At 41.6% G+C, this 115,343-nt stretch carries 93 protein-coding genes, 5 tRNA genes and 3 pseudogenes (1 of these 101 running past the window's edge); 48 read left to right on the top strand and 53 right to left on the bottom strand.

Annotated features, from left to right (window positions below; genetic code table 11):
- On the bottom strand, positions 1–1,144 hold the 5' portion of the coding sequence (leuC, locus tag RMX98_RS15960) for a 3-isopropylmalate dehydratase large subunit (RefSeq protein ID WP_409881518.1). It extends 260 nt beyond the left edge of the window; 1,144 of the gene's 1,404 nt are visible here — the first part of the coding sequence; the start codon lies at positions 1,142–1,144; its stop codon lies off the left edge, out of view.
- Positions 1,145–1,429: 285 nt separating this feature from the next.
- On the opposite strand from leuC, the gene RMX98_RS15955 reads away from it, so the two are divergent.
- The 6 genes from RMX98_RS15955 to RMX98_RS15930 all read left to right on the top strand — a co-directional run bounded on the left by RMX98_RS15955 (position 1,430) and on the right by RMX98_RS15930 (position 11,008).
- Entirely contained in the window at positions 1,430–2,779 is a 1,350-nt protein-coding gene (locus RMX98_RS15955; RefSeq protein ID WP_409881517.1) for a P-loop NTPase fold protein, read from the top strand.
- 204 nt (positions 2,780–2,983) lie between these two features.
- On the top strand, positions 2,984–8,197 hold the full coding sequence (locus RMX98_RS15950; protein ID WP_409881516.1) for a ribosome assembly protein 4: 5,214 nt from the start codon (positions 2,984–2,986) through the stop codon (positions 8,195–8,197).
- A 397-nt stretch (positions 8,198–8,594) separates the two neighbouring features.
- Complete coding sequence (locus RMX98_RS15945) at positions 8,595–9,209, top strand: hypothetical protein (protein ID WP_322677489.1); 615 nt, start codon at positions 8,595–8,597, stop codon at positions 9,207–9,209.
- A gap of 280 nt (positions 9,210–9,489) precedes the next feature.
- The gene (locus RMX98_RS15940) at positions 9,490–10,233 is read left to right on the top strand and encodes an alpha/beta hydrolase (RefSeq protein WP_322677488.1); all 744 of its coding nucleotides are present in this window, start codon (positions 9,490–9,492) and stop codon (positions 10,231–10,233) included.
- Positions 10,234–10,352: 119 nt separating this feature from the next.
- Complete coding sequence (locus RMX98_RS15935; protein WP_322677487.1) at positions 10,353–10,568, top strand: hypothetical protein; 216 nt, start codon at positions 10,353–10,355, stop codon at positions 10,566–10,568.
- Positions 10,568–11,008 carry a PIN domain-containing protein gene (locus tag RMX98_RS15930; protein ID WP_322677486.1) on the top strand — a complete coding sequence of 147 codons (441 nt, stop codon included), beginning with the start codon at positions 10,568–10,570 and terminating at the stop codon, positions 11,006–11,008. Before RMX98_RS15935 ends, RMX98_RS15930 begins: the two co-directional genes overlap by 1 nt.
- Positions 11,009–11,047: 39 nt before the next feature.
- Here the strand turns inward: RMX98_RS15930 and RMX98_RS15925 are convergent.
- Positions 11,048–11,120 (bottom strand) — tRNA-Val (locus RMX98_RS15925).
- A gap of 113 nt (positions 11,121–11,233) precedes the next feature.
- Between RMX98_RS15925 and RMX98_RS15920 the strand changes: the two genes are divergently transcribed.
- A complete protein-coding gene (locus RMX98_RS15920) occupies positions 11,234–11,821 on the top strand; it encodes a metal-binding protein (RefSeq protein WP_322677485.1) in 588 nt (195 codons plus the stop codon).
- A gap of 51 nt (positions 11,822–11,872) precedes the next feature.
- Positions 11,873–12,697 (top strand): nucleoside triphosphate pyrophosphohydrolase, encoded by an 825-nt coding sequence (gene mazG, locus RMX98_RS15915; protein ID WP_322677484.1) that lies wholly within the window; start codon positions 11,873–11,875, stop codon positions 12,695–12,697.
- A 99-nt stretch (positions 12,698–12,796) separates the two neighbouring features.
- Here mazG and RMX98_RS15910 read toward each other — a convergent pair whose 3' ends face one another.
- Positions 12,797–13,987: a transporter substrate-binding domain-containing protein gene (locus tag RMX98_RS15910; protein WP_322677501.1), complete on the bottom strand. Its 1,191-nt coding sequence runs from the start codon at positions 13,985–13,987 to the stop codon at positions 12,797–12,799.
- A 476-nt stretch (positions 13,988–14,463) separates the two neighbouring features.
- On the opposite strand from RMX98_RS15910, the gene RMX98_RS15905 reads away from it, so the two are divergent.
- Positions 14,464–16,758 (top strand): ATP-binding protein, encoded by a 2,295-nt coding sequence (locus RMX98_RS15905; protein WP_322677483.1) that lies wholly within the window; start codon positions 14,464–14,466, stop codon positions 16,756–16,758.
- Between the two features lie 246 nt (positions 16,759–17,004).
- Here the strand turns inward: RMX98_RS15905 and RMX98_RS15900 are convergent, their stop codons facing one another.
- Positions 17,005–18,993 (bottom strand): zinc metalloprotease HtpX, encoded by a 1,989-nt coding sequence (locus RMX98_RS15900; RefSeq protein WP_322677482.1) that lies wholly within the window; start codon positions 18,991–18,993, stop codon positions 17,005–17,007.
- 407 nt (positions 18,994–19,400) lie between these two features.
- Here RMX98_RS15900 and RMX98_RS15895 point away from each other — a divergent pair, with 407 nt between their 5' ends.
- Positions 19,401–20,708, top strand: a complete 1,308-nt coding sequence (locus RMX98_RS15895) for a glutamate-5-semialdehyde dehydrogenase (protein WP_322677481.1) — start codon at positions 19,401–19,403, stop codon at positions 20,706–20,708.
- Positions 20,709–20,771: 63 nt separating this feature from the next.
- On the opposite strand, the gene RMX98_RS15890 is transcribed toward RMX98_RS15895, so the two are convergent.
- Positions 20,772–21,281 (bottom strand): GNAT family N-acetyltransferase, encoded by a 510-nt coding sequence (locus tag RMX98_RS15890; protein ID WP_322677480.1) that lies wholly within the window; start codon positions 21,279–21,281, stop codon positions 20,772–20,774.
- Between the two features lie 383 nt (positions 21,282–21,664).
- Here RMX98_RS15890 and RMX98_RS15885 point away from each other — a divergent pair, with 383 nt between their 5' ends.
- Positions 21,665–22,615, top strand: a complete 951-nt coding sequence (locus tag RMX98_RS15885; protein WP_322677479.1) for an L-lactate dehydrogenase — start codon at positions 21,665–21,667, stop codon at positions 22,613–22,615.
- A gap of 43 nt (positions 22,616–22,658) precedes the next feature.
- Here RMX98_RS15885 and RMX98_RS15880 read toward each other — a convergent pair.
- The 4 genes and pseudogenes from RMX98_RS15880 to RMX98_RS15865 all read right to left on the bottom strand — a co-directional run.
- Positions 22,659–22,772, bottom strand: a pseudogene (locus RMX98_RS15880) (chorismate-binding protein); the annotation flags it as partial.
- A gap of 11 nt (positions 22,773–22,783) precedes the next feature.
- On the bottom strand, positions 22,784–23,119 hold the full coding sequence (locus RMX98_RS15875; RefSeq protein WP_322677478.1) for a XisI protein: 336 nt from the start codon (positions 23,117–23,119) through the stop codon (positions 22,784–22,786).
- Positions 23,120–23,210: 91 nt separating this feature from the next.
- Positions 23,211–23,441 (bottom strand): annotated as a pseudogene (locus RMX98_RS15870) (element excision factor XisH family protein).
- 99 nt (positions 23,442–23,540) lie between these two features.
- Complete coding sequence (locus RMX98_RS15865) at positions 23,541–24,956, bottom strand: isochorismate synthase (RefSeq protein ID WP_322677477.1); 1,416 nt, start codon at positions 24,954–24,956, stop codon at positions 23,541–23,543.
- Positions 24,957–25,266: 310 nt separating this feature from the next.
- Between RMX98_RS15865 and menA the strand changes: the two genes are divergently transcribed.
- From menA to RMX98_RS15850, 3 genes are all read left to right on the top strand, one after another.
- Complete coding sequence (gene menA / locus RMX98_RS15860) at positions 25,267–26,163, top strand: 2-carboxy-1,4-naphthoquinone phytyltransferase (RefSeq protein ID WP_322677476.1); 897 nt, start codon at positions 25,267–25,269, stop codon at positions 26,161–26,163.
- Positions 26,164–26,225: 62 nt separating this feature from the next.
- Positions 26,226–27,272 (top strand): o-succinylbenzoate synthase, encoded by a 1,047-nt coding sequence (locus tag RMX98_RS15855; protein ID WP_322677475.1) that lies wholly within the window; start codon positions 26,226–26,228, stop codon positions 27,270–27,272.
- The gene (locus tag RMX98_RS15850) at positions 27,257–28,675 is read left to right on the top strand and encodes a 2-succinylbenzoate--CoA ligase (protein ID WP_322677474.1); all 1,419 of its coding nucleotides are present in this window, start codon (positions 27,257–27,259) and stop codon (positions 28,673–28,675) included. Before RMX98_RS15855 ends, RMX98_RS15850 begins: the two co-directional genes overlap by 16 nt.
- Here the strand turns inward: RMX98_RS15850 and RMX98_RS15845 are convergent.
- Genes RMX98_RS15845 through RMX98_RS15835 form a run of 3 tightly spaced genes read right to left on the bottom strand, consistent with a single transcriptional unit; the run spans position 28,668 to position 29,868 of the window.
- Positions 28,668–29,114 carry a thioesterase family protein gene (locus tag RMX98_RS15845; protein ID WP_322677473.1) on the bottom strand — a complete coding sequence of 149 codons (447 nt, stop codon included), beginning with the start codon at positions 29,112–29,114 and terminating at the stop codon, positions 28,668–28,670. The genes RMX98_RS15850 and RMX98_RS15845 overlap by 8 nt on opposite strands.
- A gap of 35 nt (positions 29,115–29,149) precedes the next feature.
- Positions 29,150–29,605 carry a type II toxin-antitoxin system VapC family toxin gene (locus tag RMX98_RS15840; RefSeq protein ID WP_322677472.1) on the bottom strand — a complete coding sequence of 152 codons (456 nt, stop codon included), beginning with the start codon at positions 29,603–29,605 and terminating at the stop codon, positions 29,150–29,152.
- On the bottom strand, positions 29,602–29,868 hold the full coding sequence (locus tag RMX98_RS15835) for a FitA-like ribbon-helix-helix domain-containing protein (RefSeq protein WP_322677471.1): 267 nt from the start codon (positions 29,866–29,868) through the stop codon (positions 29,602–29,604). Before RMX98_RS15835 ends, RMX98_RS15840 begins: the two co-directional genes overlap by 4 nt.
- A gap of 180 nt (positions 29,869–30,048) precedes the next feature.
- Between RMX98_RS15835 and RMX98_RS15830 the strand changes: the two genes are divergently transcribed.
- Genes RMX98_RS15830 through RMX98_RS15820 form a run of 3 tightly spaced genes read left to right on the top strand, consistent with a single transcriptional unit; the run spans position 30,049 to position 32,321 of the window.
- Positions 30,049–31,185, top strand: a complete 1,137-nt coding sequence (locus RMX98_RS15830) for a hypothetical protein (RefSeq protein ID WP_322677470.1) — start codon at positions 30,049–30,051, stop codon at positions 31,183–31,185.
- A 4-nt stretch (positions 31,186–31,189) separates the two neighbouring features.
- On the top strand, positions 31,190–31,555 hold the full coding sequence (locus RMX98_RS15825; protein ID WP_322677469.1) for a hypothetical protein: 366 nt from the start codon (positions 31,190–31,192) through the stop codon (positions 31,553–31,555).
- Between the two features lie 7 nt (positions 31,556–31,562).
- Entirely contained in the window at positions 31,563–32,321 is a 759-nt protein-coding gene (locus tag RMX98_RS15820; protein ID WP_322677468.1) for a hypothetical protein, read from the top strand.
- Between the two features lie 78 nt (positions 32,322–32,399).
- Here the strand turns inward: RMX98_RS15820 and RMX98_RS15815 are convergent.
- Together RMX98_RS15815 and RMX98_RS15810 are read right to left on the bottom strand one after the other, a co-directional pair.
- A tRNA-Ser gene (locus RMX98_RS15815) sits at positions 32,400–32,484 on the bottom strand.
- Between the two features lie 131 nt (positions 32,485–32,615).
- On the bottom strand, positions 32,616–33,536 hold the full coding sequence (locus tag RMX98_RS15810) for a TIGR04168 family protein (protein ID WP_322677467.1): 921 nt from the start codon (positions 33,534–33,536) through the stop codon (positions 32,616–32,618).
- Positions 33,537–33,685: 149 nt separating this feature from the next.
- Between RMX98_RS15810 and nadA the strand changes: the two genes are divergently transcribed.
- The 3 genes from nadA (at position 33,686) to RMX98_RS15795 (ending at position 35,029) form a co-directional block, all read left to right on the top strand.
- Positions 33,686–34,660, top strand: coding sequence for a quinolinate synthase NadA (gene nadA, locus RMX98_RS15805; RefSeq protein ID WP_322677466.1), 975 nt, complete (start codon positions 33,686–33,688; stop codon positions 34,658–34,660).
- Positions 34,661–34,784: 124 nt separating this feature from the next.
- Positions 34,785–34,870, top strand: a tRNA-Tyr gene (locus RMX98_RS15800).
- Positions 34,871–34,957: 87 nt separating this feature from the next.
- Positions 34,958–35,029, top strand: a tRNA-Thr gene (locus RMX98_RS15795).
- 171 nt (positions 35,030–35,200) lie between these two features.
- Here RMX98_RS15795 and RMX98_RS15790 read toward each other — a convergent pair.
- Both RMX98_RS15790 and RMX98_RS15785 read right to left on the bottom strand, forming a co-directional pair.
- Positions 35,201–35,887 (bottom strand): group I intron-associated PD-(D/E)XK endonuclease, encoded by a 687-nt coding sequence (locus RMX98_RS15790; protein WP_322677465.1) that lies wholly within the window; start codon positions 35,885–35,887, stop codon positions 35,201–35,203.
- Positions 35,888–35,959: 72 nt separating this feature from the next.
- Positions 35,960–36,032 (bottom strand) — tRNA-Arg (locus tag RMX98_RS15785).
- Positions 36,033–36,390: 358 nt separating this feature from the next.
- Here RMX98_RS15785 and RMX98_RS15780 point away from each other — a divergent pair.
- The 4 genes from RMX98_RS15780 (at position 36,391) to cutA (ending at position 39,412) form a co-directional block, all read left to right on the top strand.
- Positions 36,391–37,050 (top strand): Npun_F0813 family protein, encoded by a 660-nt coding sequence (locus RMX98_RS15780; RefSeq protein ID WP_322677464.1) that lies wholly within the window; start codon positions 36,391–36,393, stop codon positions 37,048–37,050.
- A 140-nt stretch (positions 37,051–37,190) separates the two neighbouring features.
- Positions 37,191–38,042, top strand: a complete 852-nt coding sequence (locus tag RMX98_RS15775; RefSeq protein ID WP_322677463.1) for a hypothetical protein — start codon at positions 37,191–37,193, stop codon at positions 38,040–38,042.
- Positions 38,043–38,063: 21 nt separating this feature from the next.
- Positions 38,064–39,074: a transposase gene (locus RMX98_RS15770; RefSeq protein WP_322677462.1), complete on the top strand. Its 1,011-nt coding sequence runs from the start codon at positions 38,064–38,066 to the stop codon at positions 39,072–39,074.
- Positions 39,075–39,079: 5 nt separating this feature from the next.
- On the top strand, positions 39,080–39,412 hold the full coding sequence (gene cutA, locus RMX98_RS15765; protein WP_322677461.1) for a divalent-cation tolerance protein CutA: 333 nt from the start codon (positions 39,080–39,082) through the stop codon (positions 39,410–39,412).
- Positions 39,413–39,461: 49 nt separating this feature from the next.
- On the opposite strand, the pseudogene RMX98_RS15760 reads toward cutA, so the two are convergent.
- Together RMX98_RS15760 and RMX98_RS15755 are read right to left on the bottom strand one after the other, a co-directional pair.
- Positions 39,462–40,407: pseudogene (locus tag RMX98_RS15760) on the bottom strand (ADP-ribosylglycohydrolase family protein).
- 87 nt (positions 40,408–40,494) lie between these two features.
- Entirely contained in the window at positions 40,495–41,436 is a 942-nt protein-coding gene (locus tag RMX98_RS15755; protein ID WP_322677460.1) for an ADP-ribosylglycohydrolase family protein, read from the bottom strand.
- Positions 41,437–41,830: 394 nt separating this feature from the next.
- Between RMX98_RS15755 and RMX98_RS15750 the strand changes: the two genes are divergently transcribed.
- The 5 genes from RMX98_RS15750 to RMX98_RS15730 all read left to right on the top strand — a co-directional run bounded on the left by RMX98_RS15750 (position 41,831) and on the right by RMX98_RS15730 (position 48,296).
- Positions 41,831–42,370, top strand: coding sequence for a hypothetical protein (locus tag RMX98_RS15750; protein ID WP_322677459.1), 540 nt, complete (start codon positions 41,831–41,833; stop codon positions 42,368–42,370).
- A 239-nt stretch (positions 42,371–42,609) separates the two neighbouring features.
- The gene (gene sir, locus RMX98_RS15745; RefSeq protein ID WP_322677458.1) at positions 42,610–44,526 is read left to right on the top strand and encodes a sulfite reductase, ferredoxin dependent; all 1,917 of its coding nucleotides are present in this window, start codon (positions 42,610–42,612) and stop codon (positions 44,524–44,526) included.
- 403 nt (positions 44,527–44,929) lie between these two features.
- Positions 44,930–45,805, top strand: coding sequence for an SDR family oxidoreductase (locus tag RMX98_RS15740; protein ID WP_322677457.1), 876 nt, complete (start codon positions 44,930–44,932; stop codon positions 45,803–45,805).
- A gap of 218 nt (positions 45,806–46,023) precedes the next feature.
- Complete coding sequence (locus tag RMX98_RS15735) at positions 46,024–47,520, top strand: HlyD family efflux transporter periplasmic adaptor subunit (protein WP_322677456.1); 1,497 nt, start codon at positions 46,024–46,026, stop codon at positions 47,518–47,520.
- A 575-nt stretch (positions 47,521–48,095) separates the two neighbouring features.
- Positions 48,096–48,296 carry a hypothetical protein gene (locus tag RMX98_RS15730; RefSeq protein WP_409881511.1) on the top strand — a complete coding sequence of 67 codons (201 nt, stop codon included), beginning with the start codon at positions 48,096–48,098 and terminating at the stop codon, positions 48,294–48,296.
- A 38-nt stretch (positions 48,297–48,334) separates the two neighbouring features.
- Here the strand turns inward: RMX98_RS15730 and RMX98_RS15725 are convergent, their stop codons facing one another.
- The 5 genes from RMX98_RS15725 to RMX98_RS15705 all read right to left on the bottom strand — a co-directional run bounded on the left by RMX98_RS15725 (position 48,335) and on the right by RMX98_RS15705 (position 59,560).
- A complete protein-coding gene (locus tag RMX98_RS15725; protein ID WP_322677454.1) occupies positions 48,335–50,110 on the bottom strand; it encodes a S8 family peptidase in 1,776 nt (591 codons plus the stop codon).
- A gap of 475 nt (positions 50,111–50,585) precedes the next feature.
- Entirely contained in the window at positions 50,586–54,332 is a 3,747-nt protein-coding gene (locus tag RMX98_RS15720) for a CARDB domain-containing protein (RefSeq protein ID WP_322677453.1), read from the bottom strand.
- Between the two features lie 647 nt (positions 54,333–54,979).
- Positions 54,980–57,682, bottom strand: a complete 2,703-nt coding sequence (locus tag RMX98_RS15715) for a type I secretion system permease/ATPase (RefSeq protein ID WP_322677452.1) — start codon at positions 57,680–57,682, stop codon at positions 54,980–54,982.
- Positions 57,631–58,413, bottom strand: coding sequence for a peptidylprolyl isomerase (locus RMX98_RS15710; protein WP_322677451.1), 783 nt, complete (start codon positions 58,411–58,413; stop codon positions 57,631–57,633). The genes RMX98_RS15715 and RMX98_RS15710 overlap by 52 nt, the downstream gene beginning before the upstream one ends.
- 325 nt (positions 58,414–58,738) lie before the next feature.
- Positions 58,739–59,560 carry a TIGR00297 family protein gene (locus RMX98_RS15705; RefSeq protein ID WP_322677450.1) on the bottom strand — a complete coding sequence of 274 codons (822 nt, stop codon included), beginning with the start codon at positions 59,558–59,560 and terminating at the stop codon, positions 58,739–58,741.
- 543 nt (positions 59,561–60,103) lie between these two features.
- Here RMX98_RS15705 and RMX98_RS15700 point away from each other — a divergent pair.
- Positions 60,104–60,535 (top strand): VOC family protein, encoded by a 432-nt coding sequence (locus tag RMX98_RS15700; RefSeq protein ID WP_322677499.1) that lies wholly within the window; start codon positions 60,104–60,106, stop codon positions 60,533–60,535.
- Between the two features lie 161 nt (positions 60,536–60,696).
- Here the strand turns inward: RMX98_RS15700 and RMX98_RS15695 are convergent, their stop codons facing one another.
- Positions 60,697–61,332 (bottom strand): triacylglycerol lipase, encoded by a 636-nt coding sequence (locus tag RMX98_RS15695; protein ID WP_322677449.1) that lies wholly within the window; start codon positions 61,330–61,332, stop codon positions 60,697–60,699.
- Positions 61,333–61,980: 648 nt separating this feature from the next.
- On the opposite strand from RMX98_RS15695, the gene RMX98_RS15690 reads away from it, so the two are divergent.
- Positions 61,981–62,529, top strand: coding sequence for a hypothetical protein (locus tag RMX98_RS15690; protein ID WP_322677448.1), 549 nt, complete (start codon positions 61,981–61,983; stop codon positions 62,527–62,529).
- A 34-nt stretch (positions 62,530–62,563) separates the two neighbouring features.
- On the opposite strand, the gene RMX98_RS15685 is transcribed toward RMX98_RS15690, so the two are convergent.
- The 5 genes from RMX98_RS15685 to RMX98_RS15665 form a co-directional block, all read right to left on the bottom strand.
- Entirely contained in the window at positions 62,564–64,867 is a 2,304-nt protein-coding gene (locus tag RMX98_RS15685) for an after-VIT domain-containing protein (protein WP_322677447.1), read from the bottom strand.
- A gap of 64 nt (positions 64,868–64,931) precedes the next feature.
- On the bottom strand, positions 64,932–65,996 hold the full coding sequence (locus RMX98_RS15680) for a tetratricopeptide repeat protein (protein ID WP_322677446.1): 1,065 nt from the start codon (positions 65,994–65,996) through the stop codon (positions 64,932–64,934).
- A 68-nt stretch (positions 65,997–66,064) separates the two neighbouring features.
- Positions 66,065–66,811 carry a 16S rRNA (uracil(1498)-N(3))-methyltransferase gene (locus RMX98_RS15675; protein WP_322677445.1) on the bottom strand — a complete coding sequence of 249 codons (747 nt, stop codon included), beginning with the start codon at positions 66,809–66,811 and terminating at the stop codon, positions 66,065–66,067.
- 233 nt (positions 66,812–67,044) lie between these two features.
- On the bottom strand, positions 67,045–68,145 hold the full coding sequence (locus tag RMX98_RS15670; RefSeq protein WP_322677444.1) for a fatty acid desaturase family protein: 1,101 nt from the start codon (positions 68,143–68,145) through the stop codon (positions 67,045–67,047).
- Positions 68,146–68,471: 326 nt separating this feature from the next.
- A complete protein-coding gene (locus RMX98_RS15665; protein WP_322677443.1) occupies positions 68,472–68,849 on the bottom strand; it encodes a hypothetical protein in 378 nt (125 codons plus the stop codon).
- Positions 68,850–68,978: 129 nt separating this feature from the next.
- Here RMX98_RS15665 and RMX98_RS15660 point away from each other — a divergent pair, with 129 nt between their 5' ends.
- The gene (locus RMX98_RS15660; protein WP_322677442.1) at positions 68,979–69,167 is read left to right on the top strand and encodes a hypothetical protein; all 189 of its coding nucleotides are present in this window, start codon (positions 68,979–68,981) and stop codon (positions 69,165–69,167) included.
- 671 nt (positions 69,168–69,838) lie between these two features.
- Positions 69,839–70,753, top strand: a complete 915-nt coding sequence (locus RMX98_RS15655) for a GUN4 domain-containing protein (RefSeq protein WP_322677441.1) — start codon at positions 69,839–69,841, stop codon at positions 70,751–70,753.
- Between the two features lie 686 nt (positions 70,754–71,439).
- Here RMX98_RS15655 and RMX98_RS15650 read toward each other — a convergent pair.
- Together RMX98_RS15650 and RMX98_RS15645 are read right to left on the bottom strand one after the other, a co-directional pair.
- On the bottom strand, positions 71,440–72,342 hold the full coding sequence (locus RMX98_RS15650; RefSeq protein ID WP_322677440.1) for a S1 RNA-binding domain-containing protein: 903 nt from the start codon (positions 72,340–72,342) through the stop codon (positions 71,440–71,442).
- A 127-nt stretch (positions 72,343–72,469) separates the two neighbouring features.
- Positions 72,470–73,210, bottom strand: coding sequence for a dienelactone hydrolase family protein (locus RMX98_RS15645; RefSeq protein WP_322677439.1), 741 nt, complete (start codon positions 73,208–73,210; stop codon positions 72,470–72,472).
- Between the two features lie 276 nt (positions 73,211–73,486).
- On the opposite strand from RMX98_RS15645, the gene RMX98_RS15640 reads away from it, so the two are divergent.
- Together RMX98_RS15640 and RMX98_RS15635 are read left to right on the top strand one after the other, a co-directional pair.
- Entirely contained in the window at positions 73,487–74,470 is a 984-nt protein-coding gene (locus tag RMX98_RS15640; protein WP_322677438.1) for a GntR family transcriptional regulator, read from the top strand.
- A gap of 451 nt (positions 74,471–74,921) precedes the next feature.
- Positions 74,922–76,121 (top strand): FAD-dependent monooxygenase, encoded by a 1,200-nt coding sequence (locus tag RMX98_RS15635; protein WP_322677498.1) that lies wholly within the window; start codon positions 74,922–74,924, stop codon positions 76,119–76,121.
- A 14-nt stretch (positions 76,122–76,135) separates the two neighbouring features.
- Here RMX98_RS15635 and RMX98_RS15630 read toward each other — a convergent pair whose 3' ends face one another.
- The 4 genes from RMX98_RS15630 to tig form a co-directional block, all read right to left on the bottom strand.
- A complete protein-coding gene (locus RMX98_RS15630) occupies positions 76,136–77,056 on the bottom strand; it encodes an alpha/beta hydrolase (protein ID WP_322677437.1) in 921 nt (306 codons plus the stop codon).
- Positions 77,057–77,177: 121 nt separating this feature from the next.
- Positions 77,178–78,518 (bottom strand): ATP-dependent protease ATP-binding subunit ClpX, encoded by a 1,341-nt coding sequence (clpX, locus tag RMX98_RS15625; RefSeq protein ID WP_292775233.1) that lies wholly within the window; start codon positions 78,516–78,518, stop codon positions 77,178–77,180.
- A 9-nt stretch (positions 78,519–78,527) separates the two neighbouring features.
- Positions 78,528–79,226, bottom strand: a complete 699-nt coding sequence (gene clpP, locus RMX98_RS15620) for an ATP-dependent Clp endopeptidase proteolytic subunit ClpP (RefSeq protein WP_322677436.1) — start codon at positions 79,224–79,226, stop codon at positions 78,528–78,530.
- A 324-nt stretch (positions 79,227–79,550) separates the two neighbouring features.
- Complete coding sequence (tig, locus tag RMX98_RS15615) at positions 79,551–80,990, bottom strand: trigger factor (protein WP_322677435.1); 1,440 nt, start codon at positions 80,988–80,990, stop codon at positions 79,551–79,553.
- A gap of 878 nt (positions 80,991–81,868) precedes the next feature.
- Between tig and RMX98_RS15610 the strand changes: the two genes are divergently transcribed.
- The 5 genes from RMX98_RS15610 (at position 81,869) to RMX98_RS15590 (ending at position 87,808) form a co-directional block, all read left to right on the top strand.
- Complete coding sequence (locus tag RMX98_RS15610) at positions 81,869–82,906, top strand: aspartate-semialdehyde dehydrogenase (RefSeq protein ID WP_322677434.1); 1,038 nt, start codon at positions 81,869–81,871, stop codon at positions 82,904–82,906.
- A 134-nt stretch (positions 82,907–83,040) separates the two neighbouring features.
- Positions 83,041–83,925, top strand: a complete 885-nt coding sequence (gene dapA / locus RMX98_RS15605; RefSeq protein ID WP_322677433.1) for a 4-hydroxy-tetrahydrodipicolinate synthase — start codon at positions 83,041–83,043, stop codon at positions 83,923–83,925.
- A 281-nt stretch (positions 83,926–84,206) separates the two neighbouring features.
- Complete coding sequence (locus tag RMX98_RS15600; protein ID WP_322677432.1) at positions 84,207–85,979, top strand: ribonuclease J; 1,773 nt, start codon at positions 84,207–84,209, stop codon at positions 85,977–85,979.
- Between the two features lie 154 nt (positions 85,980–86,133).
- A complete protein-coding gene (locus RMX98_RS15595) occupies positions 86,134–86,694 on the top strand; it encodes a Uma2 family endonuclease (protein ID WP_322677431.1) in 561 nt (186 codons plus the stop codon).
- A 736-nt stretch (positions 86,695–87,430) separates the two neighbouring features.
- On the top strand, positions 87,431–87,808 hold the full coding sequence (locus RMX98_RS15590; RefSeq protein WP_322677430.1) for a Mo-dependent nitrogenase C-terminal domain-containing protein: 378 nt from the start codon (positions 87,431–87,433) through the stop codon (positions 87,806–87,808).
- Positions 87,809–87,898: 90 nt separating this feature from the next.
- On the opposite strand, the gene RMX98_RS15585 is transcribed toward RMX98_RS15590, so the two are convergent.
- Positions 87,899–89,725, bottom strand: a complete 1,827-nt coding sequence (locus RMX98_RS15585) for a caspase domain-containing protein (protein ID WP_322677429.1) — start codon at positions 89,723–89,725, stop codon at positions 87,899–87,901.
- A gap of 203 nt (positions 89,726–89,928) precedes the next feature.
- Between RMX98_RS15585 and RMX98_RS15580 the strand changes: the two genes are divergently transcribed.
- The 3 genes from RMX98_RS15580 to RMX98_RS15570 all read left to right on the top strand — a co-directional run bounded on the left by RMX98_RS15580 (position 89,929) and on the right by RMX98_RS15570 (position 91,632).
- On the top strand, positions 89,929–90,420 hold the full coding sequence (locus tag RMX98_RS15580; RefSeq protein WP_322677428.1) for a hypothetical protein: 492 nt from the start codon (positions 89,929–89,931) through the stop codon (positions 90,418–90,420).
- Between the two features lie 196 nt (positions 90,421–90,616).
- Entirely contained in the window at positions 90,617–90,790 is a 174-nt protein-coding gene (gene rpmF, locus RMX98_RS15575; protein WP_094328804.1) for a 50S ribosomal protein L32, read from the top strand.
- A gap of 236 nt (positions 90,791–91,026) precedes the next feature.
- Complete coding sequence (locus RMX98_RS15570; protein WP_322677427.1) at positions 91,027–91,632, top strand: sulfite oxidase-like oxidoreductase; 606 nt, start codon at positions 91,027–91,029, stop codon at positions 91,630–91,632.
- A 129-nt stretch (positions 91,633–91,761) separates the two neighbouring features.
- On the opposite strand, the gene RMX98_RS15565 is transcribed toward RMX98_RS15570, so the two are convergent.
- Complete coding sequence (locus RMX98_RS15565) at positions 91,762–93,144, bottom strand: aldehyde dehydrogenase (RefSeq protein ID WP_322677426.1); 1,383 nt, start codon at positions 93,142–93,144, stop codon at positions 91,762–91,764.
- A gap of 180 nt (positions 93,145–93,324) precedes the next feature.
- Positions 93,325–94,470 carry a hybrid sensor histidine kinase/response regulator gene (locus tag RMX98_RS15560; protein ID WP_322677425.1) on the bottom strand — a complete coding sequence of 382 codons (1,146 nt, stop codon included), beginning with the start codon at positions 94,468–94,470 and terminating at the stop codon, positions 93,325–93,327.
- A 184-nt stretch (positions 94,471–94,654) separates the two neighbouring features.
- Here RMX98_RS15560 and RMX98_RS15555 point away from each other — a divergent pair, with 184 nt between their 5' ends.
- Positions 94,655–94,990, top strand: a complete 336-nt coding sequence (locus RMX98_RS15555) for a hypothetical protein (RefSeq protein WP_409881507.1) — start codon at positions 94,655–94,657, stop codon at positions 94,988–94,990.
- A gap of 172 nt (positions 94,991–95,162) precedes the next feature.
- Here RMX98_RS15555 and RMX98_RS15550 read toward each other — a convergent pair whose 3' ends face one another.
- Positions 95,163–96,116, bottom strand: coding sequence for a transposase (locus tag RMX98_RS15550; protein ID WP_322677423.1), 954 nt, complete (start codon positions 96,114–96,116; stop codon positions 95,163–95,165).
- Between the two features lie 3 nt (positions 96,117–96,119).
- Positions 96,120–97,835: an urease subunit alpha gene (ureC, locus tag RMX98_RS15545; protein ID WP_322677422.1), complete on the bottom strand. Its 1,716-nt coding sequence runs from the start codon at positions 97,833–97,835 to the stop codon at positions 96,120–96,122.
- A gap of 107 nt (positions 97,836–97,942) precedes the next feature.
- On the opposite strand from ureC, the gene RMX98_RS15540 reads away from it, so the two are divergent.
- Positions 97,943–98,155 (top strand): hypothetical protein, encoded by a 213-nt coding sequence (locus RMX98_RS15540; protein WP_322677421.1) that lies wholly within the window; start codon positions 97,943–97,945, stop codon positions 98,153–98,155.
- Positions 98,156–98,189: 34 nt separating this feature from the next.
- On the opposite strand, the gene RMX98_RS15535 is transcribed toward RMX98_RS15540, so the two are convergent.
- From RMX98_RS15535 to RMX98_RS15515, 5 genes are all read right to left on the bottom strand, one after another.
- Positions 98,190–99,212: an endonuclease NucS domain-containing protein gene (locus RMX98_RS15535; protein WP_322677420.1), complete on the bottom strand. Its 1,023-nt coding sequence runs from the start codon at positions 99,210–99,212 to the stop codon at positions 98,190–98,192.
- A 30-nt stretch (positions 99,213–99,242) separates the two neighbouring features.
- Entirely contained in the window at positions 99,243–99,551 is a 309-nt protein-coding gene (locus tag RMX98_RS15530) for an urease subunit beta (protein ID WP_322677419.1), read from the bottom strand.
- A gap of 21 nt (positions 99,552–99,572) precedes the next feature.
- Positions 99,573–99,875 (bottom strand): urease subunit gamma, encoded by a 303-nt coding sequence (gene ureA / locus RMX98_RS15525; protein WP_322677418.1) that lies wholly within the window; start codon positions 99,873–99,875, stop codon positions 99,573–99,575.
- A 39-nt stretch (positions 99,876–99,914) separates the two neighbouring features.
- On the bottom strand, positions 99,915–100,751 hold the full coding sequence (locus RMX98_RS15520) for an urease accessory protein UreD (RefSeq protein ID WP_322677417.1): 837 nt from the start codon (positions 100,749–100,751) through the stop codon (positions 99,915–99,917).
- 74 nt (positions 100,752–100,825) lie between these two features.
- Entirely contained in the window at positions 100,826–101,605 is a 780-nt protein-coding gene (locus RMX98_RS15515; protein ID WP_322677416.1) for a class I SAM-dependent methyltransferase, read from the bottom strand.
- Between the two features lie 118 nt (positions 101,606–101,723).
- Here RMX98_RS15515 and RMX98_RS15510 point away from each other — a divergent pair, with 118 nt between their 5' ends.
- Positions 101,724–101,906, top strand: coding sequence for a DUF1902 domain-containing protein (locus tag RMX98_RS15510; RefSeq protein WP_322677415.1), 183 nt, complete (start codon positions 101,724–101,726; stop codon positions 101,904–101,906).
- Positions 101,907–101,981: 75 nt separating this feature from the next.
- Here the strand turns inward: RMX98_RS15510 and RMX98_RS15505 are convergent, their stop codons facing one another.
- The 4 genes from RMX98_RS15505 to groES form a co-directional block, all read right to left on the bottom strand.
- Positions 101,982–103,958, bottom strand: coding sequence for a 3'-5' exonuclease (locus RMX98_RS15505; RefSeq protein ID WP_322677414.1), 1,977 nt, complete (start codon positions 103,956–103,958; stop codon positions 101,982–101,984).
- Positions 103,959–103,973: 15 nt separating this feature from the next.
- The gene (locus RMX98_RS15500; protein WP_322677413.1) at positions 103,974–104,789 is read right to left on the bottom strand and encodes a DUF4351 domain-containing protein; all 816 of its coding nucleotides are present in this window, start codon (positions 104,787–104,789) and stop codon (positions 103,974–103,976) included.
- Between the two features lie 76 nt (positions 104,790–104,865).
- Positions 104,866–106,500, bottom strand: a complete 1,635-nt coding sequence (gene groL, locus RMX98_RS15495; RefSeq protein ID WP_322677412.1) for a chaperonin GroEL — start codon at positions 106,498–106,500, stop codon at positions 104,866–104,868.
- A 94-nt stretch (positions 106,501–106,594) separates the two neighbouring features.
- A complete protein-coding gene (gene groES / locus RMX98_RS15490; RefSeq protein WP_100898362.1) occupies positions 106,595–106,906 on the bottom strand; it encodes a co-chaperone GroES in 312 nt (103 codons plus the stop codon).
- Between the two features lie 1,117 nt (positions 106,907–108,023).
- Here groES and RMX98_RS15485 point away from each other — a divergent pair.
- A complete protein-coding gene (locus RMX98_RS15485; RefSeq protein ID WP_012407592.1) occupies positions 108,024–108,701 on the top strand; it encodes a response regulator transcription factor in 678 nt (225 codons plus the stop codon).
- Between the two features lie 77 nt (positions 108,702–108,778).
- On the opposite strand, the gene RMX98_RS15480 is transcribed toward RMX98_RS15485, so the two are convergent.
- The 3 genes from RMX98_RS15480 to RMX98_RS15470 all read right to left on the bottom strand — a co-directional run bounded on the left by RMX98_RS15480 (position 108,779) and on the right by RMX98_RS15470 (position 111,910).
- The gene (locus tag RMX98_RS15480) at positions 108,779–109,087 is read right to left on the bottom strand and encodes an NIL domain-containing protein (protein WP_322669699.1); all 309 of its coding nucleotides are present in this window, start codon (positions 109,085–109,087) and stop codon (positions 108,779–108,781) included.
- Positions 109,088–109,345: 258 nt separating this feature from the next.
- Positions 109,346–110,740, bottom strand: coding sequence for an ATP-binding protein (locus RMX98_RS15475; RefSeq protein WP_322677411.1), 1,395 nt, complete (start codon positions 110,738–110,740; stop codon positions 109,346–109,348).
- Positions 110,741–110,932: 192 nt separating this feature from the next.
- On the bottom strand, positions 110,933–111,910 hold the full coding sequence (locus RMX98_RS15470) for a chemotaxis response regulator protein-glutamate methylesterase (RefSeq protein ID WP_322677410.1): 978 nt from the start codon (positions 111,908–111,910) through the stop codon (positions 110,933–110,935).
- Between the two features lie 271 nt (positions 111,911–112,181).
- Between RMX98_RS15470 and RMX98_RS15465 the strand changes: the two genes are divergently transcribed.
- Positions 112,182–112,583 carry a hypothetical protein gene (locus tag RMX98_RS15465; RefSeq protein ID WP_322677409.1) on the top strand — a complete coding sequence of 134 codons (402 nt, stop codon included), beginning with the start codon at positions 112,182–112,184 and terminating at the stop codon, positions 112,581–112,583.
- Positions 112,584–112,822: 239 nt separating this feature from the next.
- On the opposite strand, the gene RMX98_RS15460 is transcribed toward RMX98_RS15465, so the two are convergent.
- Positions 112,823–115,081, bottom strand: coding sequence for a hybrid sensor histidine kinase/response regulator (locus RMX98_RS15460; RefSeq protein ID WP_322677408.1), 2,259 nt, complete (start codon positions 115,079–115,081; stop codon positions 112,823–112,825).
- Between the last annotated feature and the right edge of the window lie 262 nt (positions 115,082–115,343).

Raw genomic sequence — 115,343 nt, 5'->3', positions numbered from 1 at the left:
CCCGTTCAGAACCGGGGACAACGAAGGCTTTGATTCCTTCTGCAACATGGCGACCTTTGGCGATTTTCGCTGCTTCTCGCAAATCACTAATTCTGCCGTTGGTGCAACTACCAATAAAGCAGACATCTATTTTAGTGCCCTTGATCGGTTGACCGGGATATAAGTCCATGTAGCGGTAAGCTTCTTCGGCAATGAATCGGTCTTCTTCTAGCAGTTCTTCTGGTTGAGGTACTGACTGGTGGACACCGATACCTTGACCGGGAGTAATCCCCCAGGTAACGGTAGGAGGAATTTCCGCAGCGTCAAATACTACTACATCATCATATTGGGCATCTGCATCACTCTTGATGGAATCCCACCAAGCTACTGCTTTATCCCAATCTGCATCAATGGGTGCAAAATCTCTGCCTTTGAGGTAATCGTAGGTGACACGATCAGGATTGACATAGCCGCATCTAGCACCGCCTTCGATCGCCATATTGCAGACAGTCATCCTCTCTTCCATATTCATTTGCTCGAATGTCGTACCTGCAAATTCGTAAGCATAGCCCACGCCACCTTTCACACCAAGGGTGCGGATGATATGCAAAATGACATCTTTGGCGTAAACACCAGGGTTGAGAGTGCCGTTAACTTCGATTCTGCGGACTTTCAGTTTCGAGAGGGCGAGGGTTTGGGAAGCGAGAACATCCCGGACTTGGCTAGTACCGATACCAAATGCGATCGCACCAAATGCCCCATGACTGGATGTGTGGCTATCTCCACAAGCGATCGTCATTCCTGGTTGAGTCAGCCCAAGTTCGGGAGCAATCACATGAACTATACCTTGACTACCAGAACCAATATTGTAAAAAGTTATGTTATTTTCTTGACAGTTCTTTTCCAGCGCCTGAATCATTTCCTCTGCCAAGCTATCTACAAAGGGACGCGCCTGGTTTTCTGTCGGCACAATATGATCGACTGTGGCGACAGTACGCTCTGGAAACAGTACTTTTAGACTTCTCTCGCGTAACATAGCAAAGGCTTGGGGACTGGTGACTTCATGAATTAGGTGAAGCCCGATAAATAGTTGCGTCAGCCCTGAGGGAAGTGTACCGACGGTGTGTAAGTCCCAAACTTTATCAAACAGGGTACCTTTGCTCATACGTCAATCAATATTTAAGGAGTCCGGTCTTAAATAGTATCAAAAAAAAGTCCAGGTTTTTCTATACCCTTCATATTAGTTACATCTTTGCACTCTTATTTTTCTGTGCCTCTGTGGTTTTATTTTTTTTAACGAACCGCAGAGGCGCAGAGAACGCAGAGGAAGGGAGAAAATATCGCTTTTGAGGCAGCAAATCCGAAATATCGAGATGCAAAGATGTAAATAACTTTATCCTTTTGAACAAGGATATGTTAAGACAATACCAGATTATTGCACTACCAGATTATGCCCATAGATTTACGGGAATTTTATCAGGCTAGCGATCCCAGCAGAACTCTGTTTGTGAACAATAGCTCTGATGGCAAGTATTATATAGATTTTTCCTCGGTACGAGGTGGTGATATTCTTGGCAAGCTGAAGCAAAAGATTACTTTTTTTAAGCCGAATGAACCCACTTGCACTTTATTTACTGGGCATATTGGTTGTGGAAAATCGACAGAACTATTACGGTTACAGGCAGAACTGGAAAAGTTAGGTTTCCATGTGGTTTATTTTGAGTCCAGTGACGACTTGGAAATGACCGATGTCGATATTGCTGATGTGCTGCTAGCGATCGCTCGGCGGGTGAGTCAAAGTCTGGATAAAATTACTCTGGAGTCACCCAACAAGTTTAATGAATTGTTGCAAGGTGCTTGGAAGGTCTTAAACTCCGAGGTGACGGCGGGAAAAGTTAAGCTTCCGGTGGTGGGGGATGTCGGTTTATCGGCAGATAAAGATAAGTTTTCTCTGTCTATGGGCATTGGTGAAATCACCGCGAAGATGAAAAATGACCCAACGCTGCGAGAAAAACTCAATCAGTATTTAGCACCGCAAAAAACTAAGTTGCTGGAGGCGATTAATCAAGAATTATTGGAACCTGCGATCGCTAAACTCAAACAGCAAGGTAAAAATGGTCTGGTGGTAATTGTCGATAATCTTGACCGCATAGATAATCGTGCCAAACCTTGGGGTCGTCCGCAGCAAGAATATTTATTTGTCGATCAAGGTGAGTTTTTGACGAAGCTGAATTGTCATCTCATCTACACCATGCCTTTGTCTTTGAAGTTTTCCAACGATTACGGAATGCTGACTCAGCGTTTCCCAGAAGACCCCAAGGTGTTACCAATGGTTCCTATCCAATGGTCTGATGGCAGCGTTCATCCGCAGGGAATGTCACTCATGCAGCAAATGGTACTAGCTAGAGCTTTTCCTGACATGAAACCAGAGGATCGTTTAAGTAAAGTTACTGAGATTTTTGATAGTGCTGCTAGCCTAGAGCGTTTATGTAAAATAAGCGGTGGTCATGTGCGGGACGTGCTGAGGCTGCTGAATACCTGGATTATGGAAGAAATGAGTCTTCCCCTAACAGCTGAAACCTTAGAGCAAGTTATTCGTTCTCGCCGGAATGAAATCATGTTACCGATTTCTGAGGACGAGTGGCAATTGTTACGTCATGTCAAGGAAAGGAAAAAGGTAAGCGATGACAACGGATATCAAAAACTGATCCGCAGTCGCTTTGTCTTTGAATATCGCGATGGTGGCCAGTCTTGGTTTGATGTTAATCCGGTTTTGGCTGAGGCGAGAGAACTACAGTGAAGTCTCTTTCCCTTACCCACTCACCCGCCAGGGATTAAAATCCCAGGCTAATAGCTAAAGTCCTCTTAAGAGGACTAATAATTACTTCCAGTCCACTTCAGTGGACTTCAGCTATTAGCCTTGCACTTAAGTGCAAGGCGGGATATGTTAACCCAACGTCAAAATAGATGGTAAAAATCCGCACCTGAAAAGCATATTAGCTCTATGAGTCCACAGCAACCACCAAAAGATGACCATGTAAACAACGATCGCTCTATAGCACAATTAGCTTGGGCAATCGAGTCCTCTGTGGGACAGTTTAAGCTGATTTTGGCACGATGTAATTATGTCAGCCTGCGCGATCGCTTAATCTCCAGATTGCAGGAAATTTGTCAAGTTGAAATTTGTGTCTTGGCGGTGCAGCAATCAAACAGGACTCTTTATACTGCGATTCAGGAAGAATTCGGCGAAAAGATCCCAGCCTGTGTAATGGTTGTGGGTTTGGAATCAGTGCAGAATTTATCTGTGATGTTAACTTCTGCAAATCAGGTGCGGGAAGAGTTTCGCAAGAATTTTGCTTTTCCCTTAGTGTTGTGGATTGACGATGAAATCTATAAGCAACTAATACAGCTTGCGCCAGATTTGGAAAGTTGGGCAACTACAAGAAATTTTGATATATCAACACAAGAATTAGTATATTTTGTCACCGAAACGGCTAATTATTGGTTTGGTAATAACTCAAAATTTAGCGTAGATATATATAACAAGCTGGAAAAGGAGTTAGAAGCGGCGCAAAGATATTTACTCAATCAGCCAGATATTTATAATTTAGAAATTCAAGCTAATTTAGAATCTTTATTAGGTTTTATCAAACAGATAAATAATCAAAAAGATTTGGCGCTACAGTATTATCACAAAGCTTTTGAGCTATGGCAGCAAAGTAATAATTTAGAACGTCAGATAAAAATCCTCGGTGAAATAAGTTTTTGTTATTATCTCAAAGCTTTTAAACATCAAGATATCAATCACCCCGATTGGCAAGCAGCTTGGCATTATCTTCAAGAGTATATAAATTTTATTAACCAGTTACGAACTCCAGATTTAACTGACTTTTCACCTAATCTGGAAAACTTAACGCGAAACCTAACTCCCCAACCCCCTTTTCTACTAGGGAATGGCGAGAATTCAAAGCCTCTCTCCTGCAAGGAGAGAGGTTTGGAGAGAGGTTTTCCATATTATCAGGGAGATTTAATTGCTAATGCAGTAGTTAAGTTCGGTGATATCTTGCGAGACTTGCAAAAGTGGGAAACTTTGCAGAGTCTTGCAGAAAAAGCTTTAGTAGTACATCAAACTAACAACCAGCTAAGGGAATTAGCCAAAGATTACGGTTTTTTAGCTGAGGTGGCTTTGGCTAAAAAAAATTGGGTTGAAGCAAATCAGCTTGTTCAGCAAGCTTTGAAAGTTTTTGCTGCAATTCCCAATGTGGAATCAGCGAGTATATCAGGGGTTGTATCTGAGATTTCCAAAAGAGATTTCAAATCAAAAGATTTGAGTTTATATCAGTTGGTTTTAGGTCGTTCTCAATACCATTTAGGTCAAATTCAACAGGCAACTCTCAGCTTAGAAACTGCGAGAGATGTAGGTAATCCCCTAGAAGATGTCAGGCTTTACTTGGATATTCTCAGGTTTTTGCAGCTGCTTTATTTTGAGCGGAAAGAATATCTCAAAGCATACAACATCAAACAGCAACAGCGTTCTATTGAACAACAATTTGGCTTGCGGGCTTTTATTGGTGCGGGTAGGTTAGAAGCTACAAAGCAGGCATTTGTCGAGACATTGCGCTCAAACTCTCCTCAAGGAAATATTGCCCCAGAAATTGCTGCATCTGGTCGCCTGTTGGATGTAGAACGTTTAATCGAACGCATGGGTCGCCCTGATTATAAGTTGATAGTAATTCATGGGCAATCGGGCGTAGGCAAAAGTTCTCTGGTGAATGCGGGACTAGTGCCAGCTTTAAAGAATAAAGCGATCGGTGTTCAAGATTATATGCCGGTGGTAATGCGGGTTTATACTAACTGGGCGGAAGAATTGGGGAGGCTTTTGGGAAATGAGGGGGATGAGGGCAGCACTTCGGCTACGCTCAGTGACCGGGGGCAGGGGGCAGGGGGCAGCACTTCGGCTCCTTTCGACTTCGCTCAAGGCAAGTCGCTCAGTGACCAACGCGGAAATCGAGCGACTTGCACTGAGCGGCGTCGAAGTGAGTCGAGATTCAATGACCAACGCTCAGTGACCGGGGGCAGGGGAGAAGGGTATGAGGGGGAGTTAGAACTTCAAGTTTCGACCTTTGAACTTGGAAGTTCACCCTCAGAAGGTCAACTTCCACCTTCAGAAGGTCAACTTCCACCTTCAGAAGGTCAACTTCCACCTTCAGAAGGTCAACTTTCACCCTCAGAAGGTCAACTTTCACCCTCAGAAGGTCAATGTCGAGCCTCAGAAGGTCAACTTTCACCCTCAGAAGGTCAACGTCGAGCCTCAGAAGGTCAACTTCCACCTTCAGAAGGTCAACTTTCACCCTCAGAAGGTCAACGTCGAGCCTCAGAACTCGGAACTACGCAATATTTGATATGCAGACTCAAAGAAAACGAACAGCGCAATCTTCGCACAGTCCTAATTTTCGATCAATTTGAGGAATTTTTCTTTGTTTACACCGAACCTGCACAAAGAAAGCAATTCTTTGAGTTTCTGGGAGAGTGTCTAAATGTTCTATCAGTGAAAGTTATCTTATCGCTGCGGGTAGATTACATCTATTACTTGCTGGAGTGCAATGATTTGCCCAGTCTCAAGATTATTGGCAATGACATACTCAGTAATAATGTGCTTTACAAGTTGGGGAACTTCTCACCTGCTGATACCAAGTCAATTATTCAGCGTTTAACTGAAAATACTAGTTTTCGCTTAGAACTGGCTTTAGTTGATCAACTGGTGCAGGATTTAGCCGGGGAATTGGGTGAAGTTCGTCCCATTGAGTTACAGGTTGTGGGGGCGCAACTGCAAACGGAGAACATTACAACTCTGGTAGAATATCAGCAACGCGGCACTAAGGACGAATTGGTTAAGCGTTATTTAAATGAAGTTGTTAATGATTGCGGTGAAGAAAATCAAGAAGCCGCAGAAGTATTACTGTATTTACTCACCGATGAAAAAGGAACTCGCCCGTTAAAAACTCGTGCTGAGTTGGAACGCGATTTGATGCCGTATTTCTCGGAGATCCCCCCAACCCCCCTTAAGAAGGGGGGCTTAATTTCTTTAACCCCCTTTTTAAGGGGGTCGCCGCAGGCGGGGGGATCGGAAGCTAGGGCGGAACAAGCTTCTGAAATCAGTAAATTAGATTTAGTGTTAGAAATTTTTGTTCAATCCGGCTTAGTGGTTTTGCTACCAGAAAACCCCGGCGATCGTTATCAACTGGTACATGACTACATCGCTGCTTTTATCCGCCAGCAACAGGAACCGAAGTTAAAGCAGGTAATGGCTCAACTGGAAAAAGAACGAGAACAAAGAAAACAAAGTGAAGCGAAACTTAATCGTGTTCTCAAACGCGCCCTTTTTGGTTCCATAAGCGCAGGTTTAGGATTTGCTGTTTTAGCAGCAGCAACATTCCAGTGGGCAGTAGAGGCAAATGTTAGTCAAATTAACGCCATCAATAATTCTTCTGAAGCCTTTGCTGTCTCTGAACAATACCCAGATGCTTTAATAACAGCTTTAAGGGCAAGTAGCAAACTCAAGCATACACTTTGGGCACAGCACGAAAGCAATACTCTAATGCACGCTGTGTTAACTTTACAGCAAGCGGTTTACTTAAAGCCAAATGAAAAGAAAGAAAACCGTGCGATCGAGGTAAATACCTTAGAAGGGCATAGCAGTACAGTCATTAGCGTCGGATTCAGCCCCGATGGCAAGACACTGGCTTCTGGCAGTAATGACAAGACGATCAAACTCTGGGATGTCAGCACAGGCAAAGCGATCAAAACCCTGACTGGGCATAGCGGTTCGGTCATTAGCGTCGGCTTCAGCCCCGATGGCAAGACACTGGCTTCTGGTAGTTTTGACAACACAATCAAACTCTGGGATGTCAGCACAGGCAAAGCGATCAAAACCCTGACTGGGCATAGCAGTACGGTCTGGGGTGTCGGATTCAGCCCCGATGGCAAGACACTGGCTTCTGGCAGTGGTGACATCACCATCAAACTCTGGGATGTCAGCACAGGCAAAGCGATCAAAACCCTGACTGGGCATAGCAGTACAGTCATTAGCGTCGGATTCAGCCCCGATGGCAAGACACTGGCTTCTGGTAGTTTTGACAACACCATCAAACTCTGGGATGTCAGCACAGGCAAAGCGCTCAAAACCCTGACTGGACATAGCGGTTCGGTCATTAGCGTCGGCTTCAGCCCCGATGGCAAGACACTGGCTTCTGGTAGTTTTGACAACACAATCAAACTCTGGGATGTCAGCACAGGCAAAGCGATCAAAACCCTGACTGGGCATAGCAGTACGGTCTTTAGCGTTCGTTTCAGCCCCGATGGCAAGACACTGGCTTCTGGCAGTAATGACAACACCATCAAACTCTGGGATGTCAGCACAGGCAAAGCGATCAAAACCCTGACTGGGCATAGCAGTCCGGTCTTTAGCGTCGGCTTCAGCCCCGATGGCAAGACACTGGCTTCTGGCAGTGATGACAAGACCGTAATTTTATGGGATTTGGATTTTGATAATTTATTACACAGTGGTTGCAACTTGTTGAATAATTACCTGATTGCCCATCCAGAAGCGTTAGAAGAGTTGCAATCATGCCAAACTCCATCTCGCTTGATGTTGGGGGCGACAACGTTAGTCATCCAAGGTGAGAAGTTAGCGCGAAATGATGATATTAATGGCGCTGTTGCAAAGTTCAACAAAGCACAGCAGTGGGATAATAAATTAAAGTTTGATTCGCAGGCGAGAGCGAAAGAGTTGGCGAATCAAGGTAAGGTTGAACACTTAGTTGATGAAGGGAACAGCCGCTTACAAGAGAAAAAGTTTAAGGAAGCGCTAGCGGCTTATACCGAAGCCCTCAAGCTCGATCCAAAAGCCGAAGTTCCTGCTGATTCTTGGAATACACTATGCTGGGACGGTAGTCTGCAAAAACAAGCTGCTGATGTATTACCAGCCTGTGAAAAAGCCATTGCACTTGCACCTGAAGATGGCGACATTCGTGATAGTCGTGGCTTGGCTAGGGCGCTAACAGGCAACTATCAAGGAGCAATTGAGGACTTTGAAGCATACATCGCCCAGCCTGGAGATAAAGATAGTAAAGCACAACGGCAGCGCTGGGTGAAAGATTTACGAGCGGGGAAGAATCCGTTTACAGATGCAGAGCTTGAAAAGCTACGCAATCAGTGATACGCATTTGTCATTGCGAACGTAATGACATAAACAATAGGGTTCGGTTAAAGGGGAAAGGGAAAAGGGGAAAGGTTTTGAATACATCCTTTACCCTTTACCCTTTCCCCAGACCACAAGGAAAATGAAAAATGTTTATCCGAACCGTATTGATGACATAAATATTTTTGCATAAGTACTCAAAAGGGCGATTATAAACTGCGTCTATACAAATAAAACCGACCTCCCTGGGTTTCAAACCCTCAGTTTTTTCTCAGTCCGTTTTTGCGGACTTTGCCCGTATAGCCATAAATTCCATTCGCTCTGGATTTGTAAGTGCGATCGCTCCCATTCAATAGGGCTAAGATTGAGTTGCATCAATATATATAGATAAAATAGATAATCACAAGGTAAAAGGATGGCATACAGCGATTTTAGTCTCGCTAAGGTGAAAAAGAGTTTTGGCTTAACACTCGATGAAACTCGGAATTTATTTGCTGATACCAAACCTGTTACACCATCAGAAACGCTGAGAACGATTTTAATCGATTACATTCCTTTAGCAACTGCAATTTCAACCGAAAAAGCCAGATCAGAGTTTTTAATTGCCCCAATCCTCGCAGAAGTCAGACGATTATTAAATAATAAAATCTCACTGTTCTCTGGAAATGAATTTAATATTGATGCAACTCTAGGCTTACAAGGCTTTTGCGATTATATAATCAGCAATTCACAGGAACAATTATTTATTTCTGCTCCAGTAATGTTTATTTTTGAAGCGAAAAAAGAAGATATTATCGGCGGTTTGGGTCAATGTGTAGCGGCAATGATTGCAGCCCAACTATTCAATCAAAATCAAGGCAATGAAGTTAGGCGAATTTACGGCTCGGTTACTAGTGGAACTAACTGGAAGTTCTTATTTTTAGAAGGGACAACTGTTTATATAGATTTGACTGAGTACTATATTAAAGAAGTTGATAAAATTTTGGGTATTTTGTTGCAACCTTTTCAACCTGTTTTAACTGTTGTTTAAATACACAGCAGAATTCAGAATTCAGAATTCAGGAGTCAGAATTCAGAAGTAAAACAGGCTTTATATCTGTCTTTGGAACTTAGCTTGTGTACTTCACTAACTTGAAATTTGCTGTATATAAGAATTCTATAGCAGTCCTATTTGATTCATGAAAAATATAGAAAAGAAAACGTAGACGCAAAGCGGCTTGCCGCAGGCTACCGCAAAGTACTGGCTTTGGCGCAAAGGGAAAAAAGAAGAAAGAGATATACAATTTTCACAAATGATTTAGGATTGCTTTATGAGTCTATATTGTCTAGTTCACGGTGCTTTCCAAGCCACTTGGTGTTGGGATTTGCTCATTCCTTATTTAGAAGCACAGGGTCACAAAACTGTAGCAATGGATTTGCCAATTGAAAATGCATCTGCTACTTTGTCCCAATTTGCAGATGTAGTAATTCAAGCACTGCCAAAAACTGATGATGATATTGTCCTAGTCGGTCACTCAATGGCTGGTACTATAATTCCTCTGGTTGCTGAAGCAGTAAAAGTGCGTCAACTAGTGTTTGTGGCTGCGCTGATACCTTATCCCGGAATCAGTACACTCGATCAATTTTCTCATCGTCTTGATTCTGATACGCTCAAATCATTTAATTACCAGCCAAAAGAGTCAAGTAAACTCGAACAGTTCCACGATGAACCTGATATGTATGAACCCGCTTCCGTAGGCAAAGATTATTCAGACGAAGCAGTATTAAGGGAGTTTTTCTTTCATGATTGTCAACCAGATGTAACACAGTGGGCAATTTCGAAAAGTCGTTCGCAACAATCTATGGCATATATTTTTGAAACGAATCCTCTAAAAGCTTTGCCAAATGTTCAACGTAAATATATTGTTTGTAGCAATGACCGAATATTGTCTCCTACATGGTCACGCTACGCTGCACAAAAGCGCTTAGGAGTCGATGCTATCGAGCTACCTGCTGGACATTGCCCACACCTGTCTCGTCCTGAACTTCTCGCCTCAATATTAACTAGTGATTAATTGTTTGAGCAATTTAAAATCTTTTGCCCAAGTGGCATATCTGAATGGTGCGTTAGCGCAGCCCACCGTAGGCATCGCTCATAATAGATGAAACCCCATAGATATAAGAGAGGTTAAAGATGTTAAATGCAGTTGAGTTTCAAGCAAAGATTCAAAATGGTTTAATTCAGATTCCTGATGAGTATAAACAAGAACTTGGTGAAGGAGATGATATTAAAGTAATCGTTTTGGTGACTAAAAAATCATCTAAAAAAAGAGACATAATTGATGAATTAACAGAAAATCCTGTTCAAGTGGATGGTGTATTCAGCCGTGAGGAAATTTATAACCGATAATGATGAGTTCTGGTACATCTTTTATTGATACAAATGTTTGGCTTTATCGTTTATTTGACGATAACAAGATGGAAGTTACAGAAAGAACAAGAAAGCGTAATATTGCTATTGCAATTACAGAAGCTGAAGGAATCATCATTAGTACACAGGTTGTGAATGAGGTTGCTGCCAATTTGCTCAAAAAAGCAGCCTTTAACGAAGGACAAATTAAAGCTGTGATTCAGTCGCTTTATAGTCGTTGCCCTGTAGTAGAGTTCAATCTGACTATTTTTGAATCTGCATCGGATATCCGCAGTCAATATAATTTTTCTTTTTGGGATAGTCTGATTATTTGTTGTGCGCTATCGGCAAGAGCAAATATTCTCTATTCTGAAGATATGCAAGATGGGTTAGTAGTCGCTGGTCAGTTAGAGATTGTGAATCCATTTAAAAAAGGCTAGAAACCGCATCTAAGCTGCCTCTAGCCTTAATTTAATTAATGGGCAGTACCAGACTCGAACTGATGACATCCTGCTTGTAAGGCAGGCGCTCTACCAACTGAGCTAACCGCCCGTTTGACTAATTCTTAACTAATATAGCAAAAGATTTCGCGTTGCGCTAGTAGTTTTAAGAAAATCTTTTTTTCTCTTATACTGACTCAGTATTGAGTTAACTCAGGATTTAGGATGCCCTCTGGTCGGACGCACGATCGCATTACTATGTATGCTCTGCCGTTCGTGGCGGGCGTTACTTTCTGGCAGACTCGCAGTAGCAATGCGACTTTGTTGGTTGCAGGCGGGTTTCTCTTTGGTGGGCTGATGTTTGGCCCCGATTTGGATATTTACTCTGTGCAATTCCAACGCTGGGGTTTCTTGCGCTGGATTTGGCTACCTTATCAAAAAAGTCTCCGGCATCGTTCTTTTTTATCCCACGGGCCGATTATTGGTACGATTTTGCGGATACTTTATCTGGGGTGTTTGCTGGCTATTGTGGCTATTTTTCTTTTGGCGATCGCTGAAAGGTTGTGGAATCTAAGTTTTAGTTGGCAGGATTTGGGACAAACTGTGGGGCGATCGCTCGTGCAATACGATACTGAATATATCGCCCTGTTTTTGGGCTTGGAACTCGGTGCGATGAGTCATTCTCTCAGCGATTGGGGCGGATCGGCTTATAAACGGTTTAGAAAGCAGGGGGTTCGGGGGTTGTTTCCTAGTGGCAAAATTAAGAAGCGGAAAGTGAGGGGTGGTAGTCGTCGGGCGAGAGTGAAGAAATAATTTTTTTAAACGCAAAGTAACGCTAAGGGAAGCGCAGAGGTACGCAGAGGTATGGAAAAGCAAGATGAGACTTTGGCGGCGTTGCAAGAGTTGATTGAGGTGGTGGCGAAGTTGCGTGAGCCTGATGGTGGTTGTCCTTGGGATTTGGCTCAAACTCCTGAAACGCTCACACCTTATGTGATTGAGGAAGCTTATGAGGTGGTGGATGCGATTAAGAGTGGGGATAAGAGTGCGATCGCAGAGGAGTTAGGCGATTTATTATTACAGGTGGTATTGCAAGCCCAAATCGCTAGTGAATCTGGGCAATTTTCTCTCAAGGAAATCGCTCAAGGGATTTCCCAAAAGTTGATTCGCCGTCATCCCCATGTGTTTGGGGATGTGTCGGTGGTAAGTGTGGATGAGGTGCGGCAAAATTGGGAACAAATCAAAGCTGCGGAAAAGGGTGAAGCATCTCCAGATGCCCAAAAATTTAGTGCTAAACTCGCTCGTTATGGGCGTACTCTTCCCCCACTGACGGCGGCGATGAAGATTTCTCAAAAGGCTGCGGCGATCGGGTTTGAATGGGAAAATATTCAGGGTGTCTGGGATAAGTTTCATGAGGAGTTACGAGAGTTTGAGCAAGCTTTAGCTGAGGAAACACCCGAACGGCAAGAAGCAGAATTAGGCGATTTACTATTTGCAGTTATTCAGCTAGCGCGTTGGCATAATCTTGACCCCAGCACCGCTTTGCAAGGCACAAATCAGCGCTTTGTCCAGCGATTAGAAAAAATGGAGGCGGTTGTTGACCGTCCCCTTTCTGATTACAGTTTGAATGAATTAGAAAACTTGTGGCAACAGGCAAAAGCTCAACTGGCGAAAGAAGGGAGTGGGGAGTAGGGAGTGGGGCATTGGGTATTGGGCAAAAGAGGCAGAGGGGCAGAGGGGAAAGACTTACTGCAACTTCTCCCCTGCTCCCCTGCTCCCCTGCTCCCCACTTCAAGATTTTTCAGCATCGAACCACTTATCATATAACGATTGATAAGTGCCATTTTCTTTGAGACTTAGCAAAGCCTGATTAATTGGTTTGCGGTAGGGACTGTTATTGGGCAGAATGATACCGTAGCTTTCTTCACGCAAGATACTGCCAACAATCTGTACTTTCCCTTTGCCTTCATTAGCAGCATAGAAGAGGAGTACAGGTGCATCAAATACTACGGCATCAGCTTTTTTTGTTTGCAAAGCATTGTAAGCTTGCTCAATCTTAGTAACTTCTAATACTGAAATCTTATGTTCTCGCAGGTATGCGGCGGCTGTACTACCCGCAGTTGTAGCCACTACTTTGCCAGGTAAATCGTCTATACCCCTGATATCGCCCTGAAGCTGTTGTACTGTCAACGAGGTAGTCGCGCTGGCTGTAAAGTAGGCGACAAAAAGTACTCCGATAAACATCCAGATAATACCTACTAAACGTCCCAGTACTCCTTTGGGCATTTCATCAGCTTGGGTTGCTAAGGTGGCAGCTGCCCACCAACAGGCTTTGAAAATGCCAGGAAAGTATGATTTAGGAATCATCCCATCTTTGTGATGACGCTCAGATAACCAAATAATATGGGCTGCTAGGACAATTAGCACTAGGGCAACGCCTATTACTTGCAAAAGGCTAGCAGAGAAAAACAATTGCAAAATATTTGGGAAGGCACTGCTGTTGCTTTCTGCGTTTCTTACCATAATTTGCAGCCCTCCAGCAAAAATAGGTAATGAAAAATCAAAATTCTGCTCGCGTTCGGCTGTAATCGAGATGGCTGAAATCCCCAAGTTGGCTTTACTTTCCTTAATAGCCGAAAGCACTTGCGGCACTGTAGAATACTCTATGAATTTAGACTTTACACCTATTTGGTTAGCGATTTTGCGCCAGAGATCGATACTGAATCCTGATAACTCGCCTTTGTTTGATAGCACAAAAGGTGGTATAACTCGTGTAGCTACTAATAAAGGTTGTTGAGGTTCCGGTTTTTGGGTCACTCCTGGAGACGCTATTAACAACAATGCCAGAATTCCAGTTACTAATCCTATGCAGGTATATAGTGCTAAAGAACGCTTGTTTTTGTTTTTTTGGTCATATCTGCCAATTGGGCTTTTTTTCCGAGCCATAAGTTGACGAAATCTACTAGCGATCGCATTTATCATCAGAATTTTCTTCGGGTGTGTGCATAATCTATTTATCATGCCCACCCTATATCAAATATCACGTTCATCACCCTCCTAAAACCGATTTTTTTCAACTTTAGGAGAGATGGAGATACTTAGGGGTTAGGGAGACTTACAGCAGAATTCAGAATTCAAGAGTAAAACACGCTTTATATTTGGTAACAAATGCAAGTTTGTTTACCTCGCTTTCCTTGAAATTTGCTTAAATCTACCTATCATATTTGTTGCTCTACAAGACCTGAGATGGATTTCTTGATAAATTTTTTGTTTTACGATCTGAGTCAGAGGTTAGGACAACTATAATTGCGTCTAATTCACTTGTAGAACTTGCGTTGAAAAAGCAAACTTCTATTTTGTGAGCAGTAGTTCTGAAATTAGCTTTTAATGTATACTTTTTCGTATTTACTTGATGCTTTCTCTAAAGTGTGATTTTTAGTTTTTGCAAAGTGAGCAATATGAATCTAGACGATTTTAGTCAAAAAGTAGACAAATTGCGCTCACGGGTGACAAGATTATTGCAAAATACTCCAACTCATCCGTATTTAGCACAAGAGCTAACATCAGAAGCTTTTGAAGAACTTCAAATTACTTTGGAAGAGCTAAAAATTGCCTCCGAGGAACTACAAGCAACACGAATCATAGTAGAGAAGGAACGTCAGCGCTACCAAGAATTATTTGATTTTGCGCCTGATGGTTACTTGGTAACTGATACATTCGGCATTATCCTAGAAGTTAATCGTGCTGCTAGCATACAAATCAATGTTCCACAACGATTTCTGATTGGCAAACCGCTCCTGACTTTCATTGCCAAGCCAGATCATCAAACTTTTTTTAATTACCTGATTCAGTTGCAGCAGCTCGATCAGGGTGGAGAATGGGAAGTGTGTTTACAACCACGAAAAAAAATCTGTTTTGATGTAGCTTTGACAGTAGTTACCGTTCGTAACGAAAAAGGTCAGCCAGTTGCTCTACGATGGCTCATGCGTGACATTAGCCACCGTAGGCATTTAGAGTTGCAGCGCCAGGAGTTATTTGTTAATGAGCAAGCTGCCCGAATTGCAGCCGAAGCGGCAGAGAAACGCTCTCATTTTTTGGCTGAAGCAAGTCGTGTATTGGTATCTTCTTTGGATTACCGTACTACCCTAAAAAGCGTCGCACAATTAGCAGTGCCTACCCTGGCTGATTGGTGTATTGTGGATGTCGTTGAAAATAATTTGCCTCTCTTCAGTAACCCAGTCATCGCTGCATCTGAACCAACGAAGGAAGCACTGATACGAAAACTCCAACAACGCTATCCAATTCCTGTTGATGCTGATTATGGCCCACCAAAAGTTTTACGGACTGGTAAGCCGGAATTATTAATTAACATTCTTGAGTCTTCTTTACAGAGAAAGTCATCGAACGAAGAACATCTGAATCTGCTGCGCCAACTCCAAATTAAGTCTCAGATAGTAGTGCCACTGTTAGTACGTGAACGCAAGCTGGGGACAATTCTATTTGCGTCTGCACAACCTGGACGCTATTACACTACTGTAGACCTAAAAATGGCTGAAGAACTTGCTCAACGGGCAGCGTTTGCTATTGATAATGCCCATCTTTATCGCCAAGCCCAAGAAGCTAACCGCATGAAAGAAGAGTTTTTAGCGATCGTTTCTCACGAACTTCGTACACCTCTCAATTCTATGCTGGGTTGGGTTCAATTAATACGTAATCGAAAATTGAACGAAGTCACTACTTCTAATGCATTGGAGATAATCGAGCGGAATGCCAAACTTCAAAGGAAACTGATTGAAGATATCTTAGATATCTCACGGATTGTACAAGGTAAAATCCGTCTAAATATCGCTAAAGTTGAGCTTGTGCCTGTAATTCAGGCGGCTATTGAAGCTATATATCCCACCTCTGAAATTAAAAATATTCAAGTTGAGTCTAATATTGACTCCTCTGTAAGTCAGGTTATGGGTGATGCAGAACGCCTCCAACAGGTAGTTTGGAATTTGCTCTCTAATGCAGTCAAATTCACACCTAGCGGAGGGCGAGTTGAAGTACATCTAGAACAGGTAAACTCAAATGCTAAGATAACTGTCTCTGACACAGGTAAGGGAATTAGTCCTGACTTTCTACCTTATATCTTTGAGCGCTTCCGTCAAGCTGATAGTACAACTACTAGAACAGATAGTGGTTTGGGGTTGGGGCTAGCAATTGTATACCACTTAGTAGAAATGCACTCAGGTACAGTCTATGCAGTTAGCGAAGGGGAAGGAAAAGGAGCAACATTTACAGTGCTGTTACCTCTAGTAGAACCGCAACCTGAGCAGTTAATTAAAGAGAGTGGATTAAAAGTCGATAGGCTCTCGGTACTCGACAGCTTGCAAATACTTGTTGTAGATGACAATGCCGATACGCGTGAGTTAGTTACTTTTATTCTTAAACAGTCGGGAGCGCAGGTGACAGCCGTTAGCTCAGTAAGTGAAGCCTTGGAAACGCTAGTACGATTAAAACCAGATGTTATAGTCAGTGATATCGGAATGCCAGATGAGGATGGTTATTCTCTGATTCGCCAAGTGCGGATGCAGGAAACAGAGCAAAAGGAGAAAATTCCAGCTGTAGCACTAACGGCTTTTGCTAGAGATGAAGAGCGAAGCCTCGCTCTGCAAGCTGGATTCCAAGTTCATGTATCCAAGCCAATTGAGCCAGAAGAGTTGGTGAGAGTGGTAGCGAACCTTACCAAAAGCAGTAAACAAGTTTAATGCATAAGTAAGCTCCTAGTAATAAATGCGTAGGCGTAGCCAGCCGTAGGCATCGCCGTATTGTCCTGCCCCCTGCCTCCTGCCCCTGGTCACTGAGCGTAGCCGTTGGCGAAGCCTCTCGTAGAGAAGTGCTGCCCCCTGCCCCCTGCCCCCTTCAATAAAAAAAGAGGCAGCTACTAACTACCTCCTGACAAATTAAAGCTTGGATGGACTGAGAAATGCTTTCACAGCAGCCTAGAAACTTTGCTAGCTGCGGCTCAAAAACATAATCAAGACCACTCCCAGGATAATCGATCCACCGCCCAGGATGAATGACCAAAAGCGATGGTAACTGTTGACAATAGTGCCATTTTCGCTCTGGAGTTGAATTAAATCCATCCAAGGCGCAACACCTCGACGGAACCAACCCACAGCCCCAACTTGTTCACCTATCAAGCTTTGGACTCGCTTCATCCCAAACAGGAAATTGCCGATGGGGCCAAAGCGTGAGGCATAATGCAGATAAAGCATTCCGCTACGATCTTGAATTTTTAAATCGGAACCAAATTTATAACCAGCGTCGCCACGACCAATAAGTTGACCTTCAAGTTTTGCGGGTTGTCCACGCAACGGACTGGCATAAGGGTCTGACATCAGAGTGAGAATATCGGTTTCCGGTGCTTGCTTGTAGTCGGGAAACATCACCAAAGCTTTGACGAAAATTCCGATTCCTAAGCCAATTAGTGGCGCACCCAATACTAAACCTGTGTTTTGCGAACTTGACAACAAAATCACACCCATTACTAAGCCAGCGAAGAAACCAATTGTTTCAGCACCGTACAATACAACATCTAAAAAGAAGTTGCCGTAAAGTCTACTTTTATTAAGAGTTTTTCCTTCTCCAATAACTCGCCCCATATCAAACTCAGTCGGTAAACCCAATTGTTCGGCATAGTTACTCAATGCACGAACTCGCTTACCTGTCAAGGGGTGAGTGGAATTTAACTCCATCCACCAGCCCCAAGGGTTAAACATATCCCACAGAAAGACGCGACCAATTTTTTGGGTATCTGATGCAATGCGGTAGGCGGTTCCTGTGGAAGCGGCGGCTTTATGGTCATAGATACCCAAGGCGCGAGTTCCTTCAATTAAACGGCTGGGTTCTTGTGTGCGCGAACCTTCTTCTAAAATTCCGTAGGCAATCTTCACTAAAGCACGAGACAATCCATTGGGATTACCCGTACTTTCGGCTGCAAAGTGGTCAGCAAAATATTCTCGTGTGCGGGAGAGGTACAGCACTAGATAAGTACCGATGACATAAAACACGTAAGCAACTAAGGCAGCAGTTTGCATCGCATCTTTAATTTTGCTATCACCACCACCGCGCCCAAATCTTCTGGCTGTGCTGTAAATCAAGTAACAAATTTGCACTAAGGTAGAAGCTACTGTCATCACTGCAAAGTCCCAGTGGACGATGTGCCCCAATTCGTGGGCATAAACAGTAGCAATTTCGTCGTCATCAAGGTATGTGAAAAGTCCTTGACTGACGACTAGACGGGCGCTGTTCGGCAATGAACCATAAGTAAAAGCTGTGGGGTTTTGGTCGTTAATAATTCCCAAACGCGGCGTTTTTAGATTTTTTTGCTGACAAACTTGGCGAATAACTTTAGCTGTCTCTGGACTGAGGGTTTCAACTTCTGCCAACTCTACCCAGCGAGTTTGGTAAAGCCAGCCTTGGGTTAAGTCCATGATGAATGGAGATATGAAAAAGGCGGCAATATTAAAAACTAGAGTAATACCAATAGCGATCGCTAATCCTTGGAGTGGATTGTCGCTACCCAAAATAAAAACTAAGCTCAAACCTAAAGCCAACACCATGCCAAACAGCAAGGTCATGGTGACACCAGAAGCTAACGCCAAACTACCACCCACTCCCCCCATTGCTAATTTCATCCCAGTGGTAACGGCGCGACCAGCTTTTTGGCTAGCTTTAGGTGACGTTTGGCGGAAGGATTGACTGGCTTGTTCTGCCCAACTGCGAACCTGGGGATTTTCACTCATCATTAGCTTTTGACACAAGACCTTGGCTTTTTCGGTTTCGCCTGTGGCTTGATAAGCTTTCATCAGCCACATCTGTGCTGAAAGATAATCTGAGGAATTGTGTTCAGCGCAATCGCGGCAGAATTGTTCGAGTAATTCAACCGCTTCTTGATAACGTTTTTGGTTTAAAGCATCTAATGCAGATTGCAATGACATAGGATCTCCCTACTAAAGGAGTGGTATTTGATCTATCAATACTCAATAGATCCAGCGATCGTCACTGCAATTTCGTAAAAATTTAATTAATTACAGTATAAAATATCTACTTAAGTAAAAGACTAGAGAAACATACATTACGATGTCTCTCTAGCCTGGGGAACGCATAAATCATATTTAAGACTTTCAAATAAAAACTGTAATAATACTTAGAATATTTTTGCTGCGGTAAACTTAGTACCTCTTTGTATGTGTTGATATATAGAGAATAAATGTTTTCAACCCAGTCTTGCTTCACCCAGTCAGAGTAATTATTGATTACCCAAATGGTTCACCCGATTGGAGGAAGACGAATGATGAACATAACCTGAGATTGATAAGATGAGGAAAAAGTAAAGATTTGTACTATGACTATTTTTGATATTGCTTCTCCCCTAATTGCGATCGCCGGACAAACTCGCCAAGCTGCAAGTAAGCTAGCGATTCTCTCCACTGAGGCAAAAAATCAAGCGATTGTGGCGATCGCCCAAGCTTTAGAATCAGCCAGAGATGAAATTTTACAAGCAAATGTTGCTGATTGTAAAGCTGCTACTGCCGAAGGAATTCCCCAACCACTTTATAAGCGCTTGCAGTTGGATGAACATAAATTAAGAGATGCGATCGCTGGGGTACGAGATGTTGGTAAGCTAGCCGATCCAATTGGTAAAGTGCAGATTCACCGCGAACTTGACACTGGTTTAATTCTCAAACGGATTACTTGTCCTTTAGGTGTTTTGGGGATTATTTTTGAAGCACGTCCAGAAGCAGCGATTCAAATTGTTTCTTTAGCAATCAAATCGGGAAATGGTGTAATCCTTAAATGCGGAAAGGAAGCGGTGCGTTCTTGTGAAACGATAGTTAAAGCTATTAAGCAAGGATTATCGCAAACTGCTGTTAATCCAGATGCGGTACAGTTGCTTACAACTAGAGAAGAAACTCTAGAACTTTTGAAATTAGATAAATATGTAGATTTAATTATTCCTAGAGGTTCTAATTCCTTTGTCAGATTTGTGCAGGAAAATACTCGTATTCCGGTACTAGGTCACGCCGACGGAATTTGTCATCTTTATATAGATAAAGCTGCCGATATTTCTAAAGCAGTTCCGATTACCGTCGATGCTAAAGCACAATATCCTGCTGTTTGTAATGCAATTGAAACTTTGCTGGTTCACCAATCAATTGCTAGAGAATTTTTACCGAAAGTTGCTGAGGCTTTGGAAGAACGCCATGTAGAATTAAGAGGCGATCAACGCACCTTGCAAATTTTACCTAACATCGTACCTGCAACAGAGATAGATTGGGAAACAGAATACAGCGATTTTATTTTATCGATCAAGATTGTAGACTCTATAGAAGATGCGATCGCTCATATTAACGAATATGGTTCTCGCCATACTGACGCGATTATCTCTGAAGATTCAGCATCTGTGGAAACTTTCTTTGGACTAGTAAATTCAGCGAATATATTCCACAATTGTTCTACCCGATTTGCTGATGGCTTCCGCTATGGTTTTGGCGCAGAAGTAGGGATTAGTACGCAACAAATGCCTCCCCGCGGCCCCGTTGGTTTAGAAGGATTGGTGACATACAAATATCAAATGACTGGCGATGGTCATATTGTAGCTACTTACACCGGAGCGAATGCTAAAGCTTTTACTCATCATGATTTGGGGTAAACTATACTCAAAAGTATGGGTTTGAATAACGCTAGAAATACACTGATTTATCCGGTGTATTTTTTAGGTTAATAGTTTCTCTGAGTTGTTAAAAGTTTTAATTGGGCCATGCCATCGGTCATCATTTAAGAAAACCTCGTCAAAGGCTCCATTAGTATATTGACTAATTACCTTAGTCCAAAAGGTTTGTGCGCTTAAGTTCAAAGCAGTCTGCCGTACTTCCCAACTACCAGGAAACTGGTTGAAAATTTGAGTAGCTACCTGTTCACCAATACCTTGATTTCGATACCTTTTAAGGATAAAGAACTCAGCAATAGACATAGCATTGTTTTCTTGATGAACATAAGTGTGCTGATTAACAAGTACAAACCCTGCCAGTTTATCATCAACTTTGACTAAAAAAGGATGTCGCTCAGGTTGTGTCCAATAGTAATCAAGATATCCATAGCCAAATAAGCCGCAGTCATCTACATCTTTAACTTCTATCTCACTCAAATCATACTGGTATAGTTCCATTAAATTACACAGTACTGACTTCTGTTGTTGAGTAGCTTTTACCACTTCAATTTTCATAAAGCATTTACGATACTGAAACTAAAATATAATGAGCGCCAACGATTTAAACAATATCTCATATCCTAATTGGGAAGCATTGAAATCGATGTCAGATGACGACGTTGATTATTCTGAATATTCCATTATTAAACGATGAGTTTTTTGAGAAGGCAATGTTGATATTGCCAGGAACTCAAGCACAGAAATTCATTCAGATTGCTCCAAAATCATAGCTTGGTTTCAATTCCAGGGTGTCGAAGACAAAACACTCATTAATTCTGTCTTGCATCAACATATTAAATCTTTGAGATGAAGCGATCGCTTCAATAATCTTGACTCGAAAGGGTTAGTTCGGAGTTAACATTAAGCTATCGGGTCAGTTACAAAAAAATAGATTTGGCATGAGTAGCAAAATATCTAAGGTCGGTATTATTGGTGCGGGTAATGTGGGTGCAAATATAGCAAATGATTTAGTGCTACTTGGTAAATGTGTAACAGTTGTTCTTTTTGACCGAACTTTATCAAAAGCTGAGGGGCAAGCATGGGATATTGAAGACACCATTCCTTTACTTAAAGACATGGAAATTATAGCGTCAAATCAGTATGAAGATTTAGCTGATTCTGATATCATTGTCGTGACTGTTGGGGTGCGGCAAAAAGAAGGACAAAGCCGATTAGATATATTGAACGATAATGCAGAGATCGTGCGTTCGACGATGAAAGAATTGGATCGAGTTGCACCGAATTCAATCGTACTTATCGTTAGCAATCCAGTGGATGTACTAACACGGATTGCGATCGCCAGTTCCACTAGAGCAGAAAACCTAATTTTCGGTTCAGGAACTGTTCTTGATACTGCTAGACTGAGATATCAACTTGGTAAGCGACTGAACGTTAGTAAACAAGATGTTCGTGTTTATGTGATTGGAGAGCATGGAGACAGTGAGTTTGTCGTTTGGTCTAGTGCATTTATTGGGGGAATTCCGTTAGCTGAATTTCCCATACCACAAGGAGCAACGCTGGAAGAAATTCAGCAAGAGTACGCAGAGTTAACTCGTAAGCGAGGTTATAACATTTCTGAACGTAAAGGAAATACTAGCTATGGCATATCAATAGTAGTTTGTCAGTTAGTTGAGACCATCCTGCGAGATGAAAAGCAGATATTTCCAGTATCGGCCAGAGCAGATTCTAACTATAGAGTTGGTAGTGAAGTTGTTCTTGGACTTCCATGTATCATTAGTTCCCAAGGTATTGAGCGCCAACTGGTGTTACCAAGAAATGCTCATGAACAACGCTTATTAGAAGAGTCAGCCACCAAACTGAATGAAGCCTACAATTCTTTGGATAATTAAAATCAACTCAAATAGTCTGTTTAAAAACGTCCTTTTTTGAATGTCAAACTAACGCTTTCAGTAAAGCTTGAAGTTTAAGTTGCACCTCTGCAAACTCTTTATCAGGATCGGAGCCAGCCACGATCCCAGCACCAGCATACAATCTGGTGCGATCGCCAGATTTAAAATTTATATAACAGCGAAATCAGTATACTTTCTTACTTCGGTAGGCTGAAAGGCTAGAACGATACGATCTTTAGGAATGCCGACACTGACAAATTCGTTAGCAATACCATCTTCAGTACCATCTCTTTGAATCCAAATTTTATCATTGATAATATCAATGTGGACAAGGCACCCATGTACTCGTTGTTTGTTTTCCCAGCCAAGTGTGATTAGTAGGTAATGGGTTGCATTTTTATCAATAATTAACTGTCTTTCTAGTTCTCCATGAGCGTAAGGAAGTTGGGCATATTCGGTTAATATTTTTTCAATTATTTGGCGATAATTATCTAAGGTATCCATTCTAGAATCACCTCTAGTTCTGAATCGAAGACGAGTAAACAAAGACGCTGATTTTCTATCAATATCTTACCAATTGGTTCTTGAAATAATTCTAAGTATGTTGTTGACGAATAGCAAGATACAAGCGGCGGTCTGGTTCTAAGCGACTGAGAATATCGTAATATAAAATATATTGTCCTAGAGCCTTTTATAAATCGGCTACTGGAGAAGCACCGATAAAGCTTTTAACTTCTACTGCTATTTTCTGTCCGCTTTTTTCTGCTGCTATTAGCTTTTGGGCACCTAAATTAATATATAAATCTCTTGCACCCCATCTTAAGATAAATGGATCGTTGGTAATATGCCAACTCTCTTTTTCAAGAGGTTTTTAACAGAATTGTGGTAAATATCTTTAGCTGGCATACAAGATTAGTAATTAACTTTAAACTAACGCTTTCAGTAACGCCTGAAGCTTAAGTTGCACCTCTGCAAACTCTTTGTCAGGATCGGAACCAGCAACAATACCAGCACCAGCATACAATCTCGCGCGATCGCCATCAATCAATGCTGAACGAATTCCCACAATAAACTCGCAGTTACCCTGAGAATCTATCCAACCCAGAGGTGCAGCATACAAACCTCTCTCGAAGCTTTCATAACAACGAATTTCCGCACAAGCAACATCTCGCGCTGCACCTGCAACGGCTGGTGTAGGATGCAATTGTCCGACAATCTTTAATGGGTGTATATTAATCGGAACTGTAGCGCTGATTGGTGTCCATAAATGCTGGATATTCGATAATTGTCGTAGGCGGGGTGCTAATATTTGAGGTGATAAACCTAACTGAAATAGACGTTGAGTTATAAAATCAAGCACTAGTGAATGTTCGTGCTTTTCTTTTTCACTATTTAGTAAGCTATTGGCATTAGCTGCATCTTCAGCAGGGGTTTTACCTCGTGGTGCAGAACCAGCTAAAGCATCAGTAATTAACTGTTGATTATTAATACTAATTAATCTTTCTGGACTTGCACCAATAAAATTTTGTCCTTTGCCATTACTTGTAGAAAAAATATAACAATTAGGATGATTTTGTCTAAGATTAGTTAATGATTTAACTAAGCTAAAGTGATTGCTTGATTTTACATCTAATATATCTGCTAGGACAATCTTACTTAAATGGGTAGACCGAATTTTTTCCAAAACAGATACTACTGAACGTTTAAATTGAGCAGAGTTGGTGACAGATTTTTTATATAAGTTTTTCGGAAAATAATCAATATTAGCAGAGTAATTTTCTAAAGATTGGATAAATTGAATTTTATTTTGAATCTTCTCCAATAATCTTTCAATATTTACATTTTGATTGATAATTATATTTGTTACTAATATGCAACGCTGATTTTTTACGGCTACTTGCCAGCGCGGAAGAAAAATGGTAGCCGATGGAAATGGATAATCTACTTGAGCGTTGTTATCAAAAAAGCTGAAATAGCAAAAAAAGTGAGGCCCAGAAAAAGGTTGGTTTGCGTTACCAAAATTAATTATATTTTTTAGACAAGATTTGATAAAATATTCTGCCTGACTAAAACGGTCTGAGCCATCGATCTGTAATTTTGCTACAGCATCAATTGCCGCGATCGCTTCTCCTTTACCTCTGTCCTCAAAGTAAAAATTTATTTCATTTGCTTGTGTAAGTTTATCTAATACAAGTAAAGGATCAACTAAATCAATTTCTTGGGAGACACTAACAATTTGTCTGCAATTATTTTTGACGCACTTTTCTTGCACTGTTACCAGAAATTGATATAAATCTTTGTGCTTTACAAAGAAGTTGCTACGACATGGTAAAACTGTCATGGATTTAACGATAGTAAATTTTTTTTAAGTTCACTTCCTAAAGTGTAATTAATCGTGGTCGTATTTTTACAGGTAACATATTAAGTTACTATTTCACCAGCGTAGAGTTTGCCTTATTTGTGGTGTTCTCAGACTATGATAAGACAGTTTCAGCCTGAGACTGCAACGTGAAGGTGAGTGTTAACAACACAAAGTTAACAAGCCATAGTAAAAGTGACAGTTGTTTGTATATGACCCATATCTAGCGTCTCTTGAAATTATAAAATCTCAAGTGTAAGTAATATTCCAGTAATTTAATTAATCACAACTGATGACTACCAAGCAAATTTTATATCCCAACACTAAGTTATGGATGGCAGCGATTAAACCACCAATGTATAGCGTTGCCATTATGCCCATTTGGGTGGGAACAGCAGTAGCATTTGCCGAAACGAAAATTTTCAATGGTGTAGTATTTTCTACTTTTGTAGCTGCGGCAATCTTAATTCTTGCCTGGGAAAATATCAGTAATGATGTGTTTGATTCTGAAACAGGTATCGATCAAAATAAGCACCATTCTCTGGTGAACTTAACAGGCAATAAGCCATTGATATTTTGGATAGGAAATTTGTGTTTAGGTTTGGGGTTGCTGGGCATACTAGCGATCGCCTTTTGGCAACATGACCTAACTGTTATCGGTATAATACTGCTGTGCTGCGGTTTAGGCTACACGTACCAAGGGCCTCCCTTTCGCTTAGGATATCAGGGTTTAGGCGAGATTATTTGCTTTTTTGCCTTTGGCCCCTTAGCAGTGGAGGCAGCATATTATAGCCAAACCCAAACTTGGTCTATGACAGGTTTAGCAGCTTCAGTAATTGTTGGGATTGCCACAACCTTAATTTTATTCTGCTCACACTTTCACCAAGTTAAGGATGACATAGCCGCAGGCAAGCGATCGCCTATCGTCCGTCTCGGAACAGCAAAAGGGGCCAAACTCCTAGTTTGGTTTACTGGTAGCATTTATCCCCTCACTTTACTATTTGTGCTATTGGGGATTTTTCCAGTTTGGACGTTACTAAGTTGGGTAAGTTTACCCTTTGCTGTCAAATTATGCCGCCACGTCCAAGAAAATCACAACCAACCAGACAAAGTTAGTAACTGTAAATTTATCGCCGTAGCCGTGCATTTCTGGGCTTGCTTGCTGTTGGGACTGGGATTTGTGATTTAGGGCATGGGGCATTGGGCATGGGGAATGGGGCATTGAAACAGAGAGAAAATGACCAATGACAAATGACAAATGACTACAGATTTGAATTTCGTCCCTATCGGCGAAGGTTTTTGCGATCGCTGACTACTAATCATGGTAAGTGGGATATTCGTGAAGGTATTATCCTCCGTCTCACCAATGAATCAGGTAAAGTTAGCTGGGGAGAAATTGCCCCCATTAGCAGGTTTGGTTCCGAAACCCTAGAACAAGCCTTAGATTTTTGTCGCCAACTCCCAGAAGAAATCACAGACGAGATAATTTTCTCCATCCCAGATGAGTTACCTGCTTGTCAATTTGGCTTTGAGTCAGCGTGGGAGCAGGGGAGTAGCACTTCGGCTACGCTCAGTGACCAAGGAGCAGGGGAGCAGGGGAGCAAGGGAGCAGAGGAGAAGAATTTAAATTTATCCTCTATGCTTCACTCCTTGCGCTATAGCGGCTTATTACCATCTGGGGAAGCGGCTTTAAATCAATGGGAGACTTTGTGGCAGCAGGGATATCGTACCTTTAAGTGGAAAATTGGTGTGGATGCGATCGCTGATGAACTCAAAATTTTTGAATCGCTGATACACACCTTACCAGCCTTTACCAAACTGCGATTAGATGCCAACGGTGGACTCAGTTATGAAGAAGCTAACTTATGGCTGCGGACTTGCGATAATCTCAAGGCAAATTCAGAACTACCCCTAGAAATTGAATTTATCGAACAACCGTTACCCGTCGATCGATTTCAGCAGATGTTGGAATTGAGTACGAGTTATGAAACTGCGATCGCTTTAGATGAATCTGTCGCCACACTTGGACAACTCGCCGCCTGTTATCAACAAGGTTGGCGAGGAATTTTTGTCATCAAACCTGGGATAGTTGGATCGCCATCTCGTCTGAGAAAATTTTGCCACCAATATCAAATTGATACTGTATTTTCATCAGTATTTGAAACTGCGATCGCTAGACTTGCAGCACTGCAACTAGCGGCGGAATTATCCCAAAACAACAGAGCGATTGGTTTTGGCATCGACCATTTTTTTGAACAAGAAGATATGTGCTTTCAAAGTTTATGGAACGACCTTTAGACTATCTTAATAACCTAGCTCAAAATGATTGGCTAATCGGTTACGATCGCCATCAATTTAATCAAATAGCTCAAGAATTACATTTAGAACTAACACAACTATCAGAATGTGGAACACCACCACAAATTATCTTAGCTGAACGGGAACCAGTGCAGTTTTTAGCAAGCTTTATTGCCGCTTGTGCAGCTAATTGTCCAGTTTTTCTTTGTAACCCCGACTGGGGAACACAAGAATGGCAACAAGTCTTTGATTTAGTACAGCCAGATATTATTTTGGGAATGGGGAATAGGGAATGGGGAATAGGGAATGGGAATAATTACCAATGTCCAATTCCCAATACTTCGACTACGCTCAGTACAAGTGCCCCATGCCCAACGATCATGATTCCTACGGGTGGTTCATCGGGGCAGATTAAATTTGCCATTCACACTTGGGAAACTCTCATTTCATCAGTACAAGGATTTACAGAATACTTTCAACTAAAGCAAGTCAATTCTTTTTGCATATTACCCCTGTATCACGTGAGCGGTTTAATGCAATTTATGCGCTCCTTAACTACTGGAGGTAAACTAGCTATTCTACCCTTCAAAGCAGTAGAAACAGGTCAGATATTCAATATTAAACAATCAGAATTTTTCATATCTTTAGTACCAACACAGTTACAACGCCTCCTGCAAAATCCAGAATTAACTGAATGGTTATCCCAATTTAATACTGTACTTTTAGGAGGTGCGCCAGCATGGAAAGAACTACTAGAAAAAGCCAGATTTCACCGTATCCGGTTAGCACCTACTTATGGTATGACAGAAACCGCCTCTCAAATTGCTACCCTCAAACCAGATGATTTTCTCGACGGTAAAATTAGCAGTGGTCAAATTCTTCCCCATGCAAAAGTAACTATTCGCAATCACCAAGGTGAGATTTTAAATTCCAATCAAATAGGAAATATCACCATTCATGCTCAATCTTTAGCTCTTGGTTACTATCCGATAATCAGACAAAATCAAAATGATTTTCAAGTAGATGATTTAGGTTTTTTAGACGAACAAGGACATTTAAATATAGTCGGACGTAACAGCGACAAAATTATTACAGGTGGCGAAAATATTTACCCAGCAGAGATTGAATCAGCTATACAATCAACTCAAATGGTTGCCGATATTTGTGTCATCGGTATCCCAGATAAACACTGGGGACAAGCGTTAACAGCGATTTACATTCCCAAACAATCAGATACCTCTGCCTTAAAAATCCAAACTCTACTCAAAGACAAACTCAGCAAATTTAAAATCCCAAAATATTGGATTCCCCAGCAAAACTTACCCCGTAACTCCCAAGGTAAAATTAACCGCCAACAGCTACAGCAAATAGCCACGGAATTCCTTCAAAATTCCATCACATAATCTCTCTCGACCTTCTTCTCTCTGCGTCCTCTGCGTCTCTGCGGTTCGTCTCCAACCACTGAACTATCTCATCAGGTAATTCCTGTTTACTTCTACTACTTGCATCAATACAAACATGGCGAGTAATAACCTTAGCAACTACCACCTCAGCCACTGTTACTTCATAAGTAATTTCAAACTTATCAACACCTATTTTTTGGGGAATTAAACTAATCAGTAACTTGTCCCCGACAAACATAGGGCGCAAAAAATCAATATTAGCATGAACAATGGGGAAAGCTACAGAAGGATTAGTAAAAAAATCTTTGAGATTAATACTTGATGCTTCTAAAGATTCTTCATAAGCCTCATGGCAAATACCCAAAACGTTAGCAAAATAAACTACCCCAGCAGCATCAGTATCTTGAAAGCGAACCGTGCGGTTATAAGTAAAAGGCATTTTTGACAATTGAATTACGAATTACGAATTAGTAATTATGTTGGCTCCAACGGTGGAACCTCAAAGTCATTAAACGAGGAAACATTGTAAGACGAAGCGGCTATTGCCTTTACCAGCTTACCGTCGAGAGTTAGCATTGCACATACCTGCTGTGAAAGTGCGACATAAGAGCCATCATAGGCGGAGATTCTATAATTTAATGCGATCGCAACAGCATCCGCCATCAAATCAGCCGTAGAGACAACACGCAAGGGAAAAGCTTTGAGAGTAGCTAAATCTGCCTGAACCTCAGCACCAGTGTACATCCTTGCACGGACATACTTCCATAAGGCGTTAGCACACTCAATGTAAAAAAGGTCTGGAACAAACATTTCTGTCTGTGGATTGGCAAGGTGATCAAAAAGTTGGTTAACTTTGGGGGTTAGTGGATCAGAGATAAAATATTTGATGCACACACTGGTATCCACCACGCATCTAAGAGGATTGCTCATCTATCGCGGTCTTCTCGAATTAGTTCAGTACTATCAGGTAATCCAAAGTCTGCTGGATTCACACGGCGACGCTGGCGGCTTTCTTCTAGGACTTTAAGTACATTTTGTCGTTTCTGGTCTTCTATTTGCTGTCCTTCAGTTTTTAAAGCTTGTTCTAACAGAGTTATAACTTGGGCGTTAATTGAACGGTGCTGAGATGCCGCTAACTCTTGCAGTTTTGTATACAAATCATCGGGTAAATTTCTTACATAAAGGGTAGCCATCCTTTTACCTCAAAGTAGAATTTATCATTATGCTAGCACAATGCAAGCATAAGGAGAGAGGAGCGATCGCTTTTGAAACAAATATCAAAACTAAATACTTAAAGTAGACGCTATCTTAGTATGCTCTGAGTGCTAATATCACTTCCACTTAGTAAAATTGACCTCCTCACAAAAAATTCTATGAGCATTAAAGCTTTTGTGGATTATGGCTTCCCTTCTGGCAAAGATTTTTGCGTACAATTTTTGTCTAGTTGGGAGTTTAAGGCTGCAACCCTCAGAGAAATTGCTCCGTCAGTTGCGAGTAAGGAAAACAAAGAAAAAATAGCTTTACACATAGCTAATTCCCTTGAAAAAGGTGAACTTACTACAGATGAAGTTTTACTAGCGTATGTCAAGCAGCCAAGGATGTGGTTGAGCATCAAGCAAGGACAGAGTGCCTGTACACCTAGTTTAAAGTCGCCTGCTTTGCTATTAACAGAATTTGGTGAAGAGGGCTGGTATGGCCCACTTCAAGAGACTACGGGACTACAGAAATGGTATATTCGCACCTATAAGATTCCTGATTATGTCCGCAGGAAGACTGGTGAAACTAGCCAGTTTGAGGAATGTAATATTCGGTGGTCTGTTATTGCTGAGGTTGGGCATAATTATGTTGCTTTATCATGGGAAGGCTTTTCATTTACTCCACGCAGTAATGAACACACAGATAAATCAACACAGTTTCCTTTCTGGTTGTATATTCCAGCATTCTTCGATCAACTAGCTGATTATCTGCAAGGTCAATGGGTTTACCCCAATCTTCCTCGTTTAGTTCTGCATGAAATGTGGAATAAATATCTCAATAAATCTATCAATGATTTTCACTATAAATGGCAGCACTTGCGGATAAGAGCAGAATCTGCTGGGGTTGCTCTGAATGCTCATAGTTCTGGAGTGCAAGAAATTGATGCGAGTGGGTTACAGGCACTATCTCGACAATTAGCTGAATCTGCACTAGAGACACTTGGCTTTACAGATGATATGGAGAAAATCAGTAATGTTGAAAATGCCCTTTTACGTACTCTGCTAAAAGAATGGGGCACTAAATCTTATGAATTCAGTCTAGACAGAGAAGTCAATTTGAGGGAAGCTGACACTGAAGGTTCAAAAACCAAAGCTCAATTAGAAAAGCTTTTCAAAGCACATTGTTACTTTGGACTCAAACCCGGTTCTAAAACCCAAGATTCTCTTCAGCATCTAAAGTGCCATTCAGGATACTATGGAGGGAGTACGGGTGTACTAAAGTTTCTTCTAAGGGAACTTGGACTTCGAGGCTAAGGCAATGGTCAGCTTGATTTGTAAAGGACGTTTAGATTTCCTATCTGGTGAGCAAAGGGCTGAACTGAGTAGGCACTTTCAGAAACCATCAAAAACGGCTATGCCACACCAGCTTGCCGTCAGATTGGGATTGGAATACTTTGAAGCGCTTGCAGTCATAGCTGTTCTCGAAGCTGAGGGACTCTGTGAAAATCAGCTTCTCATTTATCATAATTGTGAGCCTGATGTGCCAGCAGGGGCAATTCCCTATGGTCAAGGCTTTCCTAATTTGCCTTGGGCTTGTCCATTTTGTGAAAAGAGTGTTGAAGACTACAATGAATTGTCCTTTGATATTATGGCAAAGTCTATGGATTCAATCGAATTTCTCTAATTAAAGTATGCCCAGTCAAGAAGAGTTAGTTCAATCAGCTCTCGATACTCTGGCACTTCTTAACAGAGACGACCCAGCATCAGATAAGTTAGCACCTTTTTTGTACACTGTAAAAGACCTAAGACTTTCAAAATATCTAGAAAAACTCAAAGACTTTACACAACTGAAAAATCCTACACTTCCACAAAGTAAACAAGCAGGTGAGTTGCTTGAGCAAATTGTCTGTCTTGTCTTTCGTGGACTTCAAGGAGCTACAAGCTTCAAGAGCTTTCAGTCAGCAGGGCCTCAATACGACTTTCTAGTTAGTGGAGATCAACCAGCCTGGTTATATGTTTGTAATCAGCTCTATCTTAAAGAGAATCAAAGAGGCATAGTTGTTGAAGCAAAAGCAACCAAAGATCGCTTGCCTGACAAACAGTTTGCGCGACTATGCAGCATCTTAGACTTAAATCTCTCAAGCACAGTTGGACTGGGAATATTTTTTACACTGAACGGAGCAGCAGGCTTTCCTCAACCAGGTGATGCTAGACAGAGAGCAATCAGTGACTGTAGATTACGTCAAGTAATTTTTCATGCTAAGACCCAAAAAAGAATAGTTGTCTTAGACAAAAATGATATTTTTGAGTTAGGTAAAAACGGTTCTCTAATTCAGATACTTGTTAAAAAAATCCGAGATTTAGACGAACTGAGCGGTCTTGCAACTCCATCAGTTGAGCAAACAGAGGAAATAGATTTGCCTGATCATTTAAACCAACTATGGGTGTAATACAAAATTTTGTATCAGCTTCTTGCTGAACTACTAAGCAATAGCTATTAACCAATATCTAATCCCCAAACTATTCAACGGAGAGGGGGAGATTCGAACTCCCGGAGGTTTTAGCCTCATCCGATTTCAAGTCGGACGCAATCGACCACTCTGCCACCTCTCCAGTAAATCTGTCAAACTTGTGCTGCTCCTAGTTTTAGACGCTATTCAGGCGCTTTTGTTGGTTAGCACTAAACTTGACAGATCATACTATACCCTATTATCTACGCAGATTGCACTACTGGATGCGAATGTCTACGACACAATACGCGATCGCTCGTACAAAATTTCCCCCTTAGCCACCTGAAAGTCATTCCCCACCCAAACTAGGGAAACTTGCGAAACCACACCCGCCTCTAGGGTGACAATGGAAAAGTTACGCAACTTCTCGCCATCATTTTCCACAATCCTGGGGACACTAGCCGCATTTAAGTAAATTGTTCCCTCTGGACTTCTAAAGATGGGTTTTCGCTGCACCTTCTTGGTATGGCGTAAATCTCGGTGCATGTGACCAAATGTCACCAGAGGAATGGTTTTACCAGCAGTCAAGGCTTGAGAAATCGCCTCGCCCAGATCTGGATCGCCAAAATCGCCGCCAATTGGATGCCAGTCTTTGCCACACGGGTCTTCGGGGCGATCGCCTAACCCACTAGGCCCGTTGTGACCCAAAAATATAATTGTCTCGTAAGCGGCGCTTTTAACTGCTTTCACGATGCGATCGGCGGATTCTTCTAAACTCGTCACACCGTAACGTTCTTTACAGATTTCCGCGAATTTCCACTCCGGGCCACCCCAAGTAAAGGGACGACCCCCCACTACAGTTAAATTCCAAGCGGGAAAATCCAACTTACCGTAACCGACATGGGACGAGCCTAATAAATCGAGTTGTTCCTGTACCCAGTCTTCCTTAGAGCGGTCATAAGGAGCTTTTTTGCGTCCCCATTCGGTGGCGGTGTACCAGGCATCGTGGTTGCCCATTACGGCTGCTTTGGGAATATCGAGAGAAGCGATCGCTCTGACCACTTCCACCGATTCGTTGCCAAAATCCCCAACAAACAACACTAAGTCAACACCCAAATGCTTGAGTGCAACGCCATCTTCCACTTCCCATTGGTCGTGAATATCTCCAACTACAGCAATTTTGAGGGTTATCGATTGAGTTTTTTGACTGGTCATGCCACTTTCCTTGCCGTCTATCTCCAGGATATGAAACTCAGCCCGATTTTGACACAACCCCAAAATATCAACCGTCCACTATTTTTGGTAAAAACTACTATAATTGAATCCACAGGACATACATTTGCAACATAAAGCACCCCTAAACTGTGTTTACCACTGCACTAGCTCAACGAGAAAACACCCAACTGGGTGAATTACCACTAGATTTGTTTGCCGCGATTCAGAGTCTCAAAAAAGAACTCAACGCCGTTATCTTGGCGCATTATTATCAAGAGCCAGATATTCAGGATATTGCCGACTTTATTGGGGATTCATTACAACTGGCCAGAGCCGCCGAAAAAACCAATGCAGATGCGATCGTCTTTGCTGGCGTTCACTTCATGGCAGAAACAGCAAAGATACTTAATCCCGATAAATTAGTACTTTTACCAGATTTGAATGCTGGTTGTTCTTTAGCAGACAGTTGTCCAGCAGACGAGTTTGCAGCTTTTAAAGCAGCGCATCCGAATCATTTGGTGGTGTCTTACATCAACTGTTCTGCTGATATCAAGGCGATGAGCGATATTATTTGTACTAGCTCCAACGCTGTGAAAATTGTCCAGCAGATACCGAAAGAACAGCCGATTATTTTTGCCCCCGATCGCAATTTGGGGCGCTATGTTATGGAACAGACCGGACGAGATTTGGTGCTATGGCAAGGTAGCTGTGTTGTCCATGAAACCTTCTCGGAAAAGAAAATTGTTCAGTTAAAAATTGCCCACCCAGAAGCAGAGGCGATCGCACATCCAGAATGTGAAAGTAGTGTATTGCGCCACGCCAGCTTTATTGGCTCCACAGCCGCCTTACTCAAGTATTGTCAAAGTAGCCCCACGAAAGAATTTATCGTGGCGACAGAGCCGGGAATCATTCACCAAATGCAAAAATTAGCTCCTGACAAGCATTTTATTCCTGCACCGCCGATGAATAACTGTGCTTGTAACGAATGTCCGTTTATGCGGTTAAACACCCTAGAAAAGCTCTACTGGGCAATGAAAAATCGCACTCCCGAAATTACCATGTCAGAGGATATTCGCCTTGCTGCACTGCGACCAATGCAACGAATGCTGGAGATGAGCGTGTAACCAGTATTTTTTATCTAGATGGTAGAGACGCAGTTTTGTTGCGATCTCTACCCACAAGTTGTTTTTTCTAATCACTTGCAATTTATAAAAGGTGGTGCTAAGATTTTAAATCGTGAGACAAATCGGGTCGGTGTCCGAGTGGTTAATGGAGACGGACTGTAAATCCGTTGGCTAGCGCCTACGCTGGTTCAAATCCAGCCCGGCCCACCACTTACGAAGTTATAAGTTATAATGACTGGGTTAAGAGCAAAGCTCCCAGCATTGTAACTTAAAACTGAAAAATCAAAGTTATATTTTGCCCGTGTGGCTCAGTGGTAGAGCACACCCTTGGTAAGGGTGAGGTCACGAGTTCAATCCTCGTCACGGGCTTTTTAAATAGATAGAATAATCAACGTGAAAGCAAGAGCTTCAAGCTTTTGAAGGAATTAAAATGTTAAAAAGCTAATTATCTTATTTGTATTTGTGACTATTTTGACTATTTAGATGGAATATCTTCTGTGTATAAAAAAGTTTTCATTTATTTAATTTTTTTGAGTAGACTCAATAAGTTTCAATCTTCGTCATGATTGTTAAGTGTCTTTCTACTGTTCCATAAGCTTTCTTCACCCAATACCCTCTAGGTGGCTTTTCTATCCCATAAGCCTTACACCACTTTTCTACAACTTTATCAGACACGCCAAAATCTCTGCCAATTTGTGCGGTTGGCTTTTCCCAAACTAGTTTTTCTAGTTCTTCTTTTGATGGCCTTTCAACTTTTCTAGTGTGAATTCTAGAGTCTGGGTTAGCCTTTCTAGTTGTTAAGTCAACGCCAAACTCCTTGTAGGTTCGCTTAAGTGCTACTTCAGTTAAATCTGTAAAATCTTCCCACCAATAAAAAGGATTGGGTGATTTAGGTGGCGTTGTCCTGATACCGCAACCGCCAAACGTGATTGATGGATATACTACTTTGTTTATATCTGGCAAATAAAGACCATAGAAATCAAAGTCATCAGATTTATATTTTTTCTCATGACAACCATTCTTGTCTGCCCAATTGCTTTTATTTTTCAATGTGCCATCACAACTGTACTTAGCTTGAATTCTGTAACATTTGCCATCTTTGTAGGCAATCAAATCAAAGGGTGCATGTTCAGTTACTACTGGTACAAAAACCGAATATTCTTTCTCGACTAAATCTGCTATCACTTTAGCAGCTGCTAGATCGCCTTTATCTTTTGTGTGGTGCATTTATATGAACTCTCAAACCTATTTGGTAAATTACCATGAAAAGGCTTTTTTAGGGTTCATATTGAGTTAAAACGAGCGCGGCAGGGTTCGAACCTGCGACCAACGGATTAGAAATCCGTGGCTCTATCCACTGAGCTACGCGCCCAAAACAAAATAATGGCTCCCAAAAGAGTCATCTTAACTATTATATCGTTTCGACGTAACAAGAAGCAATCGAAAATTGCAGATTTACCACTAGCAAGGCTAAGATGCTAGTCGCTAGTTAGTGCAATCTACACCGAAAACGAAACAGATGGGGTATTGGTTTAGATATATTGTGTTGTCAAGGGGTTATTTGCCCGTTAGCGCTAACGTCCTCTGGGCGGCTACCTTCGGGAAGGATCGGGCGATCGCTAGGCTCATTCCTACAGTATGCTAGGTAATTTCAGCCTTGGCGATGCTGCCAAATGCCATTATATATTCCATATTAAGAGTGCCCCTGTGAGGAGTTATTTGCTAGTGCCATGTTTATTCTCAAACGGCAGGATGTTGAAATATCAAGCATTCAGCACCCAAAAAAGGATCAGCAGGTGCCGATCCTCAGTTATCAAGGGCAGACTTTCCGCTTGATTAGTGTTTTCAAAGCTAGTCAAGAGGAAGAAGCTAGAGCCTTATGGAGAGAATTAACGGATAACCGAGGTAAAGCCTGTGTTTTGCTGGAGGAACCGGAACGCTTTAGTGTTTGGGGTAAAATCCGTTTAGAGCAACTAGATAGTGACACAGGTGGTCATGGCAAAACGGCGATTTTAATCCAAGCCGGTATTTTGCTGTTACAGGGTGTTTCTATCGACATTGAAGAGTTTTTAGGTGCTAGACAAGCTGCATTATTTGAAAAAGATATTGCGGAGGTGTTCAAGCAGAAACAATTTCCCCAAGCATCATCCCTAGAAGCAGTGAAATATCTGGTATCTACTAATCCTTTGCCAACAGCCAAAATACCTGATTGGCAAGAAAATCATGTAGTTATCCTGTTACAAGAACTGCATCGATTAGGAAAGGCCTATTTTGGCAATGCTAATTTTACCAAACAAGTAATTTATAAGCTAGAAGATATGCCAGAAGCCGAGCGATCACTGTTTATCACTTGGCTAAATCAATCGCCACTGGGTAAACTATGGCAGTAACATGGAAATTTTTTCACAAAAATCCTGCCACTGGCACTTGCTTTTGGTGTTCGATTGTGTATTACCCGATAGATACACTGCTAGATATACAGTCCTTTAATTCAAAATACTGCCAGAGTGCATCTACATAGTCAAGTCCTATGAGTAACTCTTACGAGAATTCGTTCCTTTCTAAATCAATTTTCACTACTCAGAACATTGTCTTAGCTAATATTGGCTGGGCCGTACTGGCACTGCTATACTTTTTGTTGTTTAGTGCCAAAGTTCCCGGAGCAGATGGCATAGAAAGCCGAGCCGAGTGGTATGTGATTGGCACAAATATTTTTGAAGCTTTAGCTTATTTGGGTGCCGGTATCTTATGCTTGAGGAACTGGCTGAGTCCGCAAATCGTCAGTGGCCGGAATGTTTGGCTCTTAATTGGGCTAGGTATGCTTTCTTATTTCGTTGGAGGGATAATTTTCGGCTATACCGAAATAGTTTTAAAAGATGAACCAGATGTGTCTGTAGGCGATATATTTTTTGTACTTACTTATCTATTACTTGGCGCAGGCATGATTTTAGCTGTGGCTTCCAGGCGAATTAATCTGGAAAAATGGCAGTGGCTGATTGTGTTAGCAATTGCAGTGTTCGGTAGTTTGTTAGCATGGTGGATTTCTATGCAGCAGGGAACACCCTCAGAACTGCTAGTCGCTATTTTGAATTGGTTTTACGTAGTTAGCGATGTAGTTTTGCTAATTATTGCTACCACCCTGCTACTAGCCTTTTGGGGGGGAAGAGTTTCCCAGTCTTGGCGAATGATTGCAGCCGCGGCCTTTTCGCTCTACATTGCAGATATGTGGTTTAAATACGCCCAAGGCCCCAATTATCAAAGTGGAGAGATATTAGAAGTGTTTTGGGTGTTTAGCGGAGTGTTATTTGGCATGGGCGCTGTCTTAGAATATGACGCATCACTAAGACGAACGCGGCGTACCAGTGGACGAAAACGAGCTTAGTAAGGATTTTTGGTATCTACCGTGAGAAAATTAACAGACTCTGACAAGCAAGAAATTCTGAAGTTATATCGAGAGACTGCTGAAACAACCTCAACTTTGGCAGACCGCTATGGTGTGAGTAACTCGACAATTAGTCGCCTGCTCAAAAGCACTTTGCCAGAAGATGAGTATGAATACTTAGTCTCCTTAAAACGGGCTGCGAGAACTCCTGAAGGAAGGGCGCAGGTAAGCTACGAGCAGTTACCTCTGTTGACTCAACCAGAACCAGAGCCGGAGATAGAAGTTCCACCCAGCGAAAGCCAACCCTTGGAAGTGCCAAAGGTTGAGCCACAGCCACGTAAGATAATTCGTGTTGAGCAGGAACTTAACTCAGAGGAAACGGCGGAGTCAATTGCTGCTAGTAGACGGGTGCGGCGACGCCCCTCGGCTGCGGAAAAACCGAAACTCCGAGTCACAGCAGATAAATTAGAAACTCCAGAGCCAAAGCCGCCGGAAATAGTCAGCATCCCCATCCCACCGCTAAAGAATGAACATCCAGGAGCGGCTGTTATCGCGCAGATGCTGGGCGAAGATTTGCTCGATGAATCCGAAGATTTGGATGATTTAGATGATGATGATTTAGAAGATGACGACTTTGAGGAAGAAGACTTTGATGATGATGACCTGGATGAGCAAAGACCTTTAGTTACAAGAAGAAGACCAGGTGAAGCATCAGTTGAAGTTTTACCACTGTCGATAGCCAATTTGCCGAAAACTTGCTATTTGGTAATTGACCGTTCCTCAGAATTAATTACGCGACCTCTGAAAGACTTTGGTGATTTAGGACAAATTCCTAGCCTGGAAACCCAGCAAAGGACTCTGCCGGTATTTGATAACCATCGCGTCGCCAAGCGCTTTTCGACGAAGCGCGATCGCGTGATTAAAGTTCCTGATAGTAAAATGCTCCATAAGGCTCGGACTCATCTGCAAGCTAAGGGCATTACACGGCTGCTGATTGATGGTCAGGTCTATTCCTTATCTATGACGGTTTAGAGGTCATGGAGACAGCTGCTGGCTATGGTGTGGTATTGGTGACAGCTGGCAATATACAGGAGGCAGAAGCAATTGCAAATGCCCTTGTGGAAGCTAAACTCGCGGCTTGTGTGAGTCTGTTACCAATCCACTCAATTTACACCTGGCAAGGGGAACTGCATAAAGAGCAAGAATGGCAATTAGTGATTAAAACTGATTTGGCGCAATTTCCGGCAATGGAGGCCAAAATTAAGGAATTGCACTCCTATGAAGTGCCAGAAATTATTGCTTTACCAATTGTTGCTGGTTCTCAAGCCTACTTACAGTGGATTTCTCAGCAAGTTAAAAGTAAAGAGTGAGGAGTTAGAATTTTCATAACTCCTCACTTTTTACTCTCAACTACTAACTCTAAGCGTAAACAGCTGCTTCAAAACGAGTTGCCAAGTTAATAATGTCCTGCTTACGAGCAATCTGGTTCATCCATTGTTTGGGAATATTTTCTACGCCGTAGTAAATTCCCGCTAACCCACCAGTGACGGCGGCAGTAGTATCCGTATCTCCGCCTAAGTTGACAGCTTTCAACACCGCTTCAGAATAAGACAAGCTATTTAACAAGCACCACACGGATGATTCTAAGGTATCAATCACATAGCCACCAGAATTAATCTCTTCTACTGGTAATTTGGCAATCTCACCACTGAAAACTCTGCTAAAATGCGGCTTCTCTAACAAAAATTCTTGAACAGAATAAATTGGTTGGATATCTTGCAATGCTTGTAAATAAGCTGTTTGGGGGTCAGCCCCTTCCAAGAGCGCCACTGCAATACTAATATAAATGCCACAGGCCATTTGAGAACGGAGATGAGCGTGGGTAATGGAAGAGACTTGATGTACCCGTGCAATCAATTCATCAAGAGATAAACTTTTGTGACAATAAGCCATCGGCAAAATTCTCATCAACGAACCATTGCCATTACTATTTTCACTAGTACCACCTGCTTTCAGGGGTGGAGTTCCTTGTTTCCAGTTGACAATTGCTAAAAATGTGGTGTTACCGATATCAAATACTTCGCCTTGAGCAGTCCAGTAACTTTCGTGATACCAGCGCCAGAAGGAATTAGCAATCGCATCCAGTGAAAATCCCTCACAAAGACATTCTGCCAAGCAAAAGGTCAGCGAACTGTCATCTGAGCGAGCACGTACCAGCAGGAACATCCCAAGTTCCATAACCCTGCATCAATGTGACTGGAGATTTTACTCGTTCAGCGCGGCTGGTGAACTCCACTGGCACACCCAATGCATCACCAACACATAAACCCATCAAACCAGACAACGTTTTTGCAGAGGTTAGCATTGTTCAACCAGCATGAAACTTTTCTACCACTGATTTTACTTGCGAAAAGTCTCTTATCAAATGCTTGGTATAATTTTTAATTTCAAACTAACTGTAGACAGCCCTTGCAAAACGCTCTGCCAAGTAAATAATGTCTTGTCTACGAGCAATTTGATTTATCCATTGTTTGGGAATATTTTCTATTCCGTAGTAAATTCCTGCTAACCCACCGGTGACAGCAGCAGTAGTATCGGTATCTCCGCCTAAGTTGACAGCTTTCAGTACTGCTTCAGAATAAGACGAGCTATTTAACAAACACCACAGGGATGATTCTAAGGTATCAATCACATAGCCACCAGAATTAATCTCTTCTACTGGTATCTTGGCAATCTCACCACTGAAAATTCTGCCAAAATGCGGCTTCTCTAATAAAAATTCTCGGACAGAATAAATTGGTTGGATATCTTGTAATCCTTGTAAATAAGCTGTTTGCGGGTCAGCCCCTTCTAAGAGGGCCACTGCAATACTAATATAAATGCCGCAGGCCATTTGCGATCGCGCATGAGCATGGGTAATCGCTGAAACATCATGCACCCGCGCTAGCAATTCGCCTAAAGTTAAACTTCTGTGACAATAAGCTATCGGCAAGATTCTCATCAACGAACCATTGCCATTACTATTTTCAACCTTCCCACCCGCCTGATGAGGAACAACTCCCTGCTTCAGGCGCATAATAGCTGTGTGGGTAGTTTGACCAATATCAAAGACATCGCCACGGGGAGTCCAGTAAGCCTCCTTGTACCAGCGCCAGAAGGAATTGGCTATCGCATCCAACGAATACCCTCTACAAAGGCATTCTGCCAAGCAAAAGCTTAATGAACTATCATCTGACCAAGTTCCTGGTGGCTGATTCCATGTGCCATAACCCTGCATCGTTGTCACTGGAGATTTTACTCTTTCAGCGCGGCTAGTAAACTCCACCGGCACACCCAACGCATCACCGACACATAAACCCATCAAACCAGATAACGTTTTTGTAGCGGTTAGCATTATTCAATCTCCACAAGAATTGCTCAAAATTAACTTTATAGATTTCCTCTATAGCTTGTTGCAACAGATGCTACAGCCTACTTTTTTATCATCTGTGAAAAGTTTGGGAAAATTTTTTAAATCAGGTATTTTATTTCCCATATCCAGGCTTAGTTTTAGTTCCAAATATTGTGCCAGTTTTCAAAGCGTCTATTTTTGGAACAAAGAACCCAGATGAAAAGACATTGAATGTGATTATAACAGCTTGTTTCTGATTTTCAGGGATAGTTATTCCTTAAGTATTATGCCTCAATACCAAGATTCATTTAATAAAACCTGGGAAACATTTGGAACATTCTCATACAATTTCCGACTTGGAATATACAAGTAAAAAATACAAAATTTGGTAAAAACTATGAAGCGCTTACTCAAGTCTTTCATGACAATTTCTGCATTGTCTTCCTTAATAATTGCTCCTCTTGTTCTATCAGCTGGTCAAGCTTCTGCTGAAACCAAAAAGGGTACTGATGCTAGCTATATTGGCGCTGGTGTTGCAGCTGGTGTTACTAGTGGCGGACAAGGTATCAACGATGCTGCTACATTTGGTGGTAATGTTACAGGTCGCGCAAAATTAGGAACTACCCCATTTTCTGCACGCGGTAATGTTCTCTGGAGTGATAAGACAAGTGCTATCATTCCAGAACTTTCTGTGGATGTGCCTATTGCTAATAAAACTAACGCCTATTTAACTGGTGGTTATTCTTTTGTAGAAAAAGATGGCTCACCAACTCCTATAGGTAACAGAGATTCAGTAGTAGTAGGTGCTGGTGTTGAATCGGAAGTTGCTAACAATTTCCTCGTCTACACTAACGCTAAAGTCGGACTTGGTGCTTACCAAAATAGCGATGCTTCTGCTGTCACCATAAATGGTGGTCTTGGCTATCGCTTCAAATAAAAGATTATTGAGTCCTCAGTCATTCTATACTTTACTTAAGTACTCAGGACTCAGCACACAAAACTCACTACTCCCAAAAGCTGGTTTTGTTAAGTGTTACATCACTGATAAAGCCGGCTTTTGCCGTGGTAAAATTAGAATATTCCTCATTATTCCGGCCGGATTACCGGGGATGAAGTAGCCGAAGGGTGCTGATTCGGCGTCTACTAATGCTTTATTGAGAATACTATACAAGTCTAATGGTTAAATCTGCTCCTTCCCCCATCGCAACCCGTAAGCCTTCCAAAGTAGAAGGAATCAAGGAAAATAGTAATTTTTTGCGTGAACCTGTAGCAACTGAGATTCTTCAAGACACTACCCATTTTACTGAAAATGCGGTACAGCTTTTGAAGTATCACGGTTCTTATCAGCAGGATAACCGTGACAACCGCACCAAGGGACAGGAAAAAGATTACCAGTTTATGCTGCGGACAAAAAATCCGGGTGGTTTAGTACCGCCGCAGCTGTATCTGGCTTTAGATAAAATCGCTGATGAGTATGGCAACCACACCTTACGAGCAACTACCCGTCAAGGTTTCCAACTGCACGGAATTTTAAAGAAGAATCTTAAATCAGCGATCGCTACAATTGTTAATAATCTGGGTTCAACTTTGGGAGCTTGCGGCGACATCAACCGCAACGTGATGGCACCACCAGCCCCCTTTAAGAATCGCCCAGAGTACCAGTATGCTTGGGAGTATGCCCAGAATATTGCTGACTTGCTGACAGCACAGACAGGTGCTTATTACGAAATTTGGTTAGATGGGGAAAAGGCAATTAGTGCTGAAGAAGCCCCAGAGGTGAAGGCAGCCCGACAACGTAATGGAAATGGCACAATTATCCATGACAACGAAGAACCGATTTATGGCACTTACTATATGCCCCGCAAGTTTAAAATTTGCGTGACAGTGCCAGGGGATAATTCGATTGATTTATATTCTCAAGACCTGACGTTGGTAGTAATTACCAATAAAAAGAAGCAATTAGAAGGATTTAATATTTTTGCTGGTGGTGGTTTAGGTAGAACACACGGTAAAGAAGAAACTTTCGCTAGGTTAGCAGACCCCATTGGTTATGTGGCGAAAGATGACGTTTACGACATAGTGAAAGCGATTGTTGCTACCCAGAGAGATTATGGCGATCGCACCGACCGTCGTCATGCCAGATTAAAATATCTAATCAACGACTGGGGCGTAGATAAATTCCGCACCCAAGTTGAAGAATATTTCGGTAAACCAGTTGAAGCCTTCAAACCACTGCCAGAGTTTAAATTTCACGACTTCCTCGGCTGGAATGAACAAGGTGATGGTAAACTATTCTTAGGAATTTCCATTGACAATGGTCGAGTCAAGGATGAAGGTTCGTTTCAACTGAAAACCGCCTTGCGGGAAATTGTCGAACAGTTCAACTTACCCATCCGCCTGACACCCAACCATAACCTGATTTTTTACGATATCGAACCAGATAGCAAAGAAGCAATTCAAGACATTCTTAGCCGTCACGGTGTCGGAGACGACCCCAGTAAAATCGAACCTTTAGTGCGGTATGCAATGGCTTGTCCGGCTTTACCCACTTGTGGCTTGGCAATCACAGAATCGGAACGAGCAATACCAAGCATTTTGGAACGGATTCGCGCTCTGTTGGATAAATTAGGTTTACAAAAAGAACATTTTGTGGTAAGGATGACAGGATGCCCCAATGGCTGCGCTCGTCCTTACTTGGCAGAATTGGCCTTTGTCGGTAGCGCTCCAGAATCTTACCAACTATGGTTAGGGGGTTCGCCAAATCAGACTCGACTGGCGCAACCTTATATAGATAAGCTGCACCATAATGACTTAGAAACCTTTTTAGAACCGATTTTTGTTTACTTTAAGAAATCTCGGAAATCAAAGGAAAGCTTCGGTGATTTTTGCGATCGCGTTGGTTTTGATGCCATCCGCGAATTTGCTGCTACCTACGAACCCCAAACAGCCAATGGTGCAAACAAATCGCGCCATCGGGTGAATTTGAAAGAAGAGGTTTATAGTAAATTGAAGGAAGTAGCAGAAAGTCAAGGTAAGCCAATGACTCAGTTGGTGAGTGAGGCGCTAGATGCTTACTTCCAGAATCTTTCCTAAGTAAAATCCTCATCGCTAACTTGTTTAGTTATTACCATGAATTATGGGGAGGCAATATTTTTTAGCCTCTCCATTGCTCAAAGCTATCTCGATCTATAGGATTAGGAGAGCCTATTGATCTTGCACAAGACTATAAATATCGCTTCAAAACTTGTTGAGCCAGTAAACCTAATTCCATTACCCTATCCCCTCCATCTACAAAAATATGGGGGATAATTTTTAGAGTATTAAGATAAATAAGGTGTGACCTATTGGCTTAGTTGGCGTGAGGATATCTTGAGCATGGGAACAAAGTATAAAAATATGCTCATTTTTCTGTTTAAGTATTGCTCAATGGATTTTGAGCAGATATCGAGCATTTCGAGAACTATAAACGCTGTAACTATTCAATTTAGGTATTTATATGTTTCTGGTAACTGGAGCAACGGGAGGAATTGGTCGCAGAGTTGTGCGACTCCTACGGCAACGAGAACAGTCTGTGCGGGCATTTGTCCGTCTTACCTCGCGCTACAGCGAGTTAGAACACCGGGGTGCAGAAATTTTCATTGGTGACTTGCTACAAGAAAAAGATATCCAGAAAGCTAGTCAGGGTGTCAAGTATGCGATCAGCGCCCACGGTTCTGATAGCGATGCCCTATCTTTAGATTACCGCGCCAATATTCAACTCATCGACCAGGCAAAAGCCAATGGTGTAGAACATTTTGTCTTTATTTCCGTATTGGGAGCCGATCGCGGATATGAAGACGCTCCCGTTTTTAAAGCCAAACGAGCAGTAGAGCGATATTTAGCCGCTAGTGGCTTAAATTACACTATTTTACGCCCATCTGGATTAGCATCTAACTTGCTGCCATTAGTAGAACGGTTTCGGGAAACGGGATTGTATCTGCTGATTGGCGATCGCAAAAACCGTACCTCAATTGTCAGTACCGATGATTTGGCGAGAATAATAGTAGATTCTGTTACCGTTGAAGGCGCTCGCAACAAAATTTTACCCGTCGGAGGGCCAGAAATTTTATTACGAGAAGATATTCCCCGGATTTTTGGTCGGATCTTCACCAAAGAGCCAGTAATAATTAACTCCCCACTATTTGTCATTGATGGGTTACAGAGTGCATTGGGTTTATTTAATCCCCAAATTCAAAAATCTTTGGGAACTTATCGCACATTGCTAGCAAATGAATTTTTCTGTACCAAAGACGAAATTGCCAATTTAGAGGCGATTTTTAACTTCCAATTAGAGACATTAGAAAGCTTTTTGCGGCGCTATTTAGCGGTTTAAATTGGGCATGGGGCATGGAAAGTAGAAAATAAGCAGCAAGGAAGAAGAGTTTTCCTTTCTGCTAAAAGTATTCCGCCCATAGAGCCTCTTTCCAATGCCCAATCGCCAATACTTCTCTACGAGAGGCTGCGCCAACGACTACGCGGTAGTTGAGCGTAGTCGAAACTCAGTACAAGTGCCCAATCCCCAATACCAAATTACAGATAATCTAAAATTCTATGAAATCTTCCCTAGCTGCAAATGCTGCTCAAGCACGTCAGACAAAAGAGCGATTCGCCCAACCAGAAGAACAACTCACTTATGAATTGGGTAAAGCAGTACAGGAATTGCCACCCCTGTACACTAGATTATTAGCGGGAACGATGAGCGTCATCGTATTTGGAGCGATCGCTTGGGCGTACTTCTCACAAATAGATGAAGTAGCAACTGCACAAGGGGAATTGATTGCTTCCACACAGGTAAGACCGGTGACATCCTTGGGTGGAGGATCAATTGTCGCTGTTAAAGTACGAGAAGGCGATCGCGTTACTAAAGGTCAAATTCTGATTCAAAAAGATCCAGACTTGAAAATAACCGATGTTTCCCGCCTAGCTAAATCTAGCAGATTAATTCAAGACGATTTGCAACGTTTAGATGCAGAACGCACCGGCAGTAAAACTGCTGGAACTAAACTTCAAGATGAACTTTTAAACTCCCGCTTGCAAGACTTCCAAGCCCGTGAAGCGGCGGCGGAAGCAGAAGCAAATCGCCAAACAGCACTGATCAATCAAGCCAAAGTCCGCTTGACTCGTTTGCAAGATAACTTAATTAATGCCAAAAGTAGCGTTGTGAATGCTCAAACCAACCTTGCTAACGCAGATAGCATCCGAATTAAAATTGAAAGCAATTTGGCACTTGCACAAGAAAGAGAAAAAAGCCTACGCACTCTAATTACTCCTGGCGCAGTCCCTCGTGTTGATTACCTAGATGCCCAAGAAAAACTAACTCGTGCAAAGACAGAAATCACTAGATCGCAAGATGAAGTTACCAATAGTCAGAATAAAATAACAGAGGCTCAAGATAAAGTCACATCATTAGAAAAAGATATTGCGGCTCAAGTCCAAGAAATTCGCCAAGCAGAACAAGCTTACAAAGCTGCACGCAATCAGGTTCAGCGTGTAGCATCAGAACGCCAAAGTGAGATTTTAACGCAGTTTAACAAGCGTAAAGAAGAACTGACTACTGTTCAAGGTGAATTAGAGCAGGCGAGAAAGCAGCAAGCTTTGGAAACTATTGAGGCTCCCGTTGCTGGTACGATTTACAGAGTCAAAGCCACCAAGGGGCCAGTGCAATCTGGTGAAGAATTGGTGTCAATTTTGCCGGAAGGGGAAGAAATGCTCCTAGAGGTGAAAGTTCTCAACCGTGATATTGGGTTTATTCATCAAGGAATGAAGGCAAAAGTTAAAATGGCGACTTTCCCCTTCCAGGAATTTGGCATTGTGGATGGCGAAGTCGTACAAGTCAGTCCGAATGCAATTATTGATAAAGAACTAGGCTTAGTTTTTCCTACAAGAATTAAGCTAAATAAACACGCAGTAAATGTTCGGGGTCAAGAAGTAGAATTTACACCAGGGATGGCTGCTACTGGTGAAATTGTCACTCGTAAAAAGTCAATTTTGACCTTCATCACTGAGCCTGTGACACGGCGCTTCAACGAGGCATTTTCAGTTAGATAGGTTTGTAGCCTCTGTTATTTTCACAACCATTTCCACAGCGATCGGTTAGGGGTTTAGCAATGCTAAACTCCAATACAGTTCAAATAAGACCAAAACACTTGTAGAGATGGCGATTCATCGCGTCTCAAAAATCGGCGATTCATCGCGTCTCAAAATTGTAGAGACAGCGATTTATCGTTTCTCAAAAACCCACGATGTTGTACAAGTAGCGCTTTGAACCGTATTGCACTATAACTTTACGTGAGTTCAACAAGTCTTATTTGACCTCCCCCACCCCCTCTCCGACACGGCTACAGTGTACACACAAGTGGAATTACCCCTTTTAAAGGATGTTTGAAAAGTCCTCTTCTTGGTAGCAAAACGTTCTAGATCCCCCTAAATCCCCCTTAAAAACGGGGACTTTGAAAGGTTTTGCCCCTCTTTTTAAGGGGGGTTGGGGGGATCAATAAGTGCCTAAAATCACAACCAACCACTTTTCAAACAACCTCTTATAAAGGCTACGGTGTACACACAAGTTTTGTAGAATTACTGCGTAACGCAGAGTAGGTTAATTTTTACAAGTCGATGCATCAAAGATGCAAGTGGATGCATCAAAGATGCAAGTGGATGCATCAAAAATGCAAGTTGATGCATCAAAGATGCAAGTCGATGCATCAAAGGTACAAGTCGATGCATCAAAGGTACAAGTGGATGCATCAAAGGTACAAGTCGATGCAACAAATGTACAAGTCGATGCATCAAACGTGCAGGTTAAGAGACTTGTGTGTACACCGTAGCTCCGACACGCAAGAGGTCATCGAACTCACGTTAACTTTCAACCTATACCAAAGAACTTTCTATACTGATTTATTTGTTTTTCCATTCCCTGTAGTACTTTGCCAAAATCAATATTATTCTCATCTTCATTGCTATCTACATTGATGTTGCCCAGAATATTCTCATAGTTTTGGAATTGTGACCATAATTCTGGATTGGCTAATTCATTATTAGCATCGGCTGAGGCCAGATATTTTATTGTTTCTGTAATCGCCTGAGCGATCGCAGGACTATAATCAGAATTATTCAAACTAGCAATAGTTTGTGGCGTTAGATAATTTCCCATTTCTGTAATTGACTGATCGATCACAGAAGTAATATCGGAATTATTGAAACTAGCGAGGGTTTCTGGGGTGGAATATTTTACTGTTTCTATAATTGCCTGACCCATCAGAGAACCAAAATAGGAACTGTTAAAACTAGAAGTTGTCTGTGATGTGAGATAATTCGCGGTTTGTCCATAGATGCGTAGCAGGTTATCATTAGACATTGCCTGCTTTGCCAGAGAACTGACAGGGGAAACATTTAAACTAGGGTTTGTAGCTTGTGTTTTATTTCCTACTGTGTCTGCAATCACCTGCTTTGCTAGAGAATTGACATTAGAAATATTTAAACTATTTGTAGTTTGTGTACTATTTCCTGCGGTTTCTGTGACAATTTGACGTACTTGGGCATCAGTCAGGTTGGGGTTAGCACTAAGCATCAAAGCAACTACACCAGCAACGTGGGGAGTAGCCATAGAAGTGCCGCTATAAGTTGCATATTGATTATTCGGAACTGATGAATAAATCTTGACTCCTGGAGCTGTGACATAAGAGATTTCATTCGTTCCAGAGCGATTAGAGAAGTCGGGCATATTATTATTCTTATCCACTGCTCCAACGGCAATTCCCGACTTGTATGCATAGCGAGCGGGATAGCCTGGTAAATCATCACCATCATTACCTGCTGCCATGACGACAATCACTCCTTTGCTGCTGGCATAGTCAATGGCCGACTCTAGAGTACGATTGGAAGATCCGCCTCCTAAACTGAGGTTAATCACATTAGCGCCATTATCCACAGCGTAGTGAATGCCTTTAGCTATGGAATTATAAGAACCAGAGCCAGAGTCATTCAAAACTTTGACGGGCATAATCTTGGCATCGTAGGCAATACCAGTGACACCGTAGTTATTATTTTCTCCTGCGATCGTGCCGGAAACATGAGTACCATGACCATTTTGATCTAAGGTGTTGTTGTTATTATCAGCGAAATTCCAGCCATAATTATCATCAACATAACCATTGCCATCGTCATCTATCCCGTTACCTGGAATTTCCTTGCTATTCGTCCAGATATTATTACTTAAATCCTCGTGATTATGGTCAACCCCAGTATCTAAAACAGCGACAACAACGCCCTTACCTGTGTATCCCTGTGCCCAGACTTCCGGTGCTTTTACAAGGTCTGCTCCCCAATTATTCCCACCAAGATCGGGAACATCAGCAAAGGTATTTTGACCAGTCGCTTTAGCTACTGCTGCTGCTCCATTAATCAAGCCATAACCATTAGTGGAGTTATAATTCTCAGCGCTAAAAGTAGCATTACTGCTATTTTCGGAGTCAGCGTTATTTAGTAACTGCACATCAGCATCGGCTGAGTTATAGCTACTACGTCCACTAAAGTTGAGGCTGTAGTCATTCTTCGTGTTAAAGCTATCTAATGAAGAGATTGAAGTGACCTTTAGCTGTTTATTTGACAATACATTGTTATTAGCATCATCATTGAGCATAAGTTTTTTTCAAAGATAACAATCGTGTTTTGACAGCTTGAAGCTTTAAAATCTTTACAGGAAAAAGATTTTAATGTGTGAATAAGCTTCATTGTCAATAATTACTATGTAATCTCAGAACAAAATGCTAACTCTACTACTAAAAAGCATAATCAATAGTAGAGGTTTTGTTAATATCTTAATTGATACAATCAATCCTAAATTTATAACAGTGTAAGTATAAATTGGTAGAATAAAAAATTAATTTCGTTATGTATAGCAATTCTAAATGAGTTACGAACAAAAAGATCAGCAACTTCTTCAAGAAGTCACCGATCTAAACCTCTCGGTGGAGAGCAAATCAAATAGGATTTTTGGTGTTGCTGAATCGAGGTATGAATTTTGATGTAGAGACGTTGCAATGCAACGTCTCTACAAGGATTTTGAAATAACGCAAAATTATTTTTCATACCGCAATCAGCAACGCCGGATTTTTCTATGCCAAACTATTTCCTGCTGTCGTTGTCACAATCTGACGTACTTGGGCATCAGTTAGACCTTTCTTAGCACTGAGCATCAAAGCTATTACCCCAGCAACGTGAGGAGTCGCCATAGAAGTGCCATCTTTGACACCATAATTATTACCTGGAAGTGTCGAGTAGATACCGAGCCCTAAATCCCCATCACCTTCAAAGTATGCTCCAGGAGCTGTAACATAAGCGAGTGGAGTTGTTCCACTACGGTGAGAGAAGTCGGTAAGTGTCCGATTGTAGAACACTGCTCCAACCGCAAGTCCCCACTGGGTAGCATAGCGAGCAGGATAGTCTGGTTCTGATTTACCATCATTACCTGCTGCCATGACGGTAATTGCTCCTTTGCTGGCAGCATATTGAATAGCTGACTGTATCTCACTACTTGGAGAACCACCTAAGCTGAGGTTAATAACATTAGCTCCGTTATTGACTGCATAACGAATACCATTTGCGATCGCACTATTACTACCTTGACCATCGCTATTCAAAACTTTCACCGGCATAATCTTGGCATTATAAGCAATCCCAGTGACACCGAAGTTATTTTTCACCCCAGCAATAGTGCCAGCAACATGAGTACCATGACCGTTATCGTCTAATGGATTATTGTTGTTGCTGACGAAGTTCCAGCCTTTGACATCATCAATGTAACCATTGCCATCATCATCTTTGCCGTTGCCAGCGATTTCCTTGGTATTCTTCCAGATATTAGCGCTCAAATCTGAGTGGTTGTAATCTACTCCACTATCTATCACAGCGACGATCACACCTTGACCTGTATATCCCTTTGCCCAGACTTCCGGTGCTTTAATTGCATCGGCTCCCCAATTATCACCACCCAAATCAGTCACATCAGCAAAGGTACTCTGACCTAAAGCTTTCGCTACGGCGGCGGCGGCATTAATTAAGCCATAACCTGTAGTTGAGTTAAACCCGCCACCATTGATAGGAGTCAGATTGATTGGTGTTGTTAGATAAACAACGTTGTTACTTTCATTACTTTCGGCAACATTTCCCGCACCATCAGCTTCAAAAAACAAATAGTATTTACCAGCAGCAATTGTGGTATCAATAGTCCAAGATACAGACCTTGAAACCACGGCAGAAACGGCAAGACTAGTGATAGGAACAGAGTCATAACCTATGGAGATGTCATCATCATCACCAAAGCTTGTATTCCTGGAAAGATAAAAAGCTCCTTTGCTACTACCAGCATTGCCATTACCTTGGTTTTTCACCTTGTAAGTAAATTCAATTTTGCTACCAATGGCTGCGTTGGTGGGAGCTGAAGCATCTGCTATTACTAAGTCTGGTGCAGTAATTGTAATTGCTTTGGCAACGACGTTGTTATTTTCATTGCTTTCTCTCAATGACCCAAAACCATCAGCTTGGTATAGAAGATAGTAACTACCGCGAGTAATAGTGCTGGAAAGGTATAGGGATGAAGACTCGGAAATTACAGCAGAGGGAGCAATGTCAGAGATACCGATAATATCCGAACCGACCGAAATATCCTCACTACTGAGGCTAGTATCTTTAGAAAGATAAAAGCGTGTGGTGTTAACACCAGCCGTACCATTACCTTGATTTTTCACCTGATAGCTTAGTTGGATTGTTGTACCAATGTTGGCGCTAGCAGGAGCCGAAGGATTTTGTATTAATAAGTCTGGTGCCGCAATCGTAATTGCTTTGGCCGTGACGTTGTTGTTTTCATTACTTTCAAAAATCTCGCCATTGCTATCGGCTTGTAATAGCAGGTAGTAATTTCCAAAAGTAATATTACTGCTGAGTATTAAAGAGTAAGACTCTGAACTATATTTCCCAGCACCCAATCCAGAGAAGAAATAGCTTCGGGAATAGCTTAAGTATGTGTCATCGCTGCTCAAGGTCGTATCTTTAGAAAGATAAAACTTCGTTGTACTAGAATCGGCACTGGCAGTACCTTGATTGGCTAGTTGATAATTGACTGTGATTAAGCTACCGGGGTCAACAAGACTAGGAGTCGAAATATTTTGGATAATTAGGTCTGGTTTAGGGCCATTAATAGCGATCGCTTTGCTGACAATGTTATTAGTTTCGTTGCTTTCGCCAATATTGCCATTAGCATCGGCTTTATACAACAGATAATAGTTACCTGCGGCGATCGCATTGTTGATGATCAGCGATGCTGTCTCTGAACTAGTAGCGCCTGCGGCGATGGCGTTAACGCCATCGGAGCCAAGCAACACATCATCAGTGCTAAAAGCATTATCTTTGGATATATAAAACTTGGTAGTAGTTGCAACAGCACCACCAACACCTTGGTTTTTCACCTGATAGCTCAGTTGAATGGTGCTACCAACGGCTGTTGTACTCGGAGATACAGCATTTTGTATTATTAAGTCTGCTTGGGTAATGGCGATCGCTTTACTAGCAAAGTTATTGGTTTCATTGCTCTCAACTGCATTTCCTGCGCCGTCAGCTTGATAGAGCAAGTAATAATTACCTGTAGCGATCGCATTGTTAACGATCAGCGATGCTGTCTCTGAACTAGTAGCACCTGCGGCAATAGCGTTAACGCCATCGGAGCCTAACAATACATCGTCATTACTAAAGGCATTATCCTTGGATAGATAAAACTTGGTGGTAGTTGCAACAGCACCACCAACACCTTGATTCTTGATTTGATAGCTTAGTTGAATAGTGCTACCAACTGATGCTGTACTAGGGGCTGAAGTATTTTGAACTATCAGGTCTGATTTTTGAGTTGGAGTAATGGTGATTACTCCGGCAATACCGTTGTTAGTTTCATTGCTTTCAGCAACATTTCCATCACCATCGGCGATGTATGCTAAGTAATAATTCCCGGCAGTGATGTTACTGCCAATATTGACTGTGGTTGACTCGGAACTATAACTACCCGCAGCAATGCCGCTAACGTAGTCATAGCCTAAGTACACATCTTCGTTTCCAATATTTAAATCTTGGGAGAGATAAAACTTGGTGTTACTGGCGACAGCACTAGCATTGCCTTGGTTTTTGATTTGATAGTTTAGTTGAATGCTACTTCCAGCCGCCGCCGAACTGGGATTTGAGGTATTTTGTACTATCAGGTCTGGTTTAGTAATATTAATTACGTCAGCAACAGCATTATTGTTTTCGTTGCTTTCGGCAACATAGTTATAGCCATCGGCTTGATACACCAAATAATAGCTACCTGCGGCAACGCTATTGCCGATGGTGAGTGTGGTTGACTCTGACCGATAGTAACCAGATAGGATGTTATCAACATAGTCATCGCCTAAAAATATATCTTCACTCCCTAAAGAGAGATCCTGAGACAGATAAAACTTGGTATAGCTATAACCAGCACTGGCATTGCCTTGGTTTTCAATTTCATAGCTCAGTTGAATGGTACTGCCGGCTGCGGCAGAACTGGGAGTTGAAACGGTACGCGCTATCAGGTCTGGCTGAATTGCAGCAGCGATCGCTTGAGTAGCATTTCCGTCGTGACTGCTCTTCTTGGCATAATTGTTTTTACCTCCGAAAGCGTCGATTTCCGTAGAAGTATAACTACTGCGATCGCTGGATCTAAAACTATTTACACCACTTAGACTGAAGCTAGAGTCAGTATTCTGATTATCAAAAATATTAGATTTTTCTGATGATAGAAGGCTGGCTTTTATACCAGAATTTTCATTAATAGAGTTATGGTCTTTGGTAAAAAACATTAGTAGTTTCACCTCGCATCTTCAAGGAAATTCGCACCACAATAAGTACTCAAATCCATGATATATAAGGGATTGAGCCGGGAAATCTTTATTTGTAAGACAGGTGCTACAAATACACTTAACTATAAAATCACCTAATTAGCAAGTAAAATTACAGTTTTCTGCATACTTAATAAATTCAAAAGGCGAATGGAGTTATACTCCATTCGCCAAAGACTATATTTAAGCTACTTTTTAGGGATCAATTGAAGAAGAATTCAGAAGTCAGAATCAATCGGTGGGGTATTAAACAATACAGTTCAGTTAAGCTTTTTTCTCTCCCCCTGCTCCCTCTGCCTGCCTTAACAGATAAATTTGCTTAACCCAAGCGTATTGGGGTATTAAACCCTTTGATTCAGACGCTCGCGGACTCGCTAGGGACTTCCAAGTAAAAAAATATTCCATAGCAGAGGGACAAGGAAGACAAGGGGGACAAGGGGGACAAGGAAGAAAGAAGTTTAGTTGAGTAGACAAATTGGATAATTTATTTTTTGGAGTTCCCCTAACGCTTCGCTATCCGCCAGTCACACAGAATTCAATTCTGAATTCTGGCTCCTGACTCCTGAATTCTGTTTTGATCAGCACAAATTAAAAGCTTGTTAAAGCTACTAAATGTTTGCTTGCTGGCGTTGATATAGTGACCAATACAAACCCTTTTGTTGCAATAATTCTGAGTGAGTCCCACGTTCGGCAATCACGCCTTGCTCTAATACCAAAATCAAATCGGCGCGTTTGAGAGGGGCAAAACGGTGAGCAATCAGAAACACAGTCCGGTTAGCGGAAACTTTTTGCAGATTTTGTAGTACTTGTTGTTCAGTTTCACTATCCAAAGCGCTGGTAGCTTCATCCAAAACTAAAATCGGCGCTTGGGAAAGAAATAACCTTGCCAGGGCAATACGTTGTCTTTGTCCGCCAGATAAAGCTGTACCGCGTTCACCCACATTGGTTTCGTAACCGTAGGGTAATTGACTGATGAAGTCGTGTGCTACTGCTAATCTTGCCGCCTCTACTACTTGCTCTGCCGTAATGTCGGGACTACCGAGAGTGATATTTTCTAAAATGGAACCGTTGAATAAAAAGTCTTCTTGAAGAACTACACTAACTTGTTGCCGCAGTGAGGCTAAATCGGCGCTTTTTATATCAAAACCATCAATGAGGATTCGTCCTGATTCAATTTGATAGAGGCGTTGCAATAGTTTAGACAAGGTACTTTTACCAGAACCACTGCGTCCGACAATACCGACAAATTGCCCTGGTTCGGCATTGAAAGATATTCCCCGCAGAATTGCTTCAAAGTTTGGCCGGTAGCGGAAAAATACTTGCTCGAAGGTGACTTGTCCTTTCAAGGGTGGTAAAACTAGACCCGTTCCCAGTTCAGCTTCTGGGGAGACGTTGAGAATATCACCAATGCGATCTACAGACAGTAGCACTTGTTGAAGGTTTTGCCACAACTGTACTAAACGCAAAAGCGGGCCTGTGACTCTGCCAGACAGCATTTGAAATGCAACAAGCTGTCCGATTGTCAGCTTTTGTTCGATGACTAATTTGGCTCCATACCAGAGAATCAGCATGGTAGAAAAATTGGTAAGAAAGTCACCAATGTTGCTGCTGATATTGGACGTGGTGGAGGCTTTAAAACCTGTGCGTATGAAGCGAGCAAATAAGCCTTCCCAGCGATCGCGGGCTACTGGTTCGGCTGTATGGGCTTTAACGGAGTGAATTCCGGTAATTGTCTCTACTAGAAACGATTGACTATCGGCACTGCGGTTAAAGGTTTCATTAAGCCAGTTACGCAAAATTGGTGTTGCAACTATTGTTAATGTGGCAAATAGTGGCAGTACTGCCAAGGCGACAAAGGTGAGTGGAACGTTATAGTAAAACATCAATGCCAGGTACACCACAGTAAAGATGCTATCTAGAACTACTGTTAATGCTGTACCTGTAAGAAACTGACGAATTTGTTCGAGTTCCTGGACTCGTGCTACTGTGTCTCCGACACGCCGCGACTCAAAATAAGCTAGTGGCAAACGCATCAAATGGCGAAATAGCTGTGCTGATAAACTCAAATCCAGACGACGAGCTGTATGGGTAAAGATAAATAGGCGCAGAATACCCAGTACGGACTCAAATATGGCTACGCACAAAAGTGCGATCGCCATGACATCGAGAGTTGGCAAACTCCCCTGCACCATCACTTTATCAATGACGACTTGCGTAATTAGCGGTGTTGTTAACCCCAAAAGCTGCAAGGTAAAAGATGCTAACAATACCTCTACTAGTAATCCCCTATACTTCCAAACTGCTGGAGTAAACCAATTGAGGTTAAATTTTTCTTGCTGAGATACGAGTTCTACTTGCCACAATTGTCCATCCCAAGAGGCATCAACTATGGACTGCGGCAAGCTTTCACAAGTTCGTTCGGGATTTAGAGGGTTAGCGATAATTAAGCGATCGCCTTTAACTCCATAAGCCACCACCCAGGATGGACTCTGGGGTGAGTCAGAATTCCACAGCAGTAAAGCTGGAAATGACAACTGTCGCAACTCACTCCAACTCACTTGTAACCGCCGCAACACTAACCCTAACTTTTCTGCTGCTTCCACAACCTGTTTTGGGCGTTGTCCTCTGAGTTGGCGTTGCACCCATTCCAGTTGCACAGAATTTTCTAACTGTTGCGCCACCATTGTTAAACAAGCAGCAGCAGTGTTCCAGCTAGCAACAAAGGGATAATTTGAAATTATGAGATTGGCGGCTGGCAGTCCTTTTTGGGGTTGGAGGCTGTGGGGGCTGGAAGTCCCGCTTGAGGCTGATGTTACTGAAGGAGTAGAAGAGAAGGAAAATGTCTCCCTTTCTCCCTCCATATTCACTGGTAACACTTGCCAAAACTCCTGAATTTGTGGGTTAGAAAATCCTGCCCACAATGCTGTATCCCAATAAACTACTACAACTTCTTTACTAGCAGCTACAGCCTTAAAGTCCGCAGACAGCTTTTGTAAGTCGCCAAACCAATCTCCCGCATCTAGGGCGGCTATTGGTTTGCCAATCCCTTCTTCTCGCAAGCGGACTTTCCCAGCCACAATTAAAAATTGATAACCGCCAACATCGTTTGACCAGATTTTTTCTCCAAGACGATACTGGCGGGTTTGGGATTCATTTTCTAATTGAGATTGTTGTTCGGGAGTCAGCCAGCATAACGGTGGCTGATGCCAAGGCAAAGAAGCTAGCACTTTTAATCGTAAAGATTCATTATCCAGAATTTTTAACTCACTTGTAACTTGACTGTCAGTTTTTGAATTTTCTCTGCTAGCCATTTCTCAAACAACTCATTTTGTAGTGCTTGCTGTAGTTGAGTATCTTCTAAAGACGCTGGCAGAAATTGTTCTACTCGAAACAAACCATAAGGTCCTTCTCCTTGGGGAGAGTCTTTGCCAACGATTTCTATTGGGCCTACCAATTGTCCTGGACTGGCCACATCAATAGCTGCCCGTAATATATCCGGCATACTGCCTCGGCTGACAATTCCCATCATGCCGTTCACAATTCGGTCATCTGAAAGTGAATACTCTTTAGCTAGTTGCTCAAAACTACCTCCTTCTTCAATTTGGGTATGGAGTTCGTCTGCCAATTCTCGATTATCAACAACAATCCGCGAAAGTACTACCCGATCCAAAAAAAGTTTGCGTTCAATAAAATATTCTGGGAGTTTTGTCTTCGTCACCACAGCTTTCAGCTTTTCTAACTTGTAGCCAAAAGTAACTGATGTGTGAAAGGTTGTGTAATCTGTGTTGTTAGTCCTTAACCATTCTTGAAAACTTTCGGGGTCAGTTAGTTGATTTTTTAGCCTAAAGTCAATAATTGCCTGTTCAGTTATTCCTGTGCCAATTTCAATATCGTCTCTGGTTCGGATTTCTTCCTCAATTACGTACTGACGGAGAATATCTCCAATGAACTGTCCTAATTTTCCAGAGGCTTGCAGATACTTTACAGCTTCCTCAATAGAAATTATTTGGTCATTAATTGTCAAAAATGATAAAGATTCCATGAACTAATTATGTGAAAATGGTTAAACACTTATAGGACTTTTAAATTAAATCATATAGAAATCATCTGGTTGTTGATGAATAAATATGATAAAGATTTCATGAACTAATTACATCTAAATGGTCAAAAAATTATATAGCTGCTAAATAATATAATTTTCACTAATCACTTTTACAGTCTGGCAAAAACAAAATCAGGATTGAAAATATTAGTGGTAGCGCAGTAGTAAAGCAGATTACTTATTTTCTACCACTGCCGTGCTACCGCTAACAGAACTGTTTTGTCCAATGCCCCACCTAAATCAGTAATTGTTTATTCTTAGTGAGCTACTTAATGAAACTTATCCATGTCCAAGCAAGTAGCACAGATGCGATCGCACCGATTAATGTATTAAAAATATTTACCACTTCATTGGTCAACCAAGCATACTTAGATTGTAATGTTGCACCAATCACACTTTCTAAGTTGGTAGCAATAAATGCTGCCAGCACGCACCAAGCGACTCCTAATAGATTAATTAAACCAACTCCCCAACCAACAAATGCGATCGCAACAGAAGCCACAATACCGGCTAAAGTTCCTTCCAAGCTTACCGCTCCTTCTGTACCGCGAGGCACTGGCTGGAGTGTGGTAATTAGAAAGGTGCTTTTACCATAAGCTTTACCAACTTCACTAGCAGTAGTGTCAGCCAGCTTAGTACTGAAACTAGCTACATAGGCTAACAATAATAAAGACTGGGGACTTGTACTGAGCATTGTCGAAGTATTGGGAATCAGGGACTGGGGATTAGGTACGAGGAATCCCGCATTTATTACTCCTACTCCCAATGCACACAGCGCTCCAGTCAAAGCCGAACCCCAAACATTTTCTGGGCCTCTTGCTCCAGAACGCTTTTCGGCAATTCCTTCTGCCTCTTTCTGCGCCATCCCGATACGGGTAACGCCAGAACCAACCAGAAAATAGAACATTACTACTACATATCCTTGCCAGCCAAGAGTTACCCAAATTAAGATGGCCAGAAACCAGGCGTGGAATAATCCAGCAGGGGTAAGTAGCTTTTTCGGAGCAATCCAAGCTAAACCCAATAAAATTGTGTTTAATACTACTGCTACTAACCAGGGATTTACAGTATCAAGTAAGGATGACATCAGCAATTAATCATGAGTAATTTTGTCTGAATATCAACAGAATAACGAATTTGTCATGCTTAGTGCTTTATTTCTGAAACCTCGCCAGCTAAAGTAATATGTTTGTATTATTGACTGAATAGCCTAAGTATACTCCTGAAAAAGTGAGTGTAAAACTACAAACAATGTTTTAGATATACACTGCAATATTGACTAAAGAATGTGGATTAAACAAAATGCAAAACTTTTGTTTAGTTAACTGGACTCTTTAAGTGCGTAATGCATTCAAAGCACCTGATTATCGCTAGCGGCTGAATTTTGACTCAATTCCAAATCTTATTCATCAGGATAAAGGATATAAGTTAATGTCAATTAAAACTGTGTTCAAGTTGACCACAATTAAGACTTAACAGCATAAATTTTAGATAGCATCAACTACTATAGCAATCCGATTTTATTTTTTAACTTATTTGCGTAGGAGGCAATAGGCAAGAAGCCTTTTTGAGTTGTACTGAATTTTTTCAAAAATCAAATATGAGTCCTATAGTTATTTCCCCACAAGCTATGAGTCAAACTTTATTCCATCTAGCTTTCCCTGTGACTGACATTGCCCAAACAAAAGCATATTATGTGGATGGCTTGGGCTGCATTCCTGGGCGCGAAAACCATCATGCCCTGATTCTCAATCTCTACGGCCATCAACTAGTAGCTCACATCACCAAAGAACCCCTGATACGGCAACACACTATCTATCCCAGACACTTTGGACTAATTTTTACCCAAGAACGTGACTGGCAAGACTTATTAGAAAGGGCACAACAACAACAGCTACTTTTTCGCGAAGAAACCAAAAATCGCTTTGTTGGTTCTCCTCTTGAGCATCGCACTTTCTTTTTAGAAGATCCTTTTTATAATCTTATGGAGTTCAAGTATTATCGTCACTCAGAGGCGATTTTTGGGAGTTACGAACATACACAAATTGGAGATAGAACTTAAGAAATTCGTAATTCGTAATACTTCGGCTACGCGGTAGTTGAATCTCGACTCACAACGACTGCGCTCAGTGCAAGTCGCTCGATTACCGCGTAGTCGAAACTCAGTACAAGTTCGTAATTCGTAATTAATGGTGAATAAATCCAGCATGGCAAGCGTTCTAGTTACTGACTGGATTTTTTATTGAGCAAGGGTAGCTTGATAGGCTCTGTTAAAGCTGCTTTGACTACTGCTAAACTTCTGGAGTCTGTCAGCATCCAAGGATGTAGGGCAACTGGTACTATAACTTCGCGTCCTACGGGCATTTGTGAACTATTCGCTGGGACAATCATTAAATCATAAGGTGTCCAGATAGATGTAAAATCTAGCTGCCCCAAGATTACAGCATCAGAATTTAAATCCTTGAGAAAAATGCTGTCGGGACGCATTTGTATGCAACCAGGACGCCGGGAACCATAAGCAACTACAGTTCCATGATGGGGTGAAGAAATGGTGATAAACCTCTGCACGCGGTTAATTCCTCCCAGTCGCTGGACATAGTAACGACTGACAATTCCTCCCATGCTGAAGCCTACTAAATCTAGGCGTTGTTCTGGCGCAAAGGTAGCCGTAACATAATCTGCTACCTGTTTTGCTAATTCATCAAGACCTACATCACCATTATTCGGTACAAGATTCAGGGAATGTACAGACCAACCCTGTAATACTAAGTCAACCGCCATTTTATGGAAAACTGCCCTCGTATCGTCAATCCCGTGTATTAACAAAACAGGATTGCGCTGTTGATTTTCAATATTCATTTACAAAATCTAGCTAAATTCAGAGGTGTATTTGACTTTTGTAGGTATATAAGTAAGCTGACGGAAATAAATATAACTATATTAAGAAGGGTAAAGGGTAAGGGGAAAAGGGAAAAACCTTTCCCCTTTAACATGAGTCCCTTTACCCATACAAAACTTTACATAGTTCGATTTAATTGCGTCTACTTACTTACTGCTCTACAAACTGAAGCTATTGCTTTTCGGATTCTTTAAAAGATATTTTTGCAAAACTGAAATGCTTTTGAATGTAGATTGTATAAAATTTAACTTAACTCCATCTCTGTCTGCCAATAGACTATGACACTCCTCCCACTGGTTGAGAGTAAGCTGCTTGTTTCAATTCAATAAGTATTTATAAAAAAAAGAAATGTTAAATTTTGTAAAGCTTGCTTTCAGAATCTTGCTCTTAGTTACAGTAAAATTTAATAATTAGTTCTTGATATATATAGGTTGCAAATGCCTGCAAGAAAACATTTGCCCTGTAGTTTTACTACAATGTTGATTAAGCACAAGGCTATAAGGGTTGTCACCAAAACGGAGTGACGCAAAGCAGAAAATGTAACATTTTGTCGTAATTATTAAAAATTACGGTCGAGTTTCAACTATAACAGGCAGGAGTAATTTGTAATGGATTTTATCAAAAAGTTAATTTCAGGTATTGTGGGTTTCATTACCGGGCTGTTACCAAAAAAGAAGAAAGGTAGCGGCTACTTCTTAGAATTGGACGAAGCCAAAGATGCTGCCAAAGATGCTGCTCAAGAGGTAGCATCGAACGTGAAGAAAGTAGCAGAGACCGTTGCATCAAGTGCTAAGAAAGTAGCAGAGACAGTTGCATCAGAAGCACCAAAAGCACCAGAAGCACCAGAAGCATCCAAGCCAGCTTCATTAAACGGAACAAAAACCGCCGCAGCTAAAAAAACTAAGGAAAAATCAGCTAACAATCCTAAACCACCTGATGTTACGCTTGTTCAGACTGCTGAAGGTCTTAAAGTTGAACCAGGCAAAAAGGCAAAAGCCGCAGCAGCCAAAGTCCTCAAAGAGGAGCCAAAAGAAACAACCTTTGCACCAAAATATCTTGCTCCTTCGGCTACTAGCTCTAATGGTCGTCGCCGTCCAGGGGCGAATATGAGTGCTTATCTAGAACTAGCACGTCAGGTTAAAACCCCTAATAAGTAGTTTGTAGAGACCGTAAATTTACGGTCTCTAGAAGTTAAACGTGAAGATGCAAGGTTAAGATGACTTTGCCAGTTGTAGATCGAGGAACTCTCCAAAGTAGGAGCGATCGCTTAATTTTCTCCACTACAACTGCATCTTTTAAAGTTGAGGCTTTTTCATCCAACACTATCCCTCCTACCCGACTATTGTTGACGGTGAACTCAAAGACGATTTCACCACTGAAGCCGGAAGGAAAGTTTAATTGTTGAAGGTGTTGGGTTAGGTCAGCAATTTCTGCTTCATCTAAGCCAGTTGCGCTGATAACTTCTAACTGGTAAGAAATGGGCGCTGCTAATTTTGGCGATCGCGGTGCTGATTTTTTTTGCTTTGATGGTCGCCTTTGCCGGAGAAAATCTGGAGCTTCTGCTGAGGCTGGCGCTGATAAGGTTAAGAATTCCATTGGAGGCGCAAAACCACCAGCCGGAGCATTGCCAAACACTCCTTCGTAACTAACTGCTTCCGGCATTTCTACTGGCATCTGCATAGATACATATTCGCTTCCTGGTTCAACTCGCACGTCATCACTGACAGCAACAAAAGCAGTGTATTGAGAGAGCAGTTGATAAGTTAAGGCTGTTTCTGTAACTGCTTCTACACCAGCTTTAGTTTCAAAGCTCACCATTTGATTCATCAAATCTTTGATGCAAGCACGTCCCCATAGCTGTGCTACAGCAAGATTTCCTGTTTCATCAAATTTGAGGTGAAACGTTTTTTCATACTGTTTACTGCCCGCAGCAATGCCGGAGATTTGCAGATTTCCATCTGCTCTATCTTGTTTACGACCATACAAAACTAATGGTTGTTCGCTGAATAAATCAGGCGCTACCTTTGGGTAAATCACAGGCGATTCTGTGTCACCTTGCCAAGAAATTTGAATATTCGTGAGTACAGGATTGTTTATTTGCCTGTAAAACTTTTCGGCAACTTCTTCCGTGGGTTCATCATGACGAATAACTTTAGATATTCCTCGGCCAATTTCGGCGATGCGATTTAGTAAAAAACGGTTGACTGAACTACCAGCACCGAAACTGTAAAGGCGATTTCCTGGTTGGAGGTGCTGTTGTACTTCTGCTAAAATCTCATTTTCGTTGCCGATGTAGCCATCGGTTAAGAGTACAACGCTGCGTAATCTTCCGGTTGGTGTGGGGAAATTTATAGCTGTACGAATGCCATTGAGCATTTCTGTACTGCCAGCAGCTCGTAATTTGTTAATGTAAGCGATCGCTTGGGCACGATTTTCTGGTGTATTCGGCAGAGGTGTTGGTGATAGCTGTCTGACTCTATCGGAAAAATCGATAATTGTGAAAGTATCGTTGGGATTCAACCCATTGATAAATCGCCGCATCAATTCTTGACACTTTTGCAACGGATCGCCAGATTGGGAACCGGAAGTATCCACCAAAAATACAACATCTTTGGCGACAATCTCATCCGTGGAATATTCCAAAGCTGGAATCAGATATATTGCAAAATGTCCGCCGCAATCGTCGGCTTGGGTTAATACTGTGGATTGAGTTTCTTGACCAGAAACTTGATAGCGGAGAATTAAATCTTTGTTGGGAATTGTATCTTCTCCAGCTAATTGAATCCGCACAATTTCACCGGAGTGTTCAATATTTAATTGATGGGAAGGAGAACGCACTTGAGAAATTGGCAAACCTGCGTCAATTTCTACTGTGACATTGATATTATGACGTGAACGCATTCCTTCTAAAACCACAGGCGGTGTAATGCGGGAAGCATCAGGAACTTGGTCTGTATCACCACTACCATCTATCGGTATTCCCGGAATATATCTTGGCCCCACCACCATCGGGAAAACAAATTCATAGCTTCCCGCCTGAAATTTTAAACTTTCAGTGTAACGAATTGTGACATCAATTTGTTCACCAGGTTTGATGTTAGCCAGAGATTGCGTGAAAATGTTGTCTCGTTCCTGTTCAAGAAGTCCGGCTGTGCGTCCTTCTTGTTTTGCCTTTTCGTAGATGGCTACAGCTTCTTCACGTTTTTTAATATTACCTTTGATGATGCGTACACCGGAGGGGTTGCCGAAGGCATCGCCTATTTTGATTTCCATATCATCCACCGCCGCCTCATCAGGTAACGGAAAGATATACACAGCTTCTAAAGGCTGCGTGAAGGGATTTTCAAAGCTTTGAATAACTTCAACTCGTGATAAGTTACCTGCAATTTTTGCTATAACTTCTGTGTGTTTGAGCGGAAAAACTAGCTGCTCTCCTTGAGGGGATTGAACGTATAAACCCCCCACCTGTTGGTTTTTAGCACTTACTGTATTCATAGATTTGATATAACACTCCTATTTGATTTGTGAATTTATACTATTTTGGATTTTGGATGGTGAATTATTTAACAAACACTAACCCACTATATAAATGAAAAGCTGAGTCCCAATTAGTCTGTTCCCTACGAAACAGATCAATGTGAGACTTGATATGACTCAGCATTTCTGTTTGATCTAATGTTGTATCTGCAAAGGGCGTGAAATCTGACCAGATTTTAACTTGAGGTAGTTGCTGGTCAATCCAACTTGATAAGCTATTCCAATTAATTCTGATTGTATTTTGGCTAGGTTGGGGAATGATTTCTAAACCTTGCTGAAATTCATAACCGTTATCATAAAGTCGCAGAATACAACGTCTACCAGGTAGGTGTAAATCACAAAACTGAGCATAGTCTTGTGTTTGAGTTTTCCATTCCAGTTTATGGCGGGCATCAACATCTATAACTTGTTCAAAAATGGGCAACAGTCCCACTACTCTTGCTGTGACTTCTGACCAGTCAAAGGTGAGAGAACCAAGTTGATTTACCTCATTGCGGCAAACAACAGTAGCTTGTGGAGTAGATGCTTGGAAATATTTGACTTGATAAACTTGAATTTGCTGAATTTGAGCTATTCTGGCCCAAAAGCAAGGAATACCAGCTTGCTGTAACTGTTTGCCATAAAATTTTAGTTCTCCGACTTGACCAGTACGGTACAACCTCCACCCACGACTTGGCAGTATCAGTCGTGCAGTGTAGGGGTCTAGCTGCATAATCTGGGCGAATTTTCGAGACGCTTCTGTTTTAAGTTCGTTACTGAGTGGCTCTAATACTAGTACGCCAAGTTCAGTGCTATTGGCTTCGGCTGTTGCTTGAGAAATAGCTCTTTGTCTTTCTTCTAGCTGCATTTCTTGTAGCCGTCGCAAACCTTCACGTGCAAGCGTCAGTATTTTGGTACTTCTTGTATCTCGCAGCAGTTGCCGATAAATTTTTTCTGCATCTTGGCGCTTTTTAGATACTTCATGTAGCCGACCGAGATAATATTGTACCCAAGGATTTTCGGGTGATTCTTTTTGCAGCTGTTTGAGTAATTTAGCAGCTGTTTGATAGTCTTTTTGCTCAAAAGCGATCGCAACTTGCTCAATCATCACTTACTTTTAATGCAGGCTGGAGTGATGTCTCACGCAAAATAACTTTTGCGTGAGCTATAAATCATTTATACTTCACAGCTTGCGGTAATCAGTGATAATGCTACTACTGGGGCTGTAACTGCTCTCAGGATGCGGCGACCAAGGGAAACAGGTTGAAATCCAGCTAACTTCGCATTTTCAATTTCTTGTGGTGTCCATCCGCCTTCTGGCCCAGTAGCAATGACTATTGCTTCTTGTCCTATGTCACTTGTCATTTGTCTTTTCTGCTGTAAGCAATCTTTTAAATGAGGAAACTCACCACGCGCTACACAGATATATTGCTGGTTGTTTGCAGACAAATCACCAATAACTAATGACAAACCCGTATTAAAAGCAACAGGTTCTAAAATTGTAGGCACAAAAGAGCGCTCTGATTGCTCGGCGGCTTCTGTAGCGATGCGCCGCCAGCGTTCGAGCTTTTGAGGACTAGGATGAAGCAAAGTGCGATCGCTCAATACTGGTGCAATACAAGCTACTCCCAACTCTGTGCAACATCGCACTACTTCATCAAATCCATTACCTTTGGGCAACGCCACCATTAACGTAATTGCTACAGGTAATTCAGTTTCTACTAAAAGCGGTTCTAAAACCTGTGCTTGTTCTCCTGTAAGCTGTGCTAACCACCATTCTCCTCTACCATCCATTGCAATAAAGCGATCGCCTTCACGTAAGCGCAGCACACGCCCCAAATAATGCTGTTGTTCTTTGGTGAGTAAAATTTGCCCTTGCTGGAGTTGGGAAGGTGCGATCGCAATTCTTTGCAGTTGAGACATGAGATTGGAGATTTTACTTAGTAGTAGACACTAGTTTTTGCTAACTTTTTGAGCTTTGGTCAATTTATTCCTCAAAGGCAAACAAAGTCAATAAAATTGTTGGGAAAAACATATTTTTATGTTTTAGTTTTTAATAATTACTTTGCTTTGTGCCTCTAGCGCATATAGCCTGATTTTGCTAGTTAATATCTTAACAATGAGCAAACGAATCTTCGCTTTTGCTGCTCGTGTGTTCATTCCTCCTGTTTAATGTCGCTTGTCGGACAATCAACAGACTTTTTCCCTGACCAGTCTGTAAGAGTATTTTCATCTTTGTAATGTCGGGGAGTTTTTAACAGTAAATACCAAGCTTCTCCAACATCCAATAAATTAAATGTTTCAGAATAGTTAGTTTCTAACAAATCTCTAACTATAACATAGTAATCAGAGTTCATCCCTGGAAAAATGTGATGTTCAGTGTGATGAGAAAAATTTAAATGCAACAAGTCAAATATTTTATAAACCCGGAGAGACATACTATTAATCAGTGGATCGTTAACGCTAGTCATCCGACAAAGTAAATGATTTGTATAAATATAAAAAATTACTCCACCATAACCAATTGCAATCGGTAAAAAGTAACCAAGTATGATCTTTATGGGTTCAAATTGGAGATAGATGAGGATACTCAGATGAATCATTATCATCATTAATAATTCCCCTGCGATCGCTCGCCGATCTTTAGTACCGACTGTAAATGCAGCCGGAACATAATCGACAGATTTCTGATTGAAAAATAGTACAGATGTTAAATTGCGAAAAGTATGTACTCCCCAAGCAGAAGTCATTCCCACTATGAACCATATAGGATTGACTTCAGTCGAAGGCACAAATAAATCCTGAATCCATTTTCCCCAAGTTGAAGATTGTTCATATAAGTAGTTACGATCTGGGTCGCTCAAATCATTAGTATGATTATGATGTACTCGGTTATGAACTGCTTTCCATAAAGTTGGTGGCATCCACAACATTGTTAGCCCTAAAAAGCTAATTATATAGGTTAACCGGGGATTTTTAATTACACTACCATGCATCAAATCGTGGGTGCTAAATAGTAAGACAACCACGCTATTGCCCATAATTACACTTAAAGGTAGATAAAGCCATAAAAGGTATGGCGACCAACAATCTAACCGAGCCGCTATCATCCAGCCTAGAATCAAAATTGCCAGATTAATAAACAAGATAATTAACTTACTTGGATCGGGGATAAATGCTTCCAGTGGCATCACGGAACGTAATTCTTTCGCATATATTTTCTGATGAATCAGTTTTGGCTCGGTACTAACATTCATAAATAATCGTCGTGTAGATAATTTAGCTGAGTGAAGTTTTGCGGTAAATTGTAGCGTTTTTAAAATTGAACGATTAAATTTACAATAGATAAAAGTCTAAATATACCACACAATATTTTTACAATAGACCTATTGGAGAATTTTGGCATCGCCCACAAGTATGCCTCAGAATTTATTCTGAGGCTCATAATCCGAGGCTGGCTAAAATTATTGTTTTAACCGCATTTCCAGCCAGAGCCAAAAGGTCATAATCTATGAAAAGCTTTCTTAATTTGCAATCCCCCCACATCTTTGTAGATGCAGGGGATAGTTTCATGAGATTAGTTTTACTGGCTCAACAAGTTGATAACTTGTTCAAGCGACATCTTAGCCTTGTGCAAATTGAGCAGGTTCTCCTGGTCGTATCGGTCAGGATAGCTCATTTTCCTGCCCTCCAGCGTTATCCTAATTAGTGCTGCTTGCTCATCTGTGGGTGAATTCATCTCATCTATAGCAGAACTAATTACCTGGATAGCGTTAAAGTTAGGGAATTTTAACCCTCTACCTTGCTTCATTTGTTGCAGCGCTAAAAATGGAAATGCCATCAGAGTTACGATGTACGAGGTTTTGTATCCTGCATTCCCAGTTGGTTTGATGCCATATCTACGACACAAATCGCGTAATTCTTTAATAGTCTTGATTTCAAGTTCGGAACGCGTGAACATAAAATAGTAGTGTCCATTTTTGAAATTGGATATTGGTGGTTGTACTTCCGGCAAGTTGTAGCAACCATCAAAAAACAATTTAATCTGCTGCCTACCAGTGATTCAACTTATATTTATATTTCTACATAAATGCCTAACCCTAAAGGTCATTCAGAAAATTTAAAACCATTTAAATCAGAGAGGGAAGAATCTTTAAGTGAGCGTCTTAATTTACGTGTCACAAAAACTATGAAGGAAGAACTATCTACCAAAGATGATCCTCCAGAATTTTGCCGTCGTGCGATTCAGGAAGCATTAGATAAAGATAAAGAGAAGTAATGTTAAAGAGATAGTTTGTAACGAGTGTGTGAATTACTGAGATGAATCAGCAATCAAGCATATTGAGAAAGTAACATGCTTAGTTATTTGCGGAAAACACCAAAATGAGAAAGTAAACACAGCTTTTGCTTGCGGAAAACACCAAAATGAGAAAGCAAAAGCAGCTTTTGAGTAAGTAAAAGCTCATTTTGCTTGCAGAAAACACCAAAATGAGAAAGTAAAAGCAGCTTTTGAATAAGTAAAAGCTCATTTTGCTTGCGGAAAACACCAAAATGAGAAAGTAAAAGCAGCTTTTGAGAAAGTAAAAGCTTCTTTTGAGTAAGTCAAATGTCATTTTGCTGATTAAATTCGACTTGATCAATTTTTTCGGTGCATTAACTAGTAATAAGTTCAATACAGACCTAACCCCCAGCCCCTTCCCTACAAGGGAAGGGGAGTAAAACTCAAAGCCTCTCTCCTCTTAGGAGAGAGGAATGGAAGTGAGGTCAGAGTATATTGCATATAAACTTAGAAGCAATATATTTTTCATTAGTCCGAAGATTGTATAGCCGCGAATGACCTTCGTTAGGGGTTAAATTAGTACTAATATCTCAGGTTTAGTTGCTTTTTACTGTAAGTATATGCGTTGGCAATTATTGCTGGTGTGAAGGGATAACAAAAGGGACTTGTAAATGAGCAGCCAAGCGCAATTTGATGTTTTCCTGGCTCACAATAGTCAGGATAAAGCACAAGTAAGAGCGATCGCCAATGAACTGAAGCGATGTGGTTTAAAACCGTGGTTAGATGAAGAGCAAATTCCACCGGGACGACCGTTTCAAGATTATATCCAAAGGGCAATTCAAAGTGTTAAATCCGCCGCTATCTTCATTGGGCCTACAGGATTAGGAAAATGGCAAATGATGGAATTGCGATCGCTTATCGGCAAACTTGTGGAAGCAGATATCCCTGTAATTCCCGTCTTGCTACCAGGAGTGGCAGGAATTCCCGACGATTTGGACTTTCTTAAGCAACTGCATTGGGTAAACTTTACCAATGGAATCAACGATACTCAGGCTTTAGACAATTTAAAGTGGGGTATTACCCAAGAAAAACCCATAACAGAAGTTCAAGCTGATAACCTCAGTTCTGAAAAGGGAGTAGACTACACGCAATTACGAGATTTGCTAGCAGCAGGCAAGTGGAAAGAAGCGGATGAGGAAACTTTAGCTGTTATGCTCAAAGCATCTAGCAGGGAAAAGGAAGGCTGGTTTGATACCGAATCTATCAATAATTTTCCCTGTACTGACTTACGCACCATTGACCAACTGTGGGTAATATATAGCAATGGGCGCTTTGGCTTTAGCGTTCAGCAGAAAATTTATCTGAGCGTTGGTGGGAAGGCTGACGGTAAATATTATGGAGAAGCTTGGGATAAATTTGGTGATCGCGTAGGATGGAGAGTGAAACAAAACTTGTTTGATGACTCTGATGTAAATTTAGCACCTGAGGGACACCTCCCCTTGTGTTGGAGAGTTCATTGGATATTTGAGGGTTTTGAGGTTTTGGGGTTGGGATTCTTTTGTCGCGTCGAGACTTGTGAAATATAACATTTAAAAACTTCAGACTTTTATAAATATTTGTAGCAGGTTAGTTTTCTACGAGTTAATCAACATTTCACAGATCCGATACCTGGCACTGTGGGTTGATAGTAATTGAGTGATGATGTAATGACAAAATCCAGGTTGAAAATTTCGGGGTGAGCAAGTCATAAAGTAAGATAAATTATTGTTTAGTCCTCTTGAGAGGACTTTCACTATTAGCCGTAGGTTTCTAACCTATGGCGGGTGATGAATTCAAATGTGAGATTGTGGATTAAGGTATTTGATCATTGCAAAATGTTGGCATTGCCCACACGTCCGCCTCAGAATAAATTCTGTGGCTCATAGCCAAGTCATCTAAAGCTGACTGAAATTCTTGTTTTACCCACATTTCCAGCCAAAAGCTATCCCTCTTCTGTCACTCTCCGGGAAGGCGATCGCTATAAACCTTATGAGGCAATCAATACAAGCTATACTGTTAGAAAAAAATCGGTCTTGTATTTGTTATTAGAAAATAATCGCGCGATCGCAGGCTATACAAAAGCTCTAGAATTCAGAAATGGCAAAAGTTTTCGGAGAGTGACAGAAGAGGGATAGAAAGAAATTTGGATAAAGTTTTATCAATTTAAAATCCCCCCACATCTTTATAAATGCAGGGGGATTTAAACGCTTTGTGCAAACAGCCCACTTCAAAACTATTCAGCAGCTTTGTTATTAGCTCTATTAGCACGCGCCTCAGCTGAAGCCATCACCTCATCGAAATTTTCTAGCACTTCGCCAGGGAAGTTTTCCAAAACTCTGGTAGAAAGAGCAACCCGTCCTTTACCTTCATCCAAGTCAATAATTACAGCTTTAATTGGCTGACCAACTTGAAATACTTTTTCTAAAGAATCAATAAATTTCTGGCTTACTTGCTTGATATGAAGTAAGGCGCTCATCCCACTTAAATCGACAAACACACCAAAAGGTTTGATGCCAGTAACTTTACCTTCCACCAGTTGACCTAGTTCTAATAAGCTGAAGTTGCTAGAACGAGTTGCTAAACGCTGAGAAAGAATGAGTTTGTTGGTGTTTTTATTAATTTCCAAAAAGCCCACGGTCAGATTTTGACCTTTGAGTGCATCTAAATTATCACGCTCTGCCAGGTGCGATCGCGGGATAAATCCCCGCAAAGAAAGAATATCGACAGTGACACCACCTTTATTCACACCTATAACCCGTACTTGCACAGTCTGAGCATTTTCCTGCATTTCGGTCAGTCGTTCCCAGATATGCTGAATTTCCAACTGCTTTCGAGAAAGGGTGACTTGCCCTTCTGCATCCTGATCTCGGATAATCAAAAATTGCATTTCCTCTTGCAATGGCAGCACTTCCGATAAATCGGTAACTGCTCTCAAAGAAGCCTCATCGCGCGGCAGAAAAGCTGACGACTTGCCACCAATATCAACATAAGCTCCATCATGGTCAAGTTGGAACACTTTGCCATTTACAAGCTGTCCCTTTTGAAATTGGTAGTCGTGTTTTTCTAGTGCTTTGGCAAAATCGTCCATTGTAAAGGGCGAATTGGCTGTTTGAGAAAGTTTCGATTCGGAATTCATGACTTTTGAAGATTAGTTGTTATTTGATATGGTGCAACTGAAGTTTAAATTGTCATTTGTCATTTGTCATTTGTCTTTTGTATTCACCAATGACCAATGACCAATGACGAACTTGGGTGCGTATGCTTCAGTTTAGTTGACCAAAGAGTTGTTTTACTTGCTCCCAAGCATCGGTCGCAGCTTTAGGATTATAACTGGCACGGTGGTCGCAGAAAAATCCGTGATCAGCTCCATCGTAGCGAAACACACGATGAGGAATTTTATATTTTTCTAACTCTGTTGCAATCTCATCTACTTGTTCGGTTGGGATGCTAGCATCTTCTGCACCAAAAAAGGCATAGAGAGTACCTGGAATTTCTCTAGTGCGAGTGACAGTAGGAGCGCCGCCTCCCGGCGTGCGGGTGGTAATTCCAGCACCGTAGAAGGAAGCCGTAGCTTTAATATCTGGCAAGGTGGCTGCAAGATATGCGACATGACCGCCAAAGCAGAAGCCAATACAGCCAAAACCATCTTTTTTCACTTGAGGCAGATTTTTGAGGTAGTCAATTGCTAGTTGAATATCGCTCAATAACTCTGAGGCTTGAGTTTGCATGGCGTAACTTCTGCCCGTTTCAATATCTTCGGGTGTGTATCCAGTTTCAAAGCCAGGAGCAATCCGTTGAAAAAGTGCAGGTGCGATCGCTACATACCCAAGTTTGGCAATTCGTTCTGTAACTTCCCGAATGTGAGCGTTGATACCAAAAATTTCCTGTAATACTACAACTCCTGGGTAAGAGCCAGGTTCTTTTGGCTCTGCAAGATAAGCAGATACTTGAATATTATCTTGCAAAAGATTAACCGTTGTGGTACTTGTTGCTTGCTCTGTCATAATAATTTTTACCAGTGCTATGTGATTAGCCGTGTGTTTATTTGATATAACTATGCCAGTATGCCTAGCTTTTTTCTAATTAAATTATCAATAACCAATAGTGAGCGCATTAGAAATTTCTATCAGAAAAACTTTATATGTAAATAAACATATTTGAGATGTAGCAAATGTAGCTGGTCACAAAAGGAGGCTAAGTTAAAAGTGTTGAGTATAAAAGCAACACTTAATACTCAAAACTCAGTACTCATTAGCACTTAGTATTCAGGAGGTTTGCTGATGATTCAATTCCGTATTCAGCCAGACAGCGAAATTCCCGCATCAACCCAGCTGTTTAATCAAATCCGATTTGCGATCGCTTCTCGGCAATATCCCCCTGCTTACAAATTACCAAGCACACGGGCGTTGGCAATGCAAACAGGGTTGCACCGTAATACCATAAGTAAGGTTTACCGTCAACTAGAGGAAGACGGATTTGTTGAAAGTATGGCTGGTTCGGGTATTTATGTTCGTGCCCAAGGTCATGAGGGCGGTAGTAGGCTGCAATCACCAATTCTCAAACAAAATCCTGATGCATATCAAGTTGTCCAGCAAGCACTTGATGAGTTGCTTTCTCAAGGATGTACGCTGAATCAAGCTAGAGAGCTATTTTTAGCGGAAATCGACTGGCGCTTGCGTTGTAGTGCGCGGGTATTGGTTGCAGTTCCATCTTATGATATGGGTGCTGGGGAGTTGATGGTGTATGAATTAGAGCGATCGCTAAAAATTCCAGTGCAGTTGGTAGCAATGGAAGAGTTAACTGCTGTGTTAGATAAAACTACCTCTGCGACAGTCGTCACCAGTCGATATTTTATCAGTAATGTGGAAGCGATCGCAGCTCCAAAAGCTGCACGGGTGATTCCTCTCGATATCTACGACTACAGCAAAGAACTCAGCCTCTTAAAAACTCTACCAAAAGAAAACTGTGTTGGGATAGTTAGCCTCAGTTCCGGGATTGCACGAGCCGCAGAAGTCATCCTCCACGGTTTGCGGGGCGATGAACTACTGGTAATGACTTCGCAACCAAAAGATGCTTACAAACTTCAGGCAATGGTTAAACGGGCTGAGGTAATTATAAGTGACCAAGCGAGTTTTGCAGCAGTGCAAGCAGCCGTGCAAGCATCTGATGAAGATATTATTCGTCCACCAAAGCTGATTAAGGTGGAAAATTATATCGGCGCTAACTCGATTAACTTGCTAAAACGAGAACTGGGTTTAAGTTAATCTCAAGTTGAAGAAGAATTCAGAAGTCACGTCGATTTTGGATTTTGGATTTACGATTTTGGATTAACCTCTCCTTTAAAGAAGAGGCTTCAATGATGATTTTTGGAAATATTCTCCATTTAGAAAGAGGCTTGAAACCTTTTTTAGATTTCAGATTTTGAGTTGAATCCAAAATCCAAAATCTAAAATCTAAAATTGTCTTGGTCAGAATTCAGGAGCAAAGCCGGAGACGTTTCCGTTAGCTCCGGTCAGAATGCAATCAGTGGGGGATTCAGACCCGCAACTGTTTTGTTGCACCACCAAAATTTCTTGTTTTGTAGGGGTGCAAAAACGCAGTTTATTCATCCGCCAGTCGCACAGAATTCAATTCTGAATTCTGGCTCCTGACTCCTGAATTCTGTTTGATAATTTTACCAACATCTTTGAGAACAACTGATACAGGAGGGATAGGATAGTGCAGATTGTGATTGTGGGCGCAGGCCCAACAGGTGTAACCCTTGCCCTGCTTCTTGTAAAACGTGGTATTGCTGTAACGTTAATTGAAGCAGCAAAAGACTTTCATCGTGTATTTCGCGGCGAGGGATTAATGCCCAGTGGCTTAGATGCTCTAGAGGAAATGGGTATATCAGCCTTGTTGGAACATATTCCCCATCGGCAACTCGACGCGTGGGAATTCATTATCGGGGACAAGCAGTTGTTTCGAGTTGATGAACCAATGGGAGCAACCCGACCCTGTACACTGGTTTCACAACCACCACTGCTCAAAGCACTGATTTCGTCAGCTCAAACCAATCATGGGTTTGAATTCATTCAGGGTGTTCTGGTCAAGGATTTGCTGTGGACTAATCAACGTGTCGCAGGTGTAGTACTGAGCGATGGGAGAGAACTTAAAGCTGACCTAGTGATTGGGGCAGATGGTCGAAATTCTCTTGTGCGTCAACGTATAGGCTTGGAATTGGTACGCCAGCCCAAAAATATTGATATTCTTTGGTTTAAACTTGCCGCCAGCCCGGAGTTTGCAGCCGATAATGTGTTTCGTACTATTGTAAATGGCGATCGCGTATTTACCATTTTTCATGGAGCAGAATCAGGAAAACTACATCTGGCTTGGGTGATGTCGGCAACCGAAAATACTGACTCCAAACAAGCCAACTGGGCAGAGATTTTTGCCTCACTATCACCCTCATGGCTAGCAGAACATTTCCGTAATCATGCAGACACCATCGAATCTCCGATTCGGCTCTCTGTTGTGGTTGGTTATTGTCCCCAATGGCACGCACCAGGGGTATTACTTCTAGGCGACGCTGCACACCCAATGTCTCCCGTCCGTGCCCAAGGAATTAATCTTGCATTCCGTGATGTGATTGTCGCTGCTAATCATCTTGTGCCACTTTTGCAAAAAGAAGCTGGACACCAGGATATTGACATGGCACTATTGCATATCCAAGCAGAACGTCAGCCAGAAATAATCCGCGCCCAGCAACTCCAGTTAGAAGAAGCTAAACAAGGCGAACTACTGCGAAAAAATGCACTGGTGCGATCGCTGTTGATTCAACTTGCCCCCTTACTCCGTAAAATAATTAAAAAGTCTTGGTTAAGGCGACAATATAAAATGCGTCAAGGTATCACACAGGTACACTTAAGTGTCTAAAAAATTGCCAGTAGTTATCCCACTTGTGGTTTTGGCGTGTTAATTTGCAAAAATTCTTGTATTCGTTGCAGATAAGTTGGGGCATCTTCCAACATTGGGAAATGGGCTGTGTTAGGAATCATCACAAATTCCACTTTGTCATTCAATGCAGCCGCTTGACGACCCATCTCGGCTGGAATAATCTTGTCATACTCCCCCGCCACAAGCAGAGTCGGCACTGTTAACTTGGCAAACTCTTGCGGCATCACTTCAGATTGAGCCTTACTGACTGAAGTAAAAATTGTTCCTAAAGCCGCATCGTAATCTGCTTCGAGAAAATCTTCCAAAAAAGCTTGCCGCTCAGAATGTGGTATGGAACTATGCAGAAATCTGGCCATAAACATCCGGTCAACAAATGGAATTTTGCTTAACCACTTGGGACGGAATTTCACTACATAGCCACCAAATTTATGAAAAGCACTAAAAGATTTTTCATCGTACTCAAAAATGCCGCTACAAGTTAAAATTCCTCGTTCTACTCGTTCGGGATAGCGGTTAAAAAATAAAGTGGCAACAGAAGCGCCCATAGAATGAGCATTGATATAGACACGCTGAATATGTAACCCATCTAGCAAAGCTGCCAAATCATCAGCGTATTCCTCTAATTCATAGGTTAACTCTCTGATTGCCTCTGATTCTTCCTGTGGGGATTCAGATTCGGCAACAGCTTCACTTGCTTGGGTGATAGTTGGTTTTCCACCGGAACGGCCAAATCCCCGCATATCGTAGAGTAAACAATCAAATTGCTCTGATAAAGCATCAGCAGTATTTTGCCAATATCTAGCCGAACCAGCCCAACCATGCATGAAAACCATCACTGGTTTTACCAAAGAACCGGATGCTTTTTTCACCCATTCGTAGTAATGCTCAACGCCACGAACATTAATATAAGGCATTAGTCATTTGTCCTTTGTCAGTTGTCATTAGTCCCTGGTATATGGTTATTATTCCTTATTTTTTGACCAATGACTAATGACCAATACTTCGACTATGCTCAGTACAAGTGACTAATGACTATTAAGCTGATTCTGGCTTCGGTAGTGAAGATGGATGGATTATCAGTTCAGCAGTCGATCGCTTCTCGACCATTTCCCTTGTAACTGTACAGCGTGTCACATCCTTACGGGATGGTAACTCATACATTACATCCAGCATCAATTCTTCGACAATACCACGTAATGCTCTAGCACCAGTTTTACGGCGGTAAGCTTCTTGAGCGATCGCTCGTAAAGCATCTGCTTTAAAATCTAACTGGACATTATCCATCTTCAGCAGTTTTTGGTACTGCTTCACTAGCGCGCTGCGTGGTTGAGTCAGAATCGCCATCAGCGCTTCTTCATCTAGCGGATCTACTACTGCTACCATTGGCATCCGCCCAATAAACTCTGGAATCAGGCCAAATTTTACTAAATCATCCGGTTCTAGATGGCGAAGCGTGTCTGCTGCCCGTTTTTCTTTAGATTGGCCTTCTCCTGGCTGCACAAAGCCGATTGCTTTTTTGCCAACTCTCTGATCGACAATTTTTTCTAAGCCTACGAAGGCACCACCACAGACGAACAAAATATTACTTGTATCAATTTGGATGCAGTCTTGATAAGGATGCTTTCGCCCTCCTTGGGGTGGTACATTGGCGATCGTTCCCTCTAACATTTTCAGCAAGGCTTGCTGCACGCCTTCGCCAGAAACATCGCGGGTAATTGACGTGTTCTCGCTCTTACGAGCAATTTTGTCAATTTCGTCAATGTAAATAATTCCCCGTTGCGCTTCCTCTATATCCAAATCTGCCACCTGCAACAGTCGCAGCAAGATATTTTCTACATCTTCTCCCACATATCCTGCTTCCGTCAGCGTCGTCGCATCGGCTACGGCAAAGGGTACATCCAGGATTTTCGCTAGAGTTTGCGCTAAGAGAGTTTTGCCGCAACCAGTCGGGCCAATTAACAAGATGTTGGACTTTTGCAGTTCTATGGCGTCATCCGCCCCAGGTTTGCCACTGGCTTTAGACTGAATGACTGCCAGCCGCTTGTAGTGATTGTAAACAGCTACTGACAGAACTTTCTTGGCTTCGTCTTGACCAATAACGTGTTCGTCGAGATACTTTTTAATCTCTCTTGGCTTGGGTATTTGATTAAACGAAATACTAGCAGAGTGAGTACGCCGTTTTTCAGGTGGCTCTGCTCTTGGTGCTGGTTGTGCTGCTGCACCATTAGTATCGAGTAACTCCTCGTCTAGTATTTCATTACACAAGTCAACGCATTCATCGCAGATGTAGACTCCCGGCCCTGCGATTAATTTACGCACCTGCTCTTGGGACTTGCCACAAAATGAACATTTCAAATGGGAGTCGTACTTAGACATACCAGCCTCTTATTTCAGAATGGTGACGTTTTCCCCTGCTACGGGAAGATTTTGCCTGGAAATGACTTGATCGATCAAACCGTAGTTTTTTGCCTCTTCTGCCGACATAAAAAAGTCGCGCTCAGTATCTGCTTCTATTCTTTCTAAGGGTTGACCAGTATGGTGAGCCATTAACTGATTCAACTTAGCCTTAACGTAAAGAATTTCTCTGGCTTGAATTTCAATGTCAATGGCTTGACCTTGAGCGCCACCAAGTGGTTGGTGAATCATAATCCGGGAGTCGGGCAGAGACATTCGCTTACCGGCAGCTCCTGCTGTCAACAAAAATGCCCCCATGCTCGCGGCTAATCCAAAACAGATGGTAACAACATCAGGGCGAATTTGCTGTATTGTATCATAGATTGCCATCCCTGCGTAGACGGAGCCGCCAGGAGAATTAACATACAATTGGATGTCTTTTTCTGAGTCTTCGGAATCTAGGAATAACAATTGAGCCACAATTGAGTTGGCTACGGCATCGTCTATTGGCGTTCCTAAAAAGATAATCCGCTCTCGCAGCAGGCGGGAGTAGATGTCGAAAGCCCTTTCTCCCATGCCAGATTGTTCTACCACCATCGGCACGATGTTGCTAGGGCTGCTTAACTGGGAGTTAATGTTTATTCGACTTAAGTTGCTGATTGGGTAGTTTCCCGACTGCGATTTAAGCATACAAGCTTTCTTTGACGATTATTTAGGACAAATGTTTCAGCAGCAGATGCTGCCTTTTCAACGAATGGAATTTTTATAAGTTACGTATTAACCATTATGCCTCATATAATTTCCTCTCGTGTAACACAGTATCAAGCCTAAGCAATAACAGGTGTCACTATTTGCCGAAAATTCATTAATTATTTAATTATTCCGACTTAATCCCTGGGGCATTGGGTATTGGGCATTGGTTATTTCTCTCCCTACTCCTCATCTCCCTTACCTTACCCATTTCACCAGTACTTTAACTCAGAACTGGTGAACTCATGGTTGTGGGATTTTTGATTATCCTTCTGTAACTTCTGTAGAAGCTTCGCTGTTTCCTTCCTCTGTCTGAGGTGCATCAGCATCAGCATCTGATTCTGCGTCTTCCGTTTCCTTTGCAGGACTCAAAGAACCTTCGGGTACAAGTTCGACTGATGAGTGTTCTAAGAGCCAATCAATGGTTTTTTCGGTTAACAGTTCGTTTTCCACGATTGAGCGCAGTCTATCTTCATCAACGTCTTGTTCTTCCGGGTACTGTTCCAAAAGTTCTCTGACTCTGGCTGCGATTTCTTCTGATGTTACCTCAATAGATTCGCGTTTACTGACTTCCCGCAAGGATAAGGAGCGTTTGATGCGTTCAATTGCTTCAGTACGCGATCGCTCCCGCAATTGAGGAATAATATCTTGAGTAAACAATTTCCTCACATCCAATCCTTGCTGAGACAGTCGCATTGCTGTTTGCGTTAGCATTGCATCCACTTCTTGCTCAATCAATGTTGCTGGTAAGTCAACTTCTACGTGCTTGAGCAGTTCCGTTAACAAGGCTTCCTGCTTATTGGTTTTTGTTTTATCGTCCGCCTCTTTTTGATATCGCTCTACCAAAGAAGCGCGTAACTCTTCTAAGGTTTCAAAATCGCTGACTTCTTGAGCGAAATCATCATTTACTTCTGGTAGCTCCTTTTCTTTCAGTTCTTTGAGCGTCACGGTGAAAGTTGCCGCTTTTCCAGCTAATTCTTCATTAGCATAAGGATCTGGGAACTGTGCCGCAATTTCTTTGGTTTCTTCAGGATTCATCCCCACTATTCCCGAAATAAAGCCTGGAATAAACTTATCTTCTTGCAACTCAACTTGAAAATCAGTTGCTTCGGCTCCGGGAATCGGTTCTAGTTCTGCTGTTTCGTCCTCGCCCTCAACTCTGGCGAATGAACCTTTAAAATCGACTACGGCAATATCGCCGATTTGAGCTGCACGTCCTTCCACAGGAATCAATGTCGCCAATTCTTGACGTTCCTTATCCAGCGTGCTTTCCACTTGTTCTGGATCGAACTTAATTTCTTCGGCTTTGGCTTGCAAATCAGTGTACTGCACTAGATTCACTTCTGGTTCTACATCGACAGCAGCCGAAATCGTCAGGGGTTTTCCCGGTTCATAATTATTAATCAAATCCTCAAAAGAGGAGCGCAATTGCGGCTGACCGATTGCTGGGATGGCTTCTTGTTTGACTGCTTGCTCAATACCATCTTGAATTAGTTCTTCCAGCGCTGCTGCCTTGATTCGAGTTGTACCCAGCCGTTGTAGTAATATCGGCCGAGGCACCTTGCCTTTACGAAACCCAGGAATATTGGCAGTACTCGCTAAGTTTTTAATGACCTGTTCGTAAGTTTGCTTGGTAATTTCCGGCGTAATCTCTATTTCCAGGCCAATTTGGCTGGCGGGAAGTTTTTCCTGGGTGACTTTCATGCTTCGTCTCTAGTTTTCTGGTATTTTATACTCCGAGTACACACAAAACGCAATAAAATAATTGTTTGCGTTTATAGCTTGATGTCTCTTAGAGGTAATGGAAGTTTGCCAAAAGGTCTTGTAACATCCAAGGATGGATGTTTGTCTGGAGGCAAAGATCCAGTTTACTGCCAATTATCAAGGACTTGACATTTTACCTTTATAACAATTTGGTTAATGGGGCATTGGTAATTGGGCATTGGTCATTCGTTATTCTCCATCTTTACCTTGCTTTCCCTGCTACCTCATTATTCCTCCACTCCCGACTCCCCTCTCACTCTAAAACTTGGGAATTAATTATTCAGTAGGCTAATGCCGTGATATCCTGGTTCTCAAAGAGTGGTTAGTACCCCCAGCCTAGAGTTATAGTATTGAGTCTAGCTATTATTAAGTTGTGTGTGGTACGATAGCGCATCTGTTACTTAACCGCATAGCTCAATTTTAAGTTGTGCTGGCTTTATGGATTTAGATTTTAGTATATTCATCATCTTGGTAAGGAAGTTTGCAACCAATACATTTGTTTCTTTCCAGGTAGGATGCTTAGTTAAACGCCTAAGTGCAGATATCTCCGTACTTCTTATAAATGGCGGTTTGTTGTATAATATATAGTTATAGTGAGAACATTAATGAAAAAAATAAATCACAGTCATTTTGAAATGCAACATCACTTAACTTAATTTGACCAAAAAATAAATGTATTAAATATATATAGACTAAATTAAAGAAAAATCTAAACTATTAAAAAATATATTTCCAGACTGCGATCGCTACTTAAATATAAACAAATTGTCAATTGTTCCCGAAAATTGCAGATAAGTCTATTAAAGGAGGAAGCAAGGTTGTCGAAATCCTATCGGTTAGCCATTTTAGGTGCAACTGGTGCAGTTGGCACAGAGTTGCTGGAATTATTAGAAAGCCGTAATTTTCCGGTTGCTGACTTGAAGTTATTGGCATCAGAGCGGAGTGTGGGGCGATCGCTGCGGTTTAAAGGTGAAAATATACCAATAGAAGCAGTGAGCGATCGCGCCTTTGAAAATGTCGATATAGTACTAGCTAGTGCAGGCGGTTCCACATCCAAAACTTGGGCAGCAGTTGCTGTGGAAAAGGGCGCAGTGGTAATTGACAACTCCAGTGCTTTTCGGATGAACCCGGAAGTTCCCTTAATAGTTCCAGAGGTGAATCCCCAAGCCGCAGCGAATCACCAAGGCATTATTGCTAACCCCAACTGCACAACAATTTTAATGGCTGTGGCAGTTTGGCCGTTGCATAAAGTGAAACCAGTGCAACGCATCGTCGCTGCAACCTACCAATCTGCTAGTGGTGCTGGAGCTAGGGCAATGGCAGAAGTCAAAACCCAAACAAGCGCTATACTACAAGGACAGCCACCAATTGCCGAAATATTGCCTTACCCATTGGCATTTAATTTATTCCCGCATAACTCCCCATTAAACGATTTGGGTTACTGTGAGGAAGAAATGAAAATGGTCAACGAAACCCGAAAAATATTTGGCACGCAACAAATCAGAATCACTGCGACTTGTATACGGGTTCCCGTACTTCGCGCCCACTCAGAAGCGATTAATTTAGAATTTGAGACTCCCTTTAGTGTGAAGGAAGCCAAAGAAATTTTAAATTCCTCCTCTGGAGTAAAATTGGTAGAAGATTGGGGAACAAATCATTTTCCGATGCCCATTGAAGCAACAGGTCGAGATGAAGTTCTAGTGGGAAGAATTCGTCAGGATATTTCGCATCCTTGTGGCTTGGAATTATGGTTGTGTGGCGACCAAATCCGCAAAGGCGCGGCATTAAATGCAGTACAAATCGCTGAATTGTTGGTAGAGAAAAATCTATTAAAACCATTAGCTATTAGTCATTAGTCATTGGGAAAGTGACAAAGGACAAAGGACTAATGACAAAGTAAAAATGACACTTGAAAGCAATTTGCCGATAGGTTATTACAATAGAGAACCACCAAGATATAAAAACATGGGTAATCAGGAGTGAAAAAAGGGTGGGAGATTTTGGCAATGTTTTAACCGCTATGATTACGCCATTTAAAGCAGATGGTAGTGTCAACTATGATGTAGCGGCAGAACTGGCGGCGCATCTAGCTAACAACGGTACAGATACATTGGTGATATGCGGCACAACCGGAGAATCCCCGACGCTAAGTTGGGATGAGGAATACCAGTTGTTTGTCGAGGTATTGCAGTCCGTGGCTGGAAAAGCCAAGGTAATCGCGGGTTGTGGATCGAATTCCACCAAAGAAGCGATCGCAGCCACCCAAAAAGCGTCTAAAATAGGAGTACATGGTTCCTTACAAGTTGTTCCTTATTACAACAAACCGCCGCAAGCGGGATTGGAAGCGCACTTTCAGGCAATAGCACAAGCCTGTCCCGACTTACCGTTGTTGTTATATAATGTCCCCGGTCGTACCGGACAAAACCTTCAGCCAGAAACAGTTGCCCGGTTAGCTGAAGTGAGCAATATTGTCGGGATTAAAGAATCCACTGGTAATATAGATCAGGCTAGCGTTATTCGTCGCTTGACACCGAAAGAATTCCACATCTATTCTGGTGATGATTACATGACTTTGCCCTTGTTAGCGATCGGGGCAAAGGGTGTGGTAAGTGTAGCTTCTCATCTGGTAGGAAACCAACTACAGCAGATGATTCAAGCTTTTAGGGCGGGAAAAGTTGAGGTAGCAAGCGACATTCATCTCAAACTATTTCAGTTGTTTAAAGCTTTATTTCTCACTTCAAATCCCATTCCAGTGAAAAAAGCCCTGCAACTTCAAGGTTGGGAGGTTGGTTCAACTCGTCCGCCCCTATGTGAAGCTGATTTAGAACTCAGTCAAAAATTAGAAGCGGTTCTGAAAGAACTTAGTTTAATTTAACCACCAACTTATTTAAATGCTGGTAGTCTCCTCCTTGTCAAAGCTACATATAAACAACGATCATAATTGTTCATAAGTTGCAATTTAAAAACCTGTGCTAGGACTGATAGATATACTATGAATCCTTGAGTTTTACAGTTGATTTTATTAAATAAAAAATTGAAATCTTCAATTAAAACTTGATTGCTTTGGGACTGACTTAAGAGACAGATGATGTTGTCTTAAATACAAGTTCGTTAACTATCAACTTAATTAACCACAAGTAACAATCTAAGGAGAAAATGGCTAAAAACGAAGCTAATAATTCCGCCTTGAAAATTATTCCTTTGGGCGGTTTGCATGAAATTGGTAAAAATACCTGTCTTTTCGAGTATGACGATGAAATAATCCTGTTAGATGCAGGATTAGCTTTTCCCACAGAAATGATGCATGGAGTCAATATTGTTTTACCAGATATGACCTATCTGCGGGAAAATCGGCACAAAATTAAAGGGATGATTGTTACTCACGGTCATGAAGACCATATCGGCGGGATTGCTTTTCATCTCAAGCAATTTGATATCCCGGTGATTTATGGGCCCAGACTAGCAATGGCAATGCTAGAGGGTAAATTAGAAGAAGCAGGAGTCCGCGATCGCACAGAAATCAGAACAGTTCTACCACGTGATGTGGTGCGGATTGGCAAAAACTTTTTAGTTGAATATATCCGTAATACCCACTCCATCGCTGATAGTTTCACTGTTGCCATTCATACTCCCCTGGGTGTAGTTATTCACACAGGGGATTTTAAAATTGACCATACTCCAGTGGATGGTGAAAAGTTTGACTTGCAACGCCTAGCAGAACATGGTGAAAAAGGCGTTCTTTGTTTACTGAGTGATTCTACTAACGCGGAAGTGCCAGGTTTTACACCTTCAGAACGTTCAGTTTATCCCAATCTGGAGAGAGTATTTAGTCAAGCACCTGGACGATTATTTGTCACCACCTTTGCTTCTAGCGTCCATCGGATCAACATGATTTTGGATATTGCCAAGAAGCAGAATCGTGTAGTGACAGTTGTCGGGCGTTCCATGCTGAACTTGATTGCTCATGCCCGTAATTTAGGTTACATCAAGTGTGAAGATAATCTGCTGCAACCATTGCACGCCGTCCGCAACCTACCCGATGAAAGAGTACTGATTTTAACTACAGGTTCTCAGGGTGAATTGATGGCAGCAATGACCCGCATTGCCAACAAAGAACATCCTCACATTAAAATTCGCGAAGGAGATACGGTAGTATTCTCTGCTAACCCAATTCCCGGAAATACGATCGCTGTAGTCAACACCATTGATAAATTAATGATTCAAGGTGCGAAAGTGGTCTATGGTCGAGATAAAGGAATTCACGTCTCTGGTCATGGCTGTCAGGAAGAACAAAAACTGATGATTGCCTTAACCCGACCGAAATTCTTTGTGCCATTTCACGGCGAACATCGGATGCTAGTGAAGCACGCAGAAACGGCTCAGAGTATGGGCATTCCCGCAGAAAACACGATTATCATTCAGAATGGTGATATTGTCGAACTGACTGAAGATGCGATTCGCGTCGCTGGGAAAGTGCCATCTGGTATCGAATTGGTGGATACTACTAGTTCGGGGATGGTAAGTGCCAAAGTGTTGCAAGAACGGCAACGCATGGCTTCAGAAGGCATTATCACGATCGCAGCTGCCATTGATTGGAATGGTAAACTGTTGGCGAAACCAGAAACTCACCTCCGGGGTGTAGTTACAAGTGTAGAGCGATCGCTCCTGCAAACCTGGGTAAAACAACGCATTGAAGAAATCCTCTCTGTGCGCTGGACAGAATTTGCTCCTGAGCAAGGTGAAGCAGCAGATATAGACTGGGGTGGATTGCAAGGTACTTTAGAACGAGAATTGCAACGTTCCATCCGGCGGGAATTGCAATGTCAGCCTTCTGTAACTTTGTTGATGCAAATCCCTGATGAGCCACCTGTAAAAGTTGCCGATGGTAGAAGACGGCGGACTCGGACTGCTGCTCAAGTAGCATCATAGAGAATTTAAGATAAAAATCTCAGGCAGAGGCGCACAGACGTAGAGTTTTTCTAACGTCTTTGCGCTTTGGCGTGAAATACAGTTTCTGAGTATAAGTCTAGAAGCCGCAGCAGCTTGTATTTGCTTATAGTTATAGTTATTGGAGGCGATCGCTATGACTAAAACACCAATAAAAATTAGTACTCTTGAAGAATACATCAATTTTGATGATGGCACAGACAAGCGTTATGAACTTGAGGATGGGGTGCTGCTAGAAATGCCTCCTGGTACTGGCAAACATGAGGCGATTATCACCCTACTGTTAGTTCGCTTTTTTTTAGAAATTCAAAAAATGGGACTGCCTCTACAACCGCGCCCTAACGGTACAGAGGTACTGACCAATAAACAACTTAGAAGACCTGATGTTTGTGTAATTACCAACGAACAGGCAAAAAGTATTGAGACTACCTCGGCTATCCTCAAAACTGCTCCACCCCTTTTAGTTGAAGTGGTAAGCCCTGAATCTATTGACAGAGACTATAACCAAAAAACCTTTGAGTATGTGGCGATGGGTGTGTTCGAGTATTGGATTGTCGATCCTCTGGAAAATAAAATAACTGTGTGTTTGCTAGATCAGAGCAGTTACAAGCAAACTATGTTTATTGAAGATCAACGGGTTGTTTCTCAAACGTTCCCAGAATTAATCCTGACAGCCCAGCAGTTGTTTTCACCTTAAGGTTGCTTGGTTCCTTTGCGTGAAATCAAAAAAATACTGGTTGCGTTCGTCGTTCGCGCAGCGTCTCGACAGGAGAAGACGTTGCCGAAGGCATCGCCTAAATTTTGTAATGTTCAACTCAGTAGAGCGATTTAACTTTTTAGCTTGCTGTCACCTCAAGCAATTCCAACCAATATCTCCTCATAAGGAATTGCACTGTAGAGTACAGAAACACCCATAGAAAGATCGTCTGATTTTAACGCTCCAGAATATATTACTCTCAAATCGCCGTTGCCAACCTAAGTTTTGTGAAATGCAGTCGATTCTACTCGATCAAAAATCACTACTTCTACGGTTTCAACCAGCGATGAACAGAACACACTTACGTGAGAAAGTGGGAACACGCAGAGGAAAAATGCCTTCTAGGGTATTATCGATGTTTATACTTAGCAAAAATTCTTTCAGAAAGACCTTATATTAAGTTCTGTAAATGTTACACTAAAACCTATCCAATGATGGATGTCTTTATTAAAATTTAAACTGTGTCAAGTTATGAACAAGATCGTAATATTACACTACCGATCCCCAGAAAATTGCGATTAACTTGACGTAGTAATAAATTAGGTTCTGACTTAAGTGGCTAATCAGGTATTACATTATATCGCAGTCAGAACGCGATTTTTCCGGGAAAGTTCGTTGCCACGTTGTATATATTCATCAAAAAGGTGAATAGCCTCAATAACACAGAGGGTTAATCATGAAGGTATTCGACAATACCACAAAAAAGATTTTTCTGGCTAGCTGGGTATCAATCAATCAAGCAGAGACTACTGAGCATAAAGCAACCCAGCTAAACCATTCTGTTTCCAAGCCTTACTGGGATATTCTCCAACCCCTACGGCAGCGAGTAGAAAACATTCAAGTCCGCGATCGCCAACTAGCTCACCGTTTGTGCAAACTGATTCCATCTCAGTGCCCCTTTGAGCGCGATGTCAAATTATTTGGCAAGACCTTGTTTCACATCCCGCCGATGTGCAAGCTCAACCCCTTATATGAGGAAGTGGTTGGTTTACGTTTCCGAGCGATGTGCTATCTAGCCGATGAATGCGGCGAAGATATATCTCAGTACTGTTGAAGGAAAAGTTAGGAGTGAGGAATAACGATTCAGGGATCAATAATATAACTCCTAACTCCTAACTCTCTGCTATTTTTTACTATTTTTTTACTATTTCTTTTGCCATTTTTGGATGGCATCCTGAGCATCTTCGTAAGCGCCTGTCTCCTCTGGCACTAAAGCTGCGGTGGCAATTGCGGCGTTACGTTCTCCTTCGGCGGCGCGACGCTTGGCCAGGTCTAAAATTTTCTCACTCCAATTATCGATCGATTTTTGGGCAGCATCGAAGCCTGGTTGTCCGGGTGGTACTTTCTTGGCAACTTCGATCGCCCGATTGTAGGTAGATGCCTGTTCGGGCTTAATTAAGGCATTAGCTGCATCTAAAAGAGTTTTGTTACTCACATACTGCTTACCCTCTAAGCGCCACAGGTTAATTGCTGCTTGTGCCTTCGCATAGGGGGCTTCATCTTTGGTAATTAATCGAGCCGCAGCAATAGCGCTGGCATACTGTCTTTGTTTAACACGACCCTCTGCTAAATCTAAAATCATCTGGCTCCAAATCTTAATATTCTCCTGAGCTTGTTCGTACAGTGGTTCACCGGGTTTAATTTTTCGGGCTGTAGCGATCGCCATGCTCAAATCGCTCGCCTGAGTTTGTCTGAGCGACATTTTCGCCAGGTCTAATACTGCTTGATTTCGCTTTTTTGACTGGGAACTAGAGGCTATTTGAGCGCTAGATTGGTTATTAGGTCTAACTGGTGGAGTGCGATCGCTAACAGTAGCATTGGGTAATGCAGTTGATATTTGCTTAATTCTAAAAGTTTCTTGATTACGCAGAAAAACTACGGCGATTAAACCTGCTACCAGCAAGCTGCCTCCGCCCCACAAGATAAACTGTTTCCAAAAAGGGATGCTTGGCTGATTTGCTGGCAATCGCGAGACGTAACCTTTTGAGGAATTGGGGATAAATCTTCCTTTTGTATTCACTCCCAAGGAAGTTTCCGGCATTGGCTGGGCAACTAATCTGCTACCTGACTCTTGGACTTTTTGACCTTTCGCCTGTTGGGAAGAGTTCACACTAGCTTCTCCCCGTCTGCCTTGAGTTGCTGAAGTTTTAGAGGAATCGTCAAGGGGAGGGGCTGCAAGGGCAACAGCAAAAGATTCTTCCGGATAAATTCTCGGTTCTGGTTGAAAATCACTTTCCATTGCCAATTTTGGCAAGATTACTTGCTGCCTTGATGGAATGATCGTGGCAGGGTTTTGGATAGGACGCCAGTGGTGATGACATAACTTTGGCACGATCAAGCTGAGGTAGCTTTCTAAATCTGCCAAGTTGCTGCCATTACCAGAACGTAAAGCTTCTAATAAAGCTGCTGTAAAAAATCCGTGACCTAGTTCGCTACTCTCATGAGAAAATTGCTCTGGTTGGCAAGAAAGAATTGTCGCCAGTTGTAGTTCTTGAGCTAGTTCTATTGTTTCTTCACCAACAGGAGCATCCGCTTGAGTGCCAAAGGCGCGGTTGATATCGAGTAGTAGCAATACATTTAAGTCAGCAAGTTGCAAACTTTGCATTAGCGATCGCAATTCTATGCCGGTTTCTTGCACGAGTTCGGGGTTGCCCTCTGCTGGCATTAAGTAATCTTTGCCCTTGTAATTGACTCCATAACCGCTAAAAAATAACCACAGATAATCTTCCGGTTGCCAACTTGTTGCTGCCAAATCTTCAAGCAGCAGCAAAATATTTTCCTTCGTCGGGTAAGTCGATCTATCTGCAATCGGCGGCGAAGTATCTGTCATCACTAGACAGTGCTTGGGGAGAAAACCTGCCTCTTTTGCCAAAAAATCTTCTAGTGCCTCAGCATCTGCTTGGGCACAACTTAAAGGTTGAAATAACTGATATTGATTGATACCAATCGCGATCGCCCAGTAATTTGCCATCCCGCTCTTTGTCAGTTATTGTTGTTTGCTGGTCTTAAAATTGCGGTTGGCTTTGCCAAAAAAACAAAGCTAACCTATGTCTTATAGTCTAGGTGATTCCGATCGAATCTTAAGTTAGAATGTAATTTTTATTACGTTAATTAGCCGGAAAAATACCTTTACCTAATTTCAATAACAGATTATTACTAAGGAGATAGAAGGTCATGAGCAAAATTTCTGCTCACCTACCATCATCGCTCGCTCCCTTTTCAGTTATTAGCCAAATTGCCAGAAGAATCCGGATAATTCCTTTAGTAATTTTGCTCATATCTACTGTTCCTGCGTGGTTTTTGATGGAAGCGATCGCACCGCAGCTTGTGCGAGCTTACACCGCTAGAGTCGATCTAGCTATTGACCGCTTGCCAGAAGAAAACTATGAAACCGTTCTCAGGAGAGCGGAAGCGGTCGCTAGAGCAGCTGCTCAAAGGAGCTTCGACCAAGATATCTTGGTGACAGATGTTTCCATCATTGTGTCCGTACAAAATTATGGAGCGATCGCACCAGTCCTGACATTAGATGTCAGTCGTCCTCAATGGCGATCGCGTCCTGATGCTCAAAATTGGGCCACTTACTTCAAAACTGCGCGATCTTTACTTTTCTTTGAAAATAACTCTAATCAAGTTCCAGCAGCTAGCGCTGTGTCAACGCCAAAATGACGAGTTGAGCTAGAAGTCCGAGCCAAAGCTTTCTTGGCTCGGAACCTTGAGGGATTTAAAGAAAGTCATTCTTGCTGTTCCTGTGTTCTGGCGTCAGTCTTAACCCAACTTATTTATTCCTGACTCAACTGTTGTCTTTGGCGTCAGTGGATGGCCTAGAATAAGAAGGTTGTCAAGAATCGCGATATCTGCTGACATGGCTGTTCCTAAGAAGAAAACTTCCAAATCAAAACGAGATAAACGTCGAGCTACCTGGAGGCATAAAGCCGTCGTTGAAGCTCAGAAAGCCCTATCTCTGGGCAAATCAATTTTGACTGGACGTTCTACATTTGTTTATCCAGCTGCTGAAGAAGAGGAAGAAGAATCATAACAATTCAAAATTCAAAATTCAAAATTCAAAATGAAAGACATTTTCAGACGGGGGTTTAAACCCCGACTGAAACTCACAAGCTCATTAGATTGAAAAAATTGGTAGTGAGTAATTGGAAATATCCATTACCCATTACCTATCATTCAAGAGTTCATATAGAGTAAAACATTTGCTGCTGTTAGCAAGTCAGCAAAAAAGCTTGTAAACATCTTGAGAAAACTTATTTTTCTCTAACTATGCTAGGAAAATTTTTTCAAAAACCAGGCAAAGAAGAAAGCGATCGCATCCCTCCTGGTCAACACTTAGCTAAGGGTTTTCCCGTATTAACTTACGGTGAAACTCCCCAAGTCAGCACTGAAGAATGGGAGTTTCGAGTTTGGGGTTTAGCAAAATCTGCTACCTTTAGTTGGTCAGATTTTATGGCGCTACCTCAACACGAATTCACAGCTGACTTTCACTGTGTAACGCGCTGGTCTAAACTTGATGTCAAATGGACTGGCATTAAAGTTACAGATTTCATGAATCTGATTGAATTAGACTCGAAAGTAGCCCACATTATGGAACATTGCTATGGCGGCTACACTACGAATATTTCTGTAGAAGATTTTCTGCGCGAAGAAAACTTTTTTGCTTTTAAAGTCTTTGGTGAAGACCTTCCATCTGAACACGGTGGGCCGATGCGGCTAGTTGTACCCCACCTCTACGCTTGGAAAAGTGCTAAGTGGATTAATGGTTTGGAGTTTTTAGCTGCTGAAGAACTTGGTTTTTGGGAGCGCAATGGCTATCATCGCCGTGGTGAACCTTGGGCTGAGGAGCGTTACAGCAACGCTTTTGGGATTTAATAGTTAGGAGTTAAGAGTTAGGAATTAAGAGTTAAGAGTTAGGAGAGACGCGATTAATCGCGTCTGTACAGGAGTTAGGAGTTGAGAGTTAAAAATTCATAACTCATAACTCCTAACTCCTAACTTTTTTTAACCCAGAAGTTTCTTGATTAGTGGCAATTTGCCCTGATATGGAGCGTATCGCCATTTTAAATCCAGCCAAAAGGAGTTTTGCAATACACTTTTCTTATGGGAAAAGGTGTCAAAACTAGCTTTGCCGTGATAGTTGCCAATACCGCTATCTCCTACTCCGCCAAATGGTAAAGACGAGACACCAAACTGCATCACTGTGTCGTTAATACAGACTCCACCAGAGGAAGTTTCTTGCAAAACTCGCTTTTGCAGATTTTTGTTTTGAGAAAATAAGTATAACGCCAGGGGTTTGGGTCTAGAGTTAATCAAGGCGATCGCTTCTGCAATGTCAGTGTATTCAATAATAGGTAAAATTGGCCCAAAAATTTCTTCCTGCATTACAGAATTATCTAAGGAGACATTATCAATTAGTGTGGGGGCAATATAACGCTCTGAAGGTTGAGTTTCTCCACCAATGATAACTTTGCCATCTTTGAGAAAACTCACCAATCTATCAAAGTGTTTTTGACTGATAATTCTGGCATAATCAGGGCTATTTGCTGGATTATCACCATAAAATTCTTTTAAAGATTTTTCCAGCCCATGTATTAAATCTTTTTTGATTTTTTTATTAACTAAAAGATAGTCAGGGGCGATACAAGTTTGTCCCGCATTAATGAATTTTCCCCAAGTAATTCGTCTGACAGTGTGTTCAAGATTAATGTCACTATCTATGATACAAGGACTTTTACCACCCAATTCTAAAGTCACTGGTGTGAGATATTTTGCGGCTGCTGCCATAATAATTTTGCCGACGGCTGTGCCACCAGTAAAAAAGATATGGTCAAACCTTTCTGCAAGTAGTTTTTGACTTGTTTCCACACCTCCTTCAATCACTGCAATATAAGCTGGCTCAAAATGTTTGGCGACAATTTCAGCAATAATTCGGGACGTATGAGAAGCAATTTCTGAAGGTTTGATAATTGTGCAATTTCCGGCTGCGATCGCACCTATTAACGGTGAGATAATTAAGTTAAATGGATAGTTCCAAGGGCCGATAATCAAGACAACCCCTAACGGTTCTGGATAAATTTTCGCCGAGTAGGAAAAAAAATCCCAAGAAACCCCTGCTTTTTTGGGCTTAGTCCAGTTATTAAGATGTTTTATAGCATAATCAATTTCTTTAATTACGCGAATTTCTGTAATATAAATCTCAAGTTCTGGTTTATGTAAATCTGCTTGTAATGCCTCGACTATTGACCGTTCATACTCAATAATTGCTTGCTTAAGATTTTTAAGTTGTTCAATGCGAAAAGTTACATCTTTAGTTTTGCCAGTTTGGAAAAACTCTCGCTGATTCTGGATAATATCGTCAACGTTAGATAATTCAGTAGTAATCATTTTTTATTCAATAAAAACACTATTTAAAAACCTATTTATTTAGTTTAATTTTGCTATTTAAACATATTTTAGGTTTGATTTTCTAATTTAAATAATTATTTTAACTTCTTGAAACGTAGTAAACTTATAAATTATGAATTTTCGGGTAAAAAAATCCATAATTTATAATTACTACTTTTATCATGCTTTGGTGGGTAAAAGCACAATAAATACACTACCTTTCCCCAACTCAGAATTAAGCAGAATAATGCCCTGATGTGCCTCGACAATTCGACGAGCAAGGTACAGTCCTAAGCCACTACCAGAACTCTTGTGGCTGCCTTGGCGAAATCGTTCAAATATGGTGGCTTGTTCTTCAATGGGAATACCTGGGCCAGTATCCGCTATTTCAATTCTAATGTAGTCAACAGAATTGGATATTGAAGATAACTGAGATTGATTACTTTTATCAAACTGGCGTTGAAAAGTAAAACGAATAGTCACAGAACCAGAATCAGTAAATTTGATCGCATTGCCTATAAGATTGGTGAATAGACGATGCAATTCTAAGCGATCGCCCATCACTGTATTTGTGACTGACTCTTCAGTAACATCCAAATTTAGGGAGAGTTTTTTATCTTGAGCTAAGGGTGACAATTCTCCAGTAACTTCATCTAGCAATTGACCCAGATTAATCGGTTGAAACGCCAAACTTTTGCGACCCGCTTCAAAACGATAAACTTCTAATAAGGTATTGACCATAGAAAGCAGGTTGATATTGCTACGGGCCATGATGGTGATTACTTCCTGCATTTGCGGTGATAATGTTCCCAACGCTCCTTGCTGAAATAGCATTAACATACGATCTGCGGCTACTAAGGGAGTGCGTAAATCGTGGGTGAGGCGGGAGACAAAATCTTCTCGCTGACGGGCAATTTCATCACGTTCATCCATACTATGCTTCAAACGCAGGAGCGATCGCACTCGTGCCAGCAATTCATCTACTGTTACAGGTTTGCGGATAAAATCATCAGCACCCAAGTCTAATCCGTGGGCGACATTGGGCGCATCGTGGGCAGTGATCAGCAGTATGGGGATATATTGCGGCAATTTCATTTCACCGCGAATGTGCTTGGTGACTTCGTACCCGTCCATACCTGGCATCATTAAATCCAGCAGAACTAAGTCACAAGGAGAAGCTTTTAATTCTGATAAGGCTGAAATACCATTTTCTGCGGTGCTAATGGTGTAACCTTCTTCCTCCAAAATAGTTTTGATCAAAAACACGTTATCAGGAGAGTCATCGACAACCAGAATTTTGTCAGAGCGAGAAGATTGTGAAGTCATATAGATGCAAGATACGAGATAAAAGTAAATTTTTAGAGAAATTGCTTTCTTGGTATAGTTTTACTAAATATTACCCTTGGATATATTTTCCTCGGTTTATGTGGTCGAATCCACTGGGCAGGCATCACTGAAGGTGAAAATAACTTGGAAACTGGCACTTGAAGAAAACAAGTAATAAATTTTCATGAATTGGGAATTAGTTGAAGCTTGTACCGTGGCGATCGCTACTCCAGAAGGTTGCATCCAAGGCACGGGCTTTTTTATCTCACTCAATGGACATTTACTCACCTGCGCTCATGTACTTGAATCGGCAGGGGGTTGGGAAGAAGTGCGAATCAATGGGCAAGGGGTTGAGTTGGTTTATTTAGGCGATCGCACTCTCACCACAAAACAAGCGATCGACGTGTTATGCCAATGCATCGATGTGTTATGCCAATACATCGGTGTGTTATGCCAATGCATCGACGTGTTATGCCAATACATCGGCGTGTTATGCCAATGCATCGACGTGTTACGTTAATACATCGGCGTGTTATGCCAATACATCGGCGTGTTACGTTAATACATCGGCGTGTTACGTTAATGCATCAGAGCGATCGCTCATTGTCCAGACGTGAGACTATCTAAAACTTGCTGAAATTCTGCTGTGGAAGGAATTGCGATCGAACTCTCATCAAAAAATAGGCGATCGCTCATTGTCCAGACGTGAGACTATCTAAAACTTGCTGGAATTCTGCTGTAGAAGGAATTGCGATCGCACTTTTGAAAAGCATTTTTAGCACAGATGGTTCTTCTATCCCATTGATAACTTCGACAATGGAGCTTGGCACTTCTCCAAACCGCGTTTCTAGAACTGTAATGATGCTTTCTCTGGCATTTTCGACAATTCCTTCTTCTTTTGCTAGCCTTTCAATACTAGTTACGTACCGCATTCTATCTGCCTCCTCGTAACTTCTAACTTCTGTTTTAAAATTAAGTGCCAACTCTTTTGGCAAAACCATTATCCAGTCGATAAACCGAAATAATTCCCGAATATCTTCGCGGCTATATCCCCGTTCATACAGCCGTCTGACTAGGCTTAGTTTCCACTGTAGCCGATTTTGTGGGTTTCGTTGGGTTGCCTTGGTCTTGAGATGCGCCATTACAATTACACCAAAGGGGTTGCTAGTTTGCTCCAAGGTTTCCCACCTTTGCTCATAGTCCAACAGTTTCGCCACAGGAAACTCTAAGCTGACGCGACATCCGCCCAGTTGATAGCTGTAGCTGGAAGGTCGCCAATTCGGTTGTTCATCTGCTAAAACTGCTAAACTAATGACTCGCTTTTTATGGCGGTCAAACAAACGGTAATTATATGTGTACATCCGTTCGGCAAATTGGCTGTCATATTGCCCTTGGACTTCCACATGAACCAATACCCAAGCTTCCTCTCCATCCAGTAGCCAAACTTTTGCGACTTTATCGACCAAACGCCGCCCAATTTCTGCATCCGGTTCTAGCTGTTGCAGTTCTGTGTCCAGAAATTCATAAGGTCGCGTCCAATCGATTTCGGCATAAGCTTGGGTGAAAAAGAATTCCAGAAAGCGGGGAAAATATAGCTCAATGACTTCTTTCCAAGGACTATCGTAATCAGTAAGTTGCTCGGTCATGAATTAAAACAAAAAGTACCTCTGTGCCATTGGTAAAACTGTCGCAGGTTCACAAATCAGCAACTCACCATCTGCCCTAACTTGATATGTTTCTGGATCGACTTCAATGTGGGGTAGTGCATCATTCAGCTTCATATCTCGCTTACTCAATTGGCGTGTTCCAGAAACTGCAACTGCTGCCTTTTGTAAACCTAATTGCTTAGGAATTTCTTTCTCTAAAGCTACTTGGGAAACAAAGGTTAATGATGTGGCATGACGCGCCCCAGCAAAACTACCAAACATCGATCGCATATACACTGGTTGCGGTGTAGGAATACTGGCGTTAGCATCGCCCATTTGCGCCCATGCAATCATTCCGCCTTTAATCACTATCTCTGGTTTCACGCCAAAAAATGCCGGACGCCACAAACATAAATCTGCTAATTTTCCCTCTTCCACTGAACCGACATATTCAGCAATTCCATGAGCGATCGCTGGGTTAATCGTATACTTAGCAACATATCTTTTTGCCCGAAAGTTGTCTGCTTGTTGCTCAGTTCCTTGTGGGTTAAGAGTTCCCCGTTGCACCTTCATTTTGTGAGATGTCTGCCAGGTGCGAATTATCACTTCGCCTACTCTTCCCATCGCCTGGGAGTCGGAAGAAATCATGCTAAATGCGCCTAAGTCGTGCAAAATGTCCTCTGCGGCAATGGTTTCCCGACGGATGCGAGATTCGGCAAAAGCGACATCTTCAGCGATCGCAGGATCGAGGTGATGGCATACCATCAACATATCCAGGTGTTCGTCTAAGGTGTTGACGGTGTAAGGACGTGTGGGATTGGTGGAAGATGGCAGAACGTTGGCTTGGCCGCAAACTTTGATGATATCTGGTGCGTGTCCTCCACCTGCGCCTTCGGTGTGGTAGGTGTGGATGGTACGATTCTTAAAAGCGGCGATCGTATCTTCAACAAATCCGGCTTCGTTTAGAGTATCAGTATGAATCGCTACTTGCACGTCATATTCATCAGCAACGCTGAGGCAAGTATCAATTGCTGCGGGCGTGGTTCCCCAATCTTCATGGAGTTTTAACCCCATTGCACCGGCGGCTACTTGTTCTACAAGTCCTTGGGGTTGACTGGCATTACCTTTACCCAAAAATCCTAAGTTGACGGGAAAAGCATCAGCAGCTTGCAGCATTCGGTAAATATTCCAAGGGCCGGGGGTGCAGGTAGTGGCATTTGTACCTGTGGCAGGGCCAGTACCACCACCAATCATCGTGGTAATCCCGGAAGCGATCGCAACTTCAATCTGTTGGGGACAAATAAAATGAATATGGGCATCAATACCGCCAGCAGTGAGAATCATTCCTTCCCCTGCTAAGGCTTCGGTTCCGGGGCCGATAATAATATCTATATTGTCTTGAATATAAGGATTTCCGGCTTTACCAATTTTGAAAATTTTGCCATCTTTAATGCCGATATCTGCTTTGACAATCCCCCACCAATCGAGAATTAAGGCATTAGTAATTACTAAATCAACAGCACCATCGGCGTTAGAAATGGGGGATTGTCCCATTCCGTCTCTGATAACTTTTCCGCCGCCAAATTTTACTTCATCGCCGTAGGTAGTGAAATCTTGTTCAACTTCAATAAATAGTTCTGTGTCTGCAAGTCGGATGCGATCGCCTACTGTTGGCCCGTAGGTTTCGGCGTAGGCACGGCGATCCATTCTGTAAGGCATAATGCTACTCCTGACGATGGTGTTGATTTTAATATTTTTCAGTAACCAGAGGCTTTCGAGAGTTTGGGTTTATGCTATGAGTAAGCGTTTCGGAAGGTATAGAAAAAATGACATTAGCAGACATAATTCCTATAGCTCGAAAGCTTTCTTCATTAGAAAAACTCAAGCTCATCCGTATCCTTGCTGAAGATTTAGATATAGTTGAGGATATTTCTCTATTGGAACCCTTCAAAACCTACGATTTACCCACTCCTTATAATAGCTTCGGGGCTGGTGCAGTTCTAATGGAAACACTTCAACAAAAGGATTCCAGTGATTAAATTTCCACGTAGATGCGGTGATCGATTATATAATTCATATTGTATTACTCCTAGTTTCATTTAATTTGGTTAGGAAATGGTTAGCTGATTCCTCAGTTTTAAAAAATCCTTGAACAACTAAACCAGACCATTCTTCCTGTAAAACTGGCTCAATATTTGGTAAAAATTCAGTTATTGCTTCTTCTGATTGATTTAAATATTTTGATAATCTAGTTAGATAAATTTTAAACTTCAATCCCAATTCGGGGCTGCTCTCAATAGGTATTAAATTAAAGATTGCACCTTTGTTTTTGTTAGCCCCAGTAAAAGTAATACAACTTTTTGTGGTATAAGTCCAAAAATGATACTTAATTAAGACTTTAGAAACTAATTTATATATCTTGTCAACCCCATTCTTTTCTGCAATTGCTTCTAGTTCTTCGTAGGTCAAGTTAGTTTTTCGTGATAATTTACTAACAGGAGCTTCTTTAACTTGATTGGGATCGACTAAAAATTTTCTTGCTAACAGTTCACGACTATTATTATTAAAGTAATAAAATTTAGCTACATTGATTGGAACTTGATACGTTTCTGATAAATAATTAATAATTCTTTCAGTACTGGAATCTATTTCTGATGCAACTATGAAAATTTTGTGTTGACTATTTATAATCTCTGGAAGTGCCTTGTCAAATTTTGTTTGAAAAGCTTGTTCTAAAGTTTCTTCCTTACCTAAGTAATTCAAATAACTAACAGCAATACTAATTATTTTCTCAGCAGATAGATTTTTTACCCATGAAGCATAATCTAATGCTTGAGCAGTTACTTCTCTAGATGTTTTATCGCGTTTTAACTCCACAATAACAATATTACCATCATTATCTAAACAGAGCAGGTCAATTATCCCGTTATAATCCGTAGCTACCTGTCTACCAATTACTAATAAATCTGGTGAAAGAATAGAGATATCTTTTTCTAACCACTTTTCTATACGAGCTTCTAAATTTAATTTATTTTTAATAATTTCCGTCAGTTTATCTTCTGCGGATACTTCCCATATTTTCAAGTCTTCTTGCATATAAATGATTCCAGTTTGCTGAGAATTTTATCAATCGATATTACCGTTAATTTTGGCCTTGAAGCCGTAGACTTGGCGAGTACCGACGAGGGGGACTAGAGTTATTTCTTTTTCGTCGCCTGGTTCAAAGCGGACTGCGGTTCCGGCGGGGATATCAAGGCGCATTCCTCGCGCTTGTTCTCTATCAAAGTTTAACGCTGTATTTACTTCATAAAAGTGATAATGGGAACCGATTTGTATGGGGCGATCGCCTGTATTGGACACTAGCAATTTTATAGTTGGACGACCAACATTTAATTCAATTTCACCTAATTGTGTGATAATTTCTCCAGGAATCATAATAAATTAAAAACTAAAAAATTAACGAATTGGACTATGTACTGTCACTAACTTTGTACCATCAGGAAAAGTTGCTTCAACTTGCACATCATGCACCATTTCTGGTATCCCTTCCATCACATCATCCCGCGTTAAGAGAGTTGTACCATAACTCATCAATTCAGCTACGGTTTGCCCATCTCTTGCACCTTCTAAAATGGCAGCAGAAATATAAGCAACTGCTTCAGGATAATTTAGTTTTAAACCCCTTCCTTTCCGTCTTTCTGCTAATAAAGCAGCAGTAAAAATTAATAGTTTATCTTTTTCCTGCGGCGTAAGTTGCATTCTTATCTCCTCTGTGTTCTCTGCGCCTCTGTGGTTCGTTTAAAGCTGCCACACTCTTGGTATACAATTACCACGATTCAAAAAATAAACTCGCAGCAATTGCCAAACATTAATAAACCAGTTTCTCACCTCAGATGTAGAAGAACCGCGATATCGACACAATAATCCATGTTGTAATCGGCTAACACCCGCTTCTCCCTTCCCATGCCATAAATTTCGCGTTTTTTCGACAATCTCTGCTGAAACTACGCCACCAACCCAAACTAGACTACCTACTATTGGTTTTCCAGCCAAACCGTGGGGACTGTGAAAAGTTTCTTTGCTACCCCGTAACCATTGCCGATCGATCCATAAGGGAACATCTCGCTGCCAAATTTCCGTGTGCGATCGCCATTCACCTTGCAAGAATTTTTCTCCTCTAGCACTGCGACCAAATCGGGTAATTTCCCAGCCGAAAAAGCTAGCCCTGGTTGCTAATTCTACCCGTAAATCTTGCCGATAAATCGCATCATTAAATAAAATTGTCTCTTGTGGCAACCATTCCAAACAAGCACCAGCATCAACTTGCATTTGGATGATTTGTCTAGCTTGTAAGCCATTGCTGCGATATATTTTGCTTGCAGCAGCTGTAGTGATTAAGGCTTGGGCTTGGGTTTGGAGGTGGATATTAGAGGATAAGCGATCGCCTCCCACCATGCCCCCAGCCGTGTGTAAAATGACGCTATGACAAATTTCCCCTTCTGGATAAAATGGGCGCTGTACCTTCAAGGGCGCTTGTTGGCGATCGTAAATTAATTGGGTTTTACCCTGGCGATCGGCATAGACTAAATTAAGTTTGCCATGCCAACCTTCTGCTACTTGCGGATTGCAGGTCATTTATAAATTCAAGATTAAAGTTCAAATATTTTATATTTATTTAATGCATTCTCTGCTACTTTACTTGCAATTTATCATTGTTTTTCGCCAAGGTGTACGCTAGTGCGATAAACCATATAGATAAAACCACTTTCATCACGAAAGCGCTGATATAATTCTTGAAAATTATCAATAAGCTGTTCGTATGCCAAGCCTTCACGTGGAAGGTAAGAAGCACTCATTGCTCGGCCAATAAATCCAGTTAAATCTAACTGTTGCTTATAAGTAAAAGTATATTCGTGGATGTTAATAAAATAGGGAGTTACTAACAGTGGCTCTACCGACTGCATTCGAGATTCTGCTGGATGATTATTAGATGCTTCGCGGACTATTCGGCTATATTCTGTAGTTAAAGCATCTTCTTTATCGCGGTTATTCCACACCACAGCCAAGCGTGCTGATGGTTTTAAAATGCGGTGAAACTCCAATAAAGTTGGTTCGGGGTTGAACCAGTGGAAAGCTTGAAAGCAAGTAACTAAATCAACTGAATTATCAGGTAGTTGGGTAAATTCTGCTGTTCCATCACGAAACTCTATCAAAGGATGTGCTTGGGCAGCTTCTCGCATCGCCGCATTTGGTTCTATAGCTATGACATTAACCCCTTGTTCAGCTAACAATCTTGAAGCAATTCCTGTACCTGCGCCAATATCTGCTGCTACAAGTTGTGAATTTTCACCTAATCCTTCCAAGATAATATCAATTGCATCTGCGGGGTAGCTTGGACGGTATTTTACATAATCTTCTGCTCTGTCAGAAAATCGGTTGAGTGGGTTTAAGGTATGTAAGGGGGTTGTTTCAGGATTAATTTGGCTCATGGGTTTTTATAGAAAAGAAGAAGTGCGTAGGCGTAGCCCGTCGTAGACATCGCTGTAGTTCAGAAAAGCGATATCATAACAATTAAACCGCTCTAAACAGTAACATCTACATACAATAATGGAAAGATTGCTAAACATCCACATTGAGAAATTACCTGAAGGCGTTTATTTAGCAACATCTGATGAGCTTCAAGGTTTAGTAGCTCAAGGACGGACTGTTGCTGAAACTTTAGAAATTGCCCATGATGTAGCGATTAAATTAATGGAAGCACAGGATGGTAATTGTAAATTACCTGGGTGAAATTTTGGCGATCAGCATACACTAAGTTAAGTTTGCTATGCCAACTAGTAGAAATTTATGGTTCTACCTGAACGCTCATGCTTGTTTAACTGTAAAATTTCCACTGTACTGCAATTGTTGAAGTAACTTGGAGTTTCCAGAACCAAAAATGTATAGTACATTTTGGGCACGAGTCATAGCAACATAGAGTCTTCTACAAGTCAAAATATCACTTTCGGAATGTGGAGGTCTACTAAAATCCCAGTCTTGAACCCAGAGTATTAAAACGACTTTAAATTCTAAACCCAACGCACTAAGCGTATTAATAATTTTAATACCAGAATTTTTAATATTATATTTTTTCTCAGACTCTCTATTTTCACTGACCCAATCTGTTTCAATTCCTACATTTTGCAATTTTTTAATCAGAGATTTTAATAATACCTTTTTTTGGTCATCTGCCATTCTATATAAAATAGCAATATCATTTAGTGCATAATCTAGTCTTGCTAAATCTTTAACTTCATTAATGACAGATTCTACTTCATAAATTTCTGATGTTTCAATATGTAGAATTGGATTTACACCACGACGTACAGCGTCTGTAGGCTTAACAATATCGAATGTTAAATTTTCTTCATCAATAACGTTACTAAATAAACTCCAGCCTGCTGCTAATATTTCCTGAGTATTTCTATAGTTTTTGTCAAGTTTTAATTTTTTGTTACTTGTTCGTCCGACGGCTTTGACTCCCACAGAATTCCAAGTAAAATTATTACGTTTATAAACGGATTGACGACCATCTGCCACAATCACAAGATTGCCATGTTCTGGGTCTTTTAACGCAGCTACACAACATTTAAACCACATAGGATCAAATGTTTGTCCTTCATCAACTAAAACTGCATCATATTTATGTTTTATCGGAGTATTTTCAAGTTGCTTTAGTAGTATCTCTCCTAAAATACTATCATAATATTCTGTAGTAAAACCTAAAGGTGCTGGGATTTTTCTTATAAGCGAACTTACCCAAGCATAAAATGTCAACACCTCTATTTTGCTAGTGGAATTGTACTGATTTGAATATTCATACATTAAAGACTTGAGATAAGCAGCAAGACTTCTGTTGAAACAAAGAATTAAGACTTTTTGATGAAGATTTTGTTTAACTAGCAATTTAGCATGAGATAAAAGTATTAAAGTTTTTCCCGATCCAGCTACACCATAAATTATTCTATGTCCATCACCAATTGATCTCACTATACATTCTTGACGATGATCTAACGTTTTAAATACATAACTTTCATTTTTGAATTTAATGTTATTAGGAACACTGTACAGAGATGCTGGTACAAGTTTAATAGCTATTTCTGGAAAAATAACAGCTTTTATAGTATCAATTTGCTCATTGGTAAGAGGAGAAAAAGTAAAAGTATTGGTAAATATTTTTATTAATCTATTTACTAATTCTTCACTACTAATGCTCTGACTATAAAATAATTCATTACGGTATATAATTTGTGATGGAGACAATAATTTATCAATATTTTTTTCCTGTGCTTGTTCTGCGGTAATATTAGAAAATAATAGACCATAGTTACAATGGAATGCTAATTTCTGTTGATTAGCTTCATGCAACTGAGTGAGTATTTGATATTTTTGTAATTTCACTAATAATTGATCTATCAACTCTTGATATGGATTTGTCCATAGGGAGAAAGTATCTTCTTTCTTATTGATCTCTATAGAACGCTTACGAGTTCGTCTTCCCGGAATATCTAGATATGACGGAGAATTTTTTAAGTCTATTTTTTGATTTTTTTCTGGAGAACTAAATAATTTAATTTTGTTAATATCAGTACCGTTAACTTGCGATGGATACCAAGTAATAACTTGAATTATTAATAGTCCAAAATTAGGTGCAATAATCAGGAAATCAATATAATTACTTTCAACGACTTGCTTATACCAAACTAAAAAGTCATCTGGCAATTTCTCACGAAGTATTCTATATAAAATTTGTTCGCCTTGACTAGCAGATGATGATATAGATTCGGGAACCATTAAAGCCATAGTTTAATACCTATCTTATTTTTCTTCTTTCTGCTGCTCTAACCAAGCTACCAAATCAGCAACTTCAGAAAAATCAAGCAAATCTTCTCCCAACTCCTCTAACTGTTCAGCAGATAAATTCCTAACCTGCTCAACTAATGATCCATCAATATCGCCAAAACGCCGTTTAAGTAGACGACTAATCAATTTAAATGCTTCTTTTTGAACAATATCTTGATAAATTACAGACTCTTTCATAATATCTTCCTGCAAAAATTGCCGAACCAAATCCTTTTCAAACCGTAAACCCGCCAGAATTTCTACACAACCCGCAATATTTTGCCGCTCCTCTCTATCTGGAATTGTAGCGACTTGTTCAGCCACTTGTGCCAGTAAAGTTTGCGGCGAGTCAGTTCGCGCCAAACTTGCTAATGGTAATAGCGCCGGATTAGCTAAAAATAGTGTTGAATCTTGCTCCCAAAGACGAACAACCTGATATTGATGAATCGTCGTGTTGTCCCGATATTCTTCAGTAAAAGCCATTTCGTTAGTAGTTTCCTGCAAAAAGATTAGTACTTGCGCTACAGGACAACGATACTGGCGCTTCAACCTCACAGAATAATCGAGCATTCGGAAATTAAGCGCCGGATTAGATTTTGCTAAAGTTTGAAATTCAATGTGCAAAATTTGGTTAGCTGCTTGCAAAAATGTCACATAATCTGCGCGAATTGGTTCAAGCGTGAGTTCCGTTTTTAAGACTTCAATTTGTTGCACCTCTACCCCAAGCAACCAACGCACAAAATCAGTAGGGTACTGTTCAGCTAAATATTTACAAGCGTTGTCGTAACTCACCCTCTTCTTCTCCTGACACAAAAAAACAGCCGCATCCACAAGGGAAGCAGCTGTTTTATTATGTAACTACAAAGTATTAGTAATCGAAGTCGCCGCCGCCAGCGCCAGCACCAGCAGGAGCGGCATCTTTAGGCTCAGGCTTGTCGACGATAATACATTCGGTTGTCAACACCATACCAGCAATAGAAGCAGCGTTTTGCAGAGCAGAACGAGTTACCTTAGCAGGGTCAACAATACCAGCAGCTAACAAATCAACAAATTCGTTGGTTGCAGCGTTGTAGCCAATGTTGAAATCCTTCTCTTTGACGCGTTCAGCAATCACAGCACCATTCTGACCAGCGTTTTCAGCAATCCGCTTCAGAGGTGCGGGTAAGGCGCGAACCACAATCAAAGCACCAATCAACTCTTCATCCTTAAGGTTGCTCTTTGCCCAGTCTTCCAAGTCGGGAGCTAGGTGAGCCAGAGTTGTACCACCACCAGGAACGATACCTTCTTCTACAGCAGCTTTGGTGGCGTTAATAGCGTCTTCTAGGCGTAGTTTCTTGTCTTTCATTTCGGTTTCGGTCGCTGCACCCACTTTCACCACAGCGACACCACCAGAGAGTTTAGCAAGACGCTCTTGCAGTTTCTCTTTGTCGTAAGAAGATTCGGTTTCTTCGATTTGACGACGAATCTGTTCGACACGAGCTTTAACAGCAACTTCGTTACCTTCGGCAACAATTGTGGTGTTGTCCTTGGTGATGGTGATCCGGCGAGCTTTACCCAGGCTATCCAGCTTGGTGTTATCTAGCTTCAAACCAGCATCTTCGGTAACTAGTTGACCGCCAGTTAAAACAGCAATGTCTTCTAGCATAGCTTTGCGGCGATCGCCAAAGCCAGGAGCCTTAACAGCAGCCACGTTCAGCACACCGCGCAAACGATTTACTACCAAGGTTGCCAAAGCTTCTTTTTCAATATCTTCGGCGATAATTACCAAAGGACGACCAGCACGGGCTACTTGCTCTAACACTGGTACAAGGTCTTGTACCAAAGCTATTTTCTTATCGGTCAGCAGTAGGAAAGGTTCATCAAAAACCGCTTCCATCCGTTCAGCATCGGTAGCAAAATAGGGAGAGATGTAGCCTTTATCAAAGCGCATCCCTTCAGTGATTTCCAACTCGGTGAACATAGATTTCCCTTCTTCTAGGGAAATTACGCCTTCTTTGCCCACCTTGTCCATTGCTTGGGCAATCATCTGACCAACTTCTTCGTCATTACCAGCCGAGATCGCACCAACTTGGGCAATGGCTTTGGAATCTTCCACTGGACGGGCGTGTTGAGCAATTTTTTCTACCAAGAAGCTGGCAGCTTTGTCAATACCACGCTTCAGGGAAATTGCATTAGCACCAGCTGCAACGTTCCGCAAGCCTTCTTTGACGATCGCATGAGCTAAAACGGTAGCGGTGGTAGTACCATCACCCGCAGCATCATTGGTCTTAGAAGCAGCTTGACGAATCAGAGCTACACCAGTGTTTTCAATGTGGTCTTCTAATTCGATTTCTTTGGCGATCGTTACACCATCATTAACAATTTGCGGTGCGCCAAATTTCTTTTCTAGGACTACGTTACGACCTTTGGGGCCAAGGGTAACAGCTACAGCCTCAGCCAGGATGTCAATGCCTCGTTCCAAGGCGCGACGGGCGTTTTCGTTGTAGATAATGCGCTTTGCCATAGGTGTCTAAATTCCAGGAGTAAGTCAATTTTTTGTTGAATTAGGCATTGGGTATTGGGCATTGGAAAAACTCTTTCCTATTCCCCACTCCCCACTAGATAACAACTGCTAAAATATCTTTTTCAGAAAGCAGTACATATTCTTCAGTGCCGAGTTTGATGTCAGTGCCAGCGTACTTCGAGTACAGCACCTTATCGCCGACTTTGATTTCCAATTCCTGACGGTTTCCGTCGTCATTACGCTTGCCAGGGCCAAGAGCCACTACTTCCCCTACCTGGGGCTTTTCCTTGGCGGTATCGGGCAAATACAGACCACCTGCGGTCTTTTCCTCAGAGGCGTTCACTTTTACGAAAACGCGATCGCCTAAAGGTTTAACTGTAGAAACGCTTAGAGATAAAGCTGCCATATTATTTCTTTCCTTTAGAGATTAGCACTCTCAACTCCTGAGTGCTAATTTACCGAAAAGTAGCGTCCAATGGCAAGAATTCTTTTAGTACGGGTTCCCGAACTAGAAGCTCAGAGATGTACTTAAGTATAAATGCTTAATTATTTCTACCTTTCGGATTTTGTTCCGTAAGTTACGAAGAGAGTAGGGAGCAAAGAGTTAGGAGTTATAAGAATTATTCTTCGATTCCCCACTCCCTACCCCCCTTCTGGGTCAACTTTATTTGCAAAGCTTGGAAATTGTTATAGAAATGTAATCAGGGAGGCGCTCAATAAGTAAAAATACAGTGATTCAGTCTAGCCATCAAATCCCTAAAGCCCGTAAGTCTCTACAACATAAAATTTTGAGTAATTGTGTAGAAACTTTAGGACTTGCAAAAATTCAGCGACACATTTTTATTTGCGCTGACCAGACAATTACTAGCTGCTGCTCAAAACGAGCTAGCCTGGAATCCTGGGAATTATTAAAAAAGCGACTTAAAGAGTTAAAACTTAATGAGCCGCAACAGAGTCATCCCATTTGCGTCTTCTATAGAACTAAAAGCCAACTGCTTGCGCGTTTGTTGTTCTGGACTCATAATGGTGGTTTACCCTGATGGTGTCTGATATCGCCAAGCAAGCCCGGAAGTTATTGAGCGGATCATCCAAGAACACTTAATAGGCAATAAGGTGGTAGAAGAATATGTATTTTTAACCCATCCTTTGCCAGAAACTTCCCTAGTTTCTTGTGAACACCTCATAGAGGCTTAACAACCAAAGGATATGGTATAGCAGTAAGCTTTAAGAAAGTGCGGGTTGGTTTTGAAGTAGGGTCATCTTTAAGCCAATACTTACTTGTGAGTCAGAAGGATTATTATTTAATCAGTGTTTTTTCGCCCGCCACTTTCAATGCGATATATAATAGCGCATTATAGATACTACTGCTATACGTATCCTTGCTGGACTTTTGCTATCGAGCTACTAGTCTCTTGAAAGTGCTCGGCATTTTTGAGACTTCGAGACAGCAAAGGCAAGTTAAGTAGGAAAAAGGACAACATCTCCAAATAACCCACCATAGAGGATAAATATTCAAGACTTTGATGGACCGAAGCGCGACAAGTGCCACTGCTATGAAAGAGCCCAGCATGAAAGATCACAAACGACTTCTATTGATTGATGATGACCCTAACCTCATCTTGCTGGTGAAGGATTACTTAGAATTCCGGGGATACGAAGTCATCACCGCCGAAAATGGACGTGAAGCTCTGGAAATTTTAGAGCAAGATGTTCCAGACATGATTATCTGCGACGTGATGATGCCGGAAATGGACGGATATACTTTTGTAGAACAAGTCCGGCAAAACGAACGCACCAGTTGGATTCCGGTTCTTTTCCTTTCAGCTAAGGGACAAAGTGCAGACCGAGTTAAGGGTCTGAATAAAGGTGCTGATGTTTATATGGTCAAACCTTTTGAACCAGAAGAACTCGTAGCGCAAGTTGAGTCCTCGCTGAAACAAACTATCCGTTGGAAAGAACACCAAGCAAAAGGAGGCGAAAACGGTTCCCGTATCCAGGTTCCCTTCGATGTGCAATTAACCCCAACCGAACTGAAAGTAGTTCAGTTTGTTGCTAGGGGTTTAGCTAACCGTGAAATTGCTGAAGAACTCAATGTTAGTCAGCGAACGGTTGAAAGCCATGTGTCCAATATGTTGGGCAAAACCAATCTCCACAATCGCACTGAACTAGCGCGGTGGGCGATTGAAAATCAAATGGCCTAAAATCGGCAACGAGTGGTGAGTGCTGAGTGCTGAGTGTTTTTGACTCAGCACTCATAACTCAGCACTCAGCATTCAATTTACCAACCATCTTCTTCAGGGCTGGATTGGTGCAAAACTTCTAAATCCAGTTCATCCAGGTAAGTCAAGGCACTTTCAATCTGGGAAACAGTGCCCCGTAGTTCTAGATCAAAGCAGCTATATTGTGGCACGTTTGCGCTTATCTCGGCAGTAGCAATAATTACTGTGATACCATAGTGAGAAACCAGTCGTGAAATGACTGGTTCCTCATGCAAGTCTTTAGGAATACGAACCTGGATGCGAGTTTGGGTGCGTCTATTATCTAAAATATCAGTATTATATTTTACTTGTTTATTTGGAATTGCCATTCTAGCTTCCTATTCGACTTCTGGGATGAGGGTTTGGCTTTGTACGACTTCTTTTAACACTAGCGTTACTCATTCTATGCACGCAAACGGTAGCAAATGATTCATAATTCATCATTAAGATGCGATGAGATGAATTATGAATTCCTATAAAAAAGTGCGATCGCGTTTAAGTGGATTATAAACTTATTAAGTTATAAGTTAACTTTGTTGAAAAATGAATAAACACCTTAGAGAATAATTCTCTGGTGAAATCTTAATTCAAGTGTTGCTTTTATGATTAACAGATAATGCTACTGGAATTTCGATCGTAAATTCAGTTCCATGAGCAAGTTCAGACTTTAACTGAATATTTCCCTGATGTTTCTCAATAATTTGATGGCTAATTGCTAAACCTAGTCCCGTTCCTTTGTTGATAGGTTTAGTTGTAAAAAAAGGATCGAATATCTTGCTTTGAATCTCAGAATTTATTCCATTACCGTTATCTCTAAATGTAATTATGACTGTTTCTAATTTAGTTACTTCAGTTTGAATTACAATTTGCTTTTGAATTTGATTATCTAGCTCTAGTAAAGCATCAATGCCATTACTAAGGATATTCATGAATACTTGGTTTAGTTGTGCTGGATAACATTGAACTGATGGGAGATTTCCGTATTTTTTAATAATTTCAATTTTTGGTTGTAGTCGATGATTTAAAAGTAATAAAGTACTTTCAATACCTTCATGAATATTCACAGCTTTTTTCTCTGACTGATCGAGTCGAGAAAAGTTTTTTAGCGATAGCACGATGTCACGAATCCGATCCGTTCCTATCCTCATGGATGAAAGAATTTTTGGTAAATCATCGCTGATGAAATCAATATTAAAGTCACCAAATTTTTCTTCAAACAAAGAATACGAATCTGGATGTTCTTGTTGATATAGTTGGATTAAATTTAAAAGACAGTTTACATGGTTATTTAGATGATTAAAATTACCGTGAATAAAATTAACAGGATTATTAATTTCGTGCGCTAAACCTGCAACCATCCGACCCAAGCTAGACATTTTCTCTGTCTGGATCAATTGAACTTGGGTAGTTTGTAATTCTCGTAAAGTATTTTCTAACTGTTGTGCTTGAAGTTGGGCAGTAGCAGTTGCAGTAGTGAGTGCTTTGAGGTTATTGTAAGCTTTGGAATGATAACGAATGCGGGCAATTAACTCAACTGGATCTGGTAATTTGATTAAGTAGTCATTAGCGCCTTCGGTAAAAGCTTCTGCTTTGAGCTTTGCTTCTTCTTTACTGGATAACATAACGATTGGTACATCACGAGTTACTGGATGAGAGCGAAACCAACGCAGTAACATTAATCCATCGATATCTGGCATGACCATATCCAAAAATATCACCGTTGGTTCTATGGCGATCGCATCTTGAATAGCTTTAGCTGGATTGCTTGTGTAGTGAAGGGAAATATCTGTTTCTGTCGAAACCATCCGACGGAAGGCTTCGCTGATAATTACCTGATCGTCAATTAGCAAAAGCCTGACTGTGGATATTTTGGCATCCAGAATAAATGGCGCAGCTTGTGGAGTTTGTGGTTGACTCCAGTTTGGTGATAATCTTGCTGTCTTTGGAGATATTTCTAAGAGTGCTGTTTCTTGCAGGTTCATTTAGCACCTCTAAATAGGTATTGGTTTCTAATACTACAAACTAGCCAGTTAAATATACTAGTATGCAATTGTCGTGATTATATCTCAGTGATTAAAGGTGTTAGTGTTTTGCAATACTTCGTAAAGGTATTTTAAGTATCTGCTTTTGTACACATATGATATTTATAGTATATTTTGATACAAAAAATATTATTATGCCGTAAATTTGATGCAGGCTGATGCGATCGCCTCAACTGGCAAAACCTCTACCGCAGCTTTTAATTCCACTGCTACTTTCGGCATACCATAAACAACGCAAGTTTTGCGGTCTTGAGCAATAGTATGCCAACCTGCTTCGCGCAATTGTTTTAAGCCTTGAGCGCCATCTCCACCCATCCCCGTCAGCAACGCCCCAATCCCCTTTCCAGTCCAATTTTTAGCCACACTCATGAAGAAAACATCAATTGATGGACGATAGAAAAAATGTAGTGGTTCTTTGTCATAGCCAAAGGTGAGGTCGGGACGCATTACTAAATGAAGATTTGTGCCAGCAAGCAGAACTTTACCAGGCTGTGGTGTAGAACCTGCGATCGCTAGTTGCATAGGCAGAGGAATTTGCTCATTCAACCAGGCGGCAAAACCCTGGACAAATTGGGCATCTATATGTTGAACAACAACCACAGCCGCCGGAAAGTCTTGAGGAAATTGGCAGAGAATAGTTTTCAATGCCTGGGGGCCACCCGTGGAAGCCCCGATAACGATTAGAGGTGGAAGTGATTTTGAGTGATGGACAGGTGGCGATCGCCGATATGAAGATTTGCCAATTAAACGGGCGATCGTGGCAATTTTATTTAGTAGCCCATCATCACCTAAGATTGGCGTATTGATGGCATCCAAGGCTCCATAGCCCATTGCTTCAAAAATCTTGGCTGCATAGCGATTAACGCTAGCTGTCACCATCACAATCGCGCAGGGAGATTGCCTCATGATATGCCGTGTAGCTTCTACTCCATCCATACTGGGCATCAGCACATCCATCAAAATCAAGTCAGGAGTATCAGCTGCACACTTACTCACAGCTTCCGCACCATCGTAGGCAACCCACGCCAGCTTGTAACCTGGGATTTTTACCACAGCCCGCCGCAGTACCTCTACAGCCATGAACATATCGTTAGCGATCGCAATTCTCACAAATTATGACATTTCTCCAAAATAACGCGACAAATACAACAGATAGAAACCCAGATTAAATCTAGGATCAGCCCTTTCAAGGTGGTGAAATTTAAAACGAAAATTGGTAATTTCAATATTCAAAAAGCCCAAAATCTCGGCGGAGGATTCAAAATGGTAGGACTGAAACAATGTATCTTTGTTCGTCACCTTGAAAGGGCTAGTCCTATATAATTTAAATGCCTTTGCCATATAGTCAAAACTCCAGTTTATAAAGCATAAGGAGTAACCAATGAAGCACTTTACCCTGTTTACTTTTCTGTATCTAGCAGCGGGAGCTTGCCTAACAGCGATCTTCTTTGGAAATTCTGACATCACTCCAAACGTTAAAACAATTCTGCTAATTAATGCTGGACTGTTATACCTTACCTCTGTCCTAAGTACTTTTCCATTTTGGCGTAATCGCGTACTACAAAGCGAAGCGAGACTGCGCGATCAACCTGCTTGGGATCGGAATATTGTCATGATTCTACCAATATTCATCATTGTATTGATGCTTGTTATAACCATCCCCGACCTGGTGAATCACAACTGGACAACTCCGGCAATCGCCAGAGCATCTGTAGGGCTACTAGTCATCCTACTTAATGCAGAACAACTTTTTATCAGAAACCAAATTCGGCAAGAATCCTGATTACTAGACAGACAGTACAAGGAGATGGATGAGATTTTTTGTCAATGCGTAAGTCCTAGATTCAGCTTTTTCAAGGTGGTGAAATTTGGAACGAAAATTGGTAATTTCAACATTTAAAAAGCCCAAAATCTGAGCGGAGGATTCAAAATGGTAGCACTGAAACAACGTATCTTCGTTCGTCACCTTGAAAGTGCTAGTTCTAAAATCTTACTTTCTTAATTACGAATTACGAATTATTATCAAGCCTCACCAATTAAATCAATCACCGCCTTTAACAGAGTGTCGTCATGAAAGCTGCTCTTAGTTAAGTAGTAGTCTGCACCTGCTTCTAATCCTTGCAGTCGGTCTTCTTCCCGGTCTTTGTAAGAAACGATAATCACAGGTGTTTGCTTCAACTTGGCATGAGTTTTTATCTGGCTGGTGAGTTCAAAACCGTTCATTCGGGGCATATCAATATCTGTCACTACCAAGTCATAATCGCCGCTGCGGATTGCATTCCAACCATCAATGCCATTAACCGCCACTTCTGTTTTGTAACCATTGTTTTCCAAAAGTTTGCGCTCCATTTCGCGCACAGTGATTGAATCATCCACCACTAACACTCGCTTGTAAGTTTTGGTAACTGCGTGATGAGCAGACTGATTTACCTGAGAAAGTTGTCCGCTAGAAAACACCTTCGCAATAGAACGTACCAAATCTTCAACATCGACAATCAATACTGGAGAACCATCATCCATCAGGGCGGCGGCGCTAATGTTTGGGACTTTACCAAGGCGAGGATCTAAAGGTCGGACAACCAAATTGCATTCACCGAGAAACCGATCTACAACTAATCCATAACGATTGAGGCGATCGCTAATCACAATCACTGATAACGATTCTACATTCACCGCAGGCGAGGCTAACTCTAAAACTTGACTTGCCAAAATCAACTCCACAGGTTGATTATTCATCAGGAAAAATGGGCGATTTTCCGATACAGCAATCTTAGACTTCGATAATATCAACACCTGTTCAATGCGCGTTAACCCAAAAGCATAAGGTTCGCCAGCAATTTCTACCAACAGGGTGCGAATCACGGATAGCGTCAGCGGTAACTGCAAGTGAAAGGTCATACCCCTTCCCAACACAGAAACCGCCCGCAGCGTGCCGCCAACTTCCCGCACTGTGCTATGGGCGATATCCAGCCCCACACCTCTACCCGAAATTTCGGTGACAGTTTGGGTTGTGGAGAAACCAGGCAAAAATAAGAATTCCATCAACTCAACTTCGGTAAGTTGGGCTGCCATTTCCGGGTTTGTCAGTTGTTTGCTGATGACTACTTGGCGCAAAAACTCGATATCGATTCCCCGTCCATCATCTGCAACGGTGATAAACAGCATTCCAGCGCGATGGGTAACTTCAATCCGAATAATTCCTTCTTCTGGCTTTCCTGCTGCTAGACGTTCCTGGGGCAATTCAATGCCATGATCGATCGCATTCCGCAGGATATGAGTCAAGGGAGCTTCCAGACGTTCTAGAATATCTCGATCTACCAAAGTAGACTTACCAACGATTTCCAGTTTCACCCGTTTACTCAATTGTCTAGCTAAGTCGCGCACCATTCGCGGAAATCCCTGTCCCCCATCCGCAAAGGAACACATTCGAGTAGCAATAACTTCCTGATATAAGCGCTGGGCAAGATTAGCAGAACGCTGAGAAAATTGTTCTAGTTCGTTTTGGCGATCGCCGATCATCTGGTAACATTCGTGAGCTTTTTGATGAGTTGCACTCAAGGTTTCTTTAATTTGCCCATTCAGATGATAGTTGCCCAATAACTCTTGTAACTTCTCCAGCAGATTGGACAATTCCCCCTGATTGCTTCTCAGTTTCAGCAAAGAGTTCGCAAATGGTTCTAATAAATTCGCCTCAACTAAAGACTCTCCTGCTAAACCCATTAAGCGATTCAAATTTTCAGTACTCATTCGCACCGCCCGATTTTGGGTGATGCCCAGTTCTTCTGATGGGGATGGGGAAATAAGGATTGTCTGTTGGTTGTCTTCTAACTGCGCTGTTGTGATTAGGGGATGAATTTCTGTAGAGGTTGCCTCTGGAGTTAGGATATTAGCGATCGCACTTATCAATGATTGAATGCCAACATCTTCTAACAGCTGTAAATTTGGGTTGGCTGTAACCATTTGAGCTATCCGCAAGAGCATATCTACCCCTTGCAGCAATACATCAATGCGATCGGCAGTTAAGGTAACTTTTCCCTCTTGAGCCGCCACAAAGCAGTCTTCCATGACGTGAGCAAGGTTGACAGCCGGATCGATTTGGACAATTCGCGCAGCGCCTTTGATGCAATGGGCTGCCCGCATTAAAGCTGCCAGTTCTGGTTGGGGATCGGGCTTAGTTTCCAGTGCCAACAGGCGATCGTTCAATACCACAACTTGAGCTTTTACTTCCATGTTGAATAAATCAAGCAAGGAAAGATTGCTGACATCAAATTCTTCTAACATTACTACACCTTCCTAGAACACCGATTCATTAATCCTGGAAGAACCTCTCCCTCAACCCCAATACTGCTCGCTTTGTCCATTTTTAACTCGGAATTGGGTTTGGGGAAAAGGTTAAAGGGTAAAGGTTAAAGGTTTTTTCTTTCCCCTTTACCCCCCCCCATATACCCATAATTGGGCCCCACCATACCCAATTAACCAAAACACGAAAAGGAATTAAAAAAAACCAATCAAATACAAAATGGCAAAAAAAAAAACTGAAAAT

Origin of the sequence: Nostoc sp. DedQUE02 (genome assembly GCF_034531035.1) — a bacterium.
GTDB lineage: Bacteria > Cyanobacteriota > Cyanobacteriia > Cyanobacteriales > Nostocaceae > Nostoc.
Note: the sequence above shows the minus strand (reverse complement) of the source record. Positions and strands in the feature narration are given on the sequence as shown.

Bases quoted from the DNA above. Each gene is read 5' to 3' on its own strand.
- RMX98_RS15955 (WP_409881517.1), top strand. From the start codon at position 1,430: ATGCCCATAGATTTACGGGAATTTTATCAGGCTAGCGATCCCAGCAGA.
- RMX98_RS15950 (WP_409881516.1), top strand. From the start codon at position 2,984: ATGAGTCCACAGCAACCACCAAAAGATGACCATGTAAACAACGATCGC.
- RMX98_RS15945 (WP_322677489.1), top strand. From the start codon at position 8,595: ATGGCATACAGCGATTTTAGTCTCGCTAAGGTGAAAAAGAGTTTTGGC.
- RMX98_RS15940 (WP_322677488.1), top strand. From the start codon at position 9,490: ATGAGTCTATATTGTCTAGTTCACGGTGCTTTCCAAGCCACTTGGTGT.
- RMX98_RS15935 (WP_322677487.1), top strand. From the start codon at position 10,353: ATGTTAAATGCAGTTGAGTTTCAAGCAAAGATTCAAAATGGTTTAATT.
- RMX98_RS15930 (WP_322677486.1), top strand. From the start codon at position 10,568: ATGATGAGTTCTGGTACATCTTTTATTGATACAAATGTTTGGCTTTAT.
- RMX98_RS15920 (WP_322677485.1), top strand. From the start codon at position 11,234: ATGCCCTCTGGTCGGACGCACGATCGCATTACTATGTATGCTCTGCCG.
- mazG (WP_322677484.1), top strand. From the start codon at position 11,873: ATGGAAAAGCAAGATGAGACTTTGGCGGCGTTGCAAGAGTTGATTGAG.
- RMX98_RS15910 (WP_322677501.1), bottom strand. From the start codon at position 13,987: ATGATAAATGCGATCGCTAGTAGATTTCGTCAACTTATGGCTCGGAAA.
- RMX98_RS15905 (WP_322677483.1), top strand. From the start codon at position 14,464: ATGAATCTAGACGATTTTAGTCAAAAAGTAGACAAATTGCGCTCACGG.
- RMX98_RS15900 (WP_322677482.1), bottom strand. From the start codon at position 18,993: ATGTCATTGCAATCTGCATTAGATGCTTTAAACCAAAAACGTTATCAA.
- RMX98_RS15895 (WP_322677481.1), top strand. From the start codon at position 19,401: ATGACTATTTTTGATATTGCTTCTCCCCTAATTGCGATCGCCGGACAA.
- RMX98_RS15890 (WP_322677480.1), bottom strand. From the start codon at position 21,281: ATGAAAATTGAAGTGGTAAAAGCTACTCAACAACAGAAGTCAGTACTG.
- RMX98_RS15885 (WP_322677479.1), top strand. From the start codon at position 21,665: ATGAGTAGCAAAATATCTAAGGTCGGTATTATTGGTGCGGGTAATGTG.
- RMX98_RS15875 (WP_322677478.1), bottom strand. From the start codon at position 23,119: ATGGATACCTTAGATAATTATCGCCAAATAATTGAAAAAATATTAACC.
- RMX98_RS15865 (WP_322677477.1), bottom strand. From the start codon at position 24,956: ATGACAGTTTTACCATGTCGTAGCAACTTCTTTGTAAAGCACAAAGAT.
- menA (WP_322677476.1), top strand. From the start codon at position 25,267: ATGACTACCAAGCAAATTTTATATCCCAACACTAAGTTATGGATGGCA.
- RMX98_RS15855 (WP_322677475.1), top strand. From the start codon at position 26,226: ATGACAAATGACTACAGATTTGAATTTCGTCCCTATCGGCGAAGGTTT.
- RMX98_RS15850 (WP_322677474.1), top strand. From the start codon at position 27,257: ATGGAACGACCTTTAGACTATCTTAATAACCTAGCTCAAAATGATTGG.
- RMX98_RS15845 (WP_322677473.1), bottom strand. From the start codon at position 29,114: ATGCCTTTTACTTATAACCGCACGGTTCGCTTTCAAGATACTGATGCT.
- RMX98_RS15840 (WP_322677472.1), bottom strand. From the start codon at position 29,605: ATGAGCAATCCTCTTAGATGCGTGGTGGATACCAGTGTGTGCATCAAA.
- RMX98_RS15835 (WP_322677471.1), bottom strand. From the start codon at position 29,868: ATGGCTACCCTTTATGTAAGAAATTTACCCGATGATTTGTATACAAAA.
- RMX98_RS15830 (WP_322677470.1), top strand. From the start codon at position 30,049: ATGAGCATTAAAGCTTTTGTGGATTATGGCTTCCCTTCTGGCAAAGAT.
- RMX98_RS15825 (WP_322677469.1), top strand. From the start codon at position 31,190: ATGGTCAGCTTGATTTGTAAAGGACGTTTAGATTTCCTATCTGGTGAG.
- RMX98_RS15820 (WP_322677468.1), top strand. From the start codon at position 31,563: ATGCCCAGTCAAGAAGAGTTAGTTCAATCAGCTCTCGATACTCTGGCA.
- RMX98_RS15810 (WP_322677467.1), bottom strand. From the start codon at position 33,536: ATGACCAGTCAAAAAACTCAATCGATAACCCTCAAAATTGCTGTAGTT.
- RMX98_RS15790 (WP_322677465.1), bottom strand. From the start codon at position 35,887: ATGCACCACACAAAAGATAAAGGCGATCTAGCAGCTGCTAAAGTGATA.
- RMX98_RS15780 (WP_322677464.1), top strand. From the start codon at position 36,391: ATGTTTATTCTCAAACGGCAGGATGTTGAAATATCAAGCATTCAGCAC.
- RMX98_RS15775 (WP_322677463.1), top strand. From the start codon at position 37,191: ATGAGTAACTCTTACGAGAATTCGTTCCTTTCTAAATCAATTTTCACT.
- cutA (WP_322677461.1), top strand. From the start codon at position 39,080: ATGGAGACAGCTGCTGGCTATGGTGTGGTATTGGTGACAGCTGGCAAT.
- RMX98_RS15755 (WP_322677460.1), bottom strand. From the start codon at position 41,436: ATGCTAACCGCTACAAAAACGTTATCTGGTTTGATGGGTTTATGTGTC.
- RMX98_RS15750 (WP_322677459.1), top strand. From the start codon at position 41,831: ATGAAGCGCTTACTCAAGTCTTTCATGACAATTTCTGCATTGTCTTCC.
- sir (WP_322677458.1), top strand. From the start codon at position 42,610: ATGGTTAAATCTGCTCCTTCCCCCATCGCAACCCGTAAGCCTTCCAAA.
- RMX98_RS15740 (WP_322677457.1), top strand. From the start codon at position 44,930: ATGTTTCTGGTAACTGGAGCAACGGGAGGAATTGGTCGCAGAGTTGTG.
- RMX98_RS15735 (WP_322677456.1), top strand. From the start codon at position 46,024: ATGAAATCTTCCCTAGCTGCAAATGCTGCTCAAGCACGTCAGACAAAA.
- RMX98_RS15730 (WP_409881511.1), top strand. From the start codon at position 48,096: ATGCAAGTGGATGCATCAAAGATGCAAGTGGATGCATCAAAAATGCAA.
- RMX98_RS15725 (WP_322677454.1), bottom strand. From the start codon at position 50,110: ATGCTCAATGATGATGCTAATAACAATGTATTGTCAAATAAACAGCTA.
- RMX98_RS15720 (WP_322677453.1), bottom strand. From the start codon at position 54,332: ATGTTTTTTACCAAAGACCATAACTCTATTAATGAAAATTCTGGTATA.
- RMX98_RS15715 (WP_322677452.1), bottom strand. From the start codon at position 57,682: ATGGCTAGCAGAGAAAATTCAAAAACTGACAGTCAAGTTACAAGTGAG.
- RMX98_RS15710 (WP_322677451.1), bottom strand. From the start codon at position 58,413: ATGGAATCTTTATCATTTTTGACAATTAATGACCAAATAATTTCTATT.
- RMX98_RS15705 (WP_322677450.1), bottom strand. From the start codon at position 59,560: ATGTCATCCTTACTTGATACTGTAAATCCCTGGTTAGTAGCAGTAGTA.
- RMX98_RS15700 (WP_322677499.1), top strand. From the start codon at position 60,104: ATGAGTCAAACTTTATTCCATCTAGCTTTCCCTGTGACTGACATTGCC.
- RMX98_RS15695 (WP_322677449.1), bottom strand. From the start codon at position 61,332: ATGAATATTGAAAATCAACAGCGCAATCCTGTTTTGTTAATACACGGG.
- RMX98_RS15690 (WP_322677448.1), top strand. From the start codon at position 61,981: ATGGATTTTATCAAAAAGTTAATTTCAGGTATTGTGGGTTTCATTACC.
- RMX98_RS15685 (WP_322677447.1), bottom strand. From the start codon at position 64,867: ATGAATACAGTAAGTGCTAAAAACCAACAGGTGGGGGGTTTATACGTT.
- RMX98_RS15680 (WP_322677446.1), bottom strand. From the start codon at position 65,996: ATGATTGAGCAAGTTGCGATCGCTTTTGAGCAAAAAGACTATCAAACA.
- RMX98_RS15675 (WP_322677445.1), bottom strand. From the start codon at position 66,811: ATGTCTCAACTGCAAAGAATTGCGATCGCACCTTCCCAACTCCAGCAA.
- RMX98_RS15670 (WP_322677444.1), bottom strand. From the start codon at position 68,145: ATGAATGTTAGTACCGAGCCAAAACTGATTCATCAGAAAATATATGCG.
- RMX98_RS15665 (WP_322677443.1), bottom strand. From the start codon at position 68,849: ATGTTCACGCGTTCCGAACTTGAAATCAAGACTATTAAAGAATTACGC.
- RMX98_RS15660 (WP_322677442.1), top strand. From the start codon at position 68,979: ATGCCTAACCCTAAAGGTCATTCAGAAAATTTAAAACCATTTAAATCA.
- RMX98_RS15655 (WP_322677441.1), top strand. From the start codon at position 69,839: ATGAGCAGCCAAGCGCAATTTGATGTTTTCCTGGCTCACAATAGTCAG.
- RMX98_RS15650 (WP_322677440.1), bottom strand. From the start codon at position 72,342: ATGAATTCCGAATCGAAACTTTCTCAAACAGCCAATTCGCCCTTTACA.
- RMX98_RS15645 (WP_322677439.1), bottom strand. From the start codon at position 73,210: ATGACAGAGCAAGCAACAAGTACCACAACGGTTAATCTTTTGCAAGAT.
- RMX98_RS15640 (WP_322677438.1), top strand. From the start codon at position 73,487: ATGATTCAATTCCGTATTCAGCCAGACAGCGAAATTCCCGCATCAACC.
- RMX98_RS15630 (WP_322677437.1), bottom strand. From the start codon at position 77,056: ATGCCTTATATTAATGTTCGTGGCGTTGAGCATTACTACGAATGGGTG.
- clpX (WP_292775233.1), bottom strand. From the start codon at position 78,518: ATGTCTAAGTACGACTCCCATTTGAAATGTTCATTTTGTGGCAAGTCC.
- clpP (WP_322677436.1), bottom strand. From the start codon at position 79,226: ATGCTTAAATCGCAGTCGGGAAACTACCCAATCAGCAACTTAAGTCGA.
- tig (WP_322677435.1), bottom strand. From the start codon at position 80,990: ATGAAAGTCACCCAGGAAAAACTTCCCGCCAGCCAAATTGGCCTGGAA.
- RMX98_RS15600 (WP_322677432.1), top strand. From the start codon at position 84,207: ATGGCTAAAAACGAAGCTAATAATTCCGCCTTGAAAATTATTCCTTTG.
- RMX98_RS15595 (WP_322677431.1), top strand. From the start codon at position 86,134: ATGACTAAAACACCAATAAAAATTAGTACTCTTGAAGAATACATCAAT.
- RMX98_RS15590 (WP_322677430.1), top strand. From the start codon at position 87,431: ATGAAGGTATTCGACAATACCACAAAAAAGATTTTTCTGGCTAGCTGG.
- RMX98_RS15585 (WP_322677429.1), bottom strand. From the start codon at position 89,725: ATGGCAAATTACTGGGCGATCGCGATTGGTATCAATCAATATCAGTTA.
- RMX98_RS15580 (WP_322677428.1), top strand. From the start codon at position 89,929: ATGAGCAAAATTTCTGCTCACCTACCATCATCGCTCGCTCCCTTTTCA.
- rpmF (WP_094328804.1), top strand. From the start codon at position 90,617: ATGGCTGTTCCTAAGAAGAAAACTTCCAAATCAAAACGAGATAAACGT.
- RMX98_RS15570 (WP_322677427.1), top strand. From the start codon at position 91,027: ATGCTAGGAAAATTTTTTCAAAAACCAGGCAAAGAAGAAAGCGATCGC.
- RMX98_RS15565 (WP_322677426.1), bottom strand. From the start codon at position 93,144: ATGATTACTACTGAATTATCTAACGTTGACGATATTATCCAGAATCAG.
- RMX98_RS15560 (WP_322677425.1), bottom strand. From the start codon at position 94,470: ATGACTTCACAATCTTCTCGCTCTGACAAAATTCTGGTTGTCGATGAC.
- RMX98_RS15555 (WP_409881507.1), top strand. From the start codon at position 94,655: ATGAATTGGGAATTAGTTGAAGCTTGTACCGTGGCGATCGCTACTCCA.
- RMX98_RS15550 (WP_322677423.1), bottom strand. From the start codon at position 96,116: ATGACCGAGCAACTTACTGATTACGATAGTCCTTGGAAAGAAGTCATT.
- ureC (WP_322677422.1), bottom strand. From the start codon at position 97,835: ATGCCTTACAGAATGGATCGCCGTGCCTACGCCGAAACCTACGGGCCA.
- RMX98_RS15540 (WP_322677421.1), top strand. From the start codon at position 97,943: ATGACATTAGCAGACATAATTCCTATAGCTCGAAAGCTTTCTTCATTA.
- RMX98_RS15535 (WP_322677420.1), bottom strand. From the start codon at position 99,212: ATGCAAGAAGACTTGAAAATATGGGAAGTATCCGCAGAAGATAAACTG.
- RMX98_RS15530 (WP_322677419.1), bottom strand. From the start codon at position 99,551: ATGATTCCTGGAGAAATTATCACACAATTAGGTGAAATTGAATTAAAT.
- ureA (WP_322677418.1), bottom strand. From the start codon at position 99,875: ATGCAACTTACGCCGCAGGAAAAAGATAAACTATTAATTTTTACTGCT.
- RMX98_RS15520 (WP_322677417.1), bottom strand. From the start codon at position 100,751: ATGACCTGCAATCCGCAAGTAGCAGAAGGTTGGCATGGCAAACTTAAT.
- RMX98_RS15515 (WP_322677416.1), bottom strand. From the start codon at position 101,605: ATGAGCCAAATTAATCCTGAAACAACCCCCTTACATACCTTAAACCCA.
- RMX98_RS15510 (WP_322677415.1), top strand. From the start codon at position 101,724: ATGGAAAGATTGCTAAACATCCACATTGAGAAATTACCTGAAGGCGTT.
- RMX98_RS15505 (WP_322677414.1), bottom strand. From the start codon at position 103,958: ATGGCTTTAATGGTTCCCGAATCTATATCATCATCTGCTAGTCAAGGC.
- groL (WP_322677412.1), bottom strand. From the start codon at position 106,500: ATGGCAAAGCGCATTATCTACAACGAAAACGCCCGTCGCGCCTTGGAA.
- groES (WP_100898362.1), bottom strand. From the start codon at position 106,906: ATGGCAGCTTTATCTCTAAGCGTTTCTACAGTTAAACCTTTAGGCGAT.
- RMX98_RS15485 (WP_012407592.1), top strand. From the start codon at position 108,024: ATGGACCGAAGCGCGACAAGTGCCACTGCTATGAAAGAGCCCAGCATG.
- RMX98_RS15480 (WP_322669699.1), bottom strand. From the start codon at position 109,087: ATGGCAATTCCAAATAAACAAGTAAAATATAATACTGATATTTTAGAT.
- RMX98_RS15475 (WP_322677411.1), bottom strand. From the start codon at position 110,740: ATGAACCTGCAAGAAACAGCACTCTTAGAAATATCTCCAAAGACAGCA.
- RMX98_RS15465 (WP_322677409.1), top strand. From the start codon at position 112,182: ATGAAGCACTTTACCCTGTTTACTTTTCTGTATCTAGCAGCGGGAGCT.
- RMX98_RS15460 (WP_322677408.1), bottom strand. From the start codon at position 115,081: ATGTTAGAAGAATTTGATGTCAGCAATCTTTCCTTGCTTGATTTATTC.